110 protein-coding genes and 2 pseudogenes (2 of these 112 cut by a window edge) are annotated in these 115,343 nt (G+C 65.3%); 73 read left to right on the forward strand and 39 right to left on the reverse strand.

What is annotated here, in order from left to right; translation table 11 throughout:
* The 4 genes from ACLJPD_RS22155 to ACLJPD_RS22170 all read left to right on the forward strand — a co-directional run.
* Window positions 1–1,122 carry the 3' portion of an aldehyde dehydrogenase gene (locus ACLJPD_RS22155; RefSeq protein WP_410874600.1) on the forward strand. It extends 327 nt beyond the left edge of the window, so the window shows 1,122 of its 1,449 coding nt (coding positions 328–1,449); its start codon lies off the left edge, out of view; it ends in the stop codon at window positions 1,120–1,122.
* A 47-nt stretch (window positions 1,123–1,169) separates the two neighbouring features.
* Window positions 1,170–2,096: an esterase/lipase family protein gene (locus ACLJPD_RS22160; RefSeq protein ID WP_410874601.1), complete on the forward strand. Its 927-nt coding sequence runs from the start codon at window positions 1,170–1,172 to the stop codon at window positions 2,094–2,096.
* Between the two features lie 149 nt (window positions 2,097–2,245).
* On the forward strand, window positions 2,246–3,355 hold the full coding sequence (locus ACLJPD_RS22165) for an NDMA-dependent alcohol dehydrogenase (protein ID WP_410874602.1): 1,110 nt from the start codon (window positions 2,246–2,248) through the stop codon (window positions 3,353–3,355).
* Window positions 3,356–3,554: 199 nt separating this feature from the next.
* Window positions 3,555–4,742, forward strand: a complete 1,188-nt coding sequence (locus tag ACLJPD_RS22170; protein ID WP_410874603.1) for a TetR/AcrR family transcriptional regulator — start codon at window positions 3,555–3,557, stop codon at window positions 4,740–4,742.
* 269 nt (window positions 4,743–5,011) lie between these two features.
* Here the strand turns inward: ACLJPD_RS22170 and ACLJPD_RS22175 are convergent, their stop codons facing one another.
* Window positions 5,012–5,374 (reverse strand): VOC family protein, encoded by a 363-nt coding sequence (locus ACLJPD_RS22175; RefSeq protein WP_410874604.1) that lies wholly within the window; start codon window positions 5,372–5,374, stop codon window positions 5,012–5,014.
* 1,057 nt (window positions 5,375–6,431) lie between these two features.
* Here ACLJPD_RS22175 and ACLJPD_RS22180 point away from each other — a divergent pair.
* On the forward strand, window positions 6,432–7,256 hold the full coding sequence (locus ACLJPD_RS22180; protein WP_410874605.1) for a hypothetical protein: 825 nt from the start codon (window positions 6,432–6,434) through the stop codon (window positions 7,254–7,256).
* 230 nt (window positions 7,257–7,486) lie between these two features.
* On the opposite strand, the gene ACLJPD_RS22185 is transcribed toward ACLJPD_RS22180, so the two are convergent.
* The 10 genes from ACLJPD_RS22185 to ACLJPD_RS22230 all read right to left on the reverse strand — a co-directional run bounded on the left by ACLJPD_RS22185 (window position 7,487) and on the right by ACLJPD_RS22230 (window position 19,411).
* A complete protein-coding gene (locus ACLJPD_RS22185; RefSeq protein WP_410874606.1) occupies window positions 7,487–8,896 on the reverse strand; it encodes an acyl-CoA synthetase in 1,410 nt (469 codons plus the stop codon).
* A 58-nt stretch (window positions 8,897–8,954) separates the two neighbouring features.
* On the reverse strand, window positions 8,955–10,085 hold the full coding sequence (locus ACLJPD_RS22190; protein WP_410874607.1) for a DUF3500 domain-containing protein: 1,131 nt from the start codon (window positions 10,083–10,085) through the stop codon (window positions 8,955–8,957).
* A 5-nt stretch (window positions 10,086–10,090) separates the two neighbouring features.
* Window positions 10,091–11,629, reverse strand: coding sequence for a carboxyl transferase domain-containing protein (locus ACLJPD_RS22195; protein ID WP_410874608.1), 1,539 nt, complete (start codon window positions 11,627–11,629; stop codon window positions 10,091–10,093).
* 70 nt (window positions 11,630–11,699) lie between these two features.
* Complete coding sequence (locus ACLJPD_RS22200; RefSeq protein WP_410875416.1) at window positions 11,700–13,190, reverse strand: CoA-acylating methylmalonate-semialdehyde dehydrogenase; 1,491 nt, start codon at window positions 13,188–13,190, stop codon at window positions 11,700–11,702.
* Between the two features lie 62 nt (window positions 13,191–13,252).
* Window positions 13,253–14,104: a fumarylacetoacetate hydrolase family protein gene (locus ACLJPD_RS22205; protein WP_410874609.1), complete on the reverse strand. Its 852-nt coding sequence runs from the start codon at window positions 14,102–14,104 to the stop codon at window positions 13,253–13,255.
* A gap of 10 nt (window positions 14,105–14,114) precedes the next feature.
* Window positions 14,115–14,939, reverse strand: coding sequence for an alpha/beta hydrolase fold domain-containing protein (locus tag ACLJPD_RS22210; protein WP_410874610.1), 825 nt, complete (start codon window positions 14,937–14,939; stop codon window positions 14,115–14,117).
* Window positions 14,940–14,991: 52 nt separating this feature from the next.
* Window positions 14,992–16,572: a bifunctional 3-(3-hydroxy-phenyl)propionate/3-hydroxycinnamic acid hydroxylase gene (locus ACLJPD_RS22215; protein ID WP_410874611.1), complete on the reverse strand. Its 1,581-nt coding sequence runs from the start codon at window positions 16,570–16,572 to the stop codon at window positions 14,992–14,994.
* Window positions 16,573–16,694: 122 nt separating this feature from the next.
* Window positions 16,695–17,648 carry a cyclase family protein gene (locus tag ACLJPD_RS22220; protein ID WP_410874612.1) on the reverse strand — a complete coding sequence of 318 codons (954 nt, stop codon included), beginning with the start codon at window positions 17,646–17,648 and terminating at the stop codon, window positions 16,695–16,697.
* On the reverse strand, window positions 17,626–18,000 hold the full coding sequence (locus ACLJPD_RS22225; RefSeq protein ID WP_410874613.1) for a cupin domain-containing protein: 375 nt from the start codon (window positions 17,998–18,000) through the stop codon (window positions 17,626–17,628). Before ACLJPD_RS22225 ends, ACLJPD_RS22220 begins: the two co-directional genes overlap by 23 nt.
* Window positions 18,001–18,037: 37 nt before the next feature.
* A complete protein-coding gene (locus tag ACLJPD_RS22230) occupies window positions 18,038–19,411 on the reverse strand; it encodes an amidohydrolase family protein (protein ID WP_410874614.1) in 1,374 nt (457 codons plus the stop codon).
* 140 nt (window positions 19,412–19,551) lie between these two features.
* Between ACLJPD_RS22230 and ACLJPD_RS22235 the strand changes: the two genes are divergently transcribed.
* Window positions 19,552–20,238: a FadR/GntR family transcriptional regulator gene (locus ACLJPD_RS22235; protein ID WP_410874615.1), complete on the forward strand. Its 687-nt coding sequence runs from the start codon at window positions 19,552–19,554 to the stop codon at window positions 20,236–20,238.
* Window positions 20,239–20,599: 361 nt separating this feature from the next.
* Here the strand turns inward: ACLJPD_RS22235 and ACLJPD_RS22240 are convergent, their stop codons facing one another.
* The 6 genes from ACLJPD_RS22240 to ACLJPD_RS22265 form a co-directional block, all read right to left on the reverse strand.
* The gene (locus tag ACLJPD_RS22240) at window positions 20,600–21,247 is read right to left on the reverse strand and encodes a flavodoxin (protein ID WP_410874616.1); all 648 of its coding nucleotides are present in this window, start codon (window positions 21,245–21,247) and stop codon (window positions 20,600–20,602) included.
* Window positions 21,244–21,678 carry a cupin domain-containing protein gene (locus ACLJPD_RS22245; protein WP_410874617.1) on the reverse strand — a complete coding sequence of 145 codons (435 nt, stop codon included), beginning with the start codon at window positions 21,676–21,678 and terminating at the stop codon, window positions 21,244–21,246. Before ACLJPD_RS22245 ends, ACLJPD_RS22240 begins: the two co-directional genes overlap by 4 nt.
* 73 nt (window positions 21,679–21,751) lie before the next feature.
* Window positions 21,752–22,645 (reverse strand): aldo/keto reductase, encoded by an 894-nt coding sequence (locus tag ACLJPD_RS22250; protein WP_410874618.1) that lies wholly within the window; start codon window positions 22,643–22,645, stop codon window positions 21,752–21,754.
* A 148-nt stretch (window positions 22,646–22,793) separates the two neighbouring features.
* On the reverse strand, window positions 22,794–23,795 hold the full coding sequence (locus tag ACLJPD_RS22255; protein WP_410874619.1) for a quinone oxidoreductase family protein: 1,002 nt from the start codon (window positions 23,793–23,795) through the stop codon (window positions 22,794–22,796).
* Window positions 23,796–23,857: 62 nt separating this feature from the next.
* Complete coding sequence (locus tag ACLJPD_RS22260; RefSeq protein ID WP_410874620.1) at window positions 23,858–23,986, reverse strand: hypothetical protein; 129 nt, start codon at window positions 23,984–23,986, stop codon at window positions 23,858–23,860.
* Complete coding sequence (locus tag ACLJPD_RS22265; RefSeq protein WP_410874621.1) at window positions 23,983–24,864, reverse strand: helix-turn-helix transcriptional regulator; 882 nt, start codon at window positions 24,862–24,864, stop codon at window positions 23,983–23,985. The genes ACLJPD_RS22260 and ACLJPD_RS22265 overlap by 4 nt, the downstream gene beginning before the upstream one ends.
* 102 nt (window positions 24,865–24,966) lie before the next feature.
* On the opposite strand from ACLJPD_RS22265, the gene ACLJPD_RS22270 reads away from it, so the two are divergent.
* The 12 genes and pseudogenes from ACLJPD_RS22270 (at window position 24,967) to ACLJPD_RS22325 (ending at window position 34,757) form a co-directional block, all read left to right on the forward strand.
* Window positions 24,967–26,439 (forward strand): MFS transporter, encoded by a 1,473-nt coding sequence (locus ACLJPD_RS22270; RefSeq protein ID WP_410874622.1) that lies wholly within the window; start codon window positions 24,967–24,969, stop codon window positions 26,437–26,439.
* Between the two features lie 23 nt (window positions 26,440–26,462).
* A complete protein-coding gene (locus tag ACLJPD_RS22275; RefSeq protein ID WP_410874623.1) occupies window positions 26,463–26,822 on the forward strand; it encodes a carboxymuconolactone decarboxylase family protein in 360 nt (119 codons plus the stop codon).
* The gene (locus tag ACLJPD_RS22280) at window positions 26,819–27,205 is read left to right on the forward strand and encodes a DUF2255 family protein (RefSeq protein WP_410874624.1); all 387 of its coding nucleotides are present in this window, start codon (window positions 26,819–26,821) and stop codon (window positions 27,203–27,205) included. Before ACLJPD_RS22275 ends, ACLJPD_RS22280 begins: the two co-directional genes overlap by 4 nt.
* A 20-nt stretch (window positions 27,206–27,225) precedes the next feature.
* Complete coding sequence (locus tag ACLJPD_RS22285) at window positions 27,226–28,263, forward strand: zinc-binding dehydrogenase (protein ID WP_410874625.1); 1,038 nt, start codon at window positions 27,226–27,228, stop codon at window positions 28,261–28,263.
* A gap of 16 nt (window positions 28,264–28,279) precedes the next feature.
* A complete protein-coding gene (locus ACLJPD_RS22290; protein WP_410874626.1) occupies window positions 28,280–29,107 on the forward strand; it encodes an SDR family oxidoreductase in 828 nt (275 codons plus the stop codon).
* A 56-nt stretch (window positions 29,108–29,163) separates the two neighbouring features.
* On the forward strand, window positions 29,164–30,747 hold the full coding sequence (locus tag ACLJPD_RS22295; protein ID WP_410874627.1) for a Na+/H+ antiporter: 1,584 nt from the start codon (window positions 29,164–29,166) through the stop codon (window positions 30,745–30,747).
* A gap of 168 nt (window positions 30,748–30,915) precedes the next feature.
* Window positions 30,916–31,968 (forward strand): NAD(P)-dependent alcohol dehydrogenase, encoded by a 1,053-nt coding sequence (locus ACLJPD_RS22300; RefSeq protein WP_410874628.1) that lies wholly within the window; start codon window positions 30,916–30,918, stop codon window positions 31,966–31,968.
* 32 nt (window positions 31,969–32,000) lie between these two features.
* A pseudogene (locus tag ACLJPD_RS22305) lies at window positions 32,001–32,093 on the forward strand (aldo/keto reductase); the annotation flags it as partial.
* Window positions 32,094–32,135: 42 nt separating this feature from the next.
* Complete coding sequence (locus tag ACLJPD_RS22310) at window positions 32,136–33,125, forward strand: aldo/keto reductase (RefSeq protein WP_410874629.1); 990 nt, start codon at window positions 32,136–32,138, stop codon at window positions 33,123–33,125.
* Between the two features lie 62 nt (window positions 33,126–33,187).
* The gene (locus ACLJPD_RS22315; protein ID WP_410874630.1) at window positions 33,188–33,514 is read left to right on the forward strand and encodes a nuclear transport factor 2 family protein; all 327 of its coding nucleotides are present in this window, start codon (window positions 33,188–33,190) and stop codon (window positions 33,512–33,514) included.
* A 51-nt stretch (window positions 33,515–33,565) separates the two neighbouring features.
* Complete coding sequence (locus ACLJPD_RS22320; RefSeq protein WP_410874631.1) at window positions 33,566–33,943, forward strand: DUF2255 family protein; 378 nt, start codon at window positions 33,566–33,568, stop codon at window positions 33,941–33,943.
* 82 nt (window positions 33,944–34,025) lie between these two features.
* A pseudogene (locus ACLJPD_RS22325) lies at window positions 34,026–34,757 on the forward strand (transposase).
* 39 nt (window positions 34,758–34,796) lie between these two features.
* Here ACLJPD_RS22325 and ACLJPD_RS22330 read toward each other — a convergent pair.
* Together ACLJPD_RS22330 and ACLJPD_RS22335 are read right to left on the reverse strand one after the other, a co-directional pair.
* Window positions 34,797–36,233, reverse strand: coding sequence for a phytoene desaturase family protein (locus ACLJPD_RS22330; RefSeq protein ID WP_410874632.1), 1,437 nt, complete (start codon window positions 36,231–36,233; stop codon window positions 34,797–34,799).
* Window positions 36,230–38,071, reverse strand: coding sequence for a DUF3556 domain-containing protein (locus tag ACLJPD_RS22335; protein WP_410874633.1), 1,842 nt, complete (start codon window positions 38,069–38,071; stop codon window positions 36,230–36,232). Before ACLJPD_RS22335 ends, ACLJPD_RS22330 begins: the two co-directional genes overlap by 4 nt.
* A gap of 203 nt (window positions 38,072–38,274) precedes the next feature.
* Between ACLJPD_RS22335 and ACLJPD_RS22340 the strand changes: the two genes are divergently transcribed.
* Entirely contained in the window at window positions 38,275–39,582 is a 1,308-nt protein-coding gene (locus ACLJPD_RS22340) for a PucR family transcriptional regulator (protein ID WP_410874634.1), read from the forward strand.
* Here the strand turns inward: ACLJPD_RS22340 and ACLJPD_RS22345 are convergent.
* Window positions 39,567–40,358: an SDR family oxidoreductase gene (locus tag ACLJPD_RS22345; protein WP_410874635.1), complete on the reverse strand. Its 792-nt coding sequence runs from the start codon at window positions 40,356–40,358 to the stop codon at window positions 39,567–39,569. The genes ACLJPD_RS22340 and ACLJPD_RS22345 overlap by 16 nt on opposite strands.
* A gap of 227 nt (window positions 40,359–40,585) precedes the next feature.
* Here ACLJPD_RS22345 and ACLJPD_RS22350 point away from each other — a divergent pair, with 227 nt between their 5' ends.
* Window positions 40,586–41,536 carry an alpha/beta hydrolase gene (locus ACLJPD_RS22350; protein ID WP_410874636.1) on the forward strand — a complete coding sequence of 317 codons (951 nt, stop codon included), beginning with the start codon at window positions 40,586–40,588 and terminating at the stop codon, window positions 41,534–41,536.
* Window positions 41,537–41,621: 85 nt separating this feature from the next.
* On the opposite strand, the gene ACLJPD_RS22355 is transcribed toward ACLJPD_RS22350, so the two are convergent.
* From ACLJPD_RS22355 to ACLJPD_RS22370, 4 genes are all read right to left on the reverse strand, one after another.
* Window positions 41,622–42,332: a PucR family transcriptional regulator gene (locus ACLJPD_RS22355; RefSeq protein WP_410874637.1), complete on the reverse strand. Its 711-nt coding sequence runs from the start codon at window positions 42,330–42,332 to the stop codon at window positions 41,622–41,624.
* Window positions 42,332–42,844, reverse strand: coding sequence for a hypothetical protein (locus ACLJPD_RS22360; protein ID WP_410874638.1), 513 nt, complete (start codon window positions 42,842–42,844; stop codon window positions 42,332–42,334). Before ACLJPD_RS22360 ends, ACLJPD_RS22355 begins: the two co-directional genes overlap by 1 nt.
* Before the next feature lie 296 nt (window positions 42,845–43,140).
* Window positions 43,141–44,013, reverse strand: coding sequence for an isopentenyl transferase family protein (locus ACLJPD_RS22365; RefSeq protein WP_410874639.1), 873 nt, complete (start codon window positions 44,011–44,013; stop codon window positions 43,141–43,143).
* Complete coding sequence (locus ACLJPD_RS22370; RefSeq protein ID WP_410874640.1) at window positions 44,010–45,593, reverse strand: GMC family oxidoreductase; 1,584 nt, start codon at window positions 45,591–45,593, stop codon at window positions 44,010–44,012. The genes ACLJPD_RS22365 and ACLJPD_RS22370 overlap by 4 nt, the downstream gene beginning before the upstream one ends.
* 71 nt (window positions 45,594–45,664) lie before the next feature.
* Between ACLJPD_RS22370 and ACLJPD_RS22375 the strand changes: the two genes are divergently transcribed.
* Entirely contained in the window at window positions 45,665–46,966 is a 1,302-nt protein-coding gene (locus ACLJPD_RS22375) for a PucR family transcriptional regulator (protein WP_410874641.1), read from the forward strand.
* Window positions 46,967–46,971: 5 nt separating this feature from the next.
* Window positions 46,972–47,448, forward strand: a complete 477-nt coding sequence (locus ACLJPD_RS22380) for a nuclear transport factor 2 family protein (RefSeq protein ID WP_410874642.1) — start codon at window positions 46,972–46,974, stop codon at window positions 47,446–47,448.
* 171 nt (window positions 47,449–47,619) lie between these two features.
* Here ACLJPD_RS22380 and ACLJPD_RS22385 read toward each other — a convergent pair whose 3' ends face one another.
* Together ACLJPD_RS22385 and ACLJPD_RS22390 are read right to left on the reverse strand one after the other, a co-directional pair.
* Window positions 47,620–48,417: a SigB/SigF/SigG family RNA polymerase sigma factor gene (locus ACLJPD_RS22385; protein WP_410874643.1), complete on the reverse strand. Its 798-nt coding sequence runs from the start codon at window positions 48,415–48,417 to the stop codon at window positions 47,620–47,622.
* A gap of 47 nt (window positions 48,418–48,464) precedes the next feature.
* Window positions 48,465–48,665, reverse strand: coding sequence for a hypothetical protein (locus tag ACLJPD_RS22390; protein ID WP_410874644.1), 201 nt, complete (start codon window positions 48,663–48,665; stop codon window positions 48,465–48,467).
* Between the two features lie 539 nt (window positions 48,666–49,204).
* Between ACLJPD_RS22390 and ACLJPD_RS22395 the strand changes: the two genes are divergently transcribed.
* Complete coding sequence (locus tag ACLJPD_RS22395) at window positions 49,205–49,864, forward strand: cysteine hydrolase family protein (RefSeq protein WP_410874645.1); 660 nt, start codon at window positions 49,205–49,207, stop codon at window positions 49,862–49,864.
* A gap of 39 nt (window positions 49,865–49,903) precedes the next feature.
* Here the strand turns inward: ACLJPD_RS22395 and ACLJPD_RS22400 are convergent, their stop codons facing one another.
* From ACLJPD_RS22400 to ACLJPD_RS22420, 5 genes are all read right to left on the reverse strand, one after another.
* Window positions 49,904–50,254 (reverse strand): histone-like nucleoid-structuring protein Lsr2, encoded by a 351-nt coding sequence (locus tag ACLJPD_RS22400; protein WP_410874646.1) that lies wholly within the window; start codon window positions 50,252–50,254, stop codon window positions 49,904–49,906.
* Between the two features lie 303 nt (window positions 50,255–50,557).
* Window positions 50,558–50,704 (reverse strand): hypothetical protein, encoded by a 147-nt coding sequence (locus ACLJPD_RS22405; RefSeq protein ID WP_410874647.1) that lies wholly within the window; start codon window positions 50,702–50,704, stop codon window positions 50,558–50,560.
* Between the two features lie 840 nt (window positions 50,705–51,544).
* Window positions 51,545–51,805, reverse strand: coding sequence for a hypothetical protein (locus ACLJPD_RS22410; protein WP_410874648.1), 261 nt, complete (start codon window positions 51,803–51,805; stop codon window positions 51,545–51,547).
* Window positions 51,806–51,965: 160 nt separating this feature from the next.
* Complete coding sequence (locus ACLJPD_RS22415; RefSeq protein WP_410874649.1) at window positions 51,966–53,021, reverse strand: tyrosine-type recombinase/integrase; 1,056 nt, start codon at window positions 53,019–53,021, stop codon at window positions 51,966–51,968.
* Window positions 53,018–53,434 (reverse strand): AbrB/MazE/SpoVT family DNA-binding domain-containing protein, encoded by a 417-nt coding sequence (locus tag ACLJPD_RS22420; RefSeq protein WP_410874650.1) that lies wholly within the window; start codon window positions 53,432–53,434, stop codon window positions 53,018–53,020. The genes ACLJPD_RS22415 and ACLJPD_RS22420 overlap by 4 nt, the downstream gene beginning before the upstream one ends.
* 435 nt (window positions 53,435–53,869) lie before the next feature.
* Between ACLJPD_RS22420 and ACLJPD_RS22425 the strand changes: the two genes are divergently transcribed.
* The 3 genes from ACLJPD_RS22425 (at window position 53,870) to ACLJPD_RS22435 (ending at window position 57,230) form a co-directional block, all read left to right on the forward strand.
* Complete coding sequence (locus ACLJPD_RS22425) at window positions 53,870–55,174, forward strand: tyrosine-type recombinase/integrase (protein WP_410874651.1); 1,305 nt, start codon at window positions 53,870–53,872, stop codon at window positions 55,172–55,174.
* Window positions 55,175–55,814: 640 nt separating this feature from the next.
* Complete coding sequence (locus tag ACLJPD_RS22430) at window positions 55,815–56,228, forward strand: hypothetical protein (protein ID WP_410874652.1); 414 nt, start codon at window positions 55,815–55,817, stop codon at window positions 56,226–56,228.
* A gap of 429 nt (window positions 56,229–56,657) precedes the next feature.
* Window positions 56,658–57,230 carry an AAA family ATPase gene (locus ACLJPD_RS22435; RefSeq protein WP_410874653.1) on the forward strand — a complete coding sequence of 191 codons (573 nt, stop codon included), beginning with the start codon at window positions 56,658–56,660 and terminating at the stop codon, window positions 57,228–57,230.
* A 469-nt stretch (window positions 57,231–57,699) separates the two neighbouring features.
* On the opposite strand, the gene ACLJPD_RS22440 is transcribed toward ACLJPD_RS22435, so the two are convergent.
* The gene (locus ACLJPD_RS22440; RefSeq protein WP_410874654.1) at window positions 57,700–57,879 is read right to left on the reverse strand and encodes a hypothetical protein; all 180 of its coding nucleotides are present in this window, start codon (window positions 57,877–57,879) and stop codon (window positions 57,700–57,702) included.
* A gap of 418 nt (window positions 57,880–58,297) precedes the next feature.
* Here ACLJPD_RS22440 and ACLJPD_RS22445 point away from each other — a divergent pair, with 418 nt between their 5' ends.
* Window positions 58,298–58,456 (forward strand): hypothetical protein, encoded by a 159-nt coding sequence (locus ACLJPD_RS22445; RefSeq protein WP_410874655.1) that lies wholly within the window; start codon window positions 58,298–58,300, stop codon window positions 58,454–58,456.
* Window positions 58,457–58,594: 138 nt separating this feature from the next.
* The gene (locus tag ACLJPD_RS22450) at window positions 58,595–58,954 is read left to right on the forward strand and encodes a hypothetical protein (protein WP_410874656.1); all 360 of its coding nucleotides are present in this window, start codon (window positions 58,595–58,597) and stop codon (window positions 58,952–58,954) included.
* 759 nt (window positions 58,955–59,713) lie between these two features.
* On the opposite strand, the gene ACLJPD_RS22455 is transcribed toward ACLJPD_RS22450, so the two are convergent.
* From ACLJPD_RS22455 to ACLJPD_RS22465, 3 genes are read right to left on the reverse strand one after another with little or no spacing between them, the layout of a single operon-like run.
* Complete coding sequence (locus ACLJPD_RS22455) at window positions 59,714–60,172, reverse strand: PPC domain-containing DNA-binding protein (protein ID WP_410874657.1); 459 nt, start codon at window positions 60,170–60,172, stop codon at window positions 59,714–59,716.
* Window positions 60,173–61,228 (reverse strand): asparaginase, encoded by a 1,056-nt coding sequence (locus ACLJPD_RS22460; protein ID WP_410874658.1) that lies wholly within the window; start codon window positions 61,226–61,228, stop codon window positions 60,173–60,175. It abuts the gene before it with no gap.
* A 9-nt stretch (window positions 61,229–61,237) separates the two neighbouring features.
* On the reverse strand, window positions 61,238–62,671 hold the full coding sequence (locus tag ACLJPD_RS22465) for a hypothetical protein (RefSeq protein WP_410874659.1): 1,434 nt from the start codon (window positions 62,669–62,671) through the stop codon (window positions 61,238–61,240).
* 131 nt (window positions 62,672–62,802) lie between these two features.
* Between ACLJPD_RS22465 and ACLJPD_RS22470 the strand changes: the two genes are divergently transcribed.
* From ACLJPD_RS22470 to ACLJPD_RS22480, 3 genes are all read left to right on the forward strand, one after another.
* A complete protein-coding gene (locus tag ACLJPD_RS22470; protein ID WP_410874660.1) occupies window positions 62,803–63,882 on the forward strand; it encodes an aldo/keto reductase in 1,080 nt (359 codons plus the stop codon).
* Window positions 63,879–64,652, forward strand: a complete 774-nt coding sequence (locus tag ACLJPD_RS22475; protein WP_410874661.1) for an endonuclease/exonuclease/phosphatase family protein — start codon at window positions 63,879–63,881, stop codon at window positions 64,650–64,652. The genes ACLJPD_RS22470 and ACLJPD_RS22475 overlap by 4 nt, the downstream gene beginning before the upstream one ends.
* Window positions 64,653–64,764: 112 nt before the next feature.
* Complete coding sequence (locus tag ACLJPD_RS22480) at window positions 64,765–66,900, forward strand: B12-binding domain-containing radical SAM protein (protein ID WP_410874662.1); 2,136 nt, start codon at window positions 64,765–64,767, stop codon at window positions 66,898–66,900.
* A gap of 21 nt (window positions 66,901–66,921) precedes the next feature.
* Here ACLJPD_RS22480 and ACLJPD_RS22485 read toward each other — a convergent pair whose 3' ends face one another.
* Window positions 66,922–67,536 (reverse strand): hypothetical protein, encoded by a 615-nt coding sequence (locus ACLJPD_RS22485; protein ID WP_410874663.1) that lies wholly within the window; start codon window positions 67,534–67,536, stop codon window positions 66,922–66,924.
* Window positions 67,537–67,863: 327 nt separating this feature from the next.
* On the opposite strand from ACLJPD_RS22485, the gene ACLJPD_RS22490 reads away from it, so the two are divergent.
* Window positions 67,864–68,658: an alpha/beta hydrolase gene (locus tag ACLJPD_RS22490; RefSeq protein ID WP_410874664.1), complete on the forward strand. Its 795-nt coding sequence runs from the start codon at window positions 67,864–67,866 to the stop codon at window positions 68,656–68,658.
* Window positions 68,659–69,408: 750 nt separating this feature from the next.
* The gene (locus ACLJPD_RS22495) at window positions 69,409–69,969 is read left to right on the forward strand and encodes a GNAT family N-acetyltransferase (RefSeq protein ID WP_410874665.1); all 561 of its coding nucleotides are present in this window, start codon (window positions 69,409–69,411) and stop codon (window positions 69,967–69,969) included.
* On the opposite strand, the gene ACLJPD_RS22500 is transcribed toward ACLJPD_RS22495, so the two are convergent.
* Window positions 69,933–71,333 carry a hypothetical protein gene (locus tag ACLJPD_RS22500; protein WP_410874666.1) on the reverse strand — a complete coding sequence of 467 codons (1,401 nt, stop codon included), beginning with the start codon at window positions 71,331–71,333 and terminating at the stop codon, window positions 69,933–69,935. The genes ACLJPD_RS22495 and ACLJPD_RS22500 overlap by 37 nt on opposite strands.
* Window positions 71,334–72,075: 742 nt before the next feature.
* Here ACLJPD_RS22500 and ACLJPD_RS22505 point away from each other — a divergent pair.
* The 7 genes from ACLJPD_RS22505 (at window position 72,076) to ACLJPD_RS22535 (ending at window position 76,877) form a co-directional block, all read left to right on the forward strand.
* Window positions 72,076–72,570: a DNA-directed RNA polymerase subunit beta gene (locus ACLJPD_RS22505; protein ID WP_410874667.1), complete on the forward strand. Its 495-nt coding sequence runs from the start codon at window positions 72,076–72,078 to the stop codon at window positions 72,568–72,570.
* A 33-nt stretch (window positions 72,571–72,603) separates the two neighbouring features.
* Complete coding sequence (locus ACLJPD_RS22510; RefSeq protein ID WP_410874668.1) at window positions 72,604–73,170, forward strand: Scr1 family TA system antitoxin-like transcriptional regulator; 567 nt, start codon at window positions 72,604–72,606, stop codon at window positions 73,168–73,170.
* Window positions 73,171–73,982: 812 nt separating this feature from the next.
* Window positions 73,983–74,828, forward strand: coding sequence for an SAM-dependent methyltransferase (locus tag ACLJPD_RS22515; protein WP_410874669.1), 846 nt, complete (start codon window positions 73,983–73,985; stop codon window positions 74,826–74,828).
* 335 nt (window positions 74,829–75,163) lie between these two features.
* The gene (locus ACLJPD_RS22520; protein ID WP_410874670.1) at window positions 75,164–75,544 is read left to right on the forward strand and encodes a DUF6907 domain-containing protein; all 381 of its coding nucleotides are present in this window, start codon (window positions 75,164–75,166) and stop codon (window positions 75,542–75,544) included.
* A 242-nt stretch (window positions 75,545–75,786) separates the two neighbouring features.
* Complete coding sequence (locus ACLJPD_RS22525) at window positions 75,787–76,428, forward strand: hypothetical protein (RefSeq protein WP_410874671.1); 642 nt, start codon at window positions 75,787–75,789, stop codon at window positions 76,426–76,428.
* A gap of 145 nt (window positions 76,429–76,573) precedes the next feature.
* A complete protein-coding gene (locus ACLJPD_RS22530; protein WP_410874672.1) occupies window positions 76,574–76,735 on the forward strand; it encodes a hypothetical protein in 162 nt (53 codons plus the stop codon).
* Window positions 76,707–76,877 carry a hypothetical protein gene (locus ACLJPD_RS22535; protein ID WP_410874673.1) on the forward strand — a complete coding sequence of 57 codons (171 nt, stop codon included), beginning with the start codon at window positions 76,707–76,709 and terminating at the stop codon, window positions 76,875–76,877. The genes ACLJPD_RS22530 and ACLJPD_RS22535 overlap by 29 nt, the downstream gene beginning before the upstream one ends.
* Window positions 76,878–77,895: 1,018 nt before the next feature.
* Here ACLJPD_RS22535 and ACLJPD_RS22540 read toward each other — a convergent pair.
* Window positions 77,896–78,717: a helix-turn-helix domain-containing protein gene (locus ACLJPD_RS22540; RefSeq protein WP_410874674.1), complete on the reverse strand. Its 822-nt coding sequence runs from the start codon at window positions 78,715–78,717 to the stop codon at window positions 77,896–77,898.
* Between the two features lie 733 nt (window positions 78,718–79,450).
* Here ACLJPD_RS22540 and ACLJPD_RS22545 point away from each other — a divergent pair.
* The 30 genes from ACLJPD_RS22545 to ACLJPD_RS22690 all read left to right on the forward strand — a co-directional run bounded on the left by ACLJPD_RS22545 (window position 79,451) and on the right by ACLJPD_RS22690 (window position 110,644).
* A complete protein-coding gene (locus tag ACLJPD_RS22545; protein WP_410874675.1) occupies window positions 79,451–80,275 on the forward strand; it encodes a hypothetical protein in 825 nt (274 codons plus the stop codon).
* On the forward strand, window positions 80,272–81,513 hold the full coding sequence (locus tag ACLJPD_RS22550) for a cutinase family protein (RefSeq protein WP_410874676.1): 1,242 nt from the start codon (window positions 80,272–80,274) through the stop codon (window positions 81,511–81,513). Before ACLJPD_RS22545 ends, ACLJPD_RS22550 begins: the two co-directional genes overlap by 4 nt.
* Before the next feature lie 3 nt (window positions 81,514–81,516).
* On the forward strand, window positions 81,517–82,656 hold the full coding sequence (locus tag ACLJPD_RS22555; protein ID WP_410874677.1) for a lipase family protein: 1,140 nt from the start codon (window positions 81,517–81,519) through the stop codon (window positions 82,654–82,656).
* Between the two features lie 73 nt (window positions 82,657–82,729).
* Window positions 82,730–84,235 (forward strand): cutinase family protein, encoded by a 1,506-nt coding sequence (locus ACLJPD_RS22560; protein WP_410874678.1) that lies wholly within the window; start codon window positions 82,730–82,732, stop codon window positions 84,233–84,235.
* 134 nt (window positions 84,236–84,369) lie between these two features.
* Complete coding sequence (locus tag ACLJPD_RS22565) at window positions 84,370–85,083, forward strand: hypothetical protein (RefSeq protein WP_410874679.1); 714 nt, start codon at window positions 84,370–84,372, stop codon at window positions 85,081–85,083.
* A 1-nt stretch (window position 85,084) separates the two neighbouring features.
* Window positions 85,085–85,738 (forward strand): hypothetical protein, encoded by a 654-nt coding sequence (locus ACLJPD_RS22570; protein WP_410874680.1) that lies wholly within the window; start codon window positions 85,085–85,087, stop codon window positions 85,736–85,738.
* Window positions 85,738–86,034: a hypothetical protein gene (locus ACLJPD_RS22575; RefSeq protein WP_378667890.1), complete on the forward strand. Its 297-nt coding sequence runs from the start codon at window positions 85,738–85,740 to the stop codon at window positions 86,032–86,034. The genes ACLJPD_RS22570 and ACLJPD_RS22575 overlap by 1 nt, the downstream gene beginning before the upstream one ends.
* Before the next feature lies 1 nt (window position 86,035).
* Window positions 86,036–86,329 (forward strand): hypothetical protein, encoded by a 294-nt coding sequence (locus ACLJPD_RS22580; RefSeq protein ID WP_410874681.1) that lies wholly within the window; start codon window positions 86,036–86,038, stop codon window positions 86,327–86,329.
* Between the two features lie 28 nt (window positions 86,330–86,357).
* On the forward strand, window positions 86,358–86,996 hold the full coding sequence (locus ACLJPD_RS22585) for a hypothetical protein (RefSeq protein WP_410874682.1): 639 nt from the start codon (window positions 86,358–86,360) through the stop codon (window positions 86,994–86,996).
* A gap of 15 nt (window positions 86,997–87,011) precedes the next feature.
* Window positions 87,012–87,803 (forward strand): hypothetical protein, encoded by a 792-nt coding sequence (locus tag ACLJPD_RS22590; RefSeq protein WP_410874683.1) that lies wholly within the window; start codon window positions 87,012–87,014, stop codon window positions 87,801–87,803.
* Window positions 87,800–89,269 carry a hypothetical protein gene (locus ACLJPD_RS22595; RefSeq protein ID WP_410874684.1) on the forward strand — a complete coding sequence of 490 codons (1,470 nt, stop codon included), beginning with the start codon at window positions 87,800–87,802 and terminating at the stop codon, window positions 89,267–89,269. Before ACLJPD_RS22590 ends, ACLJPD_RS22595 begins: the two co-directional genes overlap by 4 nt.
* A gap of 19 nt (window positions 89,270–89,288) precedes the next feature.
* On the forward strand, window positions 89,289–90,761 hold the full coding sequence (locus ACLJPD_RS22600) for an SCO6880 family protein (RefSeq protein WP_410874685.1): 1,473 nt from the start codon (window positions 89,289–89,291) through the stop codon (window positions 90,759–90,761).
* Entirely contained in the window at window positions 90,758–92,473 is a 1,716-nt protein-coding gene (locus ACLJPD_RS22605) for a hypothetical protein (protein WP_410874686.1), read from the forward strand. Before ACLJPD_RS22600 ends, ACLJPD_RS22605 begins: the two co-directional genes overlap by 4 nt.
* Window positions 92,474–92,555: 82 nt before the next feature.
* Entirely contained in the window at window positions 92,556–94,199 is a 1,644-nt protein-coding gene (locus ACLJPD_RS22610) for a peptidoglycan DD-metalloendopeptidase family protein (RefSeq protein ID WP_410874688.1), read from the forward strand.
* Between the two features lie 12 nt (window positions 94,200–94,211).
* Entirely contained in the window at window positions 94,212–94,769 is a 558-nt protein-coding gene (locus ACLJPD_RS22615) for a hypothetical protein (RefSeq protein WP_410874690.1), read from the forward strand.
* 249 nt (window positions 94,770–95,018) lie between these two features.
* Window positions 95,019–95,354 (forward strand): hypothetical protein, encoded by a 336-nt coding sequence (locus tag ACLJPD_RS22620; protein ID WP_410874692.1) that lies wholly within the window; start codon window positions 95,019–95,021, stop codon window positions 95,352–95,354.
* A gap of 26 nt (window positions 95,355–95,380) precedes the next feature.
* Window positions 95,381–96,013 carry a hypothetical protein gene (locus tag ACLJPD_RS22625; protein ID WP_410874694.1) on the forward strand — a complete coding sequence of 211 codons (633 nt, stop codon included), beginning with the start codon at window positions 95,381–95,383 and terminating at the stop codon, window positions 96,011–96,013.
* A 55-nt stretch (window positions 96,014–96,068) separates the two neighbouring features.
* Window positions 96,069–97,358 carry a hypothetical protein gene (locus ACLJPD_RS22630; RefSeq protein WP_410874696.1) on the forward strand — a complete coding sequence of 430 codons (1,290 nt, stop codon included), beginning with the start codon at window positions 96,069–96,071 and terminating at the stop codon, window positions 97,356–97,358.
* A gap of 52 nt (window positions 97,359–97,410) precedes the next feature.
* Window positions 97,411–98,286 (forward strand): hypothetical protein, encoded by an 876-nt coding sequence (locus tag ACLJPD_RS22635; RefSeq protein WP_410874698.1) that lies wholly within the window; start codon window positions 97,411–97,413, stop codon window positions 98,284–98,286.
* A gap of 141 nt (window positions 98,287–98,427) precedes the next feature.
* Window positions 98,428–99,414, forward strand: coding sequence for a hypothetical protein (locus tag ACLJPD_RS22640; RefSeq protein WP_410874699.1), 987 nt, complete (start codon window positions 98,428–98,430; stop codon window positions 99,412–99,414).
* A gap of 191 nt (window positions 99,415–99,605) precedes the next feature.
* The gene (locus ACLJPD_RS22645) at window positions 99,606–100,625 is read left to right on the forward strand and encodes a hypothetical protein (RefSeq protein WP_410874701.1); all 1,020 of its coding nucleotides are present in this window, start codon (window positions 99,606–99,608) and stop codon (window positions 100,623–100,625) included.
* A gap of 55 nt (window positions 100,626–100,680) precedes the next feature.
* The gene (locus ACLJPD_RS22650; RefSeq protein ID WP_410874703.1) at window positions 100,681–102,549 is read left to right on the forward strand and encodes a type IV secretory system conjugative DNA transfer family protein; all 1,869 of its coding nucleotides are present in this window, start codon (window positions 100,681–100,683) and stop codon (window positions 102,547–102,549) included.
* On the forward strand, window positions 102,546–103,463 hold the full coding sequence (locus ACLJPD_RS22655; RefSeq protein WP_410874704.1) for a DUF4913 domain-containing protein: 918 nt from the start codon (window positions 102,546–102,548) through the stop codon (window positions 103,461–103,463). Before ACLJPD_RS22650 ends, ACLJPD_RS22655 begins: the two co-directional genes overlap by 4 nt.
* Window positions 103,460–103,612, forward strand: coding sequence for a hypothetical protein (locus tag ACLJPD_RS22660; protein WP_410874705.1), 153 nt, complete (start codon window positions 103,460–103,462; stop codon window positions 103,610–103,612). Before ACLJPD_RS22655 ends, ACLJPD_RS22660 begins: the two co-directional genes overlap by 4 nt.
* Window positions 103,609–104,520, forward strand: a complete 912-nt coding sequence (locus ACLJPD_RS22665) for a hypothetical protein (RefSeq protein ID WP_410874707.1) — start codon at window positions 103,609–103,611, stop codon at window positions 104,518–104,520. The genes ACLJPD_RS22660 and ACLJPD_RS22665 overlap by 4 nt, the downstream gene beginning before the upstream one ends.
* A 172-nt stretch (window positions 104,521–104,692) precedes the next feature.
* A complete protein-coding gene (locus ACLJPD_RS22670; protein ID WP_410874708.1) occupies window positions 104,693–105,565 on the forward strand; it encodes an MBL fold metallo-hydrolase in 873 nt (290 codons plus the stop codon).
* A 58-nt stretch (window positions 105,566–105,623) separates the two neighbouring features.
* A complete protein-coding gene (locus ACLJPD_RS22675; RefSeq protein ID WP_410874710.1) occupies window positions 105,624–106,295 on the forward strand; it encodes a GNAT family N-acetyltransferase in 672 nt (223 codons plus the stop codon).
* Between the two features lie 327 nt (window positions 106,296–106,622).
* Window positions 106,623–108,482, forward strand: a complete 1,860-nt coding sequence (locus ACLJPD_RS22680) for an acyl-CoA dehydrogenase family protein (RefSeq protein ID WP_410874712.1) — start codon at window positions 106,623–106,625, stop codon at window positions 108,480–108,482.
* Window positions 108,479–109,981 carry a flavin-containing monooxygenase gene (locus ACLJPD_RS22685; RefSeq protein WP_410874714.1) on the forward strand — a complete coding sequence of 501 codons (1,503 nt, stop codon included), beginning with the start codon at window positions 108,479–108,481 and terminating at the stop codon, window positions 109,979–109,981. The genes ACLJPD_RS22680 and ACLJPD_RS22685 overlap by 4 nt, the downstream gene beginning before the upstream one ends.
* Before the next feature lie 297 nt (window positions 109,982–110,278).
* The gene (locus ACLJPD_RS22690) at window positions 110,279–110,644 is read left to right on the forward strand and encodes a VOC family protein (protein WP_410874716.1); all 366 of its coding nucleotides are present in this window, start codon (window positions 110,279–110,281) and stop codon (window positions 110,642–110,644) included.
* Between the two features lie 108 nt (window positions 110,645–110,752).
* Here ACLJPD_RS22690 and ACLJPD_RS22695 read toward each other — a convergent pair whose 3' ends face one another.
* Window positions 110,753–112,132: a hypothetical protein gene (locus ACLJPD_RS22695; RefSeq protein ID WP_410874718.1), complete on the reverse strand. Its 1,380-nt coding sequence runs from the start codon at window positions 112,130–112,132 to the stop codon at window positions 110,753–110,755.
* Window positions 112,133–112,466: 334 nt separating this feature from the next.
* On the opposite strand from ACLJPD_RS22695, the gene ACLJPD_RS22700 reads away from it, so the two are divergent.
* The 3 genes from ACLJPD_RS22700 to ACLJPD_RS22710 form a co-directional block, all read left to right on the forward strand.
* Window positions 112,467–113,630 (forward strand): pyridoxal phosphate-dependent aminotransferase, encoded by a 1,164-nt coding sequence (locus ACLJPD_RS22700; protein ID WP_410874720.1) that lies wholly within the window; start codon window positions 112,467–112,469, stop codon window positions 113,628–113,630.
* Window positions 113,627–114,853, forward strand: a complete 1,227-nt coding sequence (locus ACLJPD_RS22705; RefSeq protein WP_410874721.1) for a hypothetical protein — start codon at window positions 113,627–113,629, stop codon at window positions 114,851–114,853. Before ACLJPD_RS22700 ends, ACLJPD_RS22705 begins: the two co-directional genes overlap by 4 nt.
* A 279-nt stretch (window positions 114,854–115,132) precedes the next feature.
* Window positions 115,133–115,343 carry the start of a fumarylacetoacetate hydrolase family protein gene (locus ACLJPD_RS22710; RefSeq protein WP_410874722.1) on the forward strand. Its footprint extends 1,937 nt past the window's final position, so the window shows 211 of its 2,148 coding nt (coding positions 1–211); it begins with the start codon at window positions 115,133–115,135; the stop codon falls past the right edge of the window.

Consider the following 115,343-nt stretch of genomic DNA (forward strand, 5'->3'; position numbering starts at 1 on the left):
CTCAGCGCGGTCGCGGCCTACGGTGCCGCGTGCGCCGCGGCCGAGCACTTCTCGTTCGAGGAGCAACGCCCCGGCTTGACCGGACCTGTCATCGTGCGCCACGAACCCATCGGCGTCGTGGCGGCGGTGGTGCCCTGGAATGTGCCCCAGCTGACGATCGCCGCCAAGCTGGCACCGGCGCTGCTCGCCGGCTGCACCGTAGTTCTCAAGCCCGCACCCCAGACCCCGCTGGATGCGTATGTGCTCGCAGAGATCTGTGCCGAAGCGGGTTTGCCCGCGGGTGTCCTCAATGTCGTGCCTGCCGGTCGAGATGTCAGCGCCTATCTCGTCGAGCATTCCGACGTCGACAAGATCGCCTTCACCGGCTCGGTCGCCGCAGGCAAGCACATCATGGCCGCTGCCTCGCACAACCTCACCAGGATCACCCTGGAACTCGGCGGAAAGTCCGCCGGGATCATTCTCGACGACGCCGACCTCGATGCGGCCATTCCGTCGCTGATCGCCGGAGCCTTCGCCAACAGCGGCCAAGCGTGCGTCGCGATCACCCGCATCCTGGCCCCCGACAGCCGCTACGACGAGATCGCCGAAAGGCTCGCAGCCGGCATCTCGGCACTGAAAGTCGGTGACCCGGCCGACCCTGATACCGCCATCGGTCCCATGGTCACCGCACAGCAGCAGCGTCGCGTCCTGGACTACATCCGAATCGGCCGCGAGGAAGGCGCCACGGTTCGGACCGGCGGCAGCGTACCGACGGATCCGGCCACCGGGTGGTTCGTGCAACCGACACTGCTCACCGACGTCGACAACACCATGCGCGTGGCCAGAGAAGAGATCTTCGGTCCCGTCGTCTGCCTGATCCGATACGACGGCGAAGCCGACGCGATACGCATCGCCAACGACTCCGAGGTCGGCCTCGCCGGTTCTGTGTGGGCAGGGGACCTGTCCCACGGAATCGACATCGCACGCCGGATCCGGACCGGGACCTTCTCGGTCAACTGCCAACGCTTCGAGGTCACGGCCCCCTTCGGTGGCTACAAGAACTCCGGCATCGGCCGAGAGTTCGGCGCCGAGGGGCTGTCCGCCTATCTGGAGACCAAATCCGTATTCCTCCCAGCTTCTTGAGCCACCCGCACATCGCACCAGTTTCCGCCTAGTACATAGGAGTACTAATGAAGAGGGCGCTCAGCATTTCCGCCACCCTCGCCGCCGCAGCCACGGCCCTCACGATCTGCGCGGGACCCGTCGCCGCCGATCCACCACCGGTCACCGGGCCCATCCAGCCGGACTGGTGGACGGCGATGCCGTATTCGCTCGAGCATCCGGAAGCGATCCCGCAGGGGATGAACGACTGGAACTGCACACCGAACGCCGCGCACCCGCGGCCTCTGATCCTGGTGCATGGCTATCTCAACAATGTCTACCCGAACTGGTCGATGTACTCGCCGGCGCTCAAAGCTGACGGGTACTGCGTGTTCGGTTTGAGCTACGGCGGCGCCGAAGGGAGCCCGATCCAGGCGATGGGCAATATGCGAGCCTCCGCCGGACAGCTCGCGCAATTCGTCGACCGAGTGCTCGCCGCGACCGGAACTACCGAGGTCGACCTGGTCGGCCACTCCGAGGGCGGACTGTTGTCGCTCTACTACATCAACAACCTCGGTGGGGCGGACAAAGTCAACACCAACGTGGGTTTGGAACCGGCTACCAACGGTATCGCCTTCCATGGCCTGCTTCCCGCGCTGCACGCCAACCCGACGCTGAAATTCCTTGTCGGCCTGTACAGCGCGTCTGGCCAGGACTTCACCGCCGGCTCCCCGTTCGTCCGAGAGGTCGCCGCGAACGGGATGACCAGACCGCAGGTGCGATACACCACGATCATGTCGGCCACCAGCTTGGTCATCACAGTCCCAGAGGGCCAGCTCCCGCCCGGGCCCAACGTCGAGAATGTCGTGATCCAGGATGTTTGCGCCGAGGATCACGTCGACCATGTCGGCGTGATCTACGACGACATCTCCTTGCGGTTGGTCCGCAATGCACTTGATCCCGCCACCGCGCAGCCCCCGGTCTGCCATCCCGTCAGCCCCCTCCGCACCAAATGAACCGTCGGTGCGCTTAGGCCGCGGCCGCGGAGCAGTCACGCCGCGCTCGACGTCACTGGATTCGCCGGCAAAGTCCGCGAATCGCCCCAATTCAGAACACATCTCGATCCGGAAACCCCGGACAACCACTCGAAAGTTGGCTCGAAGCTATGAAGACCAAGGCTGCGGTACTGCGAGAACTCGGACAGGGCGTGGAGATCCTCGAGCTCGAACTTCACCCGCCTGGCGCGGGTGAAGTCCTCGTCAAATGGGCAGCGGCGGGCCTGTGTCATTCGGATCTGCACGCGATGGACGGCGGTCTACCTACTCGGTTGCCGATCATCCTCGGCCACGAGGGTGCCGGCGTGATCGAACAGGTCGGCGAGGGCGTGCTGCATCTGGTCCCCGGCGACCACGTCGTCGCCAGCTTCCTGCCTGCCTGCGGTCGTTGCCGGTGGTGCGCGAGCGGGCATTCCAACCTGTGCAACGACGGCGCCAACCTGATGGTGGGCAGCCAGCCCAACGGAGAATTCCGCGCCACGATGGCCGACGGCACCCCGGTCGGCCAGATCTGCATGCTTGGCACGTTCGCCGAACGTACCGTTGTGCCCCAGCAGTCCGTGGTGAAGATCGATGATTGGCTGCCGCTGGACAAGGCCGCACTCGTCGGTTGTGGGGTGACCACCGGCTTCGGCGCCGCGGTCCACACTGCCAACGTTCGGGTCGGCGACGCTGTGGTGATCTTCGGCGCTGGCGGCTTGGGCGTCAATGCGGTGCAGGGCGCGGTGCACGCTGGGGCGCGATACGTCGTCGCGATCGACCCCGAGCCGCGAAAGCTGGAGTGGGCCAAGCAGTTCGGTGCCACCCACACCTTTGCGTCGTTCGCCGACGCATTGCCCGCCGTGCAGGAATTGACCTGGGGCGAGGGGGCGGACAAGGCCATCATTCTGATCGGCGAGTCCGACGCGGCGGTCACGCTGCAAGCTCTCGAGATCACCGGAAAGCGCGGTGAGATCGTGCTGGTGTCGATCGGCAAGGCGGGCGAGCTCACCGTCGCGCTGCCCGGTGGCGCGCTGACGATGGCGGAGAAATCAATCAAAGGCTGTCTGTTCGGATCGGCGAACCCCCAATACGACATTCCGCGCCTGTTGCGGATGTACAACGAAGGCCAGTACATGCTCGACGAGTTGATCACGCGTACCTACAGCCTCGAAGAGGTTAATAACGGATATGAGGATCTGCTGAACGGATCGAATCTGCGCGGCATGATCCTGCACTGATGCCCCTCGAGGCTGCGCCCGGCACCCTGCGGGCCGGGCGCAGGCGCGCAAATTCCCTCTAACCTTATATCCATGACTTGCGGTAGCGATTTAGCATGTCAGAGCAGTGAAAGTCTGCTTCTGCTGAAGCTGCGCTATCCTTGACTCGGATTCACTTGCAGGACGCTCAGCGCGTCTGTGACGACTGAGGCGGTGAGCTGTGGCGACTACCCCGGCATCGACCAGCGGGCGAACGCCGACCCGCCGACCCGCCGACCGAAAGCAACAGATCATCGTTGCCGCATCGAAACTATTCTGCGAGCGCGGATTCCACAACGTCTCCGTAGCCGAGGTGGCCGCTGCGGTCGGCATCACAGCAGCTTCGCTGTATCGCCACTTCCGCAACAAGCTGGACCTGCTTTCGACGGTCGTTCATGTCGCCGTCGACGACGTCGGGCGCCTGGCTGCGGAGTCCTCGGATCTAGATGATCTGTTGCGCAGATCAGCGAGTGGATGTCTGGAGCGGCGGACATCGGCGCTGTTGTGGCAGCGGGAGGCTCGCCACCTGTCCGAGGCCGACCGGCTCGACCAGCGTGCGAAACTCATCCGCGCCGGAACGCTGATCGGCGGGCTCATTCAGGCGCAGCGGCCCGATCTCGATGATGAAGACGCCGAACTTCTGGCGTGGGGGATGACCGCGCTGTTCGGCAGTGTCGCGTTGCATCGCGTTTCCCTGCCGCGCAAACGATTCGAAGAACAGCTCATCGAGCTGGCAACATCGCTGACGCGATGTGAACTCGGCGACCGACCCGCACCTGGCGCCGAGCCCCATCGTAAAGTGCCGGTCACGTCAAGTCGCGAAAACCTCCTGAACGAAGCGATCCGGCTGTTCGACGAACGCGGCTTCCAGTCGGTGAGCACCGACGAGATCGGGCAGGCCTCAGGAACATCTGGACCCAATATCTACAAGCACTTCCCCAGCAAGACCGACCTCCTCGTCGCCGCGGTCGTTCGCGCAGGTGAACAACGCAGGTCGTCGACCATGAACGCGCTCGCACGTGCGCACAGTGCGGCGGAGAGCCTCGAATTACTGCTGCGCTCCTACATCGACTTCGCCGTGGACCACCACCACCTTCTCGGCGTGCTCATCGGCGAGCTGGACCAACTGCCGGACAAAGAGCGCCGGGCCGCCAAGCAGACCCAACGTGAGTACCTGGCACTGTGGGTCGATCATCTCGCTCCCGTGCTCCCGGACAACGACCCAGCGGTGAACAAGATCAAAGTGCACGCTGTGCTGAGCATCATCGACAATATCGTTCGCACAGGTCATGTGGGGCGAAGGCCTGACGTGGCCGAACGATTGGTCGAAATGTGTACTGCTGTACTGCATCCGGCTCAGACCGAGTGAACTGCTACTGCCAGTGAGTGGTCGGCTGTGCCAACCGCCGCCCTCGGCGTAACCGAACGGCGATTCCGCCGACTCTGCCGTCGACAAAACGGCGAATCAATTCGTGGGCAGTATGCAGGTTTGCGCACAGACATCAACTGAGCCGTCCCGGGTCAGTTTCGGGCATGGCACGGTTCGGGTAGGCGCGGGTCTTCACGCGCGGGCAGAAAGTCGATTTCCAGATCGACGCGCTCACCGCCGCGGGATACGGCGGCAAGATCCTCCCGCTATCAGCCGACGACCAGGCAGAACGGGTGACCGGCCGGGTCCAGCAGCACCCGCCACCGGTCGCCGCCCGGCTGTTGGTCCGGCCTGACCGCGCCGAACCCCAGCGCCAACTTCTCCGCCGCGTCGAGGTCCTCGACCTGGAGGTCCAGGTGCAACTGCTGCGGCACGTCCTGACCGGGCCACCGGGGGGCCTGGTATCCGTCGACCTGTTGGAAGCCCAGGTCGCAACCCGAACCATCGGTCAGGGCGACGAACTCGTCAGCGTTATAGCCGAGCTGCATGCCTGTCAGCTCTTGGTAGAACCGGGCCAGAGCCCGGGGATCGGCGCAGTCCAGAGTCACGCCTCGCAGCGTAGCGATCGGCATGGTCCACTCCTCAGTCATCCATATTCGCGGCCGCGCGGCGGCGCAGGTAGTCATTCAACCGCACTGGGGTTGCCCCACTCCACTGCTTTTCAGGCGGCGGACAGCTTTAAGTCTTCGTCCGCGAACACCTGCGTCGCCACGAAACACACTCCCAGCACACCGACCGACCCATCGGCAGCCAGCAAACAGCTACCAGCCCACCCGCAGCAGCCATTGACGTCGGTGGCATGGTGGTACACGGTGTCTTCCGGTATCGAGGCACTCGACCGCACGGCTCGGGTGCGATCAGCCAGACGCCCGGTGCGCGTAAATGGTACGAGGCATTCGAATGGGGGATCGATGGCGTCCCAAGACTGCGAGCGTGTGAACAGGTTCTCTCTGTCGTGGCTCGAGGCCGTCGGCGAGGCCGGACCCGCGGTCGGCCGGCCATCTATCCGCGAATCTTGGTTCGACGGTTGACCTCGCTGGTGTGGATGAGACGTGTCGGTACGCGTGTAAGAAGGGTGTCTCGCGTACCGCTCTACCACGTTTTCGCGTCACATCTGTCGCATCTAAGTGGTCAAGTGGTGCGACAGGGGCTCTCCACCACGCTTTTGCGTCATATCTGACGCGAAAACGTGCAAGAGAGGTGCGCGAGGGGGGACTTGATCACAGATCCCGGACAGATATGCCGAAGAACAGTGCTGGAGTGATATCTAATCTAGATCGCGGCGAGGTAACTGTCAACACTTACACTCGCAGTACATGGTGGAAGTATCTGTAGCAGAGCATTTTTCAGTTTCTTGCACCGATTGCTGGGAGTGAGATGTCGGCGCGCGGACGGTTGCCTGGGAGTCTGCGGAACTTACGCTCCCGATCTCGAATGCATTGCAGGGGTTGGAAGGTGCGCTGCGAGTCGCGAAGCGCCTCGGTCCGATCCCGGCAACGCAATACGCGATCAATACAGCCAGATGTGAAAGCTGGAGTGTGGCAGCGAACGGCCATTTGACTCGTTGTCTGGCTCGACAACTTTTGCGACTCGATCGTGTCGCCCCGGGACACGAGGCAGGATGGAGGTATGGGTGATGGGGTTCTCTACGACGGCTACTGTGGTGAGCCGATCGCGTGGGCGCGGGTCGGGGAGCCCGTCATCGGACACGAGTGGACCGAGCGCGGTCAGGTAGCTGTCACCGAGCGGCTGAGTCCAGCTGCAGCGGTACGCAAATACGGCCCGATCACCGAGGTCGTACTCGGACGCAACGGCGGCTTCAAGTCGGTCACATACGGTGCCAAGAAGTTTCTGTCCCGGTTCTTGGACCCGCGGGGCACCGGGTTGTATGACGATTCCGTCGTCGTTGTCGATGACCCTGCCAGGGAGAACTACGAGTGTCCCGTATGTGAAGTTCCACCTGGTGCGCCGTGCGTGAACAAGAAGAGGCAGCCCTGCTCGTCACACGGCAAACGGTCGCAGGGGCGCAGCCGCTGGGAAATCGCGCGGGTGAAGGCAGAAAGCGAGCGGGCCCAGGAAGCGGAGCGCGTCGCCCTCGAGAAATCTCGAGCTGCCGAGCAGCGGAAACGTGAAATGGCAACGCCACCCGCTCTCGGCGCCGTCTTGGAGGTCATGCGATGGAAGATGACCGAGCCTCCGACTCCGGAGTGGGTTCTCCAGGTCTCCGACCGTGTAACCGTTGAGCGAACCTATTCCAACCGAACGGTGGGAGGTACTGGCGAGGACGGGGCGCAGATGTTCGGGGCCCAGTCAGAGGCCACCGAGCATTGGTCAGTGATCTGTGGCCAGCCGACGTCGATGCGGCTGTCGTGTAGGAACGGCGTGGTTGGGGTGGTGTGTCGGATTCGGCATAGGGCGGGACTGCAGCTGCGCGAGGACGCACCGTGGGAATGAAGTACTGCTGAGGAACATGTTGAGGTCCACAACAATGTCACTCTTGAGGCACTTGGGGCTGCTGCACGACCGGGTGACAGCGTCACCTCCTCGTGCAGCAGTCCTGTCTATGCAGGCGATGCCCACCACCTTGAGTTCAACCACGTCATCCCGTTAGTCGAGGTCGTGCTGCGAGTGGCGAACTGGCCGATCACAATGCGGTTAGCGCAGATCGCTATCGAGCAGACGTGTCAGGTGTTGTGCTGTTTCGCCAAAGTCTTCTTTTGGATCTTGCCCATCGCGTTCTTCGGAAGATGGTCGACCACCCGAATTTCTCTGGGACGTTTGTGGACCGAGAGGTTCGTCGCGACGAAATCGATGAGTGCGGGTTGGTCAACAGAGTCCCCGACCACGTAGGCGACGATGCGTTGCCCGAGGTCGGCGTCATGAACGCCGATGACGGCGGCTTCCCGGACCGAGGGATGTGCTATCAGCGCTTCTTCGACCTCACCTGCGCCGATGCGGTATCCGCCGGATTTGATCATGTCCACCGATTCACGTCCGACGATGCGGTGAAAGCCATCGGCGTCGATGACGGCGATGTCGCCGGTGCTGAACCAGCCGTCGGTAGTGGTGACCTCCGCCGTCTTGTCGGGTTGGTTGAGGTAGCCGTCGAACAGCGTCGGTGCGCTGATTTCGAGCTGCCCCAAAGTCTTTCCGTCATGTGCCGCCAACTCACCGGTTTCGGTGCGAAGTCGGCTCCGGACTCCGTCGATGGGCAGCCCGACCCATCCGGGGCGGCGCTCGCCGCGGTATCGCGTGCTGACGGTGATGAGCGTCTCGGTCATCCCATAGCGTTCGATCGGCGCCATGCCGGTGAGTTCTCGCAATCCCTCGAAGACCTGGGTCGGTAGCGGGGCGCTGCCCGAGACCAGCAGCCGGGCTCGGGCGAGTTCCCTCGCCGAAGCTGGATCGGTGCACACCCGCGACCACACCGTGGGCACCGCGAAATACAGTGTCCCCGCAGCTGCGGCGTATCGCTTCGGGTCGGGGCGCACGGTGTGCACGAGCGGCGAACCGATTCGCAGTGCGCCGAGAACGCCCAGGATCAGCCCGTGGATGTGGAACAGCGGAAGCCCCTGTACCAGTGTGTCTTCGGCACTCCACTGCCATGCGTCCGCGACCGAATCCAGGCAGGCCGCGATCGCACGGCGCGAGACCACTACACCTTTCGGGGACCCGGTGGTTCCGGACGTGTAGATGATCAGCGCCGGTGCGTTCGGGTCGGGTTCGGGGTAGGTGGTCGAGGACCTGGCAAGGCTGTCCACCGTCAGAATCGGGATGCTGAGATCGTCGTGGCGGGGACCTATCCACAGTTCGGCGCGGGAATCGCTGAGGATATGTCGTCGTTCGGCGAGTCCGGAGTCGGAGGGCACCGGCACGGCGGTGGCGCCGACGAGCAGACACCCCACCACGGCGATCACGGTGTCGATCCCTGCGGTGGCGTCGATCGCGACGACCTCGGCCCCAGCGATCCGATCGGCGACCGCTGCGCCCGCGAGAAGCAGGTCCTCTTTGTGCATCGACTGCTCACCAACATTCACGATGGGGCGGTCGGTGCGGTCGTCGCGGTAGAGCGAGGTCAGCAGTGGTGGGGTCATACCTGTTCCTGACAGCAGGGCCGGATGTGACCGGCGATGACGGCGAGAGGGTTTGGGTCTAGTCCAACCCGGGGTCGAGTTCGGCGCTGGAGGTCGTGCGACTGGCCAGATGTGCGGTGCCCCATTCGGTATCGGCATCGGCATGGCCGTCGAGAATGCTCGCGGCGAAGTCGTTGTCGAAGTCGCGCAGCACGGTGTGCAGGTGGTTGCCGCCGGCGACGGCGTTCACAGCTTCGATCAGATGGTGGCGGGTCTGCACACGGAAGTAGTGGGGGTGACCGCGTTTCTGTGCACCGGCCCACGCGAAGGAGATGTCACCGATGCCGTAGTCGCGCAGCAGTTTTCGTTGCTGTTCTGCGGTTTCGGTGGGGAGTCGGTCGAGGTAGCAGTCGACGAGGCGCCACAGGATGTGCTGCTGGGATTCATCGAGTTCGGCGCCGCCGATCCCCGATGGCCGGTCTCGGACGAATTTCAGTGCGGCACGGTCGGGGTCGGTGATGACATAGTCGGGCATGCCGAGGTCGTAGCGGTCGGGGAATTCGTAAGCACCGATCTTGGGGACCTGACGGGTGACGAAGTCCGCGGGCGCGACCTCGTGGACTACCGCTCGAGCGCGCTGGTCGTCGTCGAGGGTTGCCAGCAGTTCGAAGCCCAATCCTTCGTCGTCGGCCAAAGGGTGCAGAACACCGCTGTACTCGGTGGGTTGCTGGCCGAGAGCGCACGGGGTCGCCGAGATCCAGCGTTGTTCGACCACGGTGATATTGAGGCAGACGTGATGTCCGAGGAATCTCAGCGTCCAGGTGTCCTCGAAGCCGGGACGGCCGAAGAACGTCAGATAATAAGACTCTGAAGAACGCCAGGTCTGTAGTGCCGGGCCGAGAAAGTCGTGCTCGTAGTCGCGCAGGACGTGTTCGAGCTGCGGGATGGCCAGGACTTTGGTGAAGGTGCGCTGCGGCAGCGCGAGGCGAATCAGATCCCACACCAGCACACGTTGATGGCGATCGAGCATATGCAATGGCACACCGGTGCGATCGGGACGCGGAATGATGTCCCACTCCATCCGGCGAGGGTCGGTGAAGTCCTCGATGATCGCCGCCGCGCGTTGCGACGGATCGAAGGTGTCGATCAGGCCCATAGCCGTGACGAGCAAGGTGGTCGCGGTCTGTGGAGCCTCATACATTGCGGGCATCGGGGTCAGCTCCTGTTCTGCGGAGACGAGAGGGTTGAAGTGGGGTGGAGACCGAGCATGCGGTAGCGCCGCCTGCGGTCGCTGTATCGGTCCGAGTCGGACTGGCTGTGCAGCTCGCGCAGTTGGTTGCCGATCGCCGCGCGCAGTGTCGAGGCCAGCGGTTCGGTCGAACAGTGGTCATGCCCGACTATGACGTCGACTATTCCGTGCCCTGCCAGGACCGACGACGCGATGCCGAGTTCGGCTGCGACTCGCTGAGCATGATCGAGATCGTGGTGAACAAGCATGCTCGCTCCCTCCGGCGCCAAGGGACTCAGCCACGCGTACTCGGTGGCGATCACGCGGTCAGCGGGCAGCAAGGCGAGCGCGGCGCCGCCGGTGCCTTGTCCGAGCAGGACCGAGACCGTCGCGGTGGGCAGGGTGACCAGTTCGGTCATGCACCGGGCGATCTGCCCCGCGATCCCGTGTTCTTCCGCGGCTGTGCTCAGTTCCGCGCCCGAAGTGTCGATGATCGTCACCACCGGCAGTGCGAAGTCCGCGGCCACCCTGATCGCACGCCGGGCCGCGCGGATGTCGCAGACACCGATCCCGGTCGTGGTAGAGGAGTCCTCGGTGTAGGCGATCAGTACGCAACCGATGCCGCCCACTCGGGCGATCATGGTCGTGATCTGCTGTGCGGCATCGCCTTCGGCGTTGCCGTTCAACAACACCTCCGAGATCGCCAGCGTGTGCAGTAGTTGCCGCGCGTTCAGCCGGTCGGGCTCGCGGGAGGTGAGCACCGATTGCCAGCTGTCGCAAGGCTGTGACGGTGCGGGGGTAACGATTCGTGGCGTAGTCGCGGGGGTGTTCCTGTCGACCGGACGGTTCCGCAGATCCAGAATCCTGCTCAGCACGTCCGGCAGCTCACTCGGGGTGAGGACCGCGTCGATCAGTCCATGGTCGAACAGATTCTCCGCTCGTTGCACGTGATCCGGCAGCGCTGCCCCGGTCAGTGCTCGCACAACGCGTGGCCCGAGAAAACCGATGAGAGCGGCGGGCTCGGCGAAGGTGAGGTGGCCCATGGATGCCCAAGAGGCATAGACCCCGCCCGTGGTCGGGTGGCGCAGGTAGACCAGAAAAGGTAAACCGGCTCGCTTGTGGTCGGCGATGGCTGCCGCGATTTTCACCATCTGGACGAATGCCAGTGCGCCTTCCTGCATTCTCGTGCCCCCGGAGGCGGTGACCGCGAGCAGGGGCAGGCGCTCGCGGGTGGCCCGCTCGATCGTGGTCACGAGCCGCTCGGCGGCGGCGACGCCGATCGACCCGGCCAGGAATTCGAACTCACACGCCATGACCGCGAGGCGATGGCCCCGCAATCGCGCCTCGCCGGCGATGATCGACTCGTCCAGGCCGGTCTCGGCGCGGGCCGCGGCCAAACGCCGGGCGTAGTCGGGTGTGGTGTTCACCGACGGCAGCGCAGTGTGCCAGGTCCGCAGGGTGTCGCTGTCGAAGAGTTCCGACAGCAGCGTCTGGACCGGTGACAGCACCGACATGTGATCGGACATCGGGTTATCGATCCTTCCGTGCTGGCGCCGCGGTGTCGCGACGACAGACGGCAGCGTGGGTGAGAAGTTGTCAGCTGGTTTGCGGGAAGCCCAGATTGAGACCTCCGTGCGACGGGTTCAACCAGCGGGTGGTGACGACTTTGCCGCGGGTGTAGAACGCGACGCCGTCAGCGCCGTGGGCGTGGGTGTCGCCGAACAGTGAGTTCTTCCACCCGCCGAAGCTGTAGTAGGCCATGGGGACCGGAATCGGCACGTTGATGCCGACCATGCCGACCTCGACTTCGTTCTGGAATCGCCGCGCGGCGCCGCCGTCGTTGGTGAAGATCGCGGTGCCGTTGCCATACGGGCTGGCGTTGACCAGTTCGAGTGCTTCGTCGTAGCTGTCCACGCGCAGGATCGCGAGCACCGGCCCGAAGATCTCGTCGGTGTAGACGCTCATGTCCGGCGCCACGTGATCGAGGATGGTCGGTCCGAGCCAGAAGCCGTCGGCTCCGCCGTCGGCCTCGATCGAGCGACCGTCCAGCACGAGCGATGCTCCACTGTGCTCGCCCGCGTCGATATAGGAGGCGACTTTGTCGCGGTGGGCGGCGGTGATCAGCGGGCCCATGTCGTTGTCGCGGACTCCGGCGCCGACCCGTAGGGTGCGGGTCCGTTCTTCGATCTTGGCGACCAGTTCGTCGCCGATGCCGCCCACCGCGACTAGCGCTGAGATGGCCATACACCGTTCGCCCGCGGACCCGAACGCGGCGTTGACCGCGGCGTCGGCGGCCAGGTCCAGGTCGGCGTCGGGGAGGACGATCGCGTGGTTCTTGGCACCGCCCAAGGCCTGCACCCGCTTGCCGGCCGCGGTGGCGGTGCGGTAGACGTACTCGGCGATCGGGGTGGAGCCGACGAACGAGACGGCCTTGATCGACGGGTTGGTCAGCAGTTCGTCGACGGCGGTCTTGTCACCGTTGACGACGTTGAACACACCATCGGGCAGACCGGCCTCCGACCACAGCTGTGCCAGCCACAGCGCGGCGGAGGGATCCTTTTCCGAGGGTTTGAGCACGACGGTGTTTCCCGCGGCGATCGCGAGGGGGAAGAACCACATCGGCACCATCGCGGGAAAATTGAACGGGCTGATGATCGCCACGGGTCCCACGGGCTGGCGGATCGAGGCCACATCGATATTGGTCGAGGCGTTCTCGGTCATCCCGCCACGCAGTAGATGCGGTATGCCACAAGCGAATTCGACGACCTCTTGGCCTCGGCTGACTTCGCCGAGCGCGTCGGAGACGACTTTGCCGTGCTCGCTGGTGATGATCCGGGCCAGCTCCGGTTTGCGCTCGTTGAGCAGTTCACGGAACCGGAAAAGGATCTGGGTGCGTCGCGACAGCGAGGTGTCGCGCCACGCCGGGAAGGCCGCAGCCGCGGCGTCGATGACCGCGCGGGTGTCCTCGGCACCGGCCAGAGCGACGCGGCCGGTGATCTGGCCGGTAGCCGGATCGGTCACCGGTGCGGTCCCGGTTCCCGTTCCAGAATAGTGTTTGCCGTTGACCCAATGGGCGATGGTGGGCAGATGGTCGTCGACCACGAGAATCTCCGTTCGTTGCGGCGGGTGGGTGCCCGCGCCGGGGTTGGTCAGCAGTCGCTGTGTCGGGTGGTGGCGTCGACGATCGGGGTCGTCAACAGCCCCAATCGTTCGATCTCGACTTCCACGACGTCACCGGGCTGCAACAGCCACGGCGGATTGCGCACGTAGCCAACGCCTTCCGGCGTGCCGGTGGCGATGACATCGCCGGGATTGAGGGTGAAGGTCTCGCTGATCAGCGCGAGAACGTGCCCGATGTCGAAGATCATGTCGCGGGTGTTGCCGTTCTGGACCACGGTGCCGTTGACCCGGGTCCGAACGCTGAGTCCGTCACGTAGGTCACCGACCTCGTCGGTGGTGACCAGTGGTCCCATCGGGCCGCTGCGGTCACCGTTCTTGCCCAATGTCCATTGCGCGGTGAGTTTCTGGGCTTTGCGCGCGGTGAGATCGTTGAAGGTCGAGTACCCAAGGACCGCGGCGCGCGCGGTGTCGGGGTCGGTTTCGCACAGGGGTGCGCCGACGTAGGCGGCGACCTCACCTTCCCAGTCCAGGCCCGCCTCGCCGGCCGGGACCGGCGCCGAGGTGCCGCTGACGGTCAGCGACGAGGTCCATCGACCGAACAGGGTGGGGAACTGTGGAACCTGGAACGAGCCTTCGGCCGCGTGGGCTTTGTAGTTCAATCCGATACAGATCACTCGTGCGGAGTCCGGCACCGGTGGGCGCTGTTCGACCGAGTCGAGGCGCCGACGCCCGTCGGTCAGTTCAGCGGCTTTGGCGAGCCAGGAGGGGGTATCGGACCAGAAAGTGGCGACGTCGGTCACGGGAAAGACGTGATCGTCGCCGTCGAGGCGACCGATGTAGGTCGTGGAGTCGCCGGGTGTGCGCATTCCGATGAGTCGCATGGACCGGTCCTTACGTGTGTAGGTGCGTGGCGAGGAACGCGGCGGTGATCGAGAGATGATCGGGCCGATCGAATTCGGGGCCTTCATGGCCCGCGCCGCCGAGCATCAGCAACGTCGACTCGGCGCCTGCGCGAACCAGCGCGTCGTGCAATGCGGCACTCTCCGAGGCGGGAGTGATTCGATCCCGGTCGCCGTGCGCGATCAGGAACGGCGGGGCACCGGAGTGCACGCGCGCCAGCGGGCTGGCGGCACGAACCTGTTCACGGACGGTGGTGAGATCCTCCACACCGAACAGCGGACCCTCGAAGGCCGGCTTCAGCAAGTCACGTTCGAGCCAGCTGCGCAGACTGTTGCTCAGCAGGTCCGTTTGCCCGAACCAGTGCACCGCGGCGTCAACGGCACTCGACTGGTCCAAGTGTTCTCCGACGGTGCCCTCGAAGTCGCTGTCGCCCGCGGTCAGTGCGGTCAGACTGGCCAGTACCGCACCGGCCGAGGCACCCCAGATGCCGATGCGGTCGGTGGCCAGACCGTGGGTGGCGCCGTTGGCACGCAGCCACCGCACTGCGGCTTTGGTGTCGTGGATCTGGGCGGGAAACAGTCCTTGGCCGACGAACCGGTAGTTCGCCGAGGCGACCGCGATACCGCGCTCTGCGAGCGCGGTGAGCCGCTCCTCAGCACCGTCGGTCTTGTCCCCGACCTGCCAGCCACCACCGTGCAGGTACAGCACGACCGGCACCGAATGGGCCTGCGATGTCGGCCGGTAGATGTCGAGAGTGAGGGGCAGGTCGCCGACTCGGGCGAACTCCACCTCGGTGGTGATCCGAACAGTTGTCACTGTGAGCCTTTCACGCAGGAGCAAGATGTGCGGTCGTCGGTGTGATGGCGCCTCATGCGGCGGGCGCGGTCTCGGTGACCGTGATCAGATGCAGGCGGGCGGCGAGTTCGTCGACGAGATCACCGATCGCGTCGGTGGCGGCGACCCCGAAGATGTACCAATCCGGGCGCATGATGTAGGCGTCGGTGCCCGCGGCGTCGAGGAACGTTCGATAGGTGCCGTCGACGTCATCGATGGCGTCGGAGTCAGTCGGATCATCGAGCACCGCTACGGTGCAGCCGAGGCTGTCGAGAACTCGCTGCTGGGATCCGCTGAGTTGAGGGGAACGGCGACTGATCAGCTGGAAACCGTGTCCGAGCAGGTCGTCGCCGCGTCCTTGCGAGCCGTGGCGGCGAATGAAGCCTTGCGGAGCCAGACTGCCGGTGACCGTCGCCACCGAGTTGTCGGCTTCGCGGTGCAGGACCCCGTTCTCGAGCTTCGGGAACGGAGGTAGAGGCGGGGTGAGGTTGTTTCGCATGGCGTAGTTGCGTTGTTCGGCCTGCGTTTCGTCGACCATGTTGACGATCTCGGCGAGCTTGTGGCTGGTGACCACCAGTTCGGTGACGTGGGGTTCGCGTTCGTTCTGGTACTCGTCGAGCAACTGATCCCCGGCGATCCCGTTCAGGACCAGGTGCAGTTTCCACGCCAGGTTGCGCCCGTCTCGGATCGCCGAGCAACCACCCTGACCCATGTACGGGGTCATCGTGTGTGCTGCGTCGCCGGCGATGAATACCCGCCCAGCGCGCCACTGCTTGGCCACCCGTGTGTAGTAGTGATAGACCACTTGGCGGCAGATCGAGAAGTGTTCCTCGCCGAGACCGTGGTGGGAGCGCAGAAATTCCCACGCGACCTCGGGTTCGTGCATCTGATCATCGGTTTCGTTGTCGGCGACGCGCATTTCGAAGCGTTGCCGATCGGTTCCCAGCGGCATGTACATGTGCGGTCGCTGGGGATCCATGATCATGATCAGCTTGTCGAACTGCTCGGGCAGCGGCTTGTTCTTGTTCATGTCGAAATTGAGCCAACGCTCGTGCATCCCGAAGTCGGTCATCTCGATACCGGCAGCTTGGCGCACCGAACTGTTGGTGCCGTCGGCGCCGATCACGTACTTCGCGCGTACCACCCAAGCGTCCTGGTGATCGTGTGAGCCTTTCGGTCGCACGGTCACTTCGACATGATCGTCGTGGGTGACCAGCCCGATCACTTCGGTCCCGCGGAACACATCGACGTTATCCATCGCGTCGACGCGTTCACGCAGAGTCGCTTCGACATCGGGCTGGAAGATCGAATTGTGGGCAGGGAAGCCACACTGTTCGCCGGTCCAGTCCACGGTGAGCAGCGGATCAGCATCGGCATCGCCGAACAGGCAGGCATCCAGGACCACTGATGTCGACAGGGCCCTGTCGACATCAGTGCCGGTGGCCTGCACCGTGCGGCATGCCTCGCCATCGAAGGTGACCATTCGAGGCAACGGGTACACGGCCTCGTGCCGCTCGAACACCGCGACCCGGTGCCCTTGGCTACCCAGAGTCGACGTAGCAACCTCACCCGAAGGTCCGTAGCCCACGACCACGACGTCGTAAAGGTCAGACACTTTAACTCCTTCTAACGGTTGTCCCGCTACCGTCGGCCAGAGTACCCATAAAACCTCCGAACCTTTAAGCGGTTTTATGAGTGTTGCCGGTCACGTCGAACGTGTCAAGTGGTTCAGCTCACTTATTTGAGGAAAATGGCGTTCGGCGCCGAGGCGATGCCGCCGGGCGCCGGGCTCGGGGCGCTGACGAGCATGCCTTCGTAGATTCCGGTCGCCACGCAGTCGCGAGCCAGATCATCGAGCCACCACAACTCGCCCAGTGCCATGCCGAAGCTGCCGATGAGCATTTGATGGATGAAGCCGAACGGGGCCGCTTGCGGGCTGGTGTCGGCGGGCCATGCCTCCACGGCGAAGGTGTCCGAGGCTATCGCGGCAGCATGGGTGTTCCACAGGTATCGGCATACCTGTTCGCTGTGCGCCAGTCCCGGGGCCCGCAGTTGCCGCGGTAGTTGTTTGCGGGTCTCGAGTGACTGCTCGGTGTACCACTTCGCGAACCCGGTGTGCAGCAGCAGGATGTCACCCGGCAGGTACTCGACGCCCGCCGATACGCGGGCAACTTCCAATTCCTCTGGCCCGAATTCCACCGTGTCGCCGGGGTCGTAGGGACGCCCGAGTGTGGCCATGGCCGCGGGCATGTCCAAGACTATGCCGCGCCCCACGATGCCGTGCGCGGCCCACTTGTCGACACCGTTGCGCCCCGCGCGCACCTCGTCGGCAGTCACGCCGTTGTAGTACACCTGGCGGCTGTAGCCGATGTGGGCCAGCGAGTCCCACTGACTGCCCGCCTGGGGATAGACGTTGTCCCACACATCGTCGAACCCGATACCGCCGGGTTGAGCGATTACATGGTGACGCGGATTGCCTCGGGCACTGTTGAGCGGGGGGTCGAACACTCCCCATGTCGCGTCCAATGGGAACCGTGCCCCGCGCCTCACCAGGGCGGCGGCAGCGGCGGCTCGCTGCGGGGTCAGCAGGTTGATCAAACCGAGTTCGTCGTCGTCTCCGAACAGGCCCCATCCACTGCGACCCCCGTCCGGCATCGAAGGCAACTCGTCATAGGTGGGCAGGCCGCTCATCGGCACCTCCGATTTCCGTCAGCAAGACCACCAGCAGCATCGCGTTCTCGGCGGTCCGATTGCGCAGGGACCGCACTTCGCCACGGGGCAGAAACACCGAATCGTGCGCGGCCAGAGTGAGTGAAGCCTCTCCGAGGTGCCCGTTGAGTTCGAGCTCACCGGCGAGGACGACGTAGATCGTGTCGGCCGCCGTCGGTGAGGCCGCTACTGCAGATCCGGGCAGGTAGGTCGAAACGGACACCGCGGCCTTGTCCGGGCCGCCGACTTCGGAGCCCTGCAAACGTCGCGAGTCGACCCCCGTGTGCCCGTGGGCCTGGTAAGGGACTGCCTGAGCCGCGCGGATCAGATGCATGACGGGTTCCTCCGAATCCTGATGTGAGCACGCGTGATCACCAAGGCAGGTCCAGCGCCGGTCGGGGCAGGAAGCCACCGCGCTCTGTTACCGCACGCGCCACGTGCTCCTTGGACTGTTCCAACCGCTTCTGCACGGTCGACCAGTCCGCACGGAGGCGACCACCGGATTTACGAATCTCGCCGGCGATCATGACGGTGTCGATATTGGACGGTTGCGCCTGGGTGATCAGCGTCGCATAGGGGTCGATCATCGGTGCGGTGTTCACCGCGTCGGTGCGTACAACGATGAGATCGGCTTGCTTTCCAGGGCGCAGACTGCCGATCCGGTGTGATTGTCCCAGGGCCTCCGCGCCCCAGATCGTGGCCGCTTTCAACATGGTTTCGCACGACGGTGGAACCGACAACGGCGCCTTCCCCGTCGCCATGCGTTCGTCGGCGTCCAAGAGTCGTCCGACCTGCATCGCGGTACGTGCCTGCTGCAGCAGGCTGCCCGACACAGACGTGGTGACGTCACAGCCCAACGTGCAGTGGCCGCCCGCGGCGAGCACTCGCTCGGTGGCCGGTCGGCCCATCCCCATGGCCATCTCCGCTTCCGGGCACGTCGACACCGAACCGCCGGACTCCACCACGCGACGAAACTGGTCCGGTGTTGCGTAGTTCAGGTGCACCCACACGATGTCCGGACCGAGCAAGCCCGCCCCGTCCAGGACCTCGATGTCATCGACAGGATCGTTGAAAAGAATCGCCAGAGCGTTGGTGGTGCTGCGCAATCCCAGACGCCGCGCACCCTCCAACTCCGCGCGGATGCGCTCCAGACCGACCTCCGGCAGATCCGACAGCGCGATACCCAAGGTCACGAGAGCGTCGTCCGCCGCCAGCCTGCCCTTGCGCAGAGACTCGGCCAGGTGCAGGCAACCCTGTGCAGAGTCGAGCGACTTGTGCTGGCCCACAACATCATTGAATCCGAGAGCGAACTGGCTGCGACCCCCGGAGGCAATGGTCCCATCGATGGCAGCCTCGGCGTGATCAGGCGAAGAAATCGAATGGGAGAAGTCCAGGACGCTGGTGACCCCCGCGTCGATCGCCTCGAGCATCCCGGCGAGATTGCCCACCTCGATATCCTCGGGCCGATAGACCGGCGACGCCTGAAATCGCACACTACGGAAGTAGTCCTTCAGGACCATGTCGGCGGTCACCCCACGCAGTCCCGCCTGCCATACATGCCGGTGCGTGTCCACCAATCCGGGCGCCACGATGCAGTCGGTGGCATCGATCTGCTCGGCATCGGCCGTAATGGACGGTTCGATCGCCACGATCTTGTCGTCCTCGATCAAGACATCCGCTCGCTGCGGGAGCCAACCCGGCTCCATAGTGACGACCGTTCCGCCCTTGACCACCACTCGTGACATCGCTGCCTCCTCGATTCGAGATCCATGATTGTGTGACCGGAGCCACCCGCGCAGCCTATAACATCCGAACCTTTTGATGGTTTGCAGGTTGATATTGCCCAGGGCTGCGCAATCATGCAGATCTCTGGTAAATTACCCAAGTGGTTAATGGGGTACAGACACGAGCAGAAGCGCTTGCAGCGAACATTGCCCAAATGATCATCGAACGCGGCCTCAGCGCAGGCGACTGGGTCGGCACTATGGATGAACTGCGCGAACAGACGGGCTTCGCGCGCTCCACTGTCAGCGAAGCCGTTCGTCTCCTTGCCGATCGGGGCAGCATCGACATCCGGCCCGGGCGGGGCGGTGGCCTGTTCGTCGCCAACCTCAGCCCCGTCGTCCGTCTGCGACACACCCTGTTGACCGTCCGGGAACAGCCGACCACCGTCGCCGACGCCATCGCCGTCCGAGACGCACTCGAACTTCTCGTCGACACCGACGCAGCACGCCACCGCGACGCAGATGACATCGTCGCCCTGCGCACCCTGCTGTCCAAACTCAAGCAGTCGACCTCCGACGTCGATGCGTTCATGCGCGCCAATTGGCAACTCCACGAACGCATCGCCCAAATCACAACCAACCACATGGCCCGCGCGGTCTACCTGAGCATGACAGCATGCATCAAGGACCTCTCCGCGCACGCTGACCCTGAAACCCCCACCGACGATGCCGGCTACTACCAGCACCGGGTTGCCATTCACAGCGAACTGGTCGAATCCATCATCGCCGGCGACACCGAACGCACTGTCAAGGCCGTGGAAAAACACCACGGACTCCTCAAGATCTAGGTGTTGCTGGGTATGACGCCACCAACGTTGCGGGCGGCGTGTGGGAAAGCGCAAATCGAGCACCGATGTCGCGTGGGCCGAGCCCATCAGGGCAGATCACGCGACATCGCCAGGCGGATTGGCGTAGAGATCCCGGATCTTGGTCATCTGTCGGCGAACTCGGGGTCGATGCTGGCCTTCCACTCCATGGCGGCCTGCCACTACGCGCCCGCCACGTTCAAGATTTGCCGCATCGGTTCCCAGCCGAAATCAGCAATAACGTTAGTACACAACATATCCCGAGGATCGACAGGCTTCAGTTAGAGAACGGCCAGCCCAGGCCCTGGATCCATCGGCTGCGACTGCCCTCGTCGGCCGTCGCTTATCGGCTACTGGTGATGGCTGACACCCACCGCGTGACGTCTTCCCTCGCAGCGCTGGCGTCCTCACCTCGGATAGCGAGGCCGTCGGTGACGGTGGCATCGGGGCAGAGCTTCGCGTAGTCGGCGAAGACGCTGCCTTGCCCGACCGCATAGGTGAGGAATGGGTGGATGGTCTTGCCCGCGAGCGCGCCGGTGGCGTCGAGAAACGTTCGGATGATCATCGGCGCGCGCGTGTTCCAGACCGGGCAGCCGAGGATGATCCTGTCGTAGCTGGAGAGGTCGGGCAGGGTACCGGCGATCTCCGGGCGTGCGTCGTCCTGCTGTTCGAGCTGATTGCGTTGCACGGTCTGTTCGTAGTCGTGTGGGTAGGCGTCGGCTTCGGTGATGCGGAACATTTCCGCACTGGTCTGTTCAGCGATCATCTCCGCGACGACCTGCGTGTTGCCGATGTCGAGGTCCTTGCGGTTGCCGTGCCAGTAGTTCTCGCCGGGGCGGGAGAAGTAGACCAGGAGTGCGCGCATAGTGCCCTCCGAGGCGGATGCTGTGGGCGACCGGCTGGTTGGAGGGCTCTGGGTACACGCGGTCAGGGCCGTGGCGAGCCCGGCGGCGGTGCCGACCAGGAGCGTGCGGCGGTCGAGACCGGTCATGGAAGAAGGCCGTTCTGCGGCAGCCGGCGGTAGATCTCGTCGGTGACCGGCTCGAGCCACTCGTTGCTGACGTTCTGGCCCGGGGTGATGAAAGCGAGATGGGAGAACCACGAGTCGGCCTTCGCACCGTGCCAGTGCTTCGTACCTGCCGGAACCCGAACTACCGAGCCCGGTTCCATGCTGACAGGGTCATCTCCCTCGGCCTGGTACCAGCCGCTGCCCGCCGTACACAGCAGGATCTGGTCACCACCACCGTCGGTGCCGTGGTGGATGTGCCAGTTGTTGCGGCATCCCGGCTCGAAGGACACGTTGCTGACCGGGACGTTCCCGTCGGTCAGCGGGGCCAGATAGCTCTGCCCGTGGAAGTACTGCGCGTAAGCGTCGTTCTTGTCCCCGAGTGGGAAGATCTGTTCGAACTCGTTCTCACTCATGACTCTCCTTGTTCTGATCGTTGTTGACCGTGCCGACAATTTCGAAGCTCAGGTGACAGTGACGCCGTGTTGATCAGGCTTCGGGGATGTCGAGGGCGAAGTTCTCGCGGGTGATCCGTTCGGGTTCGGGGCCGCCTCGAAGGCCGGTGTCCAGCGCGTCGATCGAGGCGAGTTCGGTGTCGGTGAGGGCGAAGTCGAAGATGTCGAAGTTCTCGGCGATGCGGCTGGGGGTGATCGACTTCGGGATCGCTTGGCGGTGCTGTTGCAGGTGCCAGCGCAGCATTACCTGGGCCGGTGTTTTGCCGTGGGTCGCGGCGATGTCGGCGATCACCGGGTCCTGCAGGGTCGAGGTGTGGGCGCTGTCGCGGTAGAAGGTGATGCCGCCGATCGGTGACCATGCCTGGTTGAGAATCCCGTAGTTGCTGTCGGTGGCCAGCAACGCGGATTGACGGAAGTAGGGGTGGACCTCGATCTGGTTGACCGCGGGCACCACGGTGGTTGCCTCCAGGAGGCGCTGGAGATGGTCCGGCATGAAATTGGAGACGCCGATAGCGCGAACTTTCCCGTCGGCGAGCAGGGTTTCCAGGGCTTTGTAGGCCTGGATGGTCAGGTCGAATTCGCCCGGTAACGCCTGGTGCAGGATCAGCAGATCGATCTGGTCCAAGCCGAGTTTGCCCGCGCTCTTGGCGAACGAGTGCAGGGTCTGGTCGTAGCCGTAGTCGGTGATCCAGGTCTTGGTTTCGACGAAGACCTGATCGCGGTCGATACCCGAACGGTGCAGCGCTTCACCGACCTCGCGTTCGTTACCGTAGGCAGCGGCGGTGTCGATGTGACGGTAGCCGACATCGAGTGCGGTCCGCACGGCGGCGATGGTCTGCTCAGGTGGGGTCTGGAACACCCCGTAGCCGAGGGCGGGGATAGTGACGCCGTTGTTGAGGGTGAGGTCGGGAACGATGTAGTCGGTCACAGGTTGTCTCCTTCGAGTGGTGGTGTCCGCGATGAGGGTGGTGGCGCCGAATACGTGGCCGAGTTCGCACCGCGGCTGTGGTTGCCCATCGAATGATCTGCTCGACCCCGAGCTGACGCGCCTCGAGGTGCCCGACAGCAGTCAGCGATCATGGTTTGTCGAGGTCCTGCATAGTCAGGACGAGTTTGCCGACCGCTTCACCGGAACGCAGCCGATCGGCGGCTTGCTGGTATTCCGTCAGGTCGACGGTTCGGTCGATGACCGGTCGGATCTGTCCGCGGGCGACGACAGGAATCACTTCGGGCAGGAGTCCGGCGATGACATCGGCCATCTCCTGGTCGCGGGAGAACCCGAACGACACACCGTGCACGGTGAGGTGACGGTAGGACAGGTCGTCGAGGTCGATGGCAGAGGTAGGACCTGCGAGGCGGCCGATGTTGACGACGTGACCGTCGATCTTTGTCGCAGCAAGACACTGGGCGAAGGTCTGGCCTGCGATGTGGTCGAGCACCACGTCCACGCCTTGTTGATCGGTGGCGTCCAGGGTCGCCTGGGTGAGGTCCTGTTCCTCGGTGACGATCACGGTGTCGACCCCGGCTCCTTTCAGTAGATCACGCTTGGCTGCGGTGCGGGTGGTGCCGATGACCTGGGAGGCGCCGAGGGCGCGGGCCAACTGTGCTCCGATGAGACCGATTCCGGTCGAGGCGCCAGTGATGAGGACACTCTGGCCTGCGGTGAACCCGGCAATGGTGAGCGAGCCGTGCTCGGTGAGCAACCCGGTCGGCAGCGCGCACGCCACCGCGGGATCGAGGTTGTCCGGGCGTGGCAGGACGAATCGCTGGTCGGCGACGACATACTCGGCGAACGACGAGGGTATCGATCCCATTACCTGGTCGCCGACCTGCCAGCCATCCACACCGTCGCCGAGCTCGACCACTTCACCGGCGTATTCGAATCCCGCGATGAACTCGTTGCCGTGCCCGCCGCGTGTCGGGTCGGCCTCGGCGAGCATCGGCAGATCGGCGTTGTTGGTGGCCGCTGCCCGGTTGCGGATCAGGATCTGGCCCGGTGCCGGTTGCGGGCGCGGGACTTCCCGAAGTACCCATTCGGGTCCGATCCCGGAAATAAGTGCGCGCATCGAGCTTGTCACTGTGGTTCTCCTGTCTCTGGAGGAGCTCGGGGAAACGTCCCGGCAGCCCGAGATCGCGCCGGTCAGCACGACATCGAGTCCAGGTAGGTGGTGACGGCGAGGATCGTGATGGCGATTGTCGGCGTGTACCGGGCCAGGCGATCGAATCGTGAGCGGGGAACTCGTTCGTCGTCGTTGTCGAGGGGCGTCACTGTTTGTCGACGGATTCGTCGGTTCGCTCGGCGGTGGCCGCCAGACTTGCGAGGAGCTGCAGGCCGTCCGCGGCGGGCGTGTCCGCGGGGGCGGTGTAGACGAGCAGGGTCAGCCCGGGGTGGGCCGGGAATTCCATCGCCTCGAAGTCGAGATCGAGGCGGCCGACGGCGGGGTGGTGCAGGGATTTGTGTCCGGTGCGGTGGAAGCGGACGTTGTGGGCGGCCCAGCGGGTGCGGAAAACTTCACTGCGCGTGGATAATTCGCCGATCAGCTCGATGAGCTGTTTGTCGTGGGGGTTGCGGCCTGCTTCGGAGCGCAGCATGGCGGCGATGTCGTCGGCGGCGCGTTCCCAATTCACGAAGAACTCGTGGGAGGCGGGGTCGAGGTAGACGAAGCGGGCGGCGTTGGCCGGGCGACGGTCTTCGGTGAGCATTGGTGCGTAGAGGGCGTTTGCCAAGGCGTTGGCGGCGAGCATGTCGTGGCGTGCGTTGCGGACCCAGGCGGGGGCGTCGGTGATGGCGTCGAGCAGTTGCTGGATGGACGTGGTGACTCCGGCGGTGGGTTTGGGGCGGCGTTGTCTGGCCGGAGTCGGTGCTGCTGCTCGGGCGAGGTCGAACAGGTGGGTGCGTTCGGCGTCGTCGAGCTGCAGAGCGCGGGCGAGGTTGTCGAGCACGCTGTCGGAGGCGCCGGCGAGGTTGCCGCGTTCCATGCGCACGTAATAGTCGATGCTCACTCCGGCTAACAACGCTACTTCTTCGCGTCGTAGCCCGGTCACGCGCCGGTTGCCGCCGAAGGCGGGTAGACCGGCCTGTTCGGGGGTCAGGCGGGCCCGGCGAGAGGTGAGGAACTCGCGGACCTGTGCGCGGTGTTCGTCCATGTTCTCCACGGTAAACGCGTTTCCGCGGATGTTGGGGGTACTGCTGTTACCCGGAAGAGCCGTCACTGTCGCGATCACGCGCACTGGCGTGTACTCGATGGCGTGACGACCTCCGATACGCCGATCGACGACCGCGGCAACCCCGCGGCGATCCTCGCGGTCGTGTTGGGTAGCTACTTCATGATCTTGTTGGACAACTCGATCATCTTCACTGCGCTGCCGACGATCCGCACCGCGCTCGACCTGAGCGTCACCGGCCTTTCGTGGGTACAAGACGCCTACACGCTGGTGTTCGGTGGCTTGCTACTGCTGGGCGCCCGCGCCGGAGACCTGCTCGGGCGGCGCCGGGTGTTCATAACCGGTCTGGCAGTGTTCTCGATCGCGTCGTTGCTGGTCGGGGTGGCACCGAGCGGATGGTGGATGATCGCGGCTCGCGCCCTGCAGGGTGTCGGCGCGGCCATCGTCGCGCCGACGTCGCTTTCGTTGTTGACCGCGAGTTTCCCCGAAGGGCCACTGCGCTCGCGCGCGGTGGCCTGGTACGGCGCAACAGCGGGAATCGGCGCCAGTCTGGGGCTGGTGCTCGGCGGCGCACTCGCCGACTGGATCTCGTGGCGTGCTGGGTTCTTCCTCAACGTCCCGATCGGCATCGCCATGATCGTCTTGGCGCCGCGATATCTCCCCGAGACCGCGCGCAGCACCGGCCGTTTCGATGTCGCCGGTGCGGTCAGCGCGACTCTCGGTGTCGGCGCGATCGTCTTCGGAGTCATCAATTCTGGTGAGAGTGGCTGGGCGTCACCGGTCACTGTCTGGGCGCTGCTGATCGGCGTGATTCTGCTCGCGGTGCTGGTGGCGGGGGAGAAGCGTGCTGAGCAGCCGATCATGCCGTTGCGGTTGTTCGGCGACCGGCAGCGCGTCGGCGCGTACCTGGCCCGTCTGTTGTACATGGGTGCGATGATCGGGTTCTTCTACTTCACGACCCAGTTCATGCAGAACGTGCTCGGGTTCAGCGCGTTGCAGGCCGGAGTCGCGTTCCTGCCGATGACGGTCGTGAATTTCGTTGTCGCGATGGCTATTCCGCGGTTGGTCGCCCGGTTCGGTGAAGTACTGCCACTGCTCGGCGGGATCGCGCTGACGCTGGCAGGAATGGTCTGGTTGAGCGGGGTCGCGCCGGGCAGTTCCTACTGGGTGGGAGTCGCCGCGCCGATGCTGTTGATCGGAGCGGGTCAAGGATTGGCGTTCGCGCCACTGACCTCGGCGGGTATCGCTGGTGTGCCTGCGCGCGATGCGGGGGCGGCCTCGGGTCTGGTCAACACCTTCCACCAACTGGGTATGGCCCTGGGATTGGGAATCCTGGTCGCCATATCCGCGAATACCGAGCCCGAGCAGAGCTCCGCGGTCGAGGCGATGGCCGCTCTCGTGCGAGTCGCACTCGCAGGCGCGAGCGCGTTACTCGGTGTGTGCCTACTGGTGGCGTGTGCGCTCATCGGACTTCGGCCAGGGCGCGCCCGTCAGAACCGGGTCGAAGGTTTGCGGCACGGCGAACCGATAGCCGCGGCCTCGGCGGGTAGTAACTGAGAGATAGCGAATTGGAGGGATAGATGCGATGGAAGAGGAACACGATGACCGATGCCGCACACCTGACCCCGGCGCAGCAGCTGATCGGGGACTTCGCCCCGAAGCTGGTCTCGCTGACCGATGACGTGCTGTTCGGCGATGTCTGGGCGCGCCCGGAACTGAGTCCGCGTGACCGCAGCATGATCACGTGCGCCGCGCTCGTTGCCGGTGGTAACACCGAGCAGCTTCGCGGACACCTGGGCCGCGCGATCGACAACGGTGTCACCCGCCCCGAGTTGGTCGAATCGATCGTGCACCTGGCCCTCTACGCGGGTTGGCCGCGCGCGATGTCGGCGATCACCGTCGCCAAGGACCTGTTCGAGGAGAAGGAGGACAACGCATGAGCGCGTGGACCGAATCCGATCTCACCACGATCGGGGATGCCACCGAATTACAGGCCACCTCGCGGCGCAAGGACGGAAGCTTGCGGAATTACGTGACGATCTGGGGTGTGCGGGTCGGTGACGACATCTTCGTCCGCTCCGCTTACGGCGCCGACAACCCTTGGTTTCGTCGAGCCGTGACGGCGGGTGCCGGCAGGGTCCGGGCCGGCGGTGTCGAACGCGATGTCACCTTCATCCGGGTCGGACCGGATTCGAGTACGCATTCCGATATCGACGCCGCGTACCACACCAAATACGACCGATACGGCCCACAGATCGTCGGCAGTGTCGTCGGCGAGCACGCCACCGAGGTCACCTTGCGCCTCGATCCCCACATTTCCTGAACCCACCAAGGAGACATTTCATGCGAGCGACCTACATGTACGCCCCAGGCGACGTCCGTGTCATCAATGTTCCGGACCCCGTCATCACCGATCCCACCGACGCGGTGGTGCGCATCGTCAAGAGCTGCATCTGCGGCTCTGACTTGCACCCTTACCATTCGATGGCGGCCAGCACCCAGGGCAGCCCGATGGGGCACGAGGCCGTCGGGGTAGTCGAGGACATCGGCGCCGATGTCACCACGGTGAAGAAGGGTGATCTGGTGATCGCCCCGTTCGCCTGGTCCGACGGCACCTGCGAATTCTGTCGCGAAGGTTTGCAGACGTCGTGTCGTCACGGTGGTTTCTGGGGCGGCGGGAAGGTCGGCGGATTGCAGGCCGAAGCGGTGCGTGTGCCGTTGGCCGACGGCACGCTGTACCCGGTCGCGGTCGAGGAGAACTCCCCGCTGATCCCGTCGTTGCTGACCTTGTCCGATGTGTACGGCACCGGCCACCACGCCGCGGTGAAGGGGCGGGTGAATGCCGGGACCTCGGTCACCGTGATCGGTGATGGTGCGGTCGGCCTCATGGCGGTGCTCTCGGCCCGCCAGCTCGGCGCCGAACAGATCATCCTCATGGGCCGCCACAAGCAGCGCACTGACCTCGGTCGCGAATTCGGCGCCACCGACGTGGTCGCCGCACGCGGTGACGAAGGCATCGCGGCGGTGCGCGACCTGACCGGCGGCGACGGCACCCACGTCGTCCTCGAAGCTGTCGGCCACATGCCCGCCTACGAGCAGGCCATCGGCGTCGTGCGCCCAGGCGGCGTGATCAGCCGTGTCGGAGTTCCCCAATATGCCGACGCCCCAGTCGGTTTCGGCACTTTGTTCGGCCCGAACATCACCCTCACCGGTGGTCCCGCGCCCGCCCGCGCCTACATCGATACCCTGCTGCCCGGTGTCCTCGACGGCAGCGTCGACCCCGGCAAGGTGTTCGACCGCGAGATCGGCCTCGACGAGGTCGCGGACGGCTACCGAGCCATGGACGACCGCGAAGCCCTCAAGGTCCTGCTCCAGCCCTGACGAAGAGAGGATCGACATGAGTGAGGTCATCGTTGTGGTCGGCGCCGGTCAGATCGGCCAGGCGATCGCCCGCCGTGTCGGCGCGGGCACGAAGGTGCTTTTGGCCGACTTGCGCCAGGACAATGTCGACGCCGCGGCAAAAGTACTCGGCGACACCGGATTCGACGTCGACACCGCCACCGTCGACGTCTCCGATCGCGCTTCGGTCCACGCACTGGCCACCAGCGCGGCCGGACTCGGTGCGGTCACCGGCCTCATTCACGCCGCCGGTGTCTCACCCAGCCAAGCACCACCGGCGGTGATCCTGGCCGTCGACCTCTACGGCACGGCCCTGGTCCTCGAGGAATTCAGCAATATCATCGCAGCCGGCGGCTCCGGGATCGTCATCGCCTCGCAGTCCGGGCATCGCCTACCTGCCCTGACCGCCGAACAAGACGCCGCGCTGGCCACCACCCCTACCGAGGAACTGCTGGAGTTGCCCATGCTGGCGCCTGAGCAGGTCACCGACCCGTTGCACGCCTATCAGCTGGCCAAACGCGCGAATTCGTTGCGGGTGAAAGCCGAAGCTGTGCGCTGGGGCGAGCGTGGCGCTCGGGTGAACACGATCAGTCCCGGCATCATCTTCACCCCGCTCGCCACCGATGAACTGACCGGCCCACGTGGGGCGGGGTACCGGCGCATGCTCGAACTGTCACCGGTCGGGCGCGGCGGGACCCCGGACGAGATCGGCGCGCTCGGCGCGTTCCTGATGGGCCCCTCCGGCGCGTTCATCACCGGCAGCGACATCCTCGCCGACGGCGGAGTCACCGCCTCGTGGTTCTACGGGCCGCTGGCGCCCGAGTAGGGCTCCACCCGAGGGCGCACCGGTGCGCCCGTGCGTCCAGTCGACGGAGGTACCTCGTGCTCGGTCTCGAACTTGTTGTGGCGTTGGGTGTTTCGATTATGGTGTGCCAGATCACCGGTCGTCGCCTGCATGTGGCGCCGACGATTCTGCTCGTGGGCGCCGGTGTGCTGCTGTGGTTCGTGCCTGCCCTGCGGGCCGTGCATCTGCCACCGGAGGCGATGCTGCTGCTGTTCCTGCCCGCGCTGCTGTACTGGGAAGCGATCAGTACCTCGCTGCGGCAGCTGCGCGCCGACTTCCGCGGCGTCATGCTGATGGCCACGGTCCTGGTCGTCGCCACCGCCGCCGCAGTCGCGGTCGTGGCGCACGCGGCAGGCATGCCCTGGGGCCCGGCATGGGTGCTCGGCGCGGCACTGGCACCCACCGACGCCACCGCGGTCGGCGTCATCTCGCGGCTGCTGCCAGCTCGGCAGATGTCGCTGCTGCGCGCGGAAAGCCTCATCAACGACGGAACCGCGCTGGTCGTCTACGGGGTGGCCGTGGCGATCGCGGTCGGTGAGCAGCAGTTCAGCTGGCCGCGCATCGGGGAGATGTTCGTGGTGTCCTATGTCGGGGGTGTGTGCGTCGGAATCGTCATCGCGTGGGTCGGTCTGTGCGTTCGGCGCCACCTCGATGACCCGCTGCTGATCAACCTCGTCATCGTCTTGACTCCGTTCACCGCGTACCTACTCGCCGAGTTGATCCACGCGTCCGGGGTGCTCGCCGTGGTCGTGGCCGGTCTCGCGGTCGCGCGGGTGGCGCCGCGGATCGGTTCCGCGCGAGCCAGACGCATGACGGAGGACACGTGGTCGTTGGTCACGTTCCTGCTCAACGCCAGCCTTTTCGTGCTCATCGGGCTGGAGGCGCAATCCGCGGTGCGCAACCTCGAAAGCATGAGCATCACCGGTGCGGTCGGTCTCGTGATGGTCGTCGCCGTCGTTCTGCTGGTGGTGCGCTTGGTGTTTCAATTCGTCGCGATCTACCTCATCCGGGCGCTCGATCGCCGCCCTTCGCAACGCGAGCGGCGGGTCAGTCACCGCTCGCGCATCGTTACCAGCATGGCCGGGCTGCGTGGTGCGGTGTCGGTCGCGGTGGCACTGTCGGTGCCCGAAACCTTGGACTCCGGTGCGCCGTTCCCCGACCGGGACCTGATCATCTTCGTCACCATCGGCGTCATCGTCGTCCAATTGTTGCTCCAGGTGCCTGTACTTCCAGCGGTGGTGCGCTGGGCGCGCCTGCCCGCAGATCGCTCGTCCGAACAGGAATATCTGCTGGCCGAGATCACGGCCGTGCAATCAGCCCTCGACGCACTCGACGACACCGCCGCAGCACTCCACACCGATCCCGCGATCGTCGAACAGGTCCGCCGCGGCTACGAAGACCACCTCCAAGCGCTGCGTGCCGCCGGTCGTCACGAAGCCGGGGAACGACCGCTTCCCAAACAGCAATACGTCGCACTGCGCCGGGCGTTACTGGATCACAAGCGCGACACGGTGATCCACCTACGGGATCAGAAACGCATCGACGACACTGTCCTGCTCCGTGTGCAAACCGAACTCGATACCGAGGAAGCGCAACTGTCACCGCGCCCGGAACTCGAGTGAAGAACACGCGTCGTGCCCACCTAGCGCTCTGGCATTCGCGGTTGCTTGGGAGGTACTGCCAATACCCCGAACGAGCGTCACTCCCGGGACGGCCGTCGGAGTCGTTCACTGGAGCCCCTAGGCGGAATCCAGCAAACATCCCCACCGATCTGAAAAGGAAGTGCCCGAATGCCCACGACAGTAAATGCCTACGGAACCTTCGAAGCCGGTGCCGCGCTGCAGCCGCTCTCCATCGACCGCCGCGACGTCGGCCCGCATGACGTCCAGCTCGACATCCTCTACTGCGGAATCTGCCACTCCGACATCCACTTCGCCAGCGGCGACTTCGGGCCGCTGCCGGTGAGCCCGCTGGTGCCCGGGCACGAGATCGTCGGCGTGGTCACAGCAACCGGTGAGGCGGTGACCAAGCACAGGGTCGGGGACCGGGTCGGTATCGGCTGCATGGTGGATTCTTGCCGGGAATGTGAGAATTGCGTTGCGGGGCAGGAGCAGTATTGCCTTAACGGGCACACCCTGGTCTTCGGCAGCCCTGACCGCGACGGGACGTTCACCCAGGGTGGATACTCGGAGATGATCGTCGCGAACGAGGACTTCGTGGTGCGCGTTCCCGAAGCACTCGACCCCGCCGCCGCGGCACCGCTTCTGTGCGCTGGCATTACCGTGTACGCACCGTTGAAGCGCTGGGGTGCGGGTCCCGGAACCAGGGTGGCGGTAGTAGGGCTGGGAGGGCTCGGGCACGTCGGTGTCAAGATGGCCAAAGCCATGGGCGCCGAGGTGACGGTGCTGTCCCGATCTGAGTCGAAGCGAGAGGCCGCGCTGGAGCTCGGCGCCGACGACTACGCCGCGACCGGTGACCCCGAGACGTTCGCGAAGCTGGCCAACAGGTTTCACATCGTACTCAACACGGTCAGCGCACCGATCGACGTGAACGCCTACCTCGGGCTGTTGCGGATCGGTGGCACCCTCGCCAGTGTCGGGGTCACCACGGAGCCGCTGCCGCTGGACGCGTTCGCATTGATGAACAACGGCCGCAACATTGCCGGTTCGCAGTTCGCGGGTATCCGCGAAACGCAGGAGATGCTGGATTTCTGCGCTGAGCACGGTGTCGTCGCAGACATCGAACTCACTGCTGCCGATGGCATCAATGACGCTTATCGGCGGGTGCTGAGTTCAGATGTGCGCTACCGCTTCGTTATTGACAACGCGACCTTGGCGAACTGAGCCCAGCATCTCTTCGAACGATATGGCCGCTGGTTCCGACGGTAGATCATATCGAGGTGCACCCGTACTTCCGGCAGTCTGAACTGTTGGCCGCGGACTCCACTCACGGCATCCTCAGTCAAGCCTGTCGCCGATCGATAGAAATCCCGGAAACCTGAGGAGGATTCATGCATACACGCACACTGGGCCAGGGTTTGGAAGTATCCGCTATCGGACTCGGCTGTATGGGCATGTCGCAGAGTTACGGCCCGAACCCCGGTGACCGCAACGACATGATCGAAGTGATCCGCTACGCCGTCGACGAGGCGGGCGTGACGTTCTTCGATACCGCGGAGGTATACGGGCCCTACGTCAACGAAGAACTCGTCGGCGAGGCACTGGCGCCGCTACGTGACCAGGTGGTGATCGCCACCAAATTCGGCTGGAACATCGCTGACGGCAAAATGATTGGGACCGACTCACGGCCCGAGCAGATCAAGCGGGTCGCCGACGCGTCGCTGCAACGGCTCCGGACAGACGTGATCGACCTGTTCTATCAGCACCGGGTCGACCCGGCCGTGCCGATCGAGGACGTCGCCGGCGCGGTCGCTGAACTCGTGCAGGCCGGCAAGGTCCGCCACTTCGGACTCTCCGAAGCTGGCCCGGAAACCATCCGGCGTGCGCACGCAGTTTTCCCCGTGACGGCGCTCCAGAGCGAGTACTCGCTGTGGACACGTGACCCCGAACCCGAAGTGCTCCCCACCTGCGCCGAGCTGGGGATCGGGTTCGTCCCCTTCAGCCCGCTCGGCAAGGGCTTCCTCACCGGTACCGTCGCCGCGGCGACGACGTTCTCCGCAAACGACATCCGAGCTACGATCCCACGGTTCGCTGCCGAAAACATCAGCGGCAACGAAGCTTTGGTCGCCTACATACGGAACCTCGCCGCGGCGAGAAACAGTACGCCGGGCCAGATTGCCTTGGCCTGGCTGCTCGCCCAGCAGCCGTGGATCGTGCCGATTCCGGGCACCCGCCGACGCGGCCGGATCGATGAGAACTCCGACGCCACCCAGGTGGCGCTATCAGCAGATGACCTGGCCGACCTCGACGGGCTAGCCGCCCGTATCGGCGTCCAGGGGGACCGCTACAACCCTGCCGGAATGGCGATGGTCGGCCTCTGAGATGGTGACCGAACCAAGACCAGTTCTCCGATGAGACAGCAGGGCGCGTCGTCTACGAGAGCATGCGCGACGCGATGACAGCCGGTGATGTCGAGACCCTCGACGAGCTGCTTACCAGGGACTTTACCCTGACCCACATCACTGGCTACTGCCAACCACGCGCCGAGTGGCTCGCTGAGGTCCGCGACGGGACGATGACTTACCACTCGGTCGTGGATGTGGCGATTACGGTTGATGTCGGGGCCGACGCACCGGTTCTCACCGCACGTACCCGCACCGAAGCCACTATCTGGGGAAGCTACGGCACCTGGCCGCTTCAGTTGGTGATCCATCTCGTCCGCACCGATGGCCGGTGGCGCGCGGCCCACGTCGTGGCCTCCACATGGTGAAGAAGTTGACCTGGAACCGTTCCCGGCGGCAAAGGAAATGAGGAGTAAACCATGAGCACGTGGAACGAGGACGAGTTGCGGCGTGTCGGTGACGCGCGCGAGTTGCACATTGCGACCAGACGCCCAGATGGGACGATGCGCAACCCGATCCCGATCTGGCATGTCCGGGTCGGCAGCGATATCTTCGTGCGCTCTGCGCACGGCCCCGACAACGGCTGGTTCCGCCGGGCCAAGCAGACCGGTACGGGTCGCATCCACAGTGGCGGAGTGGAGCGAGAGGTGGCCTTCGAACCTGCGCCGGATGAGCTCGCCAACGACATCACCGCGACCTATCACGCGAAGTACGACCAGTACGGCCCCGGCCCCGTCGCAGCTGTCACCGGCGACGACGTGCTGCAGACGACGCTGCGAGTCATCCCGCAGGACTGAACCGAGCAACGCGAGGAAATATGACGACTTAATTTATTACGGGAGCCTCTCACCGGTGGTGATCTCGGCAGCTGACCCGGTGATGGTGGAGTTGTTCTCCGGGCTGCGGCCAGCCACTTTCGCTCGCCTGATCACACAGCTACGGCGCGAGGGCGCTGACCGACCGTTGCGCGGGCGACCGTGGGGCTTGTGCTTCGAAGACCGGGTGCTGCTGGTGGCCACCTACTGGCGATCCAACCTCACAGTGCGGCAATCGCGGCCGTGTTCGGGCCTCGAAATCGGCCGCGGCTCGGGCGATCGAGGACCTCGGACGAGCGTTGGCGCTCTGGCCTCGCACTTGGTTCCCGCGTGGTGCCGTGCTGATCGCGGACGGGACTTGGTCCCGACCCGAGATCACACGGTCGCTGCCCAGAGCAAGAACTACCGGTACTCGACCAACCACCAGGTCGTCATCGACGCCGATACCGAACTGGTCGTCGCGCTGGGAAAACCGTTACCGGGTAACCGCAACGACTGCCGGGCTTGGACTGAGTCCGGTGTCGCCCACGCCTGCCGCAACGCGGTGGTGATCGCTGACGGCGGCTACCGGGGCACCGATCTGATTATCCCGCACCGCCGATCACCGGGTGTCGAGCTGCCGGAATGGAACCAGACCCACAGCAAGTCCCACCGCAAGGTTCGTGCCCGTGTCGAGCACGCTTTCGCTCGAATGAAGACGTGGAAGATCTTGCGGGACTGCCGTTTACGTGGTGGCGGGGTGGGTGTCGCGATGGCTGGGGTAGCGACGCTGGCCAACCTCGCCCACGCCCACTGATTCCGGACCGGTGGACCGGCCGCCATGACCGCACCAGACTTACGGGACATCCCTTAGCCATGCGAGTGCCCTTTCGGCGGCGTGGAAGCCGCCCATGCCATGGACGCCGGCACCCGGAGGTGTTGCCGACGAGCAGAGGTACACACCAGGCATGCCAAGCTCGTAGGGATTCATCGCGACCCGGGGACGGAAGGCGATCTGGCGGGCGGTGTTGGCGCCCGCGCTGATGTCACCGCCGACATAGTTGGCGTTGTATGTCTCGAGTGCCGCAGGGCTTCGCGTGGAGGTGGCGACGATCCGGTCCTGGAAGCCGGGTGCGAAGCGCTCGATCTGTCCGATGATCACTTCTGTGGCGTCGCCTGTGTAGGCGTGCGGCACGTGCGCGTAGGCGTAGACGGGGTTCAGCGAACCCTGTGATCGGGTGGGATCGATCAGATACTGCTGGCCCAGTAGGACGAACGGGCGCTGCGCCATCTCGCCGCGCACCGTTGCCCGCTCGACTGCGACGATCTCGGCCGCCGTGCCCCCGAGATGGACGGTGCCCGCGCGAGCACAGTCCTCGTTGATCCACGGGATGTCACCGTCGATGGCGAGGTCCAGTTTGAAAGCGGCCGGACCGTAGCGGTAGCGGCTGAGCGCACGACGTACACGGCTGGGCAACTCGTCACCGACTATGCGCAGGACGCCCTGCGGAGCGGTGTCGAGGACGACGATCTCAGGTTTGCGGCCGGTGATCTCGCGCAGTTGGTCCATGGACGTGATCCGCGTGCCGGTGACGACTTCGCCGCCGAACGAGGCGAGTTCGGCCACCAGCGCCCTGGTGATGCTTTCCGTTCCGCCCTCGGCGACCGGCCAGCCGACCGCATGGGCGGTCGCGGTGAGCATCATCCCCACCGAACTGCTCAACGGGGTGTCCAGGCGGCTGAAGGCATGGGCGGCGACGCCCATGAACAGCGCCCGCGCCGGCTCGTCGCGGAACCGTCGCGCGGTCCAGGTCGCCGGTGCCAGCGCGTGCATGCCGAACCGGCCCAGCACGACCGGGCGGTGTGGCACATGGGCGACCGGCTGGAACACCTCGGCGATGAGTGCGTCGAAATTGCTTGTAGCACTGTCGAACAGCCGGTGCCAGGAGTGCGCGTCCTGCCCGAGCGAGTACTCGGTGAGGCTGCGGTCCCTGGCGGCCAGACCTGCCCGACCGTCGTCGAGAGGATGGGCGAGATCGATCTCGGGCCACAACCATTTCAGTCCGTGGCGTTCGAGTCCCAGCGAGGCGAAAAACGGTGACGCAACCCCGGTCGGGTGGAAGGCCGCGCACTCGTCGTGGACCAGGCCGGGCACCGTGAGCTCGCTGCTGCGGGTACCACCGCCGGGCCGGGCGTGGGCCTCGAACACGGTGACGTCGATGCCGGCGTGCGCCAGTCGGATGGCGGCGGCGAGTCCGTTGGGACCGCTGCCGACCACCGCGGCGGTTGTCATGACACGGTGTCCTTGCCGTCGGTCACGGCCTCCTGCCGACGGTAGCCATTAGCGACCCACGAAACCCGCAGTGGCACTGGTCCATTCGGCAACCAGGGCGGTTCCCGCACGCAGTCGCTGACGTTCCATGTTCCGCGCTCGACGATGCCGAGGGCGGCGTCGATGACCCGGTATCGCTGTGGCGGGTTGCGCCACGGGGTGGCTTGGGACTCGCAGTAGGCGACAACGAGGTCACCGGGCGCGAGATTCAGACGCCGCTGGATCGCGGCGATCAGACGTTCGTCGTGGAGATGTCCGTCGCCGAAATTCCAGCCGAGGATGGTGTTGCAGACGAATTCGCCCTCCCGGACAGTCCGGGACTCGATGTCGTCGAGGTGGGAGTAGAGCACCGAGAACAGGCCACGGCCCTGACTGTGCATGCAACGCCAGGCGAGCGCTTTCTGCAGGGTCATGTCCGCGTCGTCGCGTTCATACGGCGTGAGCATCATTCGTTGCAGCTGGTCGATCTGGTTCTCCACCAGTGGCAGCTCGTTGAGCCGTTGCTCCACACCCGGTTTCATCGCCCAGACCGCCGACGCCCAGTTGCCCGCGTACTGACGCATCGACGGGAGGAAGGAGACCAGGTCGGGGCGCAGGTTGCCCAGCACGGGCCCGAAGCACAACAACGCGAAAACCGGGATCAGGAGCCAGGGTTCGGAGAAGTTCCAGATGTTGTAGACCGAGGTGTCGAAACCGACCCACAGCACGATGGCGACGTAGCCGAAATAGACATTCCACTCCAACGGCACCGCGAGCGGGAACGTCGAGGTGATGTAGATGTGGAAAACCAGCATCGCGACGGCGCCGAGCAGTGCGATCGTGGCGTTCGTGGTGAGCAGCAGCACGATCGGGATCAAGATCTCGACGGTCGTGCCCCCGATATGGGCCATGAACCAAGCGAGACGGCTGGGCCGGATGTCGGCAGGTGCGTCGCGGTAGTGCAGTCGCTTCACGAAGCCGAGTTGGCCGGGACTGTTGGAAACCATCGGCGGCACAACGTTGATGAAGTGCTCACCGAACTTCGATACCCCGGCACCGATCCACACGACACAGATGACGATCTTGAACACTACGACCAGGTTGACGAAGTCGGCGGCGTCGGCACCCGCGCCGAACACCATTGCCCCGAACACCGCGGAGAACAGCATGATCGGCAGATACTGCTCGGAGCGGGCAGCCAGGAAGACCACTTTGTCCCGCAGACCCATCAACGGCATCGTGATCAGGATCGGGATGAACGCGGCTGGGGGAATCAGCTCTTGTGGCCCGGTGCCCTCGGGCAGGAAGCGCACCGCCTGCGCGCCGACCGCCAGCGGGTACACCAAGCTGGCCAGCACTGCCACGAAGAGAACGACGTCGACGATGGTGCGCGTGTCACCTCCGGTGCCCGGCACGTGCCGACCCCACGGCGCCATCCGAATGGTGCCCGGCCGCAACCAGTACCGGATATTGCCGAGCATCGGCGCGAAGTGCCCGCACAGTGGCCCGAAGGCTCCGGCAAGGCCGATCACCTCCAGCAGCATCAGCCAGATCGCCAGCTTCTGGTAGACGACGATGTTGTCGAACCACGTGGCGGGCTCGGTGAAGTGCACGTACTGCGTTGTCCACGAGGTGATCAGCAGGCCGACCGCGAAGAACAGACCGAGCATCTTGACGATGTAGACGATCGGCAGCGCGCTCGGTGTGCCGAAACCGTCATTCACCCAGTGGGTGCTGAGGATCCGTATGCGCTCGCGCAGCGGGAGCCGCAAGAACTCCGCCGGTGGCACCGGCTGTGGGGACGGGGAGATGAATCCCATCTCAGTCTCCTAGCTGTGCGTGGGAACAGCGATGAGAGTAAGTCCGGCGTCGGGCGTGAGTATTGTTCTCCCGAAACAAAATTTCAGGCGGTCGTTGTGGTGGTGACATGGTTCACATCACCTGTCCGCCTTCGGCTCGATGGACCAATGGCCCAGAGCTGTAGTCGATTCCAGACGACAGCGGTATCCGGTAAGGACCCGAAATGGCTAGCGAGAAGCTCACGCCCGAGTTGCTCCGGCACAAGGCAGTGGCTCGCGTGGCCGAGGTCGCGCGAACGATGGGTTCGCAATCGCCTCGGCTCGGCAGCGCCTTACACGCGGAGATCGCCGATTCCATCCCCGAGTTGCGTGGCGACGATGTCATCCTGGAATTGCTGCGGGCCAGCACCGAGAGCAATGTCGAGACGTTCATGCATGTGGCACAACACGACATCCCGATCGCAGAGGTACAGCCACCCTCCGCCGCGATCGAATACGCCCGCCGTCTCGCGCAGCGTGCGATCTCGGCGAATGCACTCCTTCGGGCCTACCGAATCGGGCAGAGCCGGGTGCTCGATCGGGTGGTCGGCGAGGTCGCACGCACCGAGCCGGATCGGGAGGTCGCCTTCGCCGCGTCCCAGCTCCTGCAGAGAATGTCGTTCGCCTATGTGGATCGAGTCGCCGAGCGGGTCGTCGCCGAGTACGAGTCCGAACGCGAACGGTGGCTCGCCAACCGCAACACTGTCCGCACCGCGATGCTGACCACGGTCCTGTCCGGACGCGAGTACGACCTCGGCACGGCCGAGTCTGCCCTTGGCTACCGGCTTCGACAGCATCACCTGGCGATCGTGGTATCGACGGCCGACGAGGACGGCATGCCGAGCGAGTTTCGGCGCCTCGAATCGCTCGTCGCCGGGATCGGCGAGTCGGTCGGCGCCGCGGGACCTGCCCTGTTCCTGCCCCAGGACAGAAGTTCGGCGTGGTGCTGGATTCCGTTGGGGCCAACGCTCGACGAGCATCGGCTCGATCGCGACGCCATCCGGAGCCTGACCGAAAGCACAGGTCTGCGCGTGTGGGTGGCAATCGGTCGTCCGTACGCCGCAGCGACCGGCTTCCGGACCAGCCATCAGGAGGCACAACGAGCCCACGTCGTCGCCTCGATCGCGGCCGATGCCCCCGTGACGACGTTCGACGAACCCGGCGTGCAGCTCTGTGCGATCCTGGCGCGCGATCTCGAGGCGACGAAGAGTCTCGTCGCCACCGCCCTCGGCGGACTGGCTGTCGACGGGGAGAACATGCGCCAGCTCCGGGAAACGCTGCTCGCCTTCCTCCAGGCCAAGAGCAGCTACGTCGCGGCGGCCGAGGTCGTGCATCTGCACAAGAACACGGTCAAATACCGTGTCGAGAAGGCCATCGCTGTCCGCGGTCGTTCCCTCGACGATGATCGCCTCAACCTCGAACTCGCACTGACGGCCTGCCGGTGGCTCGGGCCCGCGGTCCTGCCCGTGGCGAGCAGTCAGACACGAGCCTGACGGCGATCGCCCAGCTTGCGCATCACCGCGAGCAGCTTCAGACCGACGCCGGGAACGAGGTTGATCCCGCGCACGAGCACCCCCCGCCACCGGGGGACGACACGGAACACCTGACGACTGTCCATCAGCGCCATCGCTGCCCGGGCAACAGCGTCGGCATCGAGGGGCTTCGGTCCGGAGAACAGTAAGGCCGCACCAGGGTCTTTGGCGCGGGCGGTCACCATCGGGGTGCCGACCACATCCGGACACAAGGCACGTGCACGGATAGGCAACCCGGCATGGTCGAGGTCACCCTGCAGTGAGGTGGTGTAGGACAGCACGGCCGCCTTGGTCGCGGCATACAGTGCCAGACCCGGCACCGGGCCCAGCGCCGAGATGGACGCGACGTTGAGGATTACTCCGCCTGCCTCGCCCATCTGCGCGATCGCCGCCGCCGATCCCGCCATGACGCCACGAACATTGACCTCGAGGATGGTCGCGATCTCCTCGTCCGGGTGGTTCCACGCCTCGCCCGCGAAGAGCACACCGGCGTTGTTCACCCATACCTTCACCTGTCCCAGCGATGCCGCCTCCTCGACGACCCTGCCGTGCGAGGCGATTTCGCGGACGTCGTGCTGGAGTCCGACTGCGCCGTGCCCGATCTCGGCCGCGGCTCGCTGGGCGGCCGCACCGTCGATATCGGTGAGCACTACCCGGTGGCCCGATTCGGCGAGGCGCCGGGCAATGGCGAAACCGATACCGCGGCCTGCGCCGGTGACAACTGCTGTGGTGATCATCTTCGGACCCTAGAACGCACGCGACACGAAAAGCTCGTGCCCACATCACAAAATTGTGCTGCTCCGTTGTGCTGTTGATCGCGTAGCTCACGCCGCACTCCGAGGTCCAGGCCCTTCGGCTTGCTGCCTTTCCGGTCAACAGGGTACATTTCGGTGCACACCTGTTCACTGAAAAGCGGGTGGTGCCTGTTGCGAAACCTCGGCCTCCCGATTCGAGCGGATACCCAATGACAACCGAGATCACCTTCCTCAGCCGCGGCACACAGTGCGCGGCCTGGCATCTGCCCGCCCGTGTGGACGCGCTCGCCGGATCCGCCGGCCGACCAGCCGTTGTCATGGCCCACGGTTTCGCTTGCACGCGCGACACCGGGCTGCTCGGCTACGCTGAAGCCTTCGCCGATGCCGGTATCGACACCCTCCTGTTCGATTACCGCGGGTTCGGCGCCTCTGAGGGCACTCCCCGCCAGAATGTGTCGTTTCGACGGCAGCGCCAGGACTACCACGCTGCTATCGCCGCGGCCCGGCAATTACCGGGTGTAGATCCCGACCGCGTCATCGTCTGGGGAACGTCGTATTCGGGCGGGCATGTTCTCGCCGTCGCGGCACAGGATCCACGGATCGCCGCGGTCATCTCGATGACGCCCGCGACTGATGGTCTGGTGACCTTGGCCCACGCCGCGCGGCGCGGTGGGATCGGTCATCTGGCAAGAGCGATCTCCCACCTCGGGCTCGACGTCGTGCGGGCACTGGCCCGAAGGGCACCGCATCACGTACCGGTCTTCGGGTTGGCGGGTTCGTCGGCGATGATCATCACGACCGCGGAATCGATCGACGCCATCACCTCGATCGCAGGACCCACCTGGCGCAACGAGGTCTGTGCCCGAACCGCTCTCGAAATCGGGCTGAACCGGCCGACCACCTTCGCCGGTCGCGTGTCCTGCCCGGTCCTTTTCCAGGTCGGGAGCATCGACAGCATCGCGCCACCCGCTGCGGCGCGACGGTCGGCGCAGAAGGTGGAATCGGGAGTTCAGTTGCTCGAGTACCCGATCGATCACTTCGACGTCTACGAAGGCCCGTGGCAAAAGCAGGCGGTCGGCGATCAGCTGCGGTTTCTGTCCGAGATTCTCGCACCACAGCCCGTGTCCGATCACGACCAGCCGTCATCCGCAATCGGTTGATACTCGCGACCTGACGAGGCGATGTGGGGTGGGGCCTACGTCGGCCGCCGAAGGCAGGCGATGCCTGGTAGAGACGGAGTGAATATTAGGCAGTGCCGGTTTCGTGGGCGTGGGCTACGAGAGCGGACTGTAAATACCACACCCCGTCGACGTGGGTGGGGTCCATGCCGGTGGCTTGAGCGACCCGCTGTAGCCGGTAGTCCAGCGTGTTCGGGTGAATGTGAAGGGCGCGTGCGGCGGGTTGGCGGCTTCGGCCGTGGTGGAGGTAGGTAGCCAACGTCTTGACCAGTTCGGGCTGATCGTGCAGAGGATTTATAATCGATGCCAATTGCCGCCGTCCAGGACCGGGGCGGGTGAGCTGATACTCCATCACCAGATCCCGCATTCGATACAGATCCGGGGGCCGGTGAAGCGCTTCTGCAAGATCGAGCAGTTCGTGGGCTTCCGTTGCAGCCTTGGGAATCTGCCGGATCGAGGCGTGAACGAGCGCGGCGCGCAACGGCCTTCCGACCGCGGCTTGCAGGCGATCGAAGAGCTGATCCACGTCGGGACCATCGGTGGTGTCATCGGGGACCAACACTGTCCCGCCGGCCTCGCTCAACTTCATCAGCGGCGAACCTCCGACGCAGGCGGCCAGCTCTGTACGTAGTCGCTGCAGCCAACGTCGAGTTTCGAGCTTGCTGGGGTCGCCACCGCCGGGATGTTGGTCAGCGGCGGCCAGCGCGAGTACGGCGTAGGACTCGCTGATCGTGAATCCGCTGCTACGTACCCATGCTGGGGTCGGCGACCCAGCCATCAGGGCCGAGCCCAACGCTTCGGCGGCGTCGGCGATCCCGCTCGCTTCGGCACGAAAAACTGCAGGTAGGTGCTGGTGAAGCTGGTCGTCACCCGTTCCAGGACCTCGGCGACGCGTTGCCCGGCAACCGTCATCGTTCTGCTGTCGGCGCTGGTTGCGCGTCGCGCCAGCTGGTCCAGAACGAAACGGGAACCTGCGTGCGTGGCTTGTTGCACAGTCTCGAGCGCCACGCCTTCGGCGGCCCAATCGCCGATCCGGGCAGTGAGCGGTGCTGGTGTATCGCCGAGCGGTTTACCTTGTAAGGCGGCGGCAATGAGATCCAAGCAGTCCTGCACCACTTCGTCGGCTTCCCGCCACCGTACCCCACACGGCATCGCCATTTCCGGCGTAGCGAAACGGCCGCCCAACTGTGTCAGCAAACGCTGGGAAAGTGTGCGATCTTGACGCAGGCGCACTGCCGCCGATACCCCGCCGATCCGAAGCTCCTCCGTGTATTGACTGCTCGTCAGCATCAATTACAACCTCCAGTGGCAGGCGAATCGCCGTCCCTCATTCGTCCAGGAGTTCTGTACGCACCTGCTCGGGCCGGTCCTGGATCAGCCCTCGCCTGCTCAACTGCAACACTTGTTTCGTACTCTGGCCGACCTGCGTCCACCGGTATGCCAGGTCGCCGACGAACACCTCGTCCGGGCCATGGATGACGGGCCACTCGGAAACTCGGATCGGTGAGAAATTCGGCGGATGCGGTGGGATTCGCCCGAATGCCCACCGGACCCGACTGCACTCGCCCTGACCTCTGTCCACATTTTCACAGTGCGTGCGCGAAGCACTGGCAGCTCGACAAGACTGTGCGCAGTGTCTGGTCTTGGGCATCGCCGGTGGTGGCATGTTCGAACGCCATCACGATGGCCATTTCCTCGATGATCGGTTCGGTCAGAGCGATCTCGGACAACGTGTCGGGGCTGACACCTCTGAGCTCGCACCAGTCGATCAGCGCTCCGAGACCGGCGATCGAGGCGAGGAACTTGCGTTGCGGGCCGATCCGCCAAGCGGCGCTGAGCTCGGCCAAAATCGATGGGCGCCCCGGTGGCGGGGTGATCATTTGCCGACAGCGGTCGATCAATCTCTTCAAATACGCCGGGAAATCAGGCGGTGACAGCAGCTCGATCGACAACTCGAAGGGCAGTTGTTCGTGTTCGCCGAACACCGCCCCCAACAGGGAGGCCGAGCTGATCTCGACCACTATCACAGGGTGCTCGGCAGCGAGTTGTCCCAGTGTGTAACACAGTGACCGACCTGCGGCGTCCGCGGAAAACTCTCCGTCGGAGACAGTGCGTTCCTCGAGGAACACTCGACGGACCGAGGACTGTCCATCGAGAAAGCTTCGAGTGGTGGTCGCCAAGTCCAGATAGCACTGATCCGGGTCGCCGACCACGATCGGCACATCCCATTGCTGGGCAAGGGCTTTCGCGCGCTCCGCCGTTCCGGTGCCGGTTGCCCCGACCACAGCATGGACCCGGGATCTCGGGATTGCGCTGATCGACATCGAGTCGCTCACTCTTCCTGGCGCGGGTCTGAGATTTGCAGTGTGCTCCGGCGCCACCGCCCTGGTGGCGAAGTAGTCCACGATCGCGCTCCCCGAATGCGGGTTGCGCTGATTGTTGTCGACGGTGGAACTCACTGGGAGCCTCCTGTCGCCGAACCGGCATCCTCGACGATCATCGCGGCGGCTTTTTCCGCGATCATGATGGTGGGAGCGTTGGTGTTGCCGCGAGTGATACTCGGCATCACCGAGGCATCGACCACGCGCAAACCCTCGAGACCGAAAACCTTCAGCCGTGCGTCGACGACCGAGCCGATCGCACACGAGGACGTCGGATGGTAGAGCGTCTGGGCGGTCCGTCGCGCGAAGGCGAGCAGATCGGCGTCGGAATCACTGTCGGGGACAACGAAATTGCTGGAGATGACCTCGCGCAGTGCCGGTCGGCCGGTGATGTCGAGGGCGATCCGCAATCCGGCCAGTAGCCCGGCGCGGTCTTCGTCGGTGCTGAGGTAGTTGTGCAGGATTCGGGGGGCGGTATCAGGCGCGGAAGTCCGCAACGTCACCTGGCCGCGGCTGGTCGGTTTCACCGCGCACGCCCCCAGTGCGAAACCGTGCGCGAGGGGAGCCCCGAGGCCTTCGTCGTAGAACAGCACCGGCGCCTGATGGAACTGCACGTCGGGTCCCGGCAGCCCCGGATCGGTTCGGACGAACCCGCCCGCCTCTCCCACATTGGAGGCCAACGGTCCGCGCCCCTGGCTTTGCAGCAGTTCCAGATTCTGCGGTGACAGTGCGGTCATCAGTGATTCGTGCTCGGTGAGGTAGTTCAGCATCACCATCAGGTGATCCTGCAGCCCTTCACCGACCGGCAGATCGACGAGCACGGGAATCTGGAACAGGGGCAGTTGATCGGCCGGGCCGACCCCGGACAACAGCAACAGCTGTGGTGAGCCGTAGGCCCCGGCGCAGAGCACCACTTCCCGGTCGGCGCGGATCGTTTCGACGGTGTTGCCGCGGCTGATCTGCACACCGACCGCGCAGGTGCCTTCGAAGATCACCTTGTGCGCCAACGCCTCGGTGAAGACCGTCAGGTTCGTTCGCTCGCCGACCGGGTGCAGGTAGGCCACCGCGGTACTGCAGCGCATTCCGTTGCGCTGGGTCAGTTGGTAGCGGCCGACACCGAGTTGGGTGGTGCCGTTGAAATCGTCGTTGCGCTGATAGCCCGCCTGTTCGGCCGCAGCCAGGAACGCCTCGCCGAGCGGATTGAGCGAGCGGCCGTCGGAGACGGTCAGTGGCCCTCCGACACCGTGGTAGGCGTCTTTGCCGCGCTCGTTGTCCTCGGCTGCCTGGAAGTAGGGGAGGACGTCGTGATAGCTCCACCCGTCGGCGCCGTCGGCGGCCCACTGGTCGTAGTCGCTGCTATGGCCGCGGATGTAGATCATCGCGTTCATCGAGCTCGAGCCACCGAGCATCTTGCCGCGCGGCAGGTACGCCCGCCGCCCGCCCAGTCCCGGTTCGGGTTCGGTGTCGAGGTCCCAGTCCCACCGGCTCTTGAACAACGACCCGAACGCCACCGGGATATGGATCTCATCGGCGGTGTCGGCGGGCCCGGCTTCGATCAACGCCACGCTGACAGCGGGATCTTCCGAAAGTCTGGCGGCCAGGACCGCCCCGGCCGACCCGCCTCCGACGATGACGTAGTCGTACATGTCGATCTCCATCCGTCCGCGCCAGCCAGTGAGCCCTGGCTCACAATGGACACGATCGTGCCGCACGACCCACCGTCGCGACCATGGGCGAGGGGTGCCTTATACGGGCAGCATGGTTGTGCTCGTGCACAGTCGAATTGTCAGCGCGGCAGCGGGTTGCGGCCTATCCTCGGGCCGTGACGGTTGTGGGTACTCAGTCCTCGGACCTGTCGAGTGTGCTCGCGCAGCGCGTGCTGAAGCGTCTCGACGACCTGACTGCTGAGTTGGTCGACGCCATCCGCGTGGGCGATCACGCCTACGCGGAGACGACACTGTTGGCTCAGGAGCAACTGACCCTGGTCGTGCGTGACAATCTCGCCTCGATACTCGAGCAGCTGTCCGGCGCCGGGAGCAACGATTTCAGCGCTCCCGCTACCGCCGGCGCGGTGAAAGCCGAACACGGGGTGCCTTTGGCGGCACTGTTGCACGCCTACCGCCTCTGTGGTCGTCTGATCTGGGCGCATCTGCTCGAAGAGGTCGGCGCGGAGTCCAGGGAATCGTTGCCGCAGGTGGCCTCGGAGGTGTGGCGGATCATCGACGAGTACTCCAGCGCCGCCGCCGAGTCCTACGGGCGATACGTCGCCGACCGCGCCCGCAGAGACGGAGAACACCGACGATTGATGCTGCGTTCGCTGTTGAGCGGTGATGGCGAGGAAGCTGCGCTCTGGGAGACCGCGCGCGCCCTGCAATTGCCGGTGACGGGCACTTTTGTCGTGGTCAACGCTGAGGCGTCCGCTGATGTCGAACGTCCGCTCGACGGTATCGAAAAACGACTCCAGTCAAAACATGTGCAGTCGTTGTGGCTGACCGAGCTCGACGCCCAGATCGGTTTGCTCAGCTTCACCGCACCCGGTTCGCGCTGCTGGTTGCCCGAGCTTCTGGGTGAGGTGGCTGTGGGACGCATCGGAGTGAGTCGCCCGTTCACCGACCCGACCCACGCCTGCACCGGTTCGCGCGAGGCGCAACTGGCTCGGCGGTGCGCCGACCCGGGCACGAACTCGGTGCACAGCTACGGTTGCGCCGCGATCCCGTTGCTGCTGGTGCAAGCTCCGCAGCCCGGGCGCGAACTCGCAGAACACGTTCTGGGCCCGATCCTCGACCTGCCCGAACCCAACGAGCGGCGCACACTGCTCGATACCCTCGCCATGTGGTTCGACTGCCATGGTTCGAGCACTCAGGTCGCGAGCCGATTGCACTACCACCGCAACACCATTCACCACAGGCTGCGCCGGATCCAGGAACTGACCGGGCGCAGCTGCGCCGATCCGGCACAGGCGAGCGAGCTGTATATGGCCGTCCGTGCCGTCACACTTCTCGGCATGGACCGCGTCACTGAGGGGAGATGAGGCACATGCTCGAACACGAACAGTTCGTCGCCAACTTCATCGATTTCTGGAGCAATCCGTCCACTGACCGGATACCCGAGATTCTGCATCCCGACGTTGTGCTGATGCAGCCGTTGACCGCACCGATGCATGGCATCGACGCGGCCCGCGAAGAGTTCCGGGGGATCTGGCGACTGCTGCCGGATCTGCACGCACAGGTCGACCGCTGGCGTGGTGACTCGGAGGTGTTGTTCATCGAGTTCCGGCTCCGAGCCAGGGTCGGCCGTGGACTCATCGAATGGCCGAACGTCGACCGCTTTGTCCTGCGTGATGGCAAAGCCATCGTTCGGACGAACTACTTCGACCCGCTTCCGGTTTTCGGCGAGGTCCTCAAGCACCCATCCCTGTGGTGGCGATGGTGGGGTTCAGGTGCGGCCCGGCCCTGGCAGACCGGACACAAGATCGCTGACTACCGGTCAACCATTATCACCACAGACGCCTAGTTCGGAAACTCATGCTTCCAGGCTGTGCCCGCCGACGTGGTATCCGCATTGCGAATCCTTACGCACCCGAGCCGAGTTCGCAGCACACCATCGGCTCGATCGGGTACCCGAGGCCGATATCAGCGTGGTCGGGGGCTGTACGGATTCACCGCGGACAGCTCGAGGGGGAGTTCAGGCCGCGAGCGCGAGTTGGTCGTCGGTGGTCTGGGCACGCAGATCAGCCAGCAGTCGGGTGAGTTTGCGAGACACACTCATCTGCGAGACACCGAGGCGTTGCGCGATCTCGCCCTGGGTGAGGGTGTCGTAGAACCGCCAGATCAGCAGTTGCTGATCCTCCGACGACAACTGCGCCAGCAAGGGCGCGACGGTGATCGTGTCCTCGGCCAGTTGGAAGCGGGGGTCTTCGTCGCCGAAGGTGTCGGCGATGGTCATGCTGGGATCGCCGTCGGTGTCGCGTGCGGGGGTGTCGAGGCTGCGCGTCTGGAACGCGTTGGCCGCCACCAGGGTACGGGCGATATCGGTGACCGCAACATCGAGTTCGGTCGCGAGTTCTTGGGCGGTGGGCGAGCGATGGAGTCGACGGCTCAACTCGTCGGTCGCCACCCTGACCTTGCCCTGTAGTTCCTTTTCGCGGCGCGGGACGTGCACCGGCCAGATGTGGTCGCGGAAGTGTCTGCGCACTTCACCCATGACGGTGGGGACCGCGAAACCCAGGAACGGTGATCCGGTGCTCACGTCGTAGCGGTCGACCGCCATGACCACGCCGACCCGCGCGGTCTGGAGCAGATCGTCGAACATTTCACCGCGGCCGACATATTTGCGAGCGATGTGCTCGGCCAGCGGCAGGCAGATTTCGATGATCTGCTCGCGCAGAGCAGCGTGCTCGGGGCTGCGCGGGTCGGTCAGTGCCAGGTGCACGAACAAGGGTTCGGCGTGTTCGTAGGTGGGCAGGGCGGCGGTGGTGGACATGCGGTTCAGCTCCTGGCGTTCGTAGTGCTCAACGGTGTGGAGGTGACTTAAAGGCCGTTGAGGCCCAGCATTTTGGAGGACATCGTCATCGCCGCACCCAGGCTGCCGGCGCCGAAGAAGGCGACGGTCGACGACCCGGTCAAGGCGGCCAGACCCAACAGAAAGAACACGCAGGTCGCCAACACGATGGTGGTGCTGGTCAGATCCACGCTCGGTGCACTCGGTGCCCGATTCCGTGTGTTGGTCATGAGCGCAGGGTTCACCGTCGAGCAGACGAATAAACCGGAACCGGTCAACGATGTTGATATGGCGACAATTTCGGACTTCGGGATTGAAACACCCGCCCCGTGGGTACTGATGTCGCCTTCCGTCAGTCCGACCCGGCGGCGTTGGCGGAATGGATACGCAGGAACCCGGCACCGGTCATTACGACCGACTCGTCGTCGGTCTCGCGGACAAGGATCAGTCGACCCTCCGGACACGACACGGTTCGACCGCAAGTCCTGCCGGTGTAGGTATTCGGGCTAGCGCGGTGAGATTGGTGCCGTTGTCGGGCGCCTGCCCCTGGTGGTCGGTTGCGTCGATCCGGACGGGGAGCAACCCGGGGAGAATAGGCAGTCGCTCCCAGAACCTGCCCTGGCGGTGCGGGTCTGGTTGCCGGTGTAGGGCTGGAGCCCAGTGGACCTGATCGCGGCATGCTCAGGTAGCTCGCTTGGCCTGGGCGCTTGGTTGGTCGGCCATAATCGTGGGGATGGTTGGGGCGGGAAGAACATTGAGGAGGGGCACGGTGGCGCAGTCGGCTGCGGTGTTGATGATCGATATGCAGAACGCCTACCTGCGCGAGGACGTCCGATCCGCGCTCGGTTGGCCGCCGATCTGGCGGCTGAACGAAACGATCAAGGCCTGCGCTGAGTTGCTGGGCGCGGCCCGCGAGGTGGGTTGGCCGGTGATCTATTCGCGGCAGATGCTGAGCCAGGCGATCAACCTGCGCGCGGAGCGGCACCGACGTTCACGTCCCGCTGTGCCGGTGCTGTCGGCTGTGGAGCAGCAGTGGCGCGGCGAGATCATCGACGCTGTCGCTCCGCAGGAGACAGACGTGGTGCTGGCCAAGACCCGTCCGAACTTCTTCGCCTACACCGAGTTGGCGTTGGTGTTGAAAGGTCTGGGTATCGAGCGGGTATTGGTGGCTGGCCTGCAAACCAACGTGTGTGTGGAAGCCACCGCTCGGGCAGCGCTCGAGCAGAACTTCGAGGTGGCTGTGGCGGCGGATGCGGTCAGCACCGACGGGCCCGCACTGCATTACGCGTCACTGAACTCGATGCGGGTGATGTATGTCGAGGTCGACGCCTGGCGTGAACTGCTGGCACCAGATGCGGCATGGGACAAGGCATTCACCACACCGAACTACGGGCGTGACACCGGCTACTGGTCCGAACCCACCGCCTGAATCGACTACCACTACTTGTGCCTGACCTGGGTTCAGGTCCTATACAGACGCTGCGTCATAGGCGGCAATGACTTCTGCGGAGACTCTTCCCCGGTTGGACACGGCGAGACCGTTTTCGCCTGCCCAGGTGCGGATGGCGGCGATGTCGTCGCGACGAGTGGACGCACCCGTGGCATCAGTCGCGGACGGTCGCCGACCGGCGGTCTTCACGCGACCGATCCGGCGGGCGTGAGGCAGCCACTGGTCGAAGGTTTCGCGCAACTTGGCCGCGTTCGCCCCGGACAGGTCGATTTCGAAAGCGGCGCCATCGATTTCGAAGTTGACGGTGTCCTCGGCGACCGAGGTGCCGTCGAAATCGTCGATAAGGGTGACAACAACCTTGCGCGCCATCGCTATGAGTCCTGTTCGTCTGTGTCCGGAAGTGCCTGTTTGCGATGGTAATTGCTGGCCGGTGCGGAACGAAATTATCGGCGTCGGTCCGCGAACTCGGGCTGCATGACTTCCTGGCTTGGCCACTCGCTGGTGAAGCGAAGTGGCGTCTCTGGTCGACACGGTTTGGATCGTCCTCGGCCGCTTCGGCAGCCGGGGTGCTCCATCAGGAAGCGTGGGAACGCACGGAAGCGGCGGTGCTGCCGAACAGTCACTGCCCGCGCCCGTTCTCGGAATCAACGTTGAGGAGGTGCACGGAACACCTCAACGGGGTAGGTAGCGGGTGCCGTCGATGGCGGTGTCTTCGGTGACGGCACAAGCGATCCCGGTCGGTTTCGAAGGCGAGAAGCTCGGTGTCGCGAAACCGTTCGTAGTCCTGGGATCGTCCTCGGTCCACTCCTGGTCCGGCATCTGCTGATGATCTGTTTGCCCCACTGTGCACCGGCATAGCGAACACCTCTATCCGGCGTGATTTTGGAAAATCATTCTGCTGACGCGCACATCGGCACATTGGCGGCAAATATGTTGATGAGGCAATGAAAAGCAAATGACGCAAACGTCGGTACCGCAATTTGCCTTACCGAAAAGTCTTGTTTGGCAAGGACTTCCAGAGTTCAAATGGTGTCACGAGTTTGTCTTGAACTGCCGGAAGATGAGCTCCTCAGACCCCTCCGGGCGGAGCCCGATCGGCCGACATAACCAAACAAGAGCCCGCTGATCCTCCCCAGCGACTCGCCCGGAGGGCCCACCAACACCTGACTCCTGACCTACGAAGAGCTGACACCACACCGTGCGGGAAGACATCGACCACGACGCTGACGAGCCAATCACCAAATTGACTGTCCTGCAATCAGTTACAGTAACCGTGTCGTCCGGTAGTCTGGGTCTGAAGGCTAATGGGCTTCGGTCGCGGCGGGGTCGGTGGTTCATTGACCTGAACTCGTCGACGCAGGTCACGCACCAGCCGGCCGGCGGGCGGTCGCAAAAGCTCGATCACGCGCGCCATCTTGGCTCGAAGTCAGGATCGTGGCTGGCCTTCCACATATAGCGGCCTGCCACTCCCACCCGCCTGCAGGATCTAACGGACGGCCTCGCGGCTGACTTCCGCAAACTTGTTGACCCGCAACACTTCCGTCAATTTCGACAGACTCCGTGTCGACAACAGCCACCCCAGATCACGGGGCAGTACCGGGCGATCCAACAGATCCGATCACGCGTCGTCTGATCGACCTTCACCGATCTGTCCCCGCTCTATATTGGGTCCGGCGCCCCGAACCCGCGGGCATTGAATCCGTGGATCATCTGCCTCGCATGCGATTCCGAAACCTGCATCGCGATGAACCCGACCGGCTGATGCTGCGCCGAGGCCACTACCTCCACGGCCCGCCGCATCCGAACCGGAATGTCGCTACACCGCGCGATCTGCTCAAGCTGCCACCCTTTCCGGGGCACCGCTCTTACGAACACTTCCGGCTTGCGAGCCAACGGCATCACCTCCAACTGCAGCACCACCGCTCATCCTCGATGATCAACCCGCCACAGCATCCGATGTCGAGATCCGTTCGGTAGTTCGTTCCATCCTCGCCGACCTGAGCGACCGTGAAGTCATCGTGTTGTTTCATGCACTGCGAACCGTGGCGCCCGAACCGCGGCAGTCCCTCGCTGGGTCGAGTCAGGATGGTCCGGTGTGAGTCGCTACCTCTACGTCAGAGGTCTTTTCGTGTGCAGGCGAGAGGGGATGGGGTTCGCCGGTCAGGGCAGCAACGGCTGCTGCGACTTCTTCGATGGATGCGCGTACGTAGGTGAGGGTGGTGCTGTCTTGGCCGCTGGGTTCGGCGTGTGCGGCGAAGGCGCGGGCGGTGGCGTAGCTGAAGTTGCGTTCGACCCATGTGAGTGTTGTGTGTCGGAGCCAGTGGGTAGTGATCTGTTGGGTGGCGACCCAGGGGAGGTGTCGTCCGATTCGGTTCCAGAGGTGGTCGTAGCGGCGTCGGGTGATCGGGCGGCCGTGCCGGTACCGCAGGAGCTGCTGCGCTGGATCAGGGCTGCGCCCTCGGTGTTCGAGCATGCTGGTCATCAGGGTGGGAGAGATCGGTTGCCAGTGGACCGTTCCGCCTTTGCCGAACAGCCGGATTAGGCATTGTTCGGGATCGAGGTCTTCGCCGCGAAGTCGTAGAGCGCTACCAGTCCGGCAGGCTGTTTCGAGGTGTATCCGCAGCATGAGAGTGTCGAGACTGGTGTCGTTTCCGGTGGTAGAGGCGATGTGATTGATCTCGGCGAGTTGGCGGTTCCCGAGGGCGCGGCGCGTACTCGGGAGGCGTGTCGGCATATCCATGTCTGCGGATGGGTTGTTGGCAGCTGATATGTAGCCGTCGCGTTTGGCGTAACGGTATAGACAGCGGATCGCGCTGACCATGTGCTCGGCGGCAGAGCGTCCCCCTCGGCTGTTACGTCGCACCACGGCATTTCGTCGCGTGACCTCGATAAGTTGTTGGAGCTCGAGCGCGGTCGGTTCGTCCAGCGTCCGGTCGGGCCAGTACGCCTCGAGCCGGCGCCAGTAAGGCAGGTAGACCTTGCGCGCGCCAGGCGGCACTGCCTCGACAAGGCGGGGTATGTACTCCGCGAAGGTCGGTGCCCTGGTCGGCCTCAATGATGATTCGATCAGATCGTCCGGGCGAATGTTGAGGCGTTCCAGGAGGAGTCGAGCGACCTCGAAATCAGGGTTGCTCATGTGGTGCCGATCGACGAGTTCAGTACTGGTAGAAGGACTGCCAGAGCGATCTGTGGGGGAATGATCGCTACAATCCCTTCGGATGGCAAGGCTACGAGGACGATGTGGTCGCCTGCGGTGATGCCAGCGGCGTGTCGAATTTCGGCAGGTAGCCGTATCTGCCCGAGCGGACCAATCGTGTGGTGGCTCGTAGAGGACCGGGCGCATCGCATGCTGATGATCTGGCGATGGACCGCATACGTAATCGGCTGGCCTGTTGGCCATTTCATCGCCTTGAAGATCCGCTGGGCGGGCAGGCGTGCCCGATCGTTGATGCTCGATACACTGATCGTTGGTTGTGACTGCGAGGTGCTTCGTAACCGGCTTGCTGTTGCGGGTAGCGGCAGACCTACATGATGACGCTGACTTGGCATGGACGCTACTTTCCTGTCCAGCCTGCTGATCCTCCCATTCCATTGAAGCGCATCATCGGGCTCGCGCCAAGTATTGGCGACTGAAACTTCGCGTTTCGTAGATCCGCTCCCCTTGCGCAGACTCAGGGGCCAGATTGGTTATGCCGGAAAGTGGGCACCCGTCCCTTGTCACCGGAAACTGCATCGGAATGTCTTGAGCCGTCGTGGAATAGCGTGAATAGCCGAATGGCGCCGATGCGGCCAAGTTGCACTATGGCACTGACCTGGGGTTTTGGACCGGCGAAGGCCTCGGAGGTTCAAGTCCTCCTAGGTCCACTTTATTTTCCCTGATCAGACGTACTTTCTGTACACTGGATCTCGCTGCCGGTCACCTTTTGTAACCGGAGCCGCTTTTCAGACGTCTCGCGTCGACACATCGACGACTGGAGATCTCTGATGCTCACTCCCCGCCCACGTCCGCGCAAAGACGGCACGGTCAACTGGCAGGTGCCCTACCACTACTACGACACCGACGGCGTCCGTCGCAGCACCGCCGAGAGCTTCGGTGAGGACTACGCCGAAGCGGAACGGTGGTGCGAGTACGAGGCCCGCTACGGCCTGGATCACGCCCTGACGATCCTCGACGCCAAGCGTGGCAGCGGCACAAGCCCCGTGCGCCTGGCCGACTGGCTCACCGACCACGCCGACCGGCTGCTCAAGATCCGCAGCATCTCCCCGCCGGTACACCGCAGCTACCTGCGCTACGTCCGCAACGACATCATCACCTTCTACGGCGAGGACGCCGCGATCGACGTCGTCACCCAGGACACCGACGCCGCCTGGATTGTGTTCCTGGAGCAGGACAAGGGCAACGCGCCCAAGACAATCAAGAACAAGCACGGATTCCTGTCCAGCGGCCTGCGCGCGGCAGTCGAACAGCGCCCCGGACCACTACTGCCGTTCAATCCGTGTGCTGGTGTCCGACTGCCGACCGATCACGGCAGCGAAAAGGACATCTTCGACAACCACGAGTGGGAGCTGTTCGAGGAACTGATCATCGCCCGTTGGCGTCCACAGGCCGAGTTCGGACTCGTCTCGATGGCGCGACCGTCGGAGGTCGGCGCACTGCTCGTGCGCGACGTGCATCCCGTCACAGGTGCGGTACGCATCAACAAGGCATGGAAAGACGCTGGCTCGCGGCTGACACTGGGCACCCCGAAAACCGAGCGCAGCACCCGGACCGTCAACATCCCGGTGGAAACCCTGGCCCGGTTGGACTTGGCCCGCGATGGTGACGAATATCTCTTCCACACCAGGGACATGGGTCCGATCAGGGCGGCGCACTTCCACGAGAAGGCATGGCAACCCGCTATGCGGCGCCTGGACGCCCTTGCTCGCGCCGCCGCCGCCTTCGACCGCGGCGAGGATATTGTCGCCCGCGGCCACCTGAGTCCGTTCACCCGCAAGGCGCAATGGCGAGGTGCCGACCCCGAGGCGTTGATCGCCCAGTTCCGAACCGCGCTGAAAACGCTGCGCATCAAGCGCCTGACGCCCTACACGCTGCGCCACACCGGCATCTCCTGGAAGCTCCAGGACGGGGTGCCGATCTTCGTGGTATCTCGCGATGCCGGACACGACTCGGTCACCGTGACCGACCGCGTCTACGGCCACAACGATCGCCGCGCCAGCGAATCCGCCGCGCAGGTCATCGCCCACCGGCTGCCCCGGGTTCGCGCGAACATGCTCGCCGTCACCGCCTGACCAGCGACTCGCCAATCACCACCTGCCCGATCGAGATCCATTCCATTGCATTCCACTCGATACGGAATGCAATGGAATGGATTGGAACGGAATCCGCGATGCTCCAAGCCGTCACCCTCCACCCTGATGCCGGATCCGGCCGCTGCCAGTTCCCCGGCTGCGCCGCGCCGGTCCCCGCCCGACCCAAGGGCCAACGCGGCGCCCCGCGCAGCTACTGCGACAACGCAGATCACACCGCTCAGAAAGCTCTCCGGCTCAGACTCAAAGACGCCGACCGCGCCGCTCGGCTGACATCCCCGCCGAACGAGTCGAAACCGGTTACCGAGGGCATCGCAACGCTGGCGGCGCTGGTGGACCGGTATGAGCAACTACGCACCGAGTTGGCCGCTGTCGCCGACGACGCCGCCGACGTTCTTGCCGACCTCACAGATCCCTCAGCCATCGAACGCGAGGTGAACGAAGTTCGCCGCGATGCCGAAGTGCGAATAGCCGCCGCCGAACAAGCCCGTGACGACGCCGAGAAGGCATGCGCGGCGATGAAGCTACGCCACGACCGCGCCGTCGAACTCGAAACCCTGGCTATCGATGCCGCCGAGGAACCCGCGCACAAGCCGAAGCAGCACAAGCACGGCTCGGCGAGGTGGAGCAACAGGCAAACGAGCGCATCGCCGAAGCCGAAGCGGACCGCGACCGGATCTACGAAGAGGCTGAGACCGTGCTCACGGAAATGCGCGGCCACGTCGACACCGCCCGTGCACACCGAACGCGAGCCGAAGCCGAACGCGACACCGCACGCGAGCAGCACCAAGCGATCGCCACGGAGAACCGCCGCCTGCGCGCAGACCTCGACCGTGACCGCACCGATTACCGCGCACAGATCGAACGGCGTGACACTGAGCACGCGAAAGCACTGGCCGCAGCGCACGCCAAGGCCGACCAGGCCGCTCGTGAACATCGAGATCAACTGACCGAAGTCCTGAATCGTCACCTCGAGTCACTCGGACCCAACCCCGAGCATCGCAGCGAACCTGTCCGCGACAGCAAACCGAAGTAGAAAGTCCCCTCCGCGAGTTCGCCGTCCGGCGCTGGTGTGGCACCAGCGAGGCGTGGGGCCGCAACGGTGACAAACTTCCCATCCCATGGCGGGTTGATCGCGTAGGAGGGGATCTGAGGGGCAGGGCGGCGTATCTGGATATACACCGCGGTCTTCCCTACGCCGCAATGCATCGCGTTCTAGAGGTGATAGACCGATTCTCGGATACGGGATGAGATAGTCGGCTTGTCCGGGCCATCGGGAGCAAGCAAGACCACACTGGAATTACGACGAGGGTGGGCTGCGCGTGCACCAGGCGGACCGGTCCGCCTGGCGGCATCCTGTTCGCGGGCGGGCTCCGCGACGCGACCGCGTACCCGACCCAGAAAGCCAGCGGTGAGCGGAGTGCCAAAATGCGGCATGGCACAGACTCCACTCGGGGCACCTACCGTGGTTGTCGTCAGCGGGCGACCCGGCAGCGGCAAGACCACCCTCGCTCACGCTCTCGCAGATAAGATCGGCGTGCCAGCGATCATCCGCGACGAGATCAAACAGGGCATGGTTCTAGCCGGGCGCGGCGACTCGGGCGTCGGCTACGACGACCTCAATGTCGCGACGCTGCATGCGTTCTTCGGCGTCATCACCACCCTGGTCCAGGCCGGGGTCAGCGTAGTTGCCGAAGCTGCCTTCCAACACAAGCTCTGGCATCCGAACCTGTTGCCCTTGGCCGCTATCGCCGAGATCCGCATCGTTCATGCCAGCGCGCCGACTGCGGTGATCCACGACCGCATCACGCACCGCGCCGACACCAACCGACACCGACAAGCCCACAACGACAGCGCCCTGCTCGACAACATCAGCGCCGGCACCCATTCCCTCGACGATTTCGTGCCGATCAAGCTCGACGTGCCGACTCTGACCGTGGACACCACCGACGGCTACCGACCTGGGCTCGAGTCGATCGCTCAGTTCGTCGTGGAGCCGCTCGCTGGCGACGCCCGCGAGCACGCCATAGGCGGGTGATTCGTTTCGACCAATCGGACAGCTAGATGCCAGGCTTCGGCTGACGTAGTCCCATGCGACGCTGCCGTCGATGGATTGCCGCTGGCGCGATCTCGTCCAATACCCGGCGAAGGCGCTGGATTTCGTTGTGCTGAACGGCAACCCGCGACACCGCGCTGCCCTTTAAGGGCGGCCGAACTGGTGATTGCCGGGAGCGAATGCGGGCCGTGCTGTGATGTGTGTGGATGCCCGAATGATCAGTGCGTCGGTTTCCACCACAACAACATCGGCGCGATTGCCGGTGCCAGACCACGTTGCTCGCCGATCCTGACTGGTAGGGATGAGAGGAAAGCCCCCGGTCGCTGGCGGGTCAGGGAAACGCCACTTCCGCGGATACCTCTACCCGGCACCCGAACTGGACTGACCGCCTATACCAGTCCGGGACCCCGAATCGGTCTGGCATGACGTGCGACTTGACCAGAACGCCGAGTCAGTACGGCTCGTCGCCTCGGAAGACGAGCGGTGGGGGAGGGCTCTCGGCATCCTCGAGCATGTCCCGCATCCGGTTCAGCACTGCGCCCGAGGATTCGCCGGGGGAGAAACCGACGTGCGGCATCGCGAGGATATCGAGCACGGTGCGTACTTCTTGCAAGCTCGGTGGGTCGACCATGTCGGCGACCAAGGCACGGTGCAGGTTTCAGCGGTGATGTCGGTGTCCGGTTCGATCTGATCGATCACCAACGCCACGATCGCGGCCTGCTCGGTCGGGATCGGATCACCATCATCGGGGACCACGGCCATCAGCGTAGTGGGGCACACCGTATTCCTGACCGGCATATCGGTCAGGAATACGGTGTGAGATTCGGTGCGAGGACACGGTGACTGCGTCAGTCCGCTATGTTGGCGCCGGTCCTTTCCATGCGGCTGGCCTAGTAGGTGTAGTGCCTCCACAGATGGGTCTGTCGTTCCGGTCGACGTCGGAATCTTCGATCCGGAGTCCGTACGCGGTCGGACAGTCGAGGACAGGGTTGTTGGAAGTCGTCCGAAATGCCGGGAGCCCCAACCGGTCCGCACGCGTCTAACCGAGCATGACGCCCGAATTGCGCGACGCGCTCGTCGACGCTGGCCACGACCCCGCCGATCCCGCTGTGCTGCAACGCCTTGCCGACGTCGACCGCGGTCTTGCCATCCTCCGCAAACGCTGGCATGACGCCCAACCTCCCAATCCCGCCCATCCCGTAGAATGACGGAGCCAACCAAACAGCTACGAAAAGCCAATGCGCGGCCGATTACCCAATGACGAATGCCCCGAACTCGTTCGAGTTCGGGGCATTCTGATTCAACGGTGTCCTTGAGCCAGATAGCGTATCCAGGAGGCGGATGCCGTGGCTGACCCCACCATCGAACAACTGTCCGAATCAGTCATCACCGTCGGCACCGGCTGGGGACTGGAGATATCCAGCGGCCCTGACGGCCGTTTGCGGATCGTCCGCCGCGGCGGCGAACTCCTGAATCCTCCGGTGGAATTCGCCGTCACCGACAGCAAGTTGCGGGCCTACTATCGACATATCGCCGAAGAAGCCGAGCGCGGTGTGGCTCCGGAACCGGCATGGGAGTGGTGGATGACGTTGATGTCGACTCACCTCGCCGAAGCACTGCACGACCTCGACCGTGCCGCGAGGCCCTGCGTCATAACCGTCGGCGACACCGGATTCAGCGCCACCCCGATCGACTCCGCGCAGTGAGATTCGGGTTGGAATCGATGTCGGCGACCGGTACACGTCGCGCCGACTTGTACCGACCCCAGACGCTGGACAGTCGCGGTTGGGCTTCGAGGCGCGGTCCGGTGCCTCGCTGAGCGACGTTTCTGGCCGTTCGATGAGATGGTGCTGCGGCCAAGTCGAGGACGCCCGACCGAAACTACTCACATGTAAGTCAGCGGGTAGATCTCCCATCGACCAGGGCTTATGCGACGTGTGGATGGCTTTTCGTGAAGTTGTGCACTACTTGTGCACAAGCGAAATACCTTTTATCCCCACGCTATCCACAGCTCTATACACAGCAGGTTATGTCGCCCTGTCTGTTCCAGCAGGCCCAGAGCCCGGCACTCGACCACGCTGGTGTGAGGGTTCTACCGGTCGAGCCGATACATGAGTACGTCCAACGTCGGCGCATCGGGCCAATCGGGAGTTAAGTTCGAATCGTTGATCCGCCACCGGAGTTCGCCCCGGTGACCCCGGCGGTGACGGCGCAGACCGGCCTGACCCGGGAGCAAGTCGATCAGGCTCCAAGCCCGGCCGAAGCGCTGGGCGAACTGGATCGGGGATTCACCGCCGATACCCCGTATCTGCTTGTGAGCCACCACGCCCCACCGAGGCCAACCTCATCTACAACCAGCGCACCCACTGCCCGGCACTGGCTCGCATCGACCTGCTCGACACGGCCTTGAGGATCGGGAAGCAAGGCCGTCGGACAGCGCGGTGTTGCGTGACGAGGGTGTCCGGTCAGCCGAATCGCAGTTGGGGTACATCGAACAGGTCGGGATTGCGGTGACGGGTCATGGTTGGTGAGCTGACTTCGATGATCATCAGCTCGGTGAGGAATTGGACGGTCGCGGCGAGTAGGTGACTGGTATAGCCGGTGGCCGCTTGCTGTTTGAGCCCGACCGCGACATGGATGTGCGGCGAGACAGTGTCGGTGTCGGGGTCGTAGGCCAGGGTGCCCCCGCCGAAGGCTTCGACGTTGGTGAGTTGGACTTTCGACCAGACGGGCGCCGCTGGGTTGTCGAGTCGATCGCAGGTGCCGACGATGTCGACCTCGCTGAACCCGGCGATGAACGAGGGAATGAAGCCCTGACGGAGCCCGTGGTCGCGGCAGAATGTGGCCAGGGTATCGAAGAAGTCTTCTCCGTGGTCGAAGACGAGCCCGAAGCTGCGTCCGAGAGTGAGCTCGTGGCTCCGCATCTATCCCTCCTCGCTGGAAGTTGCTGCCCACGGCCATGATTCATCATCGTGGTATCCGCCCGCGACGCCGAACGCTCGACCGATAGTTGCGTGGTCGGCGTCGGCGGCGACCAAGGCGTGCAGCAGGATTCGGGCCTTGTACGGGTCGAGGTGCCCAGCGCTGATCATTCCGCGGTCAAGAAGGTCGCGTTCGGAGCCAGGGAAACCGTAGGTCGAGTGCAGTACCGAGCCGGACCCGGTTCGTGAGGCGAGTACGACCGGCACGGTCGCCGCCAGCGACTGTAGTGCGGCGACGAGGTCGGCAGGGACGTGTCCGGCGCCGAATCCGGCGATGACCAGCCCGTCGATGATGTCGCTGGTGAGCATCCGCAACATGGTGTCGTCCTCACCCAGGGCGATGGTCAGGATCGGTATGCGTGTGTTGCCGCGGGGGCGTGCCGGGATGATGAGTCGGTGCGCCAGCCGGTTGACCAGGCGCGGTGTGCCCTCGACGAGGTAGCCCAGTGGGCCGCCATGTGGTGATTGAAAAGTGGCCAGGCTCGTGGTGTGGGATTTTCGGACTCGACGCGCAGCGTGGATTTCGTCGGCGAAGACGACCAGGCAGCCTTGATCGCGGGTCCGCGGGTGCGCGGCGGTCTGGATCGCGGCGAGCAGGTTCGCGGGCCCGTCGGCTCCGGCCAGGCTCGGGTTGCGCATAGCGCCGGTCACCACGACCGGTGTGGGCAGGGTGTGCAGTAGATCGAGCAGGTAGGCGGTTTCCTCGATCGTGTCCGTGCCCTGGGTGACCACCACGCCGTCCGGGCTTGTCGCGGTGACGTGGTCGGCGATGGCCTCGGCTAGCGCGGCGATGTCGGCGAGGGTCAGGCTCGCGCCGGGCACCTGTCGGAAATTCACCACGTCGACCTCGATGCCTGTCTCGAGCAGGCCCGGCACGGCGGCAACCAGATCCTCGGCCGAAAGGGTGGGCGCGACGCCGCCGGCAGTGGTCGATGTCATGGCGATGGTGCCGCCGAGACCGAAAACGATCACGCGGCGTCGGTTTTCGGGTTCGGTCACCCAGCGAGCCTAGCGACCTTGGTGGGCGAGGTCGCCGAGAAATCGGCATGCGTGATCCACACCGGTCAGCGTGAGCAGTCGGCTACGTGGCGGGCTCAATCCAGCGGCGCCGGTATCGGCGAATTCGCGCGCGCGGGTAGTGACCCAGGTCCAGTCCAGCTCGAGGTAGTCAGCTAAGTGGCGCAGGCGTTGGCCTGGCTCGGCGGCGGCGAGGACGGTGTGGGCGCGTGCCCAGCCGGTGGCGTCGCTGTACTCGCGCAGGGTAGGCCGGTGATCGGTGACATCGACGCGGACGTGGTCGGTGTTTGCCCAACTGGCCACGATCGCACGACGGCCGGGGTCGAGCACGAAGCCATGGGTGGCGGTGTATTCCGGTTCGCTACACACCACCACGGTGATGTCGACGGATTCGATAAGCGCGGCCGCGAGCAGCATCAGGACGCGTTCGGCGCGTTTGGACGCCGCGACCGCGTCGGGGGGAATGCAGAACACTCGACATTGCTCGGTGCCAGTGCCTGCGAATCGTGCCGCCGTGGTGGCCAGGTAGCGGTATTTGTGGGCGAACAACAGCCAGGTCGCGGCTTCCTCGCCGCGTTGCTCACGAGTCCAAATCGCGGGTGCGTCGCGAAGCTGGTCGAGGTGGGCCAGGATATGGCGGGCGCAGTAGTGCGAACCGAGCCACATCCGCGACACTGTCGAGAGCGCGGAGTCCTGGGCGGCAACATGCTCGACGGTGGCGGCGGGGTCGTGCGCGACCAGCCGGTTTTCGGCCGCGCTCAGTTCCGCGTCGTCGTCGAGCAGTGCGTCATCGAGGTTGGTCACCGCCCACAAGATCGCGTAACTGAAGTCGTCGAGCCGATACGCGGTCGGAATCAGTATCGGCGCACCAGGATTGGATGCGGCGAGTCGGGCGCGGACTCGTCGGCGATCCAGTGCGAAGTAGTTCGGTGTTTCCTCAGCGGCGACGGCGACGGCGACAACGAGGCCGCGTTGTGGACGTGCCAGCACTGGATGCTGGAGTAACCCCGCGTCGGTGCTGGCCAGAACTCGTCCGGCGTTAATCTGCGCCGAGACCAGGACTGTGGGGGTGCTCGCGCCGGGATAGAACCGGCCAGCCGGGGTGTGTACGGCCCAACCGTCGACCCCGGATTGTGTTGGCAGGTACGGTGATTCGCTGTCAATGATGGTTTCGGTGTCGAGCGATGACGGGTTGGCGATGATGCGCAGGAACTCGGCGCGCTGCTCGCTGTTGACGCGGCCCAGGGTGATCTCAAGCAATTCGGTAGTGAGCGAACGCAGTTCGACGCTGTGTCCGCGTGAGCGCCAGTTGCTGACGGTTTTGGGGTCCACGCCCAGGCGTTCGGCGAATTCGCGCACCGACTGGCCGGTAGCGCGTTGTAGTGCGGCGGCGTCGAACCCAGTCCATCCCCGACCCATCACCATGATGTCGTCCCCTGTAGGAGTGTGGTTACGCCCACGCTAGTCCCACACCACCCCCACACAACGCCATTCCCTGACATCGGCGAATACGCGAGTCTGGAACCCAACACCTCGACTACGAACGGAGAAGCCGGATGATTGTTCGGACGTTGGGCGACAGCGGAATTCGAGTCTCAGGCATGGGCGTTGGCTGCTGGGCGATCGGCGGTCCAGACACCAACCTGGGTCTGCCGATGGGCTGGGGGGAAGTCCCGGAATCGGCGGCGCTGGCGGGGCTGCAGCATGCGTTCGAGGGCGGGGCTACCTTGTTCGACACCGCCGACATCTACGGTCACGGCCGATCAGAACGGCGTATCGGGCGGCTGGTTTCCCAAGTGCGGCGTGAACAGATCCAGCTCGTGTCCAAGGTCGGCTACTTCGCGGGCACAGCCGCGCACGGCTACGACCCCGGCCACATGCGCCGCCAGCTCGAACAAAGCCTGGACAACCTCAATACCGACTACCTCGACGTGTACTTCTTCCACCACAGCGAATTCGGTCCCGGCAACCACCGGCTCGGGCTGGCGGTGGAGACGATGCACAGCTTCCTCGACGAGGGCCTGATCCGCGCGATCGGTATGCGCGGCCCGCATCGCTATGCCCCAGACCGTCTCGCCAGCGGCCCAAAAGCGGACAAGAACACTCAATTCCGCGACTTGTTCGCCCAGATCCGCCCCCAGGTGCTCGCGGTGCGCGACAACCTGCTCACCCCTCAGTCGCGGTCGACGAGCATTTTCAGCTTCGCCGAGAAACACGGCTGCGGTGTGCTGATCAACAAGCCACTCGCGCAAGGGTTGTTGACCGGCAGCTACACCAACGCGGTCGCACGGATATTCGGGCCCGCTGATCACCGTGCCCGCAAACGCTGGTTCACGCCCCCGGCGATCGAGCTGATCGAGCACGGCCTCGACCAGGTCCGCGCCCTGGTTGGCGATCGACCGCAAGATGTGATCGGGGTCGCTCTGTGGTCGTGTTTGGCACGCTCGGCCAACGCCGCGGTCCTGGTCGGGTTCGCCAACTCTGAACAGGTGGAGGTCAACCTCGCCGGCATGGCTCACCGGCCCGAAGACGAGGTGATCGAGCGGGTGCGCGCGATCATGGCCGACGTGCAGCGTCAACTCGACGCGTCCGGTGAGGTGTTCGTCGACGAGACACCGGTGGGAGCCTGGTCATGAGCCAGTCCGGCGTGCGGGTCTTGACCTGGAACGTCCAACACGCGTCCGCCTCGCGTGCCGGACGGCAAGTATCGTGGCTGACCCGTGTCGATGCCGACGCGATCGTGCTCACGGAGGTCTCAGCTGGCGCGGCCGGCGACGTGACCGCCCGGCAACTGCGCGACGCCGGCTACCGCGTGCACCTGCCAGACCCTGGCGATGACCGATACCGGGTGTTGCTGGCCGCGCGTGGGGTGCTCGACCCCGTGCAGGTCGACATCGCGGTGTCCCCGCACCGGTTCCCGCTCGCACGAGTCAAACAGGCCAGTGGTTTCGAGTTCGCGCTCACAGGGGTATACGTGCCCTCACGAGGCTCCGCCCCGTTCCGTAACGTCGCCAAACGCGCCTTCCAACACTCGGTCACCACATGCCTGCCCGGACTCGCGAAAACCCTTCCCTCGCTTCCGGTGATCGTCGCCGGTGACCTCAATGTCGTTGAACCGGGCCATATACCGCACTATTCGGTTTTCGGGGCCTGGGAGTACGACTTCTACCGCAGCTTCGCTGAGGCCGGATTCGTCGATGCCTTCCGGCTCAAACACCCCGACCTCATCGACCACTCCTGGCTCGGCCGACCCAGCGCTGACGGTACCCGCAACGGCTACCGATTCGACCACGCCTTCGTCAGCGCCGCGCATCGAAACATGGTGCACGAGTGCAGGTATCAGCATCGCCCGCGCAACAACGAGCTCAGCGACCACTCGGCAATGATCCTCACCCTGGCCAGCTAAGCCCCTATCCCGCTCCACCTCCTCTTCAGCGCCCGACAAAACCCTGCTCGGTACGCGCTGTGCCCCGTCGCGCCCTCATCCGGTCCCGCACCTCCTTAGATCGGCGATCCTCATGGACCTCACCAGCGCTGTTTCCACACGCATTCTCGATATCGTCGCCCGCGTCGGCGGTGACGTCTCCACCACCGCTTCCTTGCTACCAAACCTGCACGCCAGCGAACCGAACCCGCTGCGCGCGGCTTTGACCACCACCACGCCCGCCCGGGTCGTTGTCACCGGCACCGTCGAGCACCGCCTGCTGCTGGCCCAACACGACGACCCCGACCGATGGACGGTCGCCGAGCTGTCGGGAACCGCTCTGGGCAAGCGTGATTGGCCGAGCTGGGCGCGCGAAGGAATCAGCCTCGCCGATACCGGATCGTGGGTGAGCACCGCCATTGTCAGCCCGGTCGCCGTGCACCGGCTGACCCGACCCGACCTCCTGCTCGCGGCGCTGTACCACCCCGAGCACTTCCCGCTGCCGCGCTTCCCGCTGGCGATCAGCGATCTCGCTCGCGCCGCGCGGACCACGCTCAGCGGGCACACAACACTGATGGACATGCAGCTAGGCGTCGCCCTCGACGACATCACCGCCGCGATCACGACCACAACTCCCGATATCGTCGGGATTTCGGCGACCTTCGGCCAACACGACCTGCTGGTCAAACTCCTCGACGCGATCGACACCATGCCCCAGCGTCCACTCGTGCTCGTCGGGGGCAGCCTGACAGCCCGCAACGAGCACCTCCTACTGGAGCGTTGGCCGTGGTTGATTGTTGCGCGTGGTGCGGGCGAGCCGACCGTCGCCGACACCGTTGCCTACTTCCACCGCGACATCGAGTTCGACCAGATCCGTGGCATCGGCTACACCGGGGCCGCGCGCGGCGAAGGCGCCCTCACAGTGGGGCGCTATCGCAGATCAGCGGTCGTCCCCAACCGGGCACGCACCGACATCTTCCCCGAACTGGACCTGCTCGCCGCGACCTTCGCCCATCACGGGGTCGCGCAGCTGGAAGCATCCCGCGGTTGCACGAACTTCTGCTCGTTCTGCCCGCGCGGACACAAGGGCAGCTGGTCGGGTATCGCAGCCGACGCGCTGCCGACGATCGTGGAGGCGATGAGCGAGGTTTTCGACCGACACCCTCACATCGGGCGCACCCTCTACCTCGTCGACGAGGAATTCATCGGCCGCGGCCCTGACGCGCTCGACCGCGCGATCGAAGTCGCTGACGTGCTCGACCGGCACCGGTTCCGGTGGGAAACCTCCTGCCGCATCGACCAAGTCGTGCGCACCGATACCGACCGACAATGGCACATCGACCGCGCCCACATGTGGCGCACGCTGTGCGCGAAGGGGTTGCGGCGGTGCTTGTTCGGGGTGGAATCCGGCGTGACCTCGATTTTGGAACGGTTCAACAAGGAAACCACCAGCGAACAGAACGCGCTCGCGATCCGCACGCTCTCGGCCCTCGGCGTGCCGACCCGCTTCACCTACATCACCTTCGACCACCTGATGACCGAAGCCGAGTTTCGCGCCACGGTCGCGTTTCAGGCCCGCACCGACCTCATCCTGAAACCGTTGCCGCATCTGTCGGTCGATGAAATCGTCGATGGCGTAGCCGATCCCGACTTCATCGCCACCCACAGCACCGGCCGCCCCTTCTGCTCAGCGATCTCCTACATGATGGTGTCGATGGAATGCCTCATCGGCGCCGCCTACACCAAACAAGTCGCTGCAGCGGGGCTTGCCGGGGACACGCGCCCGTCGATGGGTCGGCTCGACGCCGAGTTCGCCGACCGGCGGATCGGACTGCTGTCTCGGCACGCCCAGCTGTGGGTCGACTCCAACTTCGCCCTCGACTACACCCTCAAATCGCTCGAGAAGGTTCTCGACGGTCCCGCCCGCCACGCCGCACGTGGTACCCGCGTCGTGATCAAAAGCGCGGCCTTCGCCCTGCTCGGCGACATGCTCGACATCCTCACCCGCACGCCCGTCGACACGGTCTCGCTGGACGCGATGGGCGAACAGGTACGCGCACGCATGGAAGCTCGACGCGCAGTGCTCATCGACCAGATGAGCACTGCGGTTGCCGAACTCGAAGCCGCCCTGCCCGCCACCGATCACTTACTCCTGGACGCCGAATTCACGCGCTGGCAGGCAAGAACTGGATGGGAACTGATCAACGCCGCAGACCCCTGCGGCACCTGACACAGCAAAAACCGTTGCGAGTCAAGCCTTTTCGGGGATGGGGACCCAGTTGAACTCCGGGCAGAACCGCGCATACGTGCACAACTTCCAGACCGCGTAGTCCTCCATGCGACCTGCGTTGCGCAGCAGGTGCTTGACCCAGGTGTGTGCGACCCGCTCCGGCTCGGTCATGGTGGATTCGATCTCGCCGAGCATCCGGCATGACACGGCGAAGTCTTCCTCGGTCAACGCGCTCAGGTCGACTTCGACATCTTCGACCTCGAAAGAGAACACCAATCGCGACGTCGAGAACCGGGTCTTGCGTTCCCCCTTGAACTGGGTGTGAGGAGCGAGCGCGGCCAGGAGCCGATCGCGTGCTGCGACGGGGTAGCCGATGCCCAAGTCGAGATCGCTGGACTCCAGATTCAGCTGCAACCCGAACGAGCCGACATCGCGAGACGGCCGCCCGGTCCAGTCCCGAATCATCTGCGCAGCTTGGGATCTCAGTCGTAAGAGGCGCTCATCGTGGTTGCGGCGCTGGTGCCAGAATTGCTCGGCGCGCGCATACTCGGCAGCGGAAAATACCGTTGGATCAGCCCATCTGTCAGCCAGAATCGCGTCCAGATCCAACGTCGAGGGAACCGGAGAAGCCGTCACGACAAGCAGACTACCCACCGACGATCACAGGCGAGGCAAAAAGGTGCGCGTCGAGCCATGTCTGGGCTTCGCGAGCATGTCGCCGATCCCAGCCCGGTCGATCTCCCGGCCTAGCTGCAACGGGGGTCCGCGGGTCACCCCCGTTCTGGGTCTGGTTATTCCGGTCGACCTCGGCCTCTCCGATGCGGAGTCCATACGCGGTCGGGCGGTCAAGGCCAGCGTTGTTGGATATGGCGTTCGCAAGCGAAGCAGATTGAGCTCGACCGGCTATGCACGAGACCATGGACGCATTGTGGGCAACGTAGAGCGCGGCACGAGATGGGGACCATGACAAGCAAACTGATTTTGAACTCAGCAGACGGCGTCGCGATCGAGGCAGCAACCGACTCTGCAGCCCCCGGCCCTCGGCGGGGCGCGGTGCTGTTGGTCCACGGGATCACTGTCGACATGGATGAAGGCGGTGGGATGTTCGTTCGGCTTGCCGACCAGCTGACCGCTGCGGGCTTTGATGTGATGAGGTTTTCGTTCCGCGGGCATGGCGGTAGTGGCGGTAGTTCTTGCGGTGTCACCATTGCTGGTGAATGCCTCGATCTTCAGACCGCCTTCGACGCCATCCGCGCACGGTTCGGCGGTCCGCTGTCAGTGGTCGCAGCGAGTTTCGGGGCAGTGGCGACTGCGCTTTCGTTGCCGTGGCTCAGCAACGATATGCATCGGCTTGTGTTATGGAACCCGGTGCTGGACTTGCGACGCACCTTTTTGGAGCCCGAGCTGCCGTGGGGGCAGGACAATTTCGGCCGCCACCAGTTAGAGGACCTGGCAAAGACCGGATCCCTGGCTGTGGACGGGGCGTTCGACTTGGGGCGAGTTCTGTTCTCGGAGTTCACCGTTCACGATCCCTTTGAGGTGTTAGTGAATTCCCAGGTGCCAGCCCTCGTTGTGCATGGCGATCAAGACACCGCTGTTTCCTATGAGGTGGCCGCCGATGCCGTCGCCAAGCGACCGGGGACTCAGTTGCACACTGTTGTCGGATCGGATCACGGGTTCGATTCATGCGCACGTGAAGATGAGGCGATCACGGTGACAGTGGACTGGTTGACCAGCGAGCACGAAGGCCACCTGTGATCCCCAGGGACCTGTACGGAAAGGTTGTGCTGAGCGACTTCGTGTACGTGGGTGAGTGGGCTACCCGAAGCAAGCTCGGCTGAGGGATGCGCTGAAGAGGCACAAGAGTTCCGGCGACCCAGTGACAATCGGCGCCAGGACCTTGATTTTCAACCAGGTGATCATTCATGAGGGCAGCTGGCTCGGTGTCGACTGCGTGGTCGATGACCGAGCCCGGTTGGGATACGGATGTCAAATCGGCCGACGGGATTGCGCGCAGTTAGTCGAGAGCCTTCAACGCTGTGGCCCACGGAACCGGATCACCCTCAGCGGTCCGAATGAAGCGCACACCCCACTCGGTGAGTGTGGATAGCACAGCAGCGACGGCGGGAAACTGGAACTGCGTCGCCCGAGCGTGGGGTACCGACCTTCTGGTGCTACTACCCGCAGGCAGGCCACGCGCTACCGACGATTGCCGAACTGGGTCGGCTACTGCGGATGCTGCACCAGTCCTCCTAGGCCCACCTTTTTACCTGGTCAGATGTACTTTCTGTACATTGGATGTTGTTGCCGGTAACCATTGGTCACCGGAGCCGCTTTTCGGACTTCTCGCGTCGACACCAGAAGGCCGGTACGCCCTGGGTCGTTTGAGTCGAGACGGTTGTCGTTCAACGCAATGTGTTGCCTACCTGGCTATTTCAGTAATATGTGGACTATGCACCGTGGGACCTGTCTGTTCTGACGTGGCGGCACAAGCCTATCCTCGCCGGTGTGAGTGAGGTTTCGGTGCAGGCGGTGACCGCGGATGTGGCCGCGAAACGGTTGGACGCGATCAGCGCCCTGTACCAGCAGGTATTCAGTGAGCCGCCGAATGTGGCCGAGTCTCCCGCGCAGCATCGCGGGTCGATGGTGCGGATGCTGGCGGATCCGAGTTTCGGGTGCGCGCTCGCGGACCGCGCCGGCGAGCTGGTGGGGTTCGCCTACGGGTACGGGTTGACGTCGGGCCGGTGGTGGGAGGGGCTGCGGGACCCGGTTCCGGAGGGATTCACCACCGAATGGCAGGGGCGCACCATCGCCGTCATCGACATCGGCGTCAGCCCGAGATGGCGGCGACACCGCATCGGCACCCAGCTGATGGAGGTTCTGTTGGCCGGGCGTAGCGAGGCGCGCGCGAGCCTGGGAGTGATTCCGGCGCTAACGGATTCGGCCAGGTTCTACGCCGCCACCGGGTGGGATCTGGTCGGCCGACAGGACAGTCCCCCAGGCACGGGCTGGACATCACCGGTGTTCGACGTCTACGTACGAGAACTGGCGGGGACCGGAAGCCGGTAGCGGCGCAAGGCGGCGTCGAGTTCGCGCACCGGTGAGGCGTTGTCCCACCGGTACATCTTGGTGCGCACATCGGTGAGCGTGGCGATCAGCCGGGGTGATCGGTTGGTCGCGGTCAGCTCGGCGGCCATGCGGGCGGCGGCCGCGGCGGCGTCGACATCGCCGGAACCGAGGTGTGCTTCGGCGAGATCGACGGCGTTGAACGCGCGGTTACGTGTGAATTCCTCTGCGATGCCGCTGTTTCCGTCGGTGAGCGCGTCGACCGCGGCCGCGGTCTCACCGAGGGTGAGCAGGCATTGCCCGAGGGTGGACACGGCCAGGCCGTCGTCGTAGAAGTAGGCGGGCGATTCGGTGGGGGTCACGGCCGCGCCGTGGTCGCGTGTGAGGCCGTCGAGCAGATCCAGGCATTCGCGGCGTTGTGCGGTCGCGGCATAGGCGCGAGCGGTCACGTCAGCGGCGTACGCACGCAGTCGCGGGTCCCCGGTCTGCGCGGCCCATTGTTGGGCGGCGACGCCGTGATCGACCCCGCGTCGGCCGTTCCCGCGCCAGGTCGCCAGGTGCGAGGCTTGGCAGAGGGTGATCGCGGCCAGCGTCGAGTCCTGCGCCTGGTGGGCGTCATCGAGTGCCTGTTCGTAGGCGGCTGCGGCTTGCGGGTACCGGCAGAGGTTGAAGAGCAGCCAGCCACTGAACCGGGCCAGATTCGATCGCAGGCCCAGCAAACGGCCGCGCAACGGATCGGTGTCGCCGCATCCGGACACGAGGGCGTCGGCGGTGCGATACTCGGCCGAGGCGATGTCCAGGGCGCGATGCGGGCCTACCGCGTCGTCGAGGAGCAGCGTGGCGGACAGGACCGCCTCCACCCGGTCGAGGATGTGGCCGGTGAGCGCGGGAGGGGGTTCCCACGCGGTGGTGTCTTCGAAGAGATCCGGGGCGTGTGGGCCACCGGGGGCGAACTGGTCGAGAGCGAGCGCCGCCGGCACGGCGGCACCCAGGCGCAGCACATCGCGACGATGCACGTCGTCCTCTCCTGGGAGTAGGGGCGCGGACGCCTCCCACTGTAGGTGCGCTGGCGGTGTTCTGATCGGTGCGGCGGGAAGTTGCGGGGTGACTGCCCGCCGGTTGTACAGCCCCAACATCGCGGGGTCGGAAGCCTTGAAAATAGTTTGCAGAGCTTGCCGATAGTGGCGCGGAGGCCACGTCACGCGACCGGCCAGCAGCCGCCGAATCGACTCGTCGGTATAGAGCCCCGGACGGCCGGTAGCGACACCAACAGCCGCATTGACCGCTTCGGCGGTGAATTGCTGAGACCACCCGCGGGCGTCGATCAGCGCCTTGAGCCGGGTGTTGCGGTGCCGCTGTGCGCCCATCGGTAGCCCCCCATGTAGCCGTGGAACTGGTTGCCGCTGAGAGTAATCCGAACGGTTTCCTATCCACTGGGTTTCACGCGAACCTGCGGGGTTGACAGTCGAACCTGCGGGGATTTCTGCGGGGGGTTTCTGCACTTCCTGACCGCGGCCGGGCACGGCAGGCTCGAAACCGGCGCGCTGCTGCGGTCGAGCCATCGCCCCCTTTGGTTCCTCAGCAGCGTGCCCACTTCCAGACCATGAGAGAGGCGCTCGATGAGCACACCGCACGTGATCGGGTACCTGAACCCGGAGATACCCGGGGTTCGGGTGGAATGGGTCAAGGCCCAGATCCGCCGTCGTGCAACGAAATTCGGCATTCGACTGGTCAACTGCCCGAATTCAACGGTGCATAGAACGACTCAAACGAGAGGACGGGCCCAATGACCTGGCAGGATCTCATCGGCGAACTCGACTCGATCGACTGGCTATCGCTTCTCTTGCTTCTCGCCCATATCAGGCCGGTTCGTCCCATGTCGCTGCCCAAGCGAATCCCCGGGCAGTACATAGCTGAGTTCGGTCCAGCACCTGTCGATCGTGTTCGTGTAGAGGTCCCCGGCCAGGTCGCAACTGCTGCCGAGCGTGCGCGGGCTGCTCGGTCGTTCCTACGTCGCCTGCCGATTTCGAATGCGAGGTCACAGGCATCCACCGCATCGTCGCTATCGCCACCGCGATGCCAAGCCACACTCCACCCGAGGAGCAGGCAATGACATACGCGAAAATACCTGCCTCCCTACAAGATTCGCCGCTCTCACGCAGCATGTTCTACCGGCGAATCTGTAGCCTGCCGACGTTCGTAGACACGGTGACAGGGCAGATCATGATGACGGCCGGATCGACCGGTGCGGTCATGATGCCGACCGACCTCGCCCAGCGGGTCAAGGTCGAGTTGCATCGCCGCAACGTCGGACCGTGCCCGATCATCGGCCACCCTCGCGCGCGGGCATGGTCCTACCTGATTCGTACCGCCGACATGCGCCCGATCGGTGACCCCGTCGCACTCGCCGAACTCTGGCGCGCGCACGTGGTCGTGGTCCGCGACGGCAACATCGTGTTGCCGTCCCCGAGCCCGGACCACCACGTCCATCGAACGTGGATAGTCCCCGCGACCACCCCCTTCCGGCCCTCCGGGAGCACGGTCTTGGCCTGTGTGCGCCACGTCCTGGACGCGGCCAAGCCGCGCAATCACGGCCCCTACTGACCTTGCCCAGAAGAGATTGCCGAAAGGAAAACAATGTCCGCCCGCGACGACAACCCGTGCCACTGGGCGCGCATCGAGCGCGCCTACCACCCAGACATCGTGCCGGACCCGATACGTACACCCGGCTACCTGCGCGCCTACATCGTCGCCGAGGGACACGCCATCGGGGTGGACGACCCCGATATCGAGGAAAGCGTTGCCGAGAGCATCGAAGATCAAGACACACTCGATTTGCCCGGTAGCCGGTACCACTGGCTCATCGGCGAAGCCGCATTGCTGCGCACCGTGGGAAGCGCCCACGTCATGACCGCCCAGATTCACGCGCTACTCGCGGCAGCCACCAAAGAAAACGTCGAGATCGGAATCATTCCACTCGACGCCCGATTCGTCACTCCCATAAGGCATTTCAGAGTCTGGGGAGCAGAAGGCGAAGAGGTCTGCGTCGATACCGAAGAACTTTTCGGCGTATCGGTCTCGCGCAGACGCCGCGACGTCGAACACGCCGACCGGAGCTTTCGACTCCTCACCGCCCAAGCCGCCTACGGCAACGACGCCCGCGCGATCCTCACGCGCGCCCTGTCCACCCACACCACCAACTAGCCACCCGGCACCCAGGGGGCACCGTGAACCACCCACAACCAGCCACCGCGCAGGCGGACACACCACACACCCGATGGCTGTTCACCGCCGCCGAGCGAGCGCTACCCCGATGACACCCCCGCCCCGGTCACCGTGCCCCGAGGAACCCGACATCCGATTACTCGTCCAATTCGCCACTGTTCGAATCGAATTCGCGGCGTGTCTCACGGCCGCGCTCGTGTTCGTCCAGGAGGTCGGTGCGCGCCGACCGTGCACCGTCGCGGTCGTGTCCGGGATGTGCGCAGGGTTGCCGCGCTTGCCGACTGAGCGGCTCTACCTGTTGCCCTGACGGCCCACACCCGCCTCGGCACACCCACAAAACCAACCTAATTCCCCATGAGCGACTGCTTTTACTGCCCTGACCTACGCAATCAGCAGGCATCTTCCGACCGATTGAATGGCCTTCGCGCCCGGTGAGGACCCCAGACACCTCACCACGGCCCGCGTGAAGGCGGCCCCGGACTCGTACCCGGCGATGTCGCGATGTCCGGGGCCCACCAAACCTTGTCGATAGCGACCGCCCCGCCACGGGCACGGCGCCGACGCTACAGACCACCTGAATACCTCGAACCAGCGGCGACCCCCCGAGCCGCGCCGGTTCGAGGGTGGGGAACCCCCGGAGGCCGCCCAACCGACCTCCGGGGGCACCCACACCACCCACTGACCAGCAACACTGGAAGGCCCCGACCAACTCCCACACCGTGCGCCCCTCGCCACGGGGCACCGGAGTTGGTCGGGGGCCTTCCGTCGCAGACGCGGCAGGAGCCCCCACCATGACCACCCGCCCACCGAACCTGATCGACCCCTACCAGCCCACCCCCGCACGCCTGCACAGTGTTTTCCTGGGCGGGAAAGACCACTACGAACCCGACGAGGCGCTAGCCGAGAACCTGTCGAGCAGCACGCTCAGGTCCGCGGTCACAGAATCCCGTCGCTTCACCCGGCGCGCGGTCGAATACCTGTCCGATCATCACGGGGTGTCCCAGTTCGTCGAACTCGGGTGCGGTCTGCCCCACACCCCTGACATTCACGACATCGCCGAACAACACAACAGCACTGCTCGGACGTTGTACGTCGACCCCGACATCCTCGCGGCCACTCATGGTCGCGCGATGCTGCACGAACCGCCTACTCGGTTCTTCACCGATACCGATATCACCGATACCGACGCGATCCTGAGCGACATCACCACGGTGATGGACATGACGGCACCGGTGGCGGTGTGCGTGTCGGGCACCGCGGAATGGATCAGCGACGCCCCCGCCGTGCTCGCGGCGTTGACCAACCAATTCCCGGTCGGGACATGGATCGTGCTCACTCACATCACCGACGAGTTCTACCCCCACCACATCCAAGCCGCCGTAGAAACCCTGCGCCGCGCGGGCATCCCGTTCCACCCACGCGGACGAGACGAGATCACGGCCATGCTCGCCGGGTACCAGCTCGTCGTACCCGATCTGATCGCCCCGCACCGGTGGGCACCCACCCTCAACCGCGACGACGACAACAGCGAGAGCGACGGCGACGACGGTATTCGGCGGGTGTCGGCGACCGCGCCCCGCCATCGCGCGGCGTGGGACCTGAGCGCCTACGCCGCCATCGGACAACGACAGCAGTAGAGGACAGGACCGAACCGGAACCGGCGTCAATCGGATCCTCAGTGTGATGGTTCGGCGATACAGTTAAAGTTGCCGGCCCGAAATTAGTGGTTCTATTGATGTGGGGAGTGGCTGTGGCCATTGATCTTTCGTGCCCTCCATGGTGCGTAGAGCATTCGGCGCGAGATGTGGACGACGTCGGCTGCTGGACACACTGGGGTCCTGCGCTGGTGACAGAGGTCGCCGAGGTCGTATTCATAGGCGTAGTTCGTAAAGTGGTTGTGCGGCTCTGCGTCCGCGATTGGGCGGAAAGCCGACAGTGTTCTATCGAACTGGTCGACCCTCATGGAGCCGTCGTGGAACTGACGGTGGCCGATGCTCGCGCGGTGGCAAATATGCTTATCCGTAGCGCGGACTTGCGACTGGAACCGGCCGAGGGCACTTGTCCCTCGTGGTGCGAGGGACACCGCCAACCCGACCCTGATTGTCCCGAAGACGGTCTCGAACATTGTGGACCCTACCTGGCGATCGTGGTCCCTGGGCGCGATGGCTTAGGTGTCACGATCGGCACGCGGGTGAGTGCGGTCGAAGAAAACGGCTCACGTCGTGTCTCGCTGTACATGGTCGTGCAATCGATCGCGACGGAACTGGAAGGTGATGAGGCGTGCAAGCTCATCGCTCACTTGCTGGACTGCTCGGACCTCGGGGCAGCGGGTATCCATATGGATACTTTGTGAATGTTGCGTGGTCATCGGCACCGAAGACGACCTGCGTGCCGCGATTGCCGACGGTCTGTTGGAAGTTGGGGGTGTCTCGCGTGCATCGTCTCGGGATCGCCAGGCGGCTGTAGAGCGCGGCGTCGCCGATCAGCAGATGGACCTGGACTCGATCGTCGGAAACGGAACCACTGTGGTTGTGGGATAACGCAATTCACATTTCCTCGGATGCACGGTCAGAGTTTCGGCCGTAGTGTCGGGTCATGACGGAAGCGAGACCGGAGCTGCCCATCTCCTCACCGCAGCAGCGGCGCGAGAGCGCGCGCGAGGATCTGACCGGAGTGATCAAGGAGTTTCTCCAAGCCGACTACTACCTCATGGACGGGGTGCGTTTTGCTATCGAGAACGGGGTGACACCCGAGGAGATCCGAGCAGAGTTGGCGGACTTCGGCCTGGCCGAAGAGGCCGACCGGGCGTTGGCCGCGCCGTCGTTGATGGCGAGGATCGACCGGGTGTTGACCGAGGCTGGTATCGCGATGCGCGCTCCCGCCGATGGCGAGGAGCTGTGGCTGGATGTGAGCAGCCCGCGACGGCGCGGGGTGATGGTGCAACACGGCGATGGCGGCGCCGGTCCTTCCCAGCCGCCAGACCTCGAGTTCATGCGCCAGGTCGCCGAGGTGGCCGTCCCCGCGCTCTACGATGCCGGATACCAGTTGGCCTCACTCGATGCTCGCCGGATCAGCCCGCTCGACCGGGACCAGGCATTGGCCGAGTTCTCTTGCTCAACTGACGATTTCGCCGTCCTCGTCGACGATCATCGCGACCAGAGTGTGCCCAGCCCTGCAGCACCCGACAGCCCCAGGCCAGCGACCGCCACGCGGCGGCCCCGACTGCGACACCGCTGAACTACCCGCCCGTGACAAGCAAGCAACAACTGCGGCGGCCGTTTCGGGACGGCAACGTCGCTGGTTTCGCCGCAGGCTCCTGCCCGCGATTCGGCACATATGGCCAGCGGGATGGCACGCAAAGTCAGCGCCCCGGTGACGTTCTATGCAGAACGCAGCCGCGGGCCTGGACATCCTGGTCAACAACGCGGGCATGACCCTTATGAAAGGCGTCGACATCATGGCGCCCGCGGAATTGGACACCCTCGTCGCCACCACTGTCCGCGCCCCATTTCCTGGTGCAAGGCGTTTTCGACCGGCTCCGTGACGGCGGCCCGCGTCGTGAATCTGTCCTCGCCGTCACCCGGTTGGCGATCCCCGACACCATGACCAAAGGCGCCATCGACAGCTTCACCCGCGTCCTCGCCCGGCCCCTCGGCCCGCGCGGCCTCACCGTCGCCCCCGGTTAGGTACTCACGGATATGAACGCCTGGCTCATCGACAACCCGACGGTCAGCGCGAAGCCTCGTCCAACGGCGCCCTCGGCCGCGTAGGCCGCCCCGCTGATATCGCCTTCTACCTCGTCAGCGACGACGTCCGGTGGATCACGGGCCAAACCCTCGACGCCAGCGGTGGTTCTGCCCTCAAGCGAGTGAGACCTGTTGTGCCGCAGTCGATTACGTTCACAATTGTGCGTCGAAGTCAGGGTCGGCTCGAGCTCTCTGATCTGGGGGCCAGGCAGTTCGAGACTGCCCCTGTTCGGTGCAGCGCCCGGCGAGGCTCAGGCTGGAGCATGTAGCGGTCACCAAGAGTTCGTGCGAGCGCATGCAGAGGTGTGGGTTTGTGTGTCATCGATTCTGGCGGGGAATCGGTCGGCGGTGTCGGGTGCGTCGGGCTGGCCGAGTTGAGGTTGGTCGGATCTGATTGGCTGACTGAGGCTTTCGACGGCCGGTCGATGGTCGGTGAGTTTCCTCGATGGCGGCGGTGATGTCGGCGGCGGTGAGGTACCAGCTACGGCCGGCCTTGTGACCGGGGAAGCGACCAGCACGCAACTGTTGGAGATACCAGCGCTCAGACTTGCGCACGGCCAGCGCCCCGACGGAGACGGGATAAGTCTGCTCGTATGTCTCGGGCGCGCGAGGTTCGAACTCGGGCACAGTGCCGCTGGCGTCGTTCATAGTCAGCTCCAGTTGGTAAACCGATTATCGAAGAATGTCGTTCCCTACTAATAGCGTGGCTGCGGTTGCATTTTGCCATTCCATGTATCGCTGCACCAGCAAATTTTTCGGAGGAATGGCCAACGCGGGTCGCGGGGTTCGCCGGTTTTCCGCTGTGGCAAGGTACTCCGCCTGGTAGCCGACCGAGGTAGTCGGCTGATCAATGGCGAGGCTGTGCCGTCAGGTCGAGGTGGCGACCAAGATCAATAAGACCGTGTGGTCTGGTGGGTCGAGCGACTCCACTTTGGCGTGTCGGGCGGCGTGTCGGGAATTATTTTGTCTCAGTCGGATCCGGTGGTCTGGTTGGTTGCTCGGACAGAATGAGGAGGAAGACGTTCTCGCTCTGGGCTGTGAGGGTGAGGCTGTAGGAGGCGGTCCGTCCGGTGACAGGGTGGTGGACTTCCGTGAGATCGCTGGGGTCGCGACCGTAGGCGGTGTGCACGCCATCGTTCCAGCGGTTCTGGAATTCGGTGACGGGACGTAGGTGGTGGAAGAGGGTTTGGACTTGTTCGGAGTCTCGGTAGCGGCCGGCGATGCCCCGGACGATCGCGGTGGTGAGGTCGGCTTCGTGGGGCCAGTTCGGCAAGATCTTCTTGGCGGTATCGGAGAAGATCCACACCGGCATCAACTTTCCGGGCCCAAGGCCGAGTGCGGCGGCCTGGAAAGCATCATTGCAGGCCAAGACAGTCCAAGCGGAGTCGACGTAGGCGGCGAGGTCGCTGCGCTGGTGCAGGTGAGCCATCAGCGCCGTGTTGGTGGTCACGGCCTCGCGCAAGACCGCGGTGGGCTCGAGGTCGACCGCTGTCGCGCGTAATTCGCGCAGGTGACGCGCCGTTATGGGGTCGAGGTCATAGCCGATGATGATGTGGTCGAGGAAAGCTTCGGTAGGTGTGCGGCGGTTTCGTTCGATGTCGGCGAGGTAGCTGCGGCTGACACTGAGGTGTGCGGCGGCGGTGTCGCGGGTGAAACCGCGCTCCTCACGGATCAATCGGCAGGTGTGTCCCAGGGTCGGGACGGTCAGCGGTAGTGAGTGTTGAGAATCGGATTGTGCGCCAGACGTGGGATCGCGACTCAACGGAGCCCCCTCCTTCAAGGTCTTCCATGACAGAACGAAAAAAGTTATGTTGAACGGTTATCCCCCAGGTGATGGTTCGTTCTTACCAGAATGGGTAGACACCGGCAACCGCTTGGGCGGCGTCGTCATCGAATCCGGTTGCCGGGGAGGCAGCCCCAAGGCGCACGCCCGGCGTAGCGAACACACTTGTCCCCCAAGCATTTTGGCAGGGTTGGCCGCTGCTGCATCCTTCGGCACATTGTCAGCAAATCCGCTGATGCGGCGATAGATCGCAAATACCGCAGTTGTCGGTACCGCAGACTGCATACCCGAAAAGGCTGGATTTGCGGGGTGTTACAGCGTTTGGATGGAGTTGCAAGTTCGCCTTGAACTCGCAAATCCGAAGCTGGTGAAAGGAACTGGACCGTGGATCCCTTCGTATTCCTGGGCTACATCAACGCAGGTCTGTCGGTGCTGTCGAACGGCCTGTTCGTCGCATCGCAGGTACTGAGCCTGATCGTGCCCTTCATCTGACCGAGAAGGTCTGAAAAGCATGCTCCCACAGCGTGATCCGCTGTGGGAGCAGACAGTCTGACCCGCGCCGCTCGCGCGCAAATCCCCTCACAGACCCTGATCCCCCAGTGGGAAGGCTTATTTCGTCATGCCCAAATCCTCATCTTCCTCAACCGTGGACGACGCTACGACATGGTTTCGCGACGGCAGATCGCGAATTCGGACTCCTTCAGGCGCCAGGCGCGCGGGTCGCATCGCGGTGGCTGCGTTGGTTCCGGTCGCGGTGATGGTCGCCGCAGCTGGCGGTGCCCACGGCGCCGACTCCTTGGTTGCCATCGCCGATCAGCCCGGCGTGACCGGCCCGGCACAACCGGGCACTACAGCGCCCCCGCCGCCCGCACCGGAGCCTGCCCCCGAACCGGCACCAGCGGAACCCGCCCCCGCCCCGGCGCCGCCGGTGTACTACGCGCAACCCCCTGAAGTGCGTAATGCTCCCTCGCGTCCGGCTCCCGCGCCGGAGGAACCGGTCGAACCGATCCGGATCGAGGACCTGCATCTACCGGAGCCGGTCGAGCCCGTCGCGCCGATCGAGGCGCCGGAGAACACTATTCGCGTCGGGCAGTGGCAGACCCCACGCCCGGACTGGGTCCCCCCGGAATACGCCGACGCGATCAACGACACTGTGGCCGGAGCAGAAGCGCAGGTCGCGACCGCGCTGGACTCGATCGGTATCCCCGCCGGACGTTCGGACCGGGTGTCCGGTGCGACGCTGGCCGGTGCCGGGATCGGCGGCGCTGTCGGCGCGGTCGCCGTCGGCGCTCCAGCGGCCGTCGCAGGAGCGGTGGTCGGTGGTCTGGTGGGTGGCACCATCGGCGGAATCGCCGGAGCGGCCCTTGGCACCCTTGTACCGGTGCCGGTGATCGGCACGGTGACCTCCGGGGTCGCCGGGACCGCGCTGGGTGCCGCCGCCGGTGCCGCCGCCGGTGCGGTGGTGGCCGGTGTCCCGGTCGGGGCTGTCGGTGCCGTGGCTGCAGGGACTGTCGGCGCCGGCTTCGGCGCCGGTGTCGGAGTGGGGCAGCCATGACAGCCCGAGACCGGCGCACCCGCAGCGCGGCACGGGTAGTGGCGGCGGTCGCGGTCGCTGCCACCGTCGGGTCCGGTGCCGCGACCTTCACCGATTCCCCAGCGGCGGCAGTGCCGATCGAACCAGGATGCCCGGCCCTGTACGTGCTGGGAGTGCAGGGCACCGGCCAGTCCTCACCGGCCGCGGATCCGCTCGCCGACACCGGAGTGGTCGGGGCGCTCATCGCCCCGGTCTTGAGCGCAGCCCCTGCGCTGGTGCAACGCTCCTATATTCCCTACGGCGCGGGTTTCGGCGGTGTCGTCCCCGGCGGTGGCCCGGACCCGTACTCGGTGTCGGTCTCCGACGCCCGCAACCAGCTCGACGCCGCCGCCACCGAGATCGCCGAAACCTGCCCGGAGACGATGATCGCCGGTGTCGGGTATTCGCAAGGGGCGCAAGCGATGTCGAACTTCGCCGCCGACATCGGAGCAGGTTCAGGGCCGATCAGCGCGGACCGAATCGCCGGAATCGCGTTGTACGCCAACCCCGACCGCGCTCCGGGCTCGCCGGTGATTCCTGGGCGACCGGGACAGATCGTGCCCGATCCCGCGCCAGGCACCAGCGGCGCCGCAGTGTCGCAGGTCGCGATCACCAACCCGCCCGCCGGCGGGGGCGGTATCGCCGGAGCGATCAGCTACGGCGACTTGAGCGGCCGTGTCGCGGACATCTGCACCGACGGGGATCTGGTCTGTTCTGCCCCGGACCGCGCCGCGTTCCTGCGGGTCGGGGCCGAGATCGCCGCACAGGCGGACTTGCGAAACCCGATCGCTGCGCTGGGCACACTCAACGGGCTGCTCCACGCCGCACTCGGGGACGCCTGGTCGACAGTGATTCTCGAGGACTTCGTCGTCGGCGACGGCAATGTCGACTACCTCCCACAGCAGGGCCTCGCGGCCCGGTTGGTTCAGGCCGCCGACCCGCGTAACCCCGTCCCCGACGGCGGGGTCGCAGCGGCCAGGTGGGGTGAGATCGTCGCCACCGTCGCCGCGAATCCCATCGTCTTGCTGCCCGAGCTCGCAGGACAACTTGCAGCGGCCTGGGGGCAATTGCTGGCCGACAACGCCGACCTGGTCAACCCCGCGGTGCTCGCACGCTACGCCGACACCGTCGGCCGCCACAACAACTACGCGACCAGCGGCCAACTCGCCACCGGCGTGGCCTGGCTGGTCGCTCTCGCCCACGACATCGCAGGACGGTAACCCATGAGCACCCAGGTGAGAGCCGAATCCACCCGCGATGACGTGTTCTATCTGCCTGTGCCCGAGGACTTCACCCAGCGCGCGGGAGAACTCCTGCGCGCTCGAGAGGTTCAGGTCAAGACGCTGGCGTGCGCTGAGAAGGCATGGCAGGTGGTGTATTCCACCCGCACCAGCGCCCACGCCCCCATACCGGCCTCGGCGCTCGTGCTCACCCCGAAACACTCGACCGCCACCTCCACTCTGCTGTACTGCCCGAGCTTTCGTGGCCTGGGCGGAGCCGTCGCGCCGTCGCAGGTTCTGCCAGAGGCTGTCGCCGACCCCGTGCTGGCCGACGTCGCCGCGGCGTTGGAACGCGGGTGGGCCGTGGCGATCCCGGACGGACAGTGCCTGGGCATGACCGGACTGGGCACGTACCCGTTCCTGGCCGGGGTCGCGGGGGCGCACACCGTGCTCGATCTGGCCCGCGCCCTGCCCGCTATCGGTGACCTCGACGTCTCCGGCGGGTTCGTGATCTGGGGCTACGCAGACGGCGGTCGTACCGCGATCTTCGCCGCCGAGCACCACCCGATCTATGCCCCGGAGGTGGATCTGCGCGGGGTCGCCGCCGGTGCTGTGCCGGCCAACCCGCGTGCCCTGGTCGCCGAGCTCAATGGCGGCCCCTGGTCCGGGCTGGTCATGGCGGCCATGGTCGGACTGAGCAGCGCCTATGCCCGCCTGCCCGTCACCCATGTATTGACCGAGGACGGACGCCGCGGCTTGGCCCACGCGCAGACCTTGACCGCCGAGCAACTGCTCGACTCCTACCGCCACATCCCGATCGGGACATGGTGTGAGCGCCGCGAACCGTGGAACGACCCGCTGTGGCGCTACGTCTTGGCCGCAGAAGCCGCCGCCCACCACGCCCCGCAGGTGCCGGTCCACCTCTACCACGGCACCGAGGACGCTTTCATCCCGATCGCCATGAGCCGGGGATTGTTCGCCGAATACCGCGTCCTCAACGTCGATCTGAGTTGGCGCGAATACGCCACCGATCATGCCCGCGCGGCCGTCGAAGGCGCCCCGGAGGCCCTGACTCGATTGGGCGCCGCACTGCTGCGACGGCCCACCAGACCCAGCCGATCGGCTGAGTCCCAGACCACCTGAATGCCGTGTCTGCCCGCCTCGCGCACCCCTCGCCGAGCGAGGCGGGCAGGCACAACCGATCGAGGTGATACCCATGCATTTTCCTCCCATCCGCACTCGACTCCGCAGCGCCGCGATCCTGCTCATGCTGGTCGGCACCGTTACCGGAACAACTACGGCGACAGCTGAACCCGACGTCACCGACACCTGCCCTGCCCTGTATGCGCTGGGCGTGCAGGGCAGCGAAGAAGGCTCGGTCGACACCGGCAGCGACACCGGCGCGCTCGGACAACTTTTCGGCCCGGTCACGGCCTCGGCGGGCGAGCTCGTCCAGCGCGCCTACGTGCCTTACGGGAATAGCGACGACGGCACCGCCTTGACCTATGACAACGCCGTCGATGACGCCGCGCGACGCTTGGAAGACATGGCCGGTGAAATCCTCACCCGTTGCCCCAGCACGCGGTTGGCCGTGGCCGGATACGCCCATGGAGCAGCCTCGGCCGCCCAGTTCGCCGAAAAGGTCGGGGCGGGGAACACCCGCATTAATCCCGACCAGGTCGCCGCAGTCGCGCTCCTAGCCAATCCCTCGCGAACCGCCGCCACCGCGGTCCTGCCCGGCCTGCCGCAGTCGACGACACCGTCAGCGGCACCAGGAACCGCCGGAACACAGGTGTCGAAGATCACCCTGCTCAATCCGACGCTGACCGGAGCGGGGATCGCCGCGGCCGGTGACAGCGCGGTCGACTTCGGGAAGCTGATCGGTAGGGTCGCGGATCTGTGTGTAGCCGGTGACGCCACCTGCGACACCCCTGCGGGCAGTCCTTTGGCCACCGCGGCGGCCAATATCGCTGCCCGCACCGATACCGGTGATCCGATCGCGGCGATCTCCACCATCGCCAACGCGCTGGCGGCAACGGTGTTCACCACCGCGGTCGGCGTGGTGAACGAGGACCTGTCCGGTACCAGCCTGGACCAACTGTCCTACCAGCCGACCAAAACCCTCGGCCAACGCGTGGCCGAAGCCTCCGACCCCGCGACTACCCCACCGAGCCAGACCGACGCGTTGGGGGCGCTGTTCAAACTCGGCACGATCGGGCTCAACGCCGCGATCACAGTGGCGCGCACAGTGATCACCCCGGCCACCGTGGCCGAGCTGGCGACCGTGGGCATGGCCGATCCACTCGCCGCGGTCGCGGTTTTCGGCGCGAAACTCGCCGGCGCGGTCGTCGAACTCATCCCACCGCAGACCGCCAGCCGGTGGATCGAGCAGGCGTACACCGCGATCACCAGCACCGTCACCGAACCCGATCAGCTCTACACCCTGGCCGGGACCGCCCAATACAGCGCCACCACCGGGCGCCACGGCTCCTACGACACCGTCTCCGCCGCCACCAGCGGCAGTTCGACGCTGCGCACCGTGGCCAACTGGTTCATCGCCGTCGCCCGTGACATGCCAACGGCCACAACCCCACAGTCTGGCAGGCCGACGACCTCGCCCCCACGATCGAGCACCTCTACCGCTCCGCCGACGCCGCGCTCCTCACCCACGACACCGGCGGCGCCATCGACCGGTCAGTCCCCGGCCACCACCGGACGCTGACCCCAGGCCCCTTCGGGCGGGCAGGACCAGCCGACGTACCCGAAACACAGTCCGCTGCTCCTGATCCTTGGAGACCCGCCCGGAGGGGCCACCCAACACCCGAGTCCACATCCACGAGGAGGTGACAACCAGCCATGCGAGACAACACCCCCATCGACCACGACCACGGCGCGAACTGGTTGGACGCCGAACCTACGGTCCTGCAATCGATTCCAGGCATCGATGCTCAGCGGAGACCTGAGGGCGGCGACAAGTGGGAGTGGATCGACGACCACAGCGAGAAGTCCGACGTTCCCGTCCCGGACAGGCGAACGCATCGTCCACGTCGTCGGCCGGTGTGGCTCGCACTCGCGCTCGCGGGGACTGTGGCCGTCGCCTGCGTGCTGATCGGTGCGGGGATCGCCACGGTGAGCGACCGATCCGACACCGCCATTCCCACGCTGACCGCCGCGCCACCCACGACGACGACGAGAGCCGTGATCGCGGACGCGTGCGTGGGACTGTCCGGTCCCTCGGTGACCGACGGTGTCGGCGACATCCGATCGGTGCCCGGCGTGATCGCGGCGTTCGAATACACCTACTACCAGCGCCGCGACGCCGAGGCCGCGCTACGCCTGGTTGCCCCAGAGGCAGGACTCAGCGCGGCTGCCCTGACCGACGGTATCGCCTCGATCCCCCCGGGGACGACGCACTGCGTCGCGATCACCCCGATCGCCGACACCGCCGCCGAAGTACATCTGGTCGAGCGCCATCCCGATGGTCGACGCATCGACTACCTACAACTGATCAACACCCAGACCACTCCCCACGGGGATGTGCTGATCATCAACATCCAGAAGCGAGCCTGAGATGACCTCAGCCGCTGAGCATCTGGACAACACGACACCGCCGGTGCCGGGCGCGCGACTGGATCCCCACACACTGTCCGCGCCGGAGTTTTCAGCGCCGATCCGAACCGATCCGCTGCCGACTACCGCCGCTCATCCACCGCTGTGGACAGTCCTGGGCGCACACGGAGGGGCCGGCACGTCCACCTTGGCCCGCTGGTGGGCACCCGCGGCCGATACCGGACTGGCTTGGCCTGCCTCACCGGCTACCACCCAGTTGGTACTCATCGCCGCACGTCTGTGCATGCCCGGCCTCACCGCCGCCGCGGATCGGCTCCGGCAATGGCACGCCGGACTCGCCCCCGCCGGTGTGGAAGTCATCGGCCTTGTCCTGACCGCCCCACGCCCCGGCGCGGTCCCCGCAGTGGTGCGCCGCTACCGATCGGTGGTCACCGATTTGGTCGAGTCGGTCTACGACATCGGCTGGCACGACGAGCTCGTCACCACCGAACTGACCGAACTGGCCGAGTTTCACCCGTTCGACCCGCCACCGCCGCGCCGCACCCGACTGCGCACCGCGGTACCCGCCGACGTCCACCGCGCCGGATCGCAGATCCTCACCCGCCTAGCCGCCACCCATTCCCCAACGGCAACAACAGATCCGGAGAGGACATGATGAGTTTCGCCGCAGCCATCGGTGACGTCGTCACCGTGCTGGCACAAGAAATCAAGATCACCCCCACAGCCCCTCCCGGGGCGAGCCAGGTGATCAACCTGGTCAACTACCTAGCCTGGTTCGTCACGCTCGCCGGGATCACCGCGATCATCTACGCGGGCGGGAAATTCGGGTGGGAGCGCTGGCACGGCGGCGCGGTCGAATCCCCGAAGATCCTGCTGGGCGCGCTCTTCGGCGGAATTCTGGCCACCACCGCCGGGCAGCTCATGAACGCAGTCGTCAGCGGAGGCTCCTGAGATGAGCCGCGCCGCTACGGGTCTGGCGTCGATGCCGCCCACCCCGACACTCACCACGACGGTCCACGCCGAACCGCTGCCCGCGAACGTGTTGTCGCCTTTGACCCAACTGCTGGGCTATCTGGCCTGGTGCGTGCTGGTGCTGTGCATCGCCCGCACGATCTGGGTCGGCGGGCTGTTGTGGATCCGACTCTACCGCGAGGAAAGCCTCGAAGGACTCGCCGGCGCGTTACTCGGCGCGGCACTGCTCGGTATGGCCAGCTCCCTGGCACTGGCCGTCCTCCCACCCACCTGAGCGCCCCAAAACGAGGAGACCGATCTTCATGCTTGCCAACCGAATTCACCTTCACCGCCTGCTGGTGGTCGCTGTCGTGGGGGTGACCGCCGCACTCGGGGCATGCAGCGCCGACAACCCCGACGACACCGATCCCACCGCCACGGCCTCCGACACCCAGACCACCCCGACCGGACTGCGGTGGCAACCCTTCCAAGGCATCGCGCTACCGGTCACCGATCAAGGCCCACACCGCATCGACGCGGCCGTGGCCAGCGGGTTCGACAGATCGCCGGTGGGAGCTGCCCTGGCGGCGACGCAGGCCAGCGTGCGGATTTCGGTCGCTAACGACGGCCAATGGCCGCGGATCGGTGCGGCCATGCTCGCCGCCGGTCCCAGGCGCGACGCCTGGGCGGTCGCCCGCGCCCGGATCTCGATCACCGCACCGATCACCGACGGCGGACCGAAACTACTCGGCTACCACATCACCCGCTACAACCCCGATGCCACCGACGTCGACCTGTACGCCCTACATCCGGACAACTCGGTTACTCGCCACCACACCGCCGTGCTGTGGCAGCACGAGGACTGGCGTTTGGTGCTGCCTGACACCAACCCCGCCGCCGCGCCCGCTGTGACAGCCGTCGCCCTCACCCCACCCGAGCTCGTCGCGTTCGAACCACGCTGAAAGCGATTCCACCCCATGCGATCTCACCGACTCCTGCTGATCCTGCTCGCGGCCATCACCACCGTCGTCATTGCGGTGTTCGTCGTCACGATCACCCGCGACCCCCAGCAATCCGGGCCCTCCGTGCCGTCGAGCACGTCTACCGAGACGACCAGCCCGCCGTCTTCGACCGCGAGGCGGGAATCGGCCTCGGACCTGTTCGGCAATCGCCTCGACATCCCCGACAGTGACGCCGGGACCATCGTGGTGCCCGATCCCGGCGCGCGGCCGGACCCGACCCGGCCGGACTACCTGTCCACCGCACCCGCGCAGCTGCGCTGGCAGCGCGGATGGGGCGGCGCGGCGCTGCCGGTCTCGGCCAGCGACGGCCCGTCCGCGATCGCAGACGGCATCGCCTCGGGCTTCGCCCGCACGCCGCAAGGTGCCGCGCTGGCCGCGGCCGACGCGTTGGGTCGCGCGCTCGCCGCCCCGGATCGCACCTGGCAACGCGTCGTTTCCGAGCGCTACTACGGCGGCGGACAGGGTTTAGCGGACCGTTTCGCGCGCTCGCGTGCGCGGACCCCCGATGCCGCACGCTATGTCACCGTCCCCGACGGAGTGCGCATCGCGTCGGGCTACAGCAGCGACTACGCGGTCATCGAATTCGCCATCCGTGACGGCCTGGGTTACCGCATCGCGCGGTGGCCGATGATCTGGATCGACGGTGACTGGCGTGTGTCGGTGCCCTCCGACATCGAAACACTATGGGGTCCAGGAACATACGCCGCCTCACTGACCGGATTCGGCACGTGGAGGACCGCCTCGTGAGCCCGACCGTGCACTCGGCCAGGGCATTCGGGGGTGTCCGCGAGCAAGTACCGGATCTGTGTGACATCCCGTTGGGTCCGCAGCAGGCATGCGAGCAAGTCGCCCAAGTCGCCCAGGACGCTGCGACATCGGTCCTCGACGACCTCGTCGAGGTCCTAATCGACGGCTACGCTCGCACGATCCGGATGGCGATGGCGTGGTGGACGAACTTTCCCTCGCCGCAGCTGACCGGTGCCTCCGGCGAGCCCGGTTCAGCGTTGAGTGCGGTACGCGACTACAGCAGCGGATTGCAAGTGCTGTTCCTGATCGCCGGGATCATGTTCGCCGCCGCGCGACTGGCACTGGCCAAACGCGGCGGCGTCGCCGGCGAAGCGCAGGAGAGCTTCATGATGCTCGCACGGGCGAGCTTCATGTCGATGGCGTTCGCGGTGCTGGTCACCACCGGAACCCGAGCCGGAGACAACTTTTCCAACTGGGTGATCTTCACCGTCACCGACGGCGACTGGATCACCGCGGTCGACCGACTGACCGCAATCGACCAGACGAGCGGCCAGCCCGGCCTCGGCGCCGGTGTCCTGCTGATCATCGGGTTGCTCGGCTTGATCGGCACATTGATCCAACTGGTAATGCTGGTCATGCGGCAAGCGCTGCTGATCTTGGCGGTCGCGGTGATTCCCCTCGCCGCCGCGGCGTCGGGGACCGGACCGGGCTCGCAGTCCTACAAGAAGTTGCTCTCGTGGTCGTTGGCGTTCGTCCTGTTCAAACCGGCCGGTGCTCTGGTCTATGCGATCGCGTTCACGGTTATCGGCGATGAAGAACAGACCGACCCGCAGCAAATCATGCTGGGGCTGATCCTGCTGATGATGAGCGTCATCGTCTTGCCCGCGCTGGTACGCATGATCGCCCCCGCAGTCTCCACACTCGGCGGTGGCGGTGGGGCAAGCGCAGTGCTGGCCGGCGGCGCGGCAGGCGTGGCTATGGGAGCGGCGGGGGATCGAGGCAGCGCCCGCACAGTCAGCGAAGGGGAAGACGCTGCCGATGGATCGGGACCCCCTGGGGGATCGAGCCAGGGTGGCGGTGGCGGTGGCGGTGGCGGTCCCAGTGGCGGTGGCGGTGGCGGTGGCGGTGGGGGCCGCCAGCTCGGCGGCGGCGACGACGGGTCCGCACCCGGGCCAGCATCGAGCACCAGCACCAGCGCCGGGGCGAGCGGCAGTTCCAACGGAGCCGGGAGTACCGGCGGCGCTCGTGCGGCAGCGCCCGCGGGCAGGTCATCGGGGGCGGGCTCACAGGGGGCGGGCACATCAGAGGCAGGGGGTGCTGCTGGCGCGGGGGGTGCGGCTGGAGGTGCGGCCGGTGCCATCGTGATGGCCGCGCAGGAAATCAAAGTGCTGGTGGACAAGCAGTGTCGGCGTTGGAGTCGCAGACCCGCGACGCCGCTGATGGGGGATGGAACCCCGATTCGCTGAGTCCGGGAGAGGTGCGGCGATGAGCACACGCATGTACGGAAGGTGGGAACGTCCCAGGTCAGCGGGATTCTTCGGGTTGACCTGGGGTGTGTCGATGGTCGGGCTCGGCCTGGTCGTCATGGTCATGTCCGCGTTTCTGATCACCCGATCGGTGAGCATCTCGGCTGGACTCGTGGTCGGGGCGCTCGCGGTGTTCGCGCCGCTGGCACTCACCATCGACGGTCGCACCGGGTGGGAATGGGCTCTACTGCGTGTCCAGTTCGCCGCTGCTCGCAACAGAGGCGAATTGCTGTACCGGTCGGGGCGGTTCGCCCGGATCCCCGGCATCGCGAAACTTCCAGGGCTGCTGGCTGATTCGCGGCTGTCGGAGTACGAGACCGCCGGTGGCAGGCGTTTCGGGATGCTGCACATTCGTCGCTCCGATCACTACACGGTCGTGTTGCGGGTGATCCCGCGCGGCAAGGAGTTGGTGGATCAGCCACAGATCGACGCGTGGGTCGAAGGCTATGGGCAATTCCTGGCGGCACAGAGCCGAGGTGGGGAAGTGGTCGCGGTGACCGCGGTGCTGGACAACGTCGTCGAAACCCGCCTCAAACAGGGCAGGGAAGTCACTCGCCTGGTCCGCCCGCAGGCACCGGAGTTCGCGCGCGCGGTGATGGCGGAGGCCGCCGCCGACACCGGCGGGGTCGGGGTGCGGATCGAGGCCCGGATCGCGTTGACCTACCGCGCGATCGGCAAAGGCAGGGTACGGCGCAACGAAGCCGAACAGGCCCGCGAGATCGGCCAGCGTCTGCAAGGCGCGTTGTCCCAGCTCGCGCGTGCCGGACTGCCCGCGACACCGCTGCAGGCATGGGAAGTCCTGGCCCTGGTACGTACCCGCTACGACCTCGCCTCTCAGCGTGACGTCGAGGCCGCGGGCGCGCAGCTGGTCGAGACCCAGTCCTGGGATTCGGTCGGGCCGATCTCGCATGTGGATCGGTGGGACCAGTACGTGCACGACGGGGCGCGCTCGGTCACCTGGGAGATGGACGCGGCTCCGCGCGGTGCGGTGATGGAAACGGTCCTCGAGGAGTTGTTGCGTCCGCGCGCGGATGTGCCGCGCAAGCGTGTGGCGATCGTGTACCGGCTGCATTCGGCGGCCGAAGCGACCAACCTGGTGGATTCGGACTTCCGTGATGCGGTCGCGGCCGAGCAAACCGAGCGCGGCATCGCCAGCGCCTCGGCCCGCATCCGGGTCGGCAACACCCAGGCATCGCGCGAGGAGCAGGCACGCGGGGCCGGATTGACCCGGTTCGGGGTCCTGGTCACCGTGACCGATCACCTCGACGGGGACCTGCCCGGTATCGAGGCATCGGTCAAGGCGATGAGCGCGGCGTCGCGGCTGTCGGTGCGGCGTTGCTACGGATTCCAAGCGTCGGCGTTCGCCGCCTCGCTGGGGATCGGGCTGGTGCTGCCGGAGCATTCTTCGATTCCCAAAAAGGTGAGCGGATGAGCGATACCGACACCACAGACCGTCGGCGCACGGAATCCGTCGCGGGCATCCGCGTTCTGACACCGTCCGTGCGCGCGGCGACCGAAGCCGCTGCCGCCCGGCCCGGGATCCGTGGCTGGTGGGCGCGACTGGCGATATCGAGCGATGATCATCGCCGGGACTCTGCCGCCCGACGCACCGAAACACACGGCGCCGGCGATGGCTTCGACCGATCGCTGGAATCGCTCACCGACCGCGGCTACCGCGGGCCGGGCGGCGGCCGAGCCGCTGTCGTACCCGCCACCCCGGAGTGGCGTGCCACCACCGTCCAAGTCTCGGGACTGTGGCCGTTCTCGGTCGGTGCGAGCGCCCCCACTGTCGGCACCCCGGTGGGCTCGCACTACATCACCGGTGCCCCCGTGCATTTCGACCCGATGTCGTGGTTCCTGCGCGGATTCATCAGTGCGCCGATTGCGTTCGTGTTGGCGCTCAACGGTTTCGGCAAGTCGTCGCTGATCCGGCGCATGGTCACCGGGGCGGTCGCGGCGGGCGAGACCGTGCTGTGCATGGGCGACACCAAACCCGACTACCGCGACCTCGTCTTACGCCTGGGTGGTCAGGTCGTCGATGTCGGCTACGGGCACGGCACCCTCAACCCGCTCGATGTCGGCGCCCTCGGATCGATCGTCGATCGCCTGCCCGATCCCGATCAGCGCCGCCAGGTCACCGCCCGCGTCGAAGCCGGACAGGTCAACATCGTGGCCGGTCTGATCGAACTGGTGCGTGGCTCCCGGGTCGCCGACTACGAGGAGACCCTCATCGCTGCCGGGCTACGCGAGCTCTACAGCCCCTCGGGCGGATTCAGCTACGAGAACGCACCGCTACTGGAAGACCTGCTCGAGGTCATCTCCACGGGCGGTGACCGATTGCGCCGCTTCGCTGAGGACGACGACGAGCCCACCTACCGAGCCAGTACCAAAACACTGCGCCGATCGCTGCGGGCACTGGTGGAAGGGCCTTTCGGGGCCATCTTCAACGGACCCACCACCACCCGTCTGGACCTGGACAGCCCCGCGGTCTGTGTGGATGTCTCCCGTATCCCCGAGGGCGACACCAAACTGCTGGCCGCGGTGTTGATGGTGTGCTGGAGCGAAGGATTCGGTGCGGTCGCCGCCGCGCACGCCCTCGCCGACGCCGGCCTGCAACCTCCTCGGACCTTCGAGGTCGTCATGGACGAGATCTGGAGGGTCTTGGGTGTCGGGGAGTTCATGGTCGACCGTGTCGACGCACTGACCCGGCTGAACCGCAAATTCGGCACCGGGCTGATCATGTGCAGCCACACCATCAAAGACCTCGCAGCATTCGATTCCGCTGCGGCACAAGCCAAAGCGCTCGGATTCTTCGAACGCGCCCGCGCCAAGATCATCGGCCCGGTCGGCCCGGAGGAAGTCGACCGCATCCGTGCCGTGGTCGGGATCACCGACACCGAGAAACTGCTGATCACCTCCTGGGCCGCGCCACGCCCACCGACCGACGACGACCTCGACCCCAACCGGCGCGAAACACCGCCTGGCACAGGCTGCTTCCTGCTGAAAACCGGCGAAGCCGCTGAACCCGGCGTGGCCTTCCGGATGAACTTCACACCTACTGAGCGGACTACACAGGTCCACAACACCAATCGACGATTCGACAACCTCCCCCAAAACCCCACCACACGGGTTGGTGGCCGATGATGACCGCCCTTCGGCCTTGTTCACGGCGCATCCGAGAGCTGTGTTCGCATGGCCGCGCGATCCCCAGATGGCAGGTGGCCCGGTGAACGGCGTCGCTCGCGGGAGCGTCGCGATTGTGGGCGCGGTCCTGCTCTTACTGCTGGTCCTGCTGCTCGCCGTCGGCACCGAGGAACGCGGATGTGCACCGACGGCCGGGCCGGTTGGCACGAGTCCGGAGACCAACGGCGCGAGAGCGATGCCGATGACGCACGGCACCTACACCCTGACCTCGGGGTTCGGAATGCGCTGGGGCACCCAACATCAAGGCCAAGACTTCGCCGCAGCGCCCAAGACGCCCATCTACGCCGTCGCCGACGGCGTCGTAAGTCGGGTCGGGGCGGCGAGTGGGTTCGGGATCTGGGTGGTTCTCGATCACAACATCGACGGCGAAACGGTGTCCTCGGTCTACGGCCACATGTTCGCTGACGACGTCCGCGTCGAACAAGGCCAAAACGTGCACATCGGGCAGCTGATCGCGGCCGTCGGCTACAACGGCGAAACCGTCCCCGCGGGCCCCGACGGAGCCCACCTGCATCTCGAAATCTGGACCGGCGGAGGCCGATTCGGCGGCGGCAGCGCCATCGATCCCATGTCGTGGCTACAGAGTGGCACGGACTCGACCAGCACGCCCGGATCGACCGGTGCCGGCCCGTCGACGAAGCACACGCCGGGCGGAAGTGCCATGGAGGCCGGAATGGCTGCGGGCACCGAGCTCCCTGAAATGCCTGTGTCCATCGGCTCGGAGAAGGGGTTGCAGGTCGACTCGATCCGGTTGGCGCGCACTATCGTTCAACGGTTTCCGCTGGTACGAGCAATCGGCGGGCAGCGCGAGGACGCTCTGCCCGATCACCCCAGTGGCCGCGCGATCGACATCATGATCCCGGACCCGATCTCCGGTAACGGCAAAGCTCTCGGTGACCAGATCGCCGAATTCGTGCTGACCAACTCGGCCGCGCTGCGGATCGACTACCTGATCTGGCGCCAGACCTACCGAGCGGCCAGCGGCGAGTCCAACCTCATGGAAGACCGGGGCGGGGTTACCGCCAACCATATGGACCACGTGCACGTCACCACGCTGGGCGGGGGATACCCCGATGGTTCACCGATCGGCTCGGCTGCGACAAACCCCGGCACCAACGCGACGTCGAAGTGCGGACCCAGCGCCGGTGAAGCCGATCTCGCGCCCGGCGCCGTCCCCTCGGAGTTGGAGCCGTGGTATCGCCGCGGCGGCACCGTGTGCCCGCAGGTCAGCGCGTCGTTGTTGGCCGCCCAGGGCAAACAAGAATCCGGGTACCAGCGCGGGTTGACCTCCTCGGCTGGTGCGCAGGGGCTGGCGCAGTTTCTGCCGGGCACCGCCGCCGCGCTGGCTTCCGACGGGCGCCCGTATGTGATCGACGCCGACAACAACGGTGTCGCCTCGGTCTGGGACGACGGGGACGCGATCATCGGCCAAGCCCGCTACATGTGCGACATCGCCGACCACGTCGACACCTGGATCGCGCAGGGCAAAGTCGCAGCCCCCAACGGTGCCACGGAGCTCTACCTCGCCGGCTACAACGCTGGCGAAGGCGCGGTCCTGCGCTCGGGTGGATTCCCCAGCGGTTCAGCGGATTACGAAATCCAGACTCGCCCGTACGTGGCCAGCATCCTCGCGATGGCCGCCCAGATGTCGACGACGATGAGTTGAGGACAACCGATGATGAACCGACTTTCCCTCGGGGTCGCGGCGACCGCCCTGGCAGCTGTGCTGATCGGACTCTGTGCCGCGCTGTGGGCCAGTCACGACCACGACGCATCCACAGCCTCGTCCCCGCCACCATCGGACTCTCATATCGAGGGTCCGACCCCCGCCGACGCCGACCCATCGACCGCGGTCGAGATGGGATTGGCCGTGATGTTCTCCTGGCAGCCTTCACGCACTGACACCAATCCTGTTGCGGCACTTGCCCGCGCCGCGCCGTGGCTGACCGGGGATCTTGCTTCCGCCGCGACCGGTGCATCCGCAACCGGGCAGGCGCCACTTGAGTGGGCTGGATGGCGCGACAGCAACGACATTGTCACCGCCCTGGTCGAGACCAAGCCGACAAGGCTCGCCGAGAAGACCACGGTCGCGGCGACGGTGACCCAACAGGTACTCCACCGTGACGGTTCCACCACCCTCTACCGGCGCATGGAGGTCACCGTCACAGTGACGGAAACGCCGCAAGGGTGGCGGATGTCGAGCTACCGCATCGACTCGGTGACCGGCCATGGCTGAAACCACACAACCGAGGAACCACACGACCATGGTTCCGTCGCGTCGGCGCAAAACTATTTCGGCAGCACAGGTTCGAGGCTCGTTCAGCGTCCGATGGCGACCGCGATCCAGAGCGTCACCGCCGCTGCCAGGCAGGTGGCTCAGGAGTTGTACCTGCGTAATTCATGTTCTGCCGCCTCCGACGCTGTTGCCGGATCACTACGTCGAACCCGACCTCTGACCCACCACCACTTGTTTCGAGGAGAACCCATGACACCCAACCCCAACCCCAACCCCACCGCCTCCGGTGACTCCGGCGAACGCACGGAATTCGCGATCCAAGTCCGCCTTGCCGACACCCTCGCAGGTGTCATCGACGATGCGCTGACGGAGCGGGTCGGGAACCACATCGCCGCCGACCGACGTCCCGACCACGCACCACTGGGCACCGACGAATTCGACAACTCTCTGCCCCAGAGCATCGCTGCGACAACAGAATTCGACATCGCAATCGACACCGATTCGAATACGGCTGGGCAGGACCAACGAGCTCACACCTATCCCGAACACGAACCCGTACTCGGGGGATCGGAGGTCGAGCCGTGACCGAAAGCCGAAGCAGCAGGGCGCGAATGACACAACTCGAGATCAACGACTTGATCGACGACAACGCCATGCACCTGCGCCGCATCACCGATGTGGGAGCCCTCGAAGGGTTCGCCGTGGAACACGGATTGCGTGGCACCGCCGATTTCAGTCGGTTCGTCCGTGCTCTGCGCCGAGTCGCCGGCGTCGACTTCGCCGCGGTCTGCGCGCTGAATCAGGCCCAACAGCGCGTCGAACCGCTCTTCGCCGCTCAAGCGGGGCGGGGCCCTCGGCTGGTGCTGTGGAGCGCGGGCACTCCTACCCATTTCACCGTCGCGCGCACCGGAGGCGACCTCATCTGGCGGGAACGCCACCCAGGCGCGCGAACCATCACCGTCGCACGGGCTTCGGAATCAGGTGCGCAGCAAGCGATCTGGGTCGCTGGACTGGCCCGCGCCGAGTGGGGAGCGCAGGCGGCCCGGCTACGACTGATCATGGCCCGCACGCACGGAGTCGACCTGGTCGGGCTGCACCACAGCGCGCTCGCGGCGAATCTGCTCCTAGAGGTGGTCACCGACCCGCTGCGCAACCCGGCAGGGCGCGCCGCAGGTGCGCCGATCGTGGAATGGCACGGCACCGACCCGGCGACCCTGATCGACTCCGACGAGGACAAGCCATGATCGCCCACCTGATCGCACCAACGGTGAGCGCAGTGGGCACGGCCTCGATGACTGTGTGCGCGAGGCAAACATCCGACGAAACGGTGGACCGAGATTTCTGCCGAGCCCCTGGATACGGGCACGCGTGGAATCTGGCCGGATTACAGGTGCCGCTATGAGCGGGGATCCGCTCGAGGAGAGCGGCCAGCAAGCACGCCAGGGGATAGTGCAAGCGCTGCAAACCGCGCACACTACCGCCGCACTCATGCGGGGCCGCGGAGGCGATAGCCGTTCCCGTAGTGAACACGACCAGCGGGTCGCGCACGCCGAGAATCGCGAAGCGCGCTCGCAGCGTGAGCATTCGGTGCGGGTCGACACGACGATCTCCGAAGCGGAATCCAAGGCGGCGGTCAACGAAGCCCGCGTCGATGAGATCCGGGGACGGATCACGATCAACGAAGAAGCACAGCAACTTTCCCGACAGGAAACCGAAGCCAGAAAGGGGCGCTCGGAGCGTGAGCATTCGGTGCGGGTCGACACGACGATCGCCGAAGCCGAATCCAAGGTGGCAGTCAACGAAGCCCGCATCGAGGAGATCCGTGAACGGATCACCATCAACCACGAAGCACAGCAACTTTCGCAACAGGAAACTGAAGCCAGGATGGGGCGCTCGGATCAGGACCTGGCGCGCCGCGATCGGCTAGGCGAACAGCAGTACCAACACAATCAGCAAGTCCACGACGCCAAAATCGGAGGCTACGAGGGCCGCGAGACCCGCGCCGGTGAACTCCACGAGCTCGACGTCGAGTACAAGGAACTGCTGATCAATGTCCGCCGCCGCGCGGCGGGTTTCACCGAGACCTTGTCTGGTGAAGGCGACGTCGGACAGACCGCAGCGTCGTCGGCGGCATTCGCGGCGGCCGACGCCGCGCGAGACCTTTCCGAGGACCACGGCCTCGACGCCGATGCCTTCGAGGCGCGGTTCACCGAGGACTCCGGTCTTGACGTCACCGACGTGATTGACGTCGGGACCGTCGACATCGATTTCGACGGCGACCTCGATGCCCCCTCGGACAACAGCCTCGACGGGAATTCGGACGAGGTCGCCGAACCCGAGTACTCACACCACGTCTCATTGGATGCGGTGCGCGGACTGGCCGAGGAACTGACCGCCGAGATCCACTTCGCGCACGCCGCCGCAAGGCTGCTGGAACAGGACCCCGACCCCGCCGACACCATCACCGACGCGATGGATGCTGCACTCGATGGCGGCAGCGGTGAGAGCGCGGTGTCAGTGGACGTGATCGACCTCGACCCGGGCGGCCTCGATGTCTCCTCGGTGACGGTGTCGGAGCCAGACCTATGAGCGGGCCACGGCGTCGGTACGCGCGGGCTGTGTGCCGAATCGCGGTGTCATGATGGCCACTGCGACCGCGCTGCAGCAGCATCTGCTCAAGGGCATCCAGAACTTGGCACGCGACAACGAACAATATCGACCCCTACCACTGGCCGAGGCCGAGGACGCGGCAGAGCTGTGGGGGATCGGGCAACGCTCACTGGCCCAGCTCGAAAAGGTCGCACTCGCCGTCGGGGTACCGAAACCGTGGGTCGACTACGCCCGCGCGGCCGGACAGCGCGGTGCGCGCTGGCAACCAGGGCAGGCGATGTTGGGCTCGGGCCTGGTCGAGCGTGAGCAGCTGGTATCGGCATTGGGTCGCGAGATCCGCGGATTGCAGGACATGGCAGGGGTCGGCGCGGTCTACATCGGGCAGGGCGGCCTCGACGGCGACGTCCTCGCCAGATTCCGCCGCATCACGGGGATCACCTGGCAGCGTCTGGGCGCGATCTCGCACGCGCTGGGGCTGAGCACCGAAGAACAGCATCAGGTCTGGTCACGCGGGCACCGACATTGGTCCACCGAGGTGACCGACCAGCTACGTTCTGCGGACCTGAAAGTGGTGGCGCAGCAGTGGAACAGGATCGTCGCCACCGACTTCAGTGCCGCGACGATCCCGGTGGTCGTGTTGCAAGCGGCCGGGATCACCGCCGAGGACACGGCCGCGGCGATGCCGATCTCCCCGGACCGCATGGTCGCCCAGGTGGCCGACGCACTCACCGCCCAACACGCACCCACCAGTGCTGATCAGTCCCTCGATGATGCGGCGATCGCGATCGAGACCGCCCTCGCTGCCGATGCGCCAACACACCCCGCACCCGAGCAGACGGACCTGCCGAACTCCGATCCTGTCGCCGCCTTCGTCGACGCCGACCCGAACCAAGGAGTCGAGCGATGACTGACACCGATACGCACCCTCGCCAGCTTTGTCACCGACATCGCCAGCATCCGCGTCCGGACCGCAGCCGGTCCCGGCATGACCGGTGCTGGTCGACACCGCCATCGAAACCGCGACCGAACTCCGAACCGGGAGATCTTCATGACCGCACCGAATGAGCCGCCTGAGACGGTGCCGCAGTGGCAGATGCGAATGCTGCTGACGATCGGGCATTTGGCAGCTGAGCACGCCCGGATCCTGGACGCGGGCTGGACCGGCTTCGACGCCGTCGATGACGGCGGCCCCGAGGCTGCGTGGCAACTGCATCTCGAGGCTCTCGACGGGGAACGTGAGGGGTGGGAGCAAACGGCACTGAGCGCGGGTGTCGACGCCGGGCAGATCGCTGACGCCGCCGCGCTCGGGCAACAGCGCAGTCGTCCTCGTGTCGATGCCACTACCCGGGCGCTGTCCTCACCCGCTCGCGACGACGCAGCGGCGAGCTTTCACGTCGACATGCTCGCGGTGGAGTTGTGGCGGCTCGAACGGATGGCCGCCATCCACGCCGAGCGCAGCGAACGCATCGCCTCCGGCCGCTACAGCTTCGGCGGCGACCCGGAAACCGAGGCGAAATTCATTGCCAACATGGAGCTCTTCCACCAGCGGGCCACGGTGCTCGCTGGCGCGGCCCGCATCACGGCCCCGGAGGCGCAGGAACTGTGGGGCTCGGGCGCGGAGCCGGTACGTCGCCACCATGCCATCGACCTGGAAAGGGACAACGAGCTCGATCTCATTCAGAAATGGAAGACCTACGCCCGCCCGACGGACGAACCCACCAGGCCGTTCTACGTTGCCCCCGACCCCGCTACCGGCACCCGTGCCGTTGCGACATCCGTTTCGCCGCCGACCCCGAAACAGATGATCCTCGCCGCACAAGCATCGATGCGCGCGGAATTCCTCGACGCCGCGCTGGCCGGGGCCGCCACCGAACTCGGCACCGACGCCACTACCGCTCTCGCCGCTATCTCCGCCGCCGTCGACGACGCGCTACCCGCCGGCTTCACCAGCACAGCGCCCGGTGTCGGCACCGACCACCGCATCGACATCGACCCCGATCCCGGCCACCACCTCGACTACGGCAACGACCCCTAGAACGCGCGGATCAGCAACCGCCACAGCTGATTACGTCGATGTCTGGTCACGGGTACTGACCGCGACATTCGAACCTGCTCACCAGGGACACCGAACACCTTCTGCTGAACCAGAGGCCGTGCGATGTCACCACTTCCCCCTTCCATCACCAACCGAGCACCCCGCCACCGACACCCCGCCAGGACACAGCGATGACCTGGCATCAGACCCAACCCGGCTCACCCACCGACCCCGACTACTACCGCGACGCCGCGAGCCCTCGAGAAGCGAAGCTGCGCGCCGACTTCACCCGCTACCACTACCTGCGCGAAATCGCGCCGTACGGGGAAACCCCCGCAGAGATCGCCGACCTCACCAGCCAAGCCGAGGCATTGGACACTCAGTGGCGAGGGTCGGGGCCGCCAGAGCAACGGCAACTGTGGTCGCAGCTCAATGCCGCCACAGCGGTGTGGCAGGCGCGACCGGAAACCACCCGCGCCCAATACTTCCGGCTCGCCCAAGCCAAAGCCGCCGGTGACCTGCCGGTCGATGACCTGGTGTGGCGGACGCTGAGTCAAGCCGCCGTCATCACCGGACGCATCGAACCCGGTATCACCGGTTCGGTTCAAGACGGCGCCCGCTCACGCCCCCAGGACAGAGCGCTAGGTGTGCACGCCGACCCGGCCAACCTGCTCGATCGCGCCCTGGGCGGGCGCGGCCCCGAGATCGTCTCCCTCGAAGAAATCGACGAGATCATCGCCGCCACCGATGCCCTGCTCGACACCGAAGAACTCCACGGTGACCTCGACACCGGCACCGACGAACGCGCGGTGGCACGTGCGAGCGCGCTGCGGCAGGTGCAAGACCTCACCGCCGAGCACACCCACGCCAGCACACAGTTCACCGGAATCCCCAGCCAAGACCAGAACCTGATCGCACGGCTGGACGACCTGCTCGCACAAACCCGCGACGCACGCAGCACCGCCGAACGCTCCGGTGCCACACCGGAGCAGACCCACAGCGCCTACCTGGCCGGACTCGAGGGCAGCTACTTCCACGACACCGAACTCACCGACCCCCAGTGGACCGAACCCGAACCCGCCGACCTGATAGACGCGGCAGTGGCCGCGGCGATCGGCGAGCAGCAGCTCGGCCACGGATCCGTTCCGGAATCTGATCCGGTCGACGAACTCGACGCGGTCCTGCACCGCGAGATCGAGGTCACGCAATGAAATCCGTGGTCCACGAACAGAAATCAGCCGATTCGACGACAGAAGGAGTTCGCCCATGATCTCGACTCGCGAGACGCGCCGCCGCACCAAAGGCGGGCTCGGAGAGGACACCACCTTGCTGCTGCTGTTCGTCGCGGCGCTGGCCCTGCTGCTCACCGCATGGGCCGCGCTCGCGGTCGGCAGCTGGTTGGCAGGGCTGCCGGTCACCGGCCATCCCGGCGCGGCGATCCTCGGCGTCGCGCTAGGCGGTATTGCATGGCCCTGGCAAGCCACCGTCGCCGCCGTGGGGTTCTACGCCGTCGAAGCCGCAACCTTCGTCGCGGCCCGGCATCGGCTACGCGCACCCTACGAGATCGATGCCGCAGCGCGAACCATGCAACACCCCAACCAGATCCGCGTGGCCCGCGCTGGCGACAACGCCACCGCCAACCAGCGGCTACTGGCCGATGCGCCCGAAGAGGTTCGGGAGTTGAAAGGCCCACCGCTGGGCAAGACCGTCGTCGGTGGGATCGAGCTGTACGTCCCTGCCGAGCTGGGCGTGACGATCGCGGCGGGCACCCGCACCGGCAAAACGATGGCATGGGCGATCCCGGCCGTGCTCGCCGCGTGGGGGCCGTGTTTGGCCACCAGCAACAAACCCGATCTCTACCGGCACACCCTCGCCGGGCGCGAACAACGCGGCCGGATCTGGCTGTCGGACCTGCAAGGAGTCACCGGCACACCGACCTGCGGGTTCTGGGTGAACCTGCTGACCCAGATCACCAACCTACCCACGGCACGCAAACTGGCGTCCTTTTTCGTGTCCGCGTCCTCGGGAACTTCAGCCCAAGCGGCGAATGCCAAGGTGGACAGCTATTTCGACGGCGGCGCGCAAGAACTGCTGGCGCTCTACATCCTCGCCGCTGCCCGCGCGGGCGGGGACCTGCAGCATGTGGCCGAGTGGCTCGGCAAAGACCAGGACCAGACCCCGGCGAAGATTCTCGACGCTCACGGGCAGGGTCGGCCCGCGGATCGGATCCGCGAATCCCAGGCCCTCTACTCCCGTCAACGCGACGGATTGTTCGACATGGCCAGGAGATTCTTGAACGTGCTCGCCGACGTCGAGTACGCGCGCATGGTCACACCGCCCGCGCGCACACGGTTGCGAGTACGGGAGGAGACCGACAAGCGAAGCGGCGCCACGACTGTCGTGATCGAGGAAACCGTTCTGGAGCGCACGCACGATCTGCCCGAGTTCAAGCCCCAGGAATTCGTGAACTCCACCGACACCGTCTACGCGCTGAGCATGGCGGGCCCCGACGGCGCTACTCCGCTGACCTCGGCGCTGGTTGGGCAGATCATCGAGGCGGCGCTGGCTGCGGCCAGGGCTCGCGCCGACGGGCGGCTGCGGGTGCCGCTGTTGGGTGTCCTCGATGAGGCAGCCAACTGTGCTCGCCTGGCCGAATTGCCCTCGTACTACACCTATGCCGGTGGGTGTGGGATCGTCCTGATGACGATTCTGCAAGTCCTCGAGCAGGGCGAAGACCTGTGGGGCGCGAACGGTTTGTCGACCATGCGTGCACAGTCGATCGAGGTCTACGGCGGAGGAATCGCCGCGGTCGATTACCTCCAGCACTGGTCACAGATGACCGGTCAACACGATGTGGCCGACCGCTCCCGCAGTCGCGGCGCGGGAGGAACCAACCGGACACTGTCTTGGCGCGCCGAACCCATCCTCGACATCGCCCCCTTGGCGGCGCTGCCGAAAGACCGCGCGCTGGTACGGATCCCCGGTCACGGACCGGTCGTGGTCGAGAAGATTTTCTGGCAGAACACCGAATACGCGTCGATTATCGACCAGTCCCTGAAGCGGTTCGCCACGGGATCGGTGATCACCGTCGCGAGCGCCGACGATGAGCCGGGCGCAGAGGGGAGCTCGCGGTGACCGGCCCGGCCCCTGCTGCCCCCAGTGCGGGGAAGAAGCCGCCGCCCGCGCCCGCGTATCCGAATTTCGTGGTGTTCGCCCAGACGTGGCTGCTGCCGCTGATCAGTGTCCGCCTCTCCGAAGGACAGCGCGACGACACCCGCACCTGGTGCGCGCAGTGGTGGGCACATCGACCGGTGGCGGTGCGGATCGCGCATCTGCATGCGGCGTTCGAAGCCTACCGAGGCGCCGGCGCGAGCAGTTTCGTGACCGGCCACGTCGATCCTCACATGCGCGTGATCCTCGACGCCGCGCGAGGGCCTCTGCACCGCTGCACCCCGACAGAGCATGTGCCGACCCCGACGTTGCCTTTCGAGCCGTTCCCCGCCGACCGGATCACCCCACCCACCACCGCGAGTGCGGACACCGAGCCGGTGCAGGGCACAGATTCGGCCACCACGTCCGAAGACGGCGAGACCGCGAAGAAGAAGCCGCCGCCCCCGCCGCGATTTCACCACTACGCCCTGTGGGTGCAGCAGTGGCTGTTGCCGGTCACCGCGGTGAGAATCTCCGCCCAGCAACGCGACGGCACCTACACCTGGTGCCCGAGGTGGTTCCACCACCACAGCGTGGCGGTCCGCTTCGCGCTGCTGCACGCCGCATTCGAGGCCGCGGTGATCTCCAAGGACACCACCGCGATGTCGAACCTGTTCGTGCGCCAGATCGACCCGACCATGCGCATCGTCCTCGACGCCGCCCACGGGCCCTTGCACCGCTGCACACCCGCCGATCACCAGCCCCTGCGCGGCTTGGCGCCCGGCCGCGTACCCCCCAACTGGTTCGGCCCGCTCGGCTCCCGCACACCGATCGAACGCGCAGGGTTCGGCCCCGACTTCCGAGCCTTCGCCGACACAGACGAAAGCAGCACTCGATGACCGCACCGACTCAGACTCAGGTCCGCGTGCTCAAAGCCCTGCACCACCGCAGCGCGTCGGTTGCGGGATCGCTCACCCAGGCAGAACCATTCGACGGGCTCGCACCGCGCGAATGGCTGGTGGTCTACCCGGACGGACCTGGCTGGTGACCCCGGTCCCGATGCCCCAACGCGTCCGCGACATTCGCGCCGACTATGCCGATGGGCTACGCCGGGTACACCAGCTCGCCGCCGAAGGCACCCGCCTGCACCGCGTGCTCGACGCCGTCGGACTTCTGCCCGCCGACCGGCGAGAGCTCAGTCAGCGCAGCACCACTGTGGACCGTGAGCGCGCACTGCTCGAGATCACCCTGCGCGGCAACGGTGTCCCCGCCGCGTGGATCGACGTCGCTCGACGACTGGGGTCTTCGCAGCAACCCTGGAGCCCGGACCAGATACTGCCACCGGTGCGCACCGAACCCGGGCGTCGCAGCCGTATCCGGGTCGCGGCCGATACTCATCTGGTGGTCGACATGGCCGCGGTGAGCGTGGTCCGTGAGCACCTCCTCAGCCATCACCGCAGCACGGCTGACCCGGATTCGGCAGCGGCAGTTCAGTTCCGCCGCAACATGGGCGCGGTGTGGCAACGCAGCGTCGTCACCGCGCACACCATCAACCTCGACCAGACAGAACTAGCCCAGGTCACCGACGCCGCGACCGCCGACCTCACACGACGGATCAGCCTCTACCGCGATTTGAGTCTCGACGACATCCAAACCCTCTGGGATGGCTACACCGGAGGAGCTCTCGCCGACACGTACCGAAAGTCGATTGTCGCGAACACCCCATCCGGTCACCAGCTCAGCGCGGCGCTACCCACCCCACAGCACTGGCTCGAACAAGCCCGAGTCGACCTGGGCGGCGGTCGATCGGCGGTGGACAACCACTCCATCGACCAGGCCATCGCCGCCGCGATCTCCGGGCAGACACCTCACCAGGCACCCGGCACCGAGGGCAGCTACGGACTCGACGAGACCGCGGACAGTGCCGTGCTGATCGAGCCGGGACCGGATCCATGAGCGCATTCCGAACACCGTGTCGCGCTCCGAGATTCGCGTGGCGGCGGCCATGACTCGACCACGCGGACGGCATGAGCGCACTCGCCCGGACGGGCGCCGCCGACACCGTCGACGACCAGCCCCTGCACGAGACACCCGGTCTCGGGCACAACCCTCACCAGGAGAAATTGACATGACCATCGTCCGCGATCGTCTCCACCGCGAAGCCGTCGACCTGCGCAGTATCAACCTGGGTGAGCACCGCGTCACCTACCTGCCCGACGGTGTCGCCCGCATCGACCCCCAACGCTGGCTTCCCAACGCCGACGACCAGATCTGGCGGCAATTCGCCGACCTCATCGACAGCGACGGCTACCTCGCCGCCAGCATCGGTGCACTACTGATCGAGCACGGCGACCGCGCCATGCTCATCGACGCCGGATTCGGACCGTGGGCGGTCCCCACCGACATCGAGATCCTTCGAGGCGGCAAATTGCTCACCAGCCTCGCCGCCGCCGGGCGCACCGTCGCCGATATCGAACTGGTCGCGCTGACCCACCTACACATCGATCGCCTCGGATGGTTGTGGCAGTCCCCCTTCGACCCCACCGCCACCGGCTTGACCGACACCCCGATCCTCGTCGCCGACATCGAATGGCAACACCGCGACCACGCCATCGCCGCCGGTACCCCAACCGAAGTACTCGACATCCTCGCCGCCCGAGTGCACACCATCGGCGAGGACGAGATCTTCCCCGGCGTCACCCCGGTCCTGACCCCCGGACACAGCCCCGGCCACACAAGCTATCGACTCACCACCGGTGAGCAGCAATTGCTTGTCCTCGGCGACGCCATCACCACACCGGTCCAGATCACCCACCCGCACCTGACCAGCGTCGCCGACCACGACCCCGACCGATCCCGCACCACCGCCCGATGGCTCATCGACCAGCTCACACGGCCCAATGTCCTCGGGTTCGGCATGACCTTCGCCGACATCCAATTCGGCCACGTCGCCTCCGTCAACGGTGCCCATCACTGGCAACCCGTCCAGACCCTTCACTGACCCAGTTCAGTACTCCACCGGCCTACACGGGCTGACACTTTCGTCCTAGGAGAACCCGATGATCGAACGAAACACCACTCATACCGACTCCACTGCAACCGACTCGCGCGCACGTGTCGCGGTGCGCGAGATCGACAGCGAGGCCGAACTACACCAGTTCGTGCGGTGGGCCGCCATGTGCGGGATCGGTGATCCCGACTACCTCGTCGAGAGCCTGCTCGGCTTCCACCGGGAGGGGCTGCTCGACAGCGACCGTGTCACCCATCGCGCTACCGTACGCAATACCCTCGACACCCACGGTGTGCCCGCCGCCGCCGCGACCCGCACCACCGCATTGGTCGCGGTCGCTGACGGCCGCATCGTCGGTGGCGTCCTGACCGGACCGACGTTGTGGTTGCTCACCCGCGCTATCGTCATCAGCCCCGACCACCTGTTGCTCGCACTCCTGCGGACCGCCGAAATACAGGTCCTCGCCGTCGACGAGCCCTACCGTCATACCGGGATCGGAACCGCGCTCGTGCACGCGGCTGCCGCAGCCGCGAAAGCCATGAAGGCCCACGTCCTCTACGGCCAATTCCCCAACACCTCGGCGCTGACCAGCTTCTATCGGGCAGCAGGACTGACCGTGCGAGAATCCGGTACAGCGGTCCAGTTCAACCCACTCGCTGGCATCGACCTGACTGTCACCGCGGCGCCCGAAGATCGAATATTCACCCATGGTCTGCGCTGACGACGAAAACGTGGTCCATCGACGCTGTTTCGTGCGGCCCGCCTGCGGGGTCAGCCGGGAAGTTCTTCCCGAGCCATCTCATCGCTTGTCGTCTCCGCGCCCGGCGCGTGATCGTGGGCCACCCGAATTCTTCCGAAAGCAGTGCGGTTGTTGTGGACCGTTCTGTTCGCGACTGAGACCGGGAGCGCGTCACTACGCAGGCGCACAGTCTCCCCGGATACCGGAACGGATGTCTCCCCGCGAGCACGGGGAGACATCCGAAAACACACTCTGCGCAGCGGTCGCCACCGCCCACAGAGCAGATGCAGACACTTGGAGAGCTCTGCCATGACCACAGTAGATGTCCCCGCCGATCCCGTGCGCCCCGATGCGGGCCGCCCGCGGATTTCCGAACCTACCGACTCGACCGTCGACGCGTTGCGAACAGCGATTCTCGGCACCTCACACACCGTGCACCACCGCGTGCGCGCCGTGGTCGCTGGACTCGGTGACCGGCCCCGATCCGGTTTGACCTCGGCGGCCGAAGCGAGGCTGGCACCGCAACTGCTGCGAGCAACGATCGCGGCGCTGGGTGGATCGGGTAGCGCCATCGCCGCTGACCCCCGGCTGCGCGGTGTGCTGTGTGAGTGGGCCGCGATCTGCGCCCCGCACCTTCTGCCGGTCCTGACCGGCCATCTCGACTTATCGATCGGCGCGATCGCCGCCCTCGGCAACGGGTCCGACTACCAGCGCGACCTGTCCGGCGAACTCGATACCGGTGAGACGGTAGGAGTGCTGCTGTTGACCGAACTCGGCGGCACCAACGGCGCCGACCAACGAACCACCGCCACCTGGGACAAAGCCCGGGGTGGGTTCTGGCTGCACTCACCTGACACCGCGAGCTGGAAGTTCATGCCCAACATCGCCGACGAAACAACCCCCAAGACCGGCGTGGTCACCGCCCGCGTGATCGTCGATGGGTGCGACGAAGGTGTCCTGCCGCTGCTGCTGAGATTGCGCACCGAGCACGGACTCACGCCTGGGCTGCGTGTAGCGGCACTGCCCGATAAAGGTTGGGCGCCCATGGATCACGCGCTGATCCAATTCGACAAGGTATTCGTACCCGGCGACGGGTTGCTCGGCGGGACGTGGGCGGTGATGGCCGAGCACGGGCTCGAGTCCACGGTGCCGGTGCGGGCGCGGTTCCACCGTGCGGTCGCATCACTGGGACAGGGGCGACTGGATTTGGCAGGCGCGGCTGCGGCCAGCGCGCGAGCCGGGTTGGCGGTCACGGTCAACTACGCCCGACAGCGCCGACCCGGTGGTCGGACCCTGATGGCCGATCGCGGCACCGTCCGTCGCGATCTGGTCTCCGCGCTGGCAGCGACCTACGCCACCAGCGTTCTCGCCCGCCGCATTCAGGACATGGCCGCCGACGCACCGGTAGGGGATCCGCTCTCGGGGGTGTGGTCGATGCTGGCCAAACCCTTGCTCGCCTATACCGCACACCAGGTACTACTGACCTGTCGGCAACGCAGCGGCGCGCAAGGGGTGTTGCGTACCAACTGGATTGGCGACTGGCTCGGCAACACTGAAGGAATCATCACCGCCGAGGGCGAGTCGCAGCTGTTGTGGAAGCAAGCCGGACAACTCGCCTCCTGCGACATCACCGCCCTCGCCCTGCCGAACACACCGCGACATCTGCCCTGGTACGTACGGATGCTTATCGAACGCGAGTTGGAGCTCGCGACCGGATTGCGATGCGGCGACATCACGGTGTCGGGTACCGCGATCGACGGCGACACCGCCGCTATCGAACTCGCCGCCGCGACCAGCGAACGACTCGCAGCAACTGCGTTGTGGCATGCCTCGACAACCACCGACGACGCCCGCGCGCGGGGCTTGCTCGAGGCGGCTACCGCGGTGTATGCGCTGGAACGAATCCTCTCCCGCGGCACGTGGTTCGCCGCGCACCGGCAGCTGACACCACGGCGCGCGCAACGCGTTCACGACGAACTGAGCTGTCACCGGGAGTTCCTGGGTCTGCACCTGAGCACCTTGGTCGACGGATTCGACATCGCGCTGGAGGCATTCGATGCACCGATGGCCGCCCCGGACTACCTACGGTGGTGGCAGGAATGGACTGGCTGGTCGCCCTCGCCACACGGCGCTGACGTGCCGTCGCGCGGTGAGCAGGCGCGGCCATGACCAGGACCGAGACCAGGCACAGTGTCGTGGTCGTCGGCGCCGGATTCGGGGGACTGACGATGGCCTTTCGCCTGAAACAAGCTGGCGTGCAAGACTTTCTGGTCGTCGAGGGCGGACCCGAGGTTGGCGGCGTCTGGCGGGAGAACACCTATCCGGGCTGCTCGTGCGATGTGCCCGCGCACCTGTACAGCTTCGCTTTCGACCCCTACCGCGACGCCCACGTCCGTTATCCGAGCCAGTCGGCGATCCTGAAGTACATGCGCGAGGTCACCGACCGCAACGGGTTGCGATCGCATCTACGCTGCAATACCCGCGTGGTGGCCGCGGACTACTCCGATACCGGCGGCACGTGGACGCTGACCACCCACATGGGCGAGCTGATCCACACCACAGCAGTCGTGTGGGCCCTCGGCCAGCTCCATCGACCCTCGACGCCGCAGTTGTGGGGAGCGGAGACCTACAGCGGCCGTGCGTTCCACTCCGCGCGATGGGACCACACCGCTGATCTGAGCGGCAAAGTCGCCGTCGTCGGCACGGGTTCGTCAGCGGCACAGATGATTCCAGAGCTGGCACGCACCGCAGCCGAAGTGACCGTGTACCAGCGGTCGCCGGCCTGGGTCCTGCCGAAACCGGCCGCTGCGTTCGGCCGGATATCACGGTGGGCGCTGACGCACGTGCCCGGCATGCACGACCTGTACCGGACAGCGATCTTGCGCGGCGCGGACTTGGTGCTCGCACCGATCATGCACGCAGGATGGTCAGCGAGACCCGTCGAATACGCTGCGCGGGCCCATCTTCGACGGCAAGTACGCGATCGGAAGCTGCGCCGCAAACTCACACCGAACTACCGACTCGGCGAGAAACGCATTCTGATCGACAGCGGGTACCTTCCGGCGCTGACCCAACCCCACGTCGAACTGGTCACCGACCGCATCGATCGGCTTGTCCCGGACGGGATACGAACCATCGACGGCACCGAGCGGCGCGCAGACATCATTGTGTGGGCCACCGGGTTCCGTGCACGAGAATTTCTATCTGGTGTCCAGGTGCGGGGCCGCAGCGGTGTGGACCTGCACGACCAGTGGCGGCGCCAAGGGCGTCCGACCGCGTTCTACGGGCTCGCTGTACCGAACTTCCCCAACACCTACATGATTGCTGGGCCGCATTCTTTCACCCCCTCGAACAGCAACCCGTCGATGAAGGAACATCAAGCCCAATACATCACGCGCTGCCTGGCCCTCACCGCCGGTTTGGCTGCACCGGTGGAGGTAACCGAATGGGCAATGACGAACTACCTCGATGCTCTGGACAAGGCCCTCGCCCGAACTATCTGGCGCAAGGGCGTAGCCACGTCGTGGTGGAAGCAACCAGACGGCACCATCACCAACGCGTGGCCGGGAACCGTCGGTGAGTTCGAAACCGCGGTAGCAGCGAGCGACCCATTTTCCTCGTTCGCGATGGTGGCATCGAGCGCAAGAGCTGGCGTGTCCGGCGCGTGAAATGGGAGCGCTAGGGGGCAGTCTGGTTCGTCGGTTGTGGGTGGCTCGCCGCGAGAGCCGCCAACTCCGGGAAGGAGTTTACGGTCATGCCTGTCGGTGTCCGTGGACGGGACCCTGCGTATTCGGCGGGAACCGGCACGTAGGGCTGTATCGAAAGCGCCGGTCACAGCCAGCCGTTGCTCGGAGGCGGGGATAAATCGCTACCTCAGCGATGAATGTGGCGAGTACGGTGTGGCTGTTGCCGGTGACCGCGTGCACGAGCGTAGCGGAGACCGAGTCGCGGACATGAAGGAGCGAATGGTGCCAGGTGCTGTACTGCGAGGGGTGACTCTGGACTGCGCCGATCCGCAGACGCTGGCGGAGTTCTACGGTGCACTGACCGGGATGCGCGAACTCTTCGGTACGGACGAGTTCGTCGCTCTGACCGACGACTCCGGCTTCGACCTGGGATTCCAGCGGGTTGACCGATACCGGGCTCCGCAGTGGCCGGGTCAGAATGTGCCACAACAGCTCCACCTGGATTTCCGCGCTGACGACCTCGATGCGACGGAAGATCTAGCTCTGGAACTCGGCGCGACCAAGCCGGACGATCAGCCCGGCGACGGACGCTGGCGAGTACTCCTGGATCCGGCCGGCCACCCCTTCTGTCTAACGTCTTCCTGACATCCACCAGCGTATGGCTCGGGTGGGCACCACATACACATCCAGCTCACAACAGTCGGTGCCAGATCGCCGGGCACAGTCGTACCACCAGCCGGTCTGACCACGAGCTCACGCGGTGGATGAGACCGCCCGAAGTGATCGGACTTGCTCGGCGAGTTGGTGAACAGCTGGTTGCCGACTGTAGGGAGCCAGGTCGCGCAGGAGCGTGTTCAGGTGCCCGATGCACCGGTTCGAGCTGACGTCGTCGGTGAGAATTTCGACCGCGTTCCCGGCTAAAGCGAGAGCTTGGTCGAGGTCGGGTTCCGCCTGCCGGACGTAGGTGGTCGCCAGCAAGGTGTAGCGCAGGGCGCTTTCGCGCTGGGCGCTGGGATCTTGCATGCGCAATGCGTGACGGAAGTGGCGTCGTGCGGAGGGGTAGTCACCCAATCTCAAATAGCAGAATCCGGCCTGCCCGTGTGCGTGGCCCGGATCGAGCCAATAGGACCAATCCGGCGCAGTCGTAGTGGGTGAGTCGAGGTGTGCGAAAGCGTCATCGATCGCACGTCGGCACTCGGTCGTTGACCCACTGGTGGCGTGAGCTTCTGCCGCGCGCAAAGCCAGGATCGCTGAAACACGTGGACTCGCGCCGCGGTAGCCGAGCCGCGCGGACTCGGCGAGGGTGACCGCCTCACGCGGCTCTCGGATATCTTTCGCCTGGCAGCTCATGAACCCGAGCGTGTTGGCCGCCAGAGCGTGGTCACCGGCGGTGTGGGCCGCCCGAAGCGCGCCAAGCCAGAATCGCTGGGCACGTGGGTGCTGTCCGCCATCGAAGGCAAGCCATCCAGCCAGGCGAAGCAATTCTCCGGCGTTACTGAACAGGCGGCGGCCGACGAGGTCGGTGTAGCTGCTGTAGTCGATCAGCCCTACCACTTGGCGCAGGTGCGCCCGAACCATGTTCAGTAGCGCGTCTCCTCCGCCACCGTCATCGAGTCGGCGCAGGCTCGCGTTCATGAGATCGAGCTCGTCGACGGTGCTGATATTGACTCGTCGGGACTTCCCGGTCCGGCTCAGGTGTGGAATCGGGGCGGCGATGAGCCATTCGTGGGCGGGCGCGCTCAACGCGGCCCCCATCACGGTGAGAAACACCCGCCGGTCCATGGGATCAGCCTCCGTAACTGCCCGCATCGCGTGCACGGCCCCTTCGAAGGTCCACGGTAGTGCCAGTCCGCTGTATGCGGGCACCAATGGCTTCTGATCAGCCTTGCCAGACGTCGGCCAACCGAGCGTTTCGGGGGTTACCGGTCGCGAGAGTTCAGCGCTCAGTAGTGCGGCGATAAGTTGCGGCCATGGCGACCGGGGCTTGTGGCCTTTGAGCCATTTGTAGGGCGTCTTCTCGTTGACGTACTGGCGTTGTCCGTGCAACGAAGAGAACTCGATGAGCTTGCGCGCCAAGGTTTCTGGAGTCCATCCCAGGTCATCGAGTGAGGTCGCTAGCTGTGACTCGGTCACCGCGTCTGCCTCCTGATGTCCAGTCCATCAGCGGTGTGATGGCGGTGACTCTACTCAAGTTCGACGACCGATTGCACCAAGTGCACCGGATTGCACCAAGTGCACCACTGTCGGCTCGGCGTGGTTCGCGGTGTGCTCGAAGTGGTTGGACACACAGACCAGCTCGACAACGATTCTGGGGACTAGCCAGTCGGCCGCAATGCGTTGCCGGACAGCAGAGTTCGACGAGGATCACCTCTCGCCGGCTACGACACTTACCGCCGAGCCGTCGCGGTCGTGAACACATCCGAACATGCCCGACCTGACCACCGATGCACTCGCACAAGGAGTTTCCATGACCGTGACCTCCGAAATTTCCGCCGCCGTCCACAACCTCACCGAATTGCAGGTCGCTGTCCTGGCGAGGGAATACAACATGGCCGACGGCCACGCCTACCGGGCGTGGAGCCAAGCCGAGATGGTTGTCATCGACTCGACGCCGGAGAAATTCCGGCAAGTCGACCGGCGCGAGTACAAAGCGATCGAGGCGAAATACTTCGACTGCTTCTACGCCCTGGGACGACAAACGCTCGACACCGACCACTTCGAGCGTTTCCCCTGCTTCACGGCCTCGTCAGGCATCGAAATCATCGCCAACTACCTGCGACTGAACAAGTTGTCGGTCACGCTCATCGAACCGTGCTTCGACAACTTGAAGGACATCCTGCGGCGCCACCAGATCCCCCTGACGGTGTTCCCCGAGCAGAAGGTCGCCACAGCGGGCGGTGAGTTTCAACAGTTCCTGGAATCGATCGACACCGACGTGATCTTCCTCGTCAGCCCGAACAACCCCTCCGGTGTCACCATCGCCCGCGACAACCTCGTTCGAATCGCCGAGTTCTGCCGCGAGCAGGGCAAGACACTCATCCTCGATACTTGCTTCCGGTTCTACCTGCCCTTCGACGAAGTCTATGACCAGTATCGGATCATCATCGATGCGGACGTGGACTGCATCTTCATCGAGGACACCGGCAAAACCTGGCCCACCGTCGAGCTCAAGGCGCCGTTCATCGCGGTATCCAAGCGCCTGGTCGAGCCGATCGCGCGCATCAATTCCGATTTCCTGCTCCACGTTTCGCCCTTCACGATGGCGATGATGACCGATTTCCTGTGGCTGTCCCGCCAGGACGGGTTGGCCCACATCCGCGAGGTGATCGCAGCGAACCGATCGGTGCTCTATACCGAACTGTCCGACACGTTCCTGGAGCCGGTGGAGCGCCCGTTCATGAGCGTGTCCTGGGTCAAGATCAACGCGCCGATCTCCTCCGAGCAGCTCACGGCCACACTGCAAGCACACGACGTCCACGTGCTACCGGGCAACCACTTCTTCTGGTCGGATGAATCCCAAGGAGACAACTACCTCCGTATCGCCTTGTCCCGTGACCCGGACACCTTCTCCCGCGGAGCCGCACGCCTGGGCGAGATCTGCCGTTCGCTCACTTCGGTGGCCCCTCAATGACCCCCACCACACCCACGACGCACTCGTGGAACACGCAGCCGACGCGTAGCTACTCCGACGTCGTCGTCGAAGACGATCTTCGCGACAGCCTGCAGAGCGTGCGAGCGAGCCGACCTTCGCTCGATCACCGCCGACAAGTCCTCGATCTCGAGGCTGAGATCGGTGTGCGGATGGCCTTTCTCGGCTTCCCCGCGGCATCAGAACCCGAACAGAACCTGTGCGCCGAGCTGGTCGCTCACATCTCGAACCAGCACTTGCCGATCACACCGATTCTGATGGCCCGAGCACTCGAACGCGACATCGAGCCGATCCTCAGAATCGCTCAACAGTCCTCGGTCGAGGTGCTGGTCGATCTCTACATTCCGACTAGCACTATCCGCATGCAGGTCGAGGGATGGACGCTGGATCGCTGTTTGGAACAGCTGCATCAGGTGGCAGCCATCGCCGAGGCGAACGGGTTGGACTACCGGGTCGCTTTCGAAGACTCGACCCGGACCAGCCCGCAAGACCTGCGGCGAGCGCTCGCGCTGGCTCGTGAACTCGGCACACCCTGCGTCGTTCTCAACGACACCGCCGGTGATTGCCTGCCCGAAGGTGCCCGCGCGCACGTCGCCTTCGCACGGGCCGAGCTCGAGGGGTCGGGGATCGCCCTGGCCTGGCACGGTCACAACGACCGGGGCCTTGCGCTGGCCAACGCGCTGGCCGCGATCGACGGTGGCGCGAGGATCGCGAGCGGTACGTGGTTGGGAGTCGGCGAACGCACCGGCAACATCGCGCTGGAACAACTGATCCACGTGCTCCACATGCGCGGTGGCCGTTTCCGGATCGACCAGCTGACCGCGATGGCAGACCTGATCCGAACCAGCCTCGATGTCGTTGTGCCGCCAAATATGCCGATCGTGGGAACCGACGCCTTCAGCACATCCACCGGCACCCACGCCGCCGCGATCGTCAAAGCCCGCCGTCTGGGGCCCGCATTCGAGGACCGCATCTACTCAGGTGTCAGCGCACACGCACTGGGACGCATTCAAGAGATCCTGATCGGACCGAACTCCGGCCGCGGCGCGATCCAGACGGTGCTGACCGCCTTCGGGTTCGAACCGGACGAGGACACGGTGCAGAGGGTTTTGCACTATTGCAAATCCACCAACCGCTGCCTCACGGACCCCGAGGAAGTCCGGACCGTGATCCAGACCCAGATCGGCACGACCACACCACGGTGAGCGGCAAAAGCCACAGCCCACATCCAGCGGGCCCCGCAGGAAGTCGGCACCTGCCGCGCGCGACGACATGTGCAGTCGCTGAACAACATTGAGGCCGGGCCTCAGAACACCGCCAGAAGCTGTTGGCAAGAACGCGCTCATTCGTCAGCCCGCAGGTGATGACACGAGGCCAGTGGTGGTCCGTGTCGTCGACAGCACCCCGGTACAAGGCAACGGCCAATCCTCATCCCCCTGCCTGTATTCGCAGCCACGCCCACGACATTGAAAGGAGTCAGGCACATGCGCCTGGTCACCTATACAGAGAATCGCGACCTGCCCGAACACACCACCGCGGTCGGTGTGCTGGTGGGTGATCGCGTCGTCGAGGTCGACGCCCTCCTCGCGGCATCGCCCGCGGGATCGAGTGAACGCCGGTTTCGTTCGATCCACGACGTACTCGACGCCGACGCGATCGATCGAATCGCCGCCGCAGCCGCATGGTTCCACCAGC

The sequence above is a fragment of the Nocardia sp. A7 genome, assembly GCF_046549215.1.
Taxonomy (GTDB): Bacteria; Actinomycetota; Actinomycetes; order Mycobacteriales; family Mycobacteriaceae; genus Nocardia.

Coding starts and splice junctions, on each gene's coding strand:
- ACLJPD_RS22205 (WP_410874609.1), bottom strand. CDS start 14,104: ATGCGACTCATCGGAATGCGCACACCCGGCGACTCCACGACCTACATC.
- ACLJPD_RS22265 (WP_410874621.1), bottom strand. CDS start 24,864: ATGGACGAACACCGCGCACAGGTCCGCGAGTTCCTCACCTCTCGCCGG.
- ACLJPD_RS22640 (WP_410874699.1), top strand. CDS start 98,428: ATGACCGCACCGAATGAGCCGCCTGAGACGGTGCCGCAGTGGCAGATG.
- ACLJPD_RS22390 (WP_410874644.1), bottom strand. CDS start 48,665: ATGACCAACACACGGAATCGGGCACCGAGTGCACCGAGCGTGGATCTG.
- ACLJPD_RS22415 (WP_410874649.1), bottom strand. CDS start 53,021: ATGAGCAACCCTGATTTCGAGGTCGCTCGACTCCTCCTGGAACGCCTC.
- ACLJPD_RS22315 (WP_410874630.1), top strand. CDS start 33,188: ATGCGCGACGCGATGACAGCCGGTGATGTCGAGACCCTCGACGAGCTG.
- ACLJPD_RS22660 (WP_410874705.1), top strand. CDS start 103,460: ATGACCGCACCGACTCAGACTCAGGTCCGCGTGCTCAAAGCCCTGCAC.
- ACLJPD_RS22560 (WP_410874678.1), top strand. CDS start 82,730: ATGCATTTTCCTCCCATCCGCACTCGACTCCGCAGCGCCGCGATCCTG.
- ACLJPD_RS22680 (WP_410874712.1), top strand. CDS start 106,623: ATGACCACAGTAGATGTCCCCGCCGATCCCGTGCGCCCCGATGCGGGC.
- ACLJPD_RS22330 (WP_410874632.1), bottom strand. CDS start 36,233: ATGACAACCGCCGCGGTGGTCGGCAGCGGTCCCAACGGACTCGCCGCC.
- ACLJPD_RS22380 (WP_410874642.1), top strand. CDS start 46,972: ATGCTCGAACACGAACAGTTCGTCGCCAACTTCATCGATTTCTGGAGC.
- ACLJPD_RS22475 (WP_410874661.1), top strand. CDS start 63,879: ATGAGCCAGTCCGGCGTGCGGGTCTTGACCTGGAACGTCCAACACGCG.
- ACLJPD_RS22700 (WP_410874720.1), top strand. CDS start 112,467: ATGACCGTGACCTCCGAAATTTCCGCCGCCGTCCACAACCTCACCGAA.
- ACLJPD_RS22580 (WP_410874681.1), top strand. CDS start 86,036: ATGAGCCGCGCCGCTACGGGTCTGGCGTCGATGCCGCCCACCCCGACA.
- ACLJPD_RS22160 (WP_410874601.1), top strand. CDS start 1,170: ATGAAGAGGGCGCTCAGCATTTCCGCCACCCTCGCCGCCGCAGCCACG.
- ACLJPD_RS22625 (WP_410874694.1), top strand. CDS start 95,381: ATGACACAACTCGAGATCAACGACTTGATCGACGACAACGCCATGCAC.
- ACLJPD_RS22310 (WP_410874629.1), top strand. CDS start 32,136: ATGCATACACGCACACTGGGCCAGGGTTTGGAAGTATCCGCTATCGGA.
- ACLJPD_RS22515 (WP_410874669.1), top strand. CDS start 73,983: ATGACCACCCGCCCACCGAACCTGATCGACCCCTACCAGCCCACCCCC.
- ACLJPD_RS22275 (WP_410874623.1), top strand. CDS start 26,463: ATGCGATGGAAGAGGAACACGATGACCGATGCCGCACACCTGACCCCG.
- ACLJPD_RS22550 (WP_410874676.1), top strand. CDS start 80,272: ATGACAGCCCGAGACCGGCGCACCCGCAGCGCGGCACGGGTAGTGGCG.
- ACLJPD_RS22675 (WP_410874710.1), top strand. CDS start 105,624: ATGATCGAACGAAACACCACTCATACCGACTCCACTGCAACCGACTCG.
- ACLJPD_RS22635 (WP_410874698.1), top strand. CDS start 97,411: ATGGCCACTGCGACCGCGCTGCAGCAGCATCTGCTCAAGGGCATCCAG.
- ACLJPD_RS22690 (WP_410874716.1), top strand. CDS start 110,279: ATGGTGCCAGGTGCTGTACTGCGAGGGGTGACTCTGGACTGCGCCGAT.
- ACLJPD_RS22620 (WP_410874692.1), top strand. CDS start 95,019: ATGACACCCAACCCCAACCCCAACCCCACCGCCTCCGGTGACTCCGGC.
- ACLJPD_RS22225 (WP_410874613.1), bottom strand. CDS start 18,000: ATGCATCTGATCCGCGCGGCTCAGGCAGTCCCTTACCAGGCCCACGGG.
- ACLJPD_RS22590 (WP_410874683.1), top strand. CDS start 87,012: ATGCGATCTCACCGACTCCTGCTGATCCTGCTCGCGGCCATCACCACC.
- ACLJPD_RS22385 (WP_410874643.1), bottom strand. CDS start 48,417: ATGTCCACCACCGCCGCCCTGCCCACCTACGAACACGCCGAACCCTTG.
- ACLJPD_RS22335 (WP_410874633.1), bottom strand. CDS start 38,071: ATGGGATTCATCTCCCCGTCCCCACAGCCGGTGCCACCGGCGGAGTTC.
- ACLJPD_RS22440 (WP_410874654.1), bottom strand. CDS start 57,879: ATGGTCGACCCACCGAGCTTGCAAGAAGTACGCACCGTGCTCGATATC.
- ACLJPD_RS22180 (WP_410874605.1), top strand. CDS start 6,432: ATGGGTGATGGGGTTCTCTACGACGGCTACTGTGGTGAGCCGATCGCG.
- ACLJPD_RS22405 (WP_410874647.1), bottom strand. CDS start 50,704: ATGCCGGACCAGGAGTGGACCGAGGACGATCCCAGGACTACGAACGGT.
- ACLJPD_RS22490 (WP_410874664.1), top strand. CDS start 67,864: ATGACAAGCAAACTGATTTTGAACTCAGCAGACGGCGTCGCGATCGAG.
- ACLJPD_RS22600 (WP_410874685.1), top strand. CDS start 89,289: ATGAGCACACGCATGTACGGAAGGTGGGAACGTCCCAGGTCAGCGGGA.
- ACLJPD_RS22340 (WP_410874634.1), top strand. CDS start 38,275: ATGGCTAGCGAGAAGCTCACGCCCGAGTTGCTCCGGCACAAGGCAGTG.
- ACLJPD_RS22570 (WP_410874680.1), top strand. CDS start 85,085: ATGACCTCAGCCGCTGAGCATCTGGACAACACGACACCGCCGGTGCCG.
- ACLJPD_RS22670 (WP_410874708.1), top strand. CDS start 104,693: ATGACCATCGTCCGCGATCGTCTCCACCGCGAAGCCGTCGACCTGCGC.
- ACLJPD_RS22220 (WP_410874612.1), bottom strand. CDS start 17,648: ATGAGCGGCCTGCCCACCTATGACGAGTTGCCTTCGATGCCGGACGGG.
- ACLJPD_RS22705 (WP_410874721.1), top strand. CDS start 113,627: ATGACCCCCACCACACCCACGACGCACTCGTGGAACACGCAGCCGACG.
- ACLJPD_RS22650 (WP_410874703.1), top strand. CDS start 100,681: ATGATCTCGACTCGCGAGACGCGCCGCCGCACCAAAGGCGGGCTCGGA.
- ACLJPD_RS22345 (WP_410874635.1), bottom strand. CDS start 40,358: ATGATCACCACAGCAGTTGTCACCGGCGCAGGCCGCGGTATCGGTTTC.
- ACLJPD_RS22230 (WP_410874614.1), bottom strand. CDS start 19,411: ATGTCACGAGTGGTGGTCAAGGGCGGAACGGTCGTCACTATGGAGCCG.
- ACLJPD_RS22445 (WP_410874655.1), top strand. CDS start 58,298: ATGACGCCCGAATTGCGCGACGCGCTCGTCGACGCTGGCCACGACCCC.
- ACLJPD_RS22420 (WP_410874650.1), bottom strand. CDS start 53,434: ATGCCAAGTCAGCGTCATCATGTAGGTCTGCCGCTACCCGCAACAGCA.
- ACLJPD_RS22175 (WP_410874604.1), bottom strand. CDS start 5,374: ATGCCGATCGCTACGCTGCGAGGCGTGACTCTGGACTGCGCCGATCCC.
- ACLJPD_RS22585 (WP_410874682.1), top strand. CDS start 86,358: ATGCTTGCCAACCGAATTCACCTTCACCGCCTGCTGGTGGTCGCTGTC.
- ACLJPD_RS22455 (WP_410874657.1), bottom strand. CDS start 60,172: ATGCGGAGCCACGAGCTCACTCTCGGACGCAGCTTCGGGCTCGTCTTC.
- ACLJPD_RS22480 (WP_410874662.1), top strand. CDS start 64,765: ATGGACCTCACCAGCGCTGTTTCCACACGCATTCTCGATATCGTCGCC.
- ACLJPD_RS22575 (WP_378667890.1), top strand. CDS start 85,738: ATGAGTTTCGCCGCAGCCATCGGTGACGTCGTCACCGTGCTGGCACAA.
- ACLJPD_RS22685 (WP_410874714.1), top strand. CDS start 108,479: ATGACCAGGACCGAGACCAGGCACAGTGTCGTGGTCGTCGGCGCCGGA.
- ACLJPD_RS22505 (WP_410874667.1), top strand. CDS start 72,076: ATGACATACGCGAAAATACCTGCCTCCCTACAAGATTCGCCGCTCTCA.
- ACLJPD_RS22425 (WP_410874651.1), top strand. CDS start 53,870: ATGCTCACTCCCCGCCCACGTCCGCGCAAAGACGGCACGGTCAACTGG.
- ACLJPD_RS22280 (WP_410874624.1), top strand. CDS start 26,819: ATGAGCGCGTGGACCGAATCCGATCTCACCACGATCGGGGATGCCACC.
- ACLJPD_RS22605 (WP_410874686.1), top strand. CDS start 90,758: ATGAGCGATACCGACACCACAGACCGTCGGCGCACGGAATCCGTCGCG.
- ACLJPD_RS22300 (WP_410874628.1), top strand. CDS start 30,916: ATGCCCACGACAGTAAATGCCTACGGAACCTTCGAAGCCGGTGCCGCG.
- ACLJPD_RS22500 (WP_410874666.1), bottom strand. CDS start 71,333: ATGGGCGCACAGCGGCACCGCAACACCCGGCTCAAGGCGCTGATCGAC.
- ACLJPD_RS22360 (WP_410874638.1), bottom strand. CDS start 42,844: ATGCTGACGAGCAGTCAATACACGGAGGAGCTTCGGATCGGCGGGGTA.
- ACLJPD_RS22510 (WP_410874668.1), top strand. CDS start 72,604: ATGTCCGCCCGCGACGACAACCCGTGCCACTGGGCGCGCATCGAGCGC.
- ACLJPD_RS22615 (WP_410874690.1), top strand. CDS start 94,212: ATGAACCGACTTTCCCTCGGGGTCGCGGCGACCGCCCTGGCAGCTGTG.
- ACLJPD_RS22530 (WP_410874672.1), top strand. CDS start 76,574: ATGCAGAACGCAGCCGCGGGCCTGGACATCCTGGTCAACAACGCGGGC.
- ACLJPD_RS22370 (WP_410874640.1), bottom strand. CDS start 45,593: ATGGAGATCGACATGTACGACTACGTCATCGTCGGAGGCGGGTCGGCC.
- ACLJPD_RS22525 (WP_410874671.1), top strand. CDS start 75,787: ATGACGGAAGCGAGACCGGAGCTGCCCATCTCCTCACCGCAGCAGCGG.
- ACLJPD_RS22565 (WP_410874679.1), top strand. CDS start 84,370: ATGCGAGACAACACCCCCATCGACCACGACCACGGCGCGAACTGGTTG.
- ACLJPD_RS22350 (WP_410874636.1), top strand. CDS start 40,586: ATGACAACCGAGATCACCTTCCTCAGCCGCGGCACACAGTGCGCGGCC.
- ACLJPD_RS22285 (WP_410874625.1), top strand. CDS start 27,226: ATGCGAGCGACCTACATGTACGCCCCAGGCGACGTCCGTGTCATCAAT.
- ACLJPD_RS22190 (WP_410874607.1), bottom strand. CDS start 10,085: ATGCCCGCAATGTATGAGGCTCCACAGACCGCGACCACCTTGCTCGTC.
- ACLJPD_RS22400 (WP_410874646.1), bottom strand. CDS start 50,254: ATGGCGCGCAAGGTTGTTGTCACCCTTATCGACGATTTCGACGGCACC.
- ACLJPD_RS22355 (WP_410874637.1), bottom strand. CDS start 42,332: ATGGCTGGGTCGCCGACCCCAGCATGGGTACGTAGCAGCGGATTCACG.
- ACLJPD_RS22290 (WP_410874626.1), top strand. CDS start 28,280: ATGAGTGAGGTCATCGTTGTGGTCGGCGCCGGTCAGATCGGCCAGGCG.
- ACLJPD_RS22555 (WP_410874677.1), top strand. CDS start 81,517: ATGAGCACCCAGGTGAGAGCCGAATCCACCCGCGATGACGTGTTCTAT.
- ACLJPD_RS22185 (WP_410874606.1), bottom strand. CDS start 8,896: ATGACCCCACCACTGCTGACCTCGCTCTACCGCGACGACCGCACCGAC.
- ACLJPD_RS22320 (WP_410874631.1), top strand. CDS start 33,566: ATGAGCACGTGGAACGAGGACGAGTTGCGGCGTGTCGGTGACGCGCGC.
- ACLJPD_RS22465 (WP_410874659.1), bottom strand. CDS start 62,671: ATGGTGATGGGTCGGGGATGGACTGGGTTCGACGCCGCCGCACTACAA.
- ACLJPD_RS22375 (WP_410874641.1), top strand. CDS start 45,665: ATGGGCGAGGGGTGCCTTATACGGGCAGCATGGTTGTGCTCGTGCACA.
- ACLJPD_RS22470 (WP_410874660.1), top strand. CDS start 62,803: ATGATTGTTCGGACGTTGGGCGACAGCGGAATTCGAGTCTCAGGCATG.
- ACLJPD_RS22195 (WP_410874608.1), bottom strand. CDS start 11,629: ATGTCCGATCACATGTCGGTGCTGTCACCGGTCCAGACGCTGCTGTCG.
- ACLJPD_RS22165 (WP_410874602.1), top strand. CDS start 2,246: ATGAAGACCAAGGCTGCGGTACTGCGAGAACTCGGACAGGGCGTGGAG.
- ACLJPD_RS22645 (WP_410874701.1), top strand. CDS start 99,606: ATGACCTGGCATCAGACCCAACCCGGCTCACCCACCGACCCCGACTAC.
- ACLJPD_RS22245 (WP_410874617.1), bottom strand. CDS start 21,678: ATGAGTGAGAACGAGTTCGAACAGATCTTCCCACTCGGGGACAAGAAC.
- ACLJPD_RS22240 (WP_410874616.1), bottom strand. CDS start 21,247: ATGACCGGTCTCGACCGCCGCACGCTCCTGGTCGGCACCGCCGCCGGG.